Origin of the sequence: Marinobacter sp. OP 3.4 (assembly GCF_036224885.1) — a bacterium.
GTDB lineage: Bacteria > Pseudomonadota > Gammaproteobacteria > Pseudomonadales > Oleiphilaceae > Marinobacter.
In genome coordinates, this window is sequence record NZ_JAVVLT010000018.1 from 1 (window position 1) to 82,993 (window position 82,993).

76 protein-coding genes, 1 pseudogene and 1 riboswitch are annotated in these 82,993 nt (G+C 62.4%); of the genes and pseudogenes, 62 read left to right on the top strand and 15 right to left on the bottom strand.

What is annotated here, in order from left to right:
- Window positions 1–884, bottom strand: an 884-nt coding sequence (locus RO069_RS02870) for a cache domain-containing protein (RefSeq protein WP_328185231.1), incomplete at its 3' end; no start/stop codon positions are given.
- 246 nt (window positions 885–1,130) lie between these two features.
- Between RO069_RS02870 and RO069_RS02875 the strand changes: the two genes are divergently transcribed.
- From RO069_RS02875 to msrA, 11 genes are all read left to right on the top strand, one after another.
- Entirely contained in the window at window positions 1,131–2,510 is a 1,380-nt protein-coding gene (locus RO069_RS02875) for a DUF1329 domain-containing protein (protein ID WP_328185232.1), read from the top strand.
- A gap of 220 nt (window positions 2,511–2,730) precedes the next feature.
- Entirely contained in the window at window positions 2,731–4,113 is a 1,383-nt protein-coding gene (locus tag RO069_RS02880) for a DUF1329 domain-containing protein (RefSeq protein WP_328185233.1), read from the top strand.
- 306 nt (window positions 4,114–4,419) lie between these two features.
- A complete protein-coding gene (locus tag RO069_RS02885) occupies window positions 4,420–5,814 on the top strand; it encodes a DUF1329 domain-containing protein (protein WP_328185234.1) in 1,395 nt (464 codons plus the stop codon).
- Window positions 5,815–6,066: 252 nt separating this feature from the next.
- A complete protein-coding gene (locus RO069_RS02890; protein WP_328185235.1) occupies window positions 6,067–7,779 on the top strand; it encodes a carboxylesterase/lipase family protein in 1,713 nt (570 codons plus the stop codon).
- A 242-nt stretch (window positions 7,780–8,021) separates the two neighbouring features.
- Window positions 8,022–9,662: a carboxylesterase/lipase family protein gene (locus tag RO069_RS02895; protein ID WP_328185236.1), complete on the top strand. Its 1,641-nt coding sequence runs from the start codon at window positions 8,022–8,024 to the stop codon at window positions 9,660–9,662.
- Between the two features lie 131 nt (window positions 9,663–9,793).
- Window positions 9,794–10,768, top strand: a complete 975-nt coding sequence (locus tag RO069_RS02900) for an NAD(P)H-dependent flavin oxidoreductase (protein ID WP_328185237.1) — start codon at window positions 9,794–9,796, stop codon at window positions 10,766–10,768.
- 13 nt (window positions 10,769–10,781) lie between these two features.
- On the top strand, window positions 10,782–11,678 hold the full coding sequence (locus RO069_RS02905; RefSeq protein WP_328185238.1) for an SMP-30/gluconolactonase/LRE family protein: 897 nt from the start codon (window positions 10,782–10,784) through the stop codon (window positions 11,676–11,678).
- Between the two features lie 211 nt (window positions 11,679–11,889).
- Window positions 11,890–12,153 carry a hypothetical protein gene (locus RO069_RS02910; RefSeq protein ID WP_328185239.1) on the top strand — a complete coding sequence of 88 codons (264 nt, stop codon included), beginning with the start codon at window positions 11,890–11,892 and terminating at the stop codon, window positions 12,151–12,153.
- An 11-nt stretch (window positions 12,154–12,164) separates the two neighbouring features.
- The gene (locus RO069_RS02915; RefSeq protein ID WP_328185240.1) at window positions 12,165–12,866 is read left to right on the top strand and encodes a response regulator transcription factor; all 702 of its coding nucleotides are present in this window, start codon (window positions 12,165–12,167) and stop codon (window positions 12,864–12,866) included.
- Window positions 12,867–12,869: 3 nt separating this feature from the next.
- Window positions 12,870–14,363: an ATP-binding protein gene (locus tag RO069_RS02920; protein ID WP_328185241.1), complete on the top strand. Its 1,494-nt coding sequence runs from the start codon at window positions 12,870–12,872 to the stop codon at window positions 14,361–14,363.
- A gap of 76 nt (window positions 14,364–14,439) precedes the next feature.
- Window positions 14,440–15,633, top strand: coding sequence for a peptide-methionine (S)-S-oxide reductase MsrA (msrA, locus tag RO069_RS02925; RefSeq protein ID WP_328185242.1), 1,194 nt, complete (start codon window positions 14,440–14,442; stop codon window positions 15,631–15,633).
- A gap of 25 nt (window positions 15,634–15,658) precedes the next feature.
- On the opposite strand, the gene RO069_RS02930 is transcribed toward msrA, so the two are convergent.
- Complete coding sequence (locus tag RO069_RS02930) at window positions 15,659–16,393, bottom strand: 3'-5' exonuclease (protein ID WP_328185243.1); 735 nt, start codon at window positions 16,391–16,393, stop codon at window positions 15,659–15,661.
- 34 nt (window positions 16,394–16,427) lie between these two features.
- Window positions 16,428–18,299: a DUF294 nucleotidyltransferase-like domain-containing protein gene (locus RO069_RS02935; protein WP_328185244.1), complete on the bottom strand. Its 1,872-nt coding sequence runs from the start codon at window positions 18,297–18,299 to the stop codon at window positions 16,428–16,430.
- Between the two features lie 114 nt (window positions 18,300–18,413).
- Between RO069_RS02935 and cobU the strand changes: the two genes are divergently transcribed.
- A complete protein-coding gene (gene cobU, locus RO069_RS02940) occupies window positions 18,414–18,941 on the top strand; it encodes a bifunctional adenosylcobinamide kinase/adenosylcobinamide-phosphate guanylyltransferase (RefSeq protein WP_328185245.1) in 528 nt (175 codons plus the stop codon).
- 5 nt (window positions 18,942–18,946) lie between these two features.
- Here the strand turns inward: cobU and RO069_RS02945 are convergent, their stop codons facing one another.
- Both RO069_RS02945 and cobT read right to left on the bottom strand, forming a co-directional pair.
- Window positions 18,947–19,555 carry a histidine phosphatase family protein gene (locus tag RO069_RS02945; protein ID WP_328185246.1) on the bottom strand — a complete coding sequence of 203 codons (609 nt, stop codon included), beginning with the start codon at window positions 19,553–19,555 and terminating at the stop codon, window positions 18,947–18,949.
- Entirely contained in the window at window positions 19,552–20,607 is a 1,056-nt protein-coding gene (gene cobT / locus RO069_RS02950) for a nicotinate-nucleotide--dimethylbenzimidazole phosphoribosyltransferase (protein ID WP_328185247.1), read from the bottom strand. Before cobT ends, RO069_RS02945 begins: the two co-directional genes overlap by 4 nt.
- A gap of 142 nt (window positions 20,608–20,749) precedes the next feature.
- Between cobT and cbiB the strand changes: the two genes are divergently transcribed.
- The 11 genes from cbiB (at window position 20,750) to bluB (ending at window position 36,101) form a co-directional block, all read left to right on the top strand.
- On the top strand, window positions 20,750–21,676 hold the full coding sequence (gene cbiB, locus RO069_RS02955; protein WP_442915324.1) for an adenosylcobinamide-phosphate synthase CbiB: 927 nt from the start codon (window positions 20,750–20,752) through the stop codon (window positions 21,674–21,676).
- Window positions 21,673–22,710, top strand: a complete 1,038-nt coding sequence (cobD, locus tag RO069_RS02960) for a threonine-phosphate decarboxylase CobD (RefSeq protein ID WP_328185249.1) — start codon at window positions 21,673–21,675, stop codon at window positions 22,708–22,710. The genes cbiB and cobD overlap by 4 nt, the downstream gene beginning before the upstream one ends.
- Window positions 22,711–22,945, top strand: a riboswitch (cobalamin riboswitch).
- A gap of 151 nt (window positions 22,946–23,096) precedes the next feature.
- On the top strand, window positions 23,097–24,956 hold the full coding sequence (locus RO069_RS02965) for a TonB-dependent receptor domain-containing protein (protein ID WP_328185250.1): 1,860 nt from the start codon (window positions 23,097–23,099) through the stop codon (window positions 24,954–24,956).
- Window positions 24,957–24,983: 27 nt separating this feature from the next.
- Window positions 24,984–29,177: a cobaltochelatase subunit CobN gene (locus RO069_RS02970; protein WP_328185251.1), complete on the top strand. Its 4,194-nt coding sequence runs from the start codon at window positions 24,984–24,986 to the stop codon at window positions 29,175–29,177.
- Window positions 29,171–30,070, top strand: a complete 900-nt coding sequence (locus RO069_RS02975; RefSeq protein WP_442915322.1) for a cobalamin-binding protein — start codon at window positions 29,171–29,173, stop codon at window positions 30,068–30,070. Before RO069_RS02970 ends, RO069_RS02975 begins: the two co-directional genes overlap by 7 nt.
- A 39-nt stretch (window positions 30,071–30,109) precedes the next feature.
- Window positions 30,110–31,051, top strand: coding sequence for a FecCD family ABC transporter permease (locus RO069_RS02980; RefSeq protein ID WP_328185307.1), 942 nt, complete (start codon window positions 30,110–30,112; stop codon window positions 31,049–31,051).
- On the top strand, window positions 31,051–31,821 hold the full coding sequence (locus RO069_RS02985) for an ABC transporter ATP-binding protein (RefSeq protein WP_328185252.1): 771 nt from the start codon (window positions 31,051–31,053) through the stop codon (window positions 31,819–31,821). The genes RO069_RS02980 and RO069_RS02985 overlap by 1 nt, the downstream gene beginning before the upstream one ends.
- Window positions 31,822–32,004: 183 nt before the next feature.
- Window positions 32,005–33,300, top strand: a complete 1,296-nt coding sequence (locus RO069_RS02990) for a cobyrinate a,c-diamide synthase (protein WP_442915325.1) — start codon at window positions 32,005–32,007, stop codon at window positions 33,298–33,300.
- On the top strand, window positions 33,293–33,904 hold the full coding sequence (gene cobO / locus RO069_RS02995) for a cob(I)yrinic acid a,c-diamide adenosyltransferase (RefSeq protein WP_328185254.1): 612 nt from the start codon (window positions 33,293–33,295) through the stop codon (window positions 33,902–33,904). The genes RO069_RS02990 and cobO overlap by 8 nt, the downstream gene beginning before the upstream one ends.
- Complete coding sequence (locus RO069_RS03000; RefSeq protein WP_328185255.1) at window positions 33,901–35,379, top strand: cobyric acid synthase; 1,479 nt, start codon at window positions 33,901–33,903, stop codon at window positions 35,377–35,379. The genes cobO and RO069_RS03000 overlap by 4 nt, the downstream gene beginning before the upstream one ends.
- Window positions 35,376–36,101 (top strand): 5,6-dimethylbenzimidazole synthase, encoded by a 726-nt coding sequence (gene bluB / locus RO069_RS03005; protein WP_328185256.1) that lies wholly within the window; start codon window positions 35,376–35,378, stop codon window positions 36,099–36,101. Before RO069_RS03000 ends, bluB begins: the two co-directional genes overlap by 4 nt.
- A gap of 10 nt (window positions 36,102–36,111) precedes the next feature.
- Here bluB and RO069_RS03010 read toward each other — a convergent pair whose 3' ends face one another.
- Window positions 36,112–37,098 (bottom strand): integron integrase, encoded by a 987-nt coding sequence (locus tag RO069_RS03010; protein ID WP_328185257.1) that lies wholly within the window; start codon window positions 37,096–37,098, stop codon window positions 36,112–36,114.
- A gap of 391 nt (window positions 37,099–37,489) precedes the next feature.
- Here RO069_RS03010 and RO069_RS03015 point away from each other — a divergent pair, with 391 nt between their 5' ends.
- Window positions 37,490–37,891 (top strand): GFA family protein, encoded by a 402-nt coding sequence (locus RO069_RS03015; protein WP_328185258.1) that lies wholly within the window; start codon window positions 37,490–37,492, stop codon window positions 37,889–37,891.
- 106 nt (window positions 37,892–37,997) lie between these two features.
- Window positions 37,998–38,288, top strand: a complete 291-nt coding sequence (locus RO069_RS03020) for a hypothetical protein (RefSeq protein ID WP_328185260.1) — start codon at window positions 37,998–38,000, stop codon at window positions 38,286–38,288.
- Window positions 38,289–38,656: 368 nt separating this feature from the next.
- Here RO069_RS03020 and RO069_RS03025 read toward each other — a convergent pair whose 3' ends face one another.
- Entirely contained in the window at window positions 38,657–39,787 is a 1,131-nt protein-coding gene (locus RO069_RS03025; protein ID WP_328185261.1) for an IS110 family transposase, read from the bottom strand.
- Between the two features lie 137 nt (window positions 39,788–39,924).
- Between RO069_RS03025 and RO069_RS03030 the strand changes: the two genes are divergently transcribed.
- The 10 genes and pseudogenes from RO069_RS03030 to RO069_RS03075 all read left to right on the top strand — a co-directional run bounded on the left by RO069_RS03030 (window position 39,925) and on the right by RO069_RS03075 (window position 47,334).
- The gene (locus tag RO069_RS03030) at window positions 39,925–40,617 is read left to right on the top strand and encodes a DUF4145 domain-containing protein (protein ID WP_328185262.1); all 693 of its coding nucleotides are present in this window, start codon (window positions 39,925–39,927) and stop codon (window positions 40,615–40,617) included.
- A gap of 106 nt (window positions 40,618–40,723) precedes the next feature.
- Entirely contained in the window at window positions 40,724–41,287 is a 564-nt protein-coding gene (locus RO069_RS03035) for a hypothetical protein (protein ID WP_328185263.1), read from the top strand.
- Window positions 41,288–41,347: 60 nt separating this feature from the next.
- Window positions 41,348–41,752, top strand: coding sequence for a hypothetical protein (locus RO069_RS03040; protein WP_328185264.1), 405 nt, complete (start codon window positions 41,348–41,350; stop codon window positions 41,750–41,752).
- Between the two features lie 194 nt (window positions 41,753–41,946).
- Window positions 41,947–43,192, top strand: a pseudogene (locus RO069_RS03045) (transposase).
- 862 nt (window positions 43,193–44,054) lie between these two features.
- On the top strand, window positions 44,055–44,285 hold the full coding sequence (locus RO069_RS03050) for a DUF6429 family protein (protein WP_328185265.1): 231 nt from the start codon (window positions 44,055–44,057) through the stop codon (window positions 44,283–44,285).
- Between the two features lie 164 nt (window positions 44,286–44,449).
- On the top strand, window positions 44,450–44,767 hold the full coding sequence (locus RO069_RS03055; protein WP_328185266.1) for a hypothetical protein: 318 nt from the start codon (window positions 44,450–44,452) through the stop codon (window positions 44,765–44,767).
- A 262-nt stretch (window positions 44,768–45,029) separates the two neighbouring features.
- Window positions 45,030–45,890, top strand: coding sequence for a sensor domain-containing diguanylate cyclase (locus RO069_RS03060; RefSeq protein ID WP_328185267.1), 861 nt, complete (start codon window positions 45,030–45,032; stop codon window positions 45,888–45,890).
- A gap of 90 nt (window positions 45,891–45,980) precedes the next feature.
- A complete protein-coding gene (locus tag RO069_RS03065; RefSeq protein WP_328185268.1) occupies window positions 45,981–46,136 on the top strand; it encodes a hypothetical protein in 156 nt (51 codons plus the stop codon).
- Between the two features lie 339 nt (window positions 46,137–46,475).
- Window positions 46,476–46,634 carry a hypothetical protein gene (locus tag RO069_RS03070; RefSeq protein ID WP_328185269.1) on the top strand — a complete coding sequence of 53 codons (159 nt, stop codon included), beginning with the start codon at window positions 46,476–46,478 and terminating at the stop codon, window positions 46,632–46,634.
- Window positions 46,635–46,650: 16 nt separating this feature from the next.
- Window positions 46,651–47,334 carry a DUF899 domain-containing protein gene (locus tag RO069_RS03075; RefSeq protein ID WP_328185270.1) on the top strand — a complete coding sequence of 228 codons (684 nt, stop codon included), beginning with the start codon at window positions 46,651–46,653 and terminating at the stop codon, window positions 47,332–47,334.
- A gap of 4 nt (window positions 47,335–47,338) precedes the next feature.
- Here the strand turns inward: RO069_RS03075 and RO069_RS03080 are convergent, their stop codons facing one another.
- On the bottom strand, window positions 47,339–47,938 hold the full coding sequence (locus tag RO069_RS03080) for an FMN-dependent NADH-azoreductase (RefSeq protein WP_328185271.1): 600 nt from the start codon (window positions 47,936–47,938) through the stop codon (window positions 47,339–47,341).
- Window positions 47,939–48,045: 107 nt separating this feature from the next.
- On the opposite strand from RO069_RS03080, the gene RO069_RS03085 reads away from it, so the two are divergent.
- From RO069_RS03085 to RO069_RS03150, 14 genes are all read left to right on the top strand, one after another.
- Window positions 48,046–48,987, top strand: coding sequence for a LysR family transcriptional regulator (locus tag RO069_RS03085; protein ID WP_328185272.1), 942 nt, complete (start codon window positions 48,046–48,048; stop codon window positions 48,985–48,987).
- A gap of 35 nt (window positions 48,988–49,022) precedes the next feature.
- Window positions 49,023–49,184: a hypothetical protein gene (locus tag RO069_RS03090; protein WP_328185273.1), complete on the top strand. Its 162-nt coding sequence runs from the start codon at window positions 49,023–49,025 to the stop codon at window positions 49,182–49,184.
- A 33-nt stretch (window positions 49,185–49,217) separates the two neighbouring features.
- Complete coding sequence (locus RO069_RS03095; protein ID WP_328185274.1) at window positions 49,218–49,679, top strand: GNAT family N-acetyltransferase; 462 nt, start codon at window positions 49,218–49,220, stop codon at window positions 49,677–49,679.
- A gap of 151 nt (window positions 49,680–49,830) precedes the next feature.
- Window positions 49,831–50,229 (top strand): hypothetical protein, encoded by a 399-nt coding sequence (locus RO069_RS03100; RefSeq protein ID WP_328185275.1) that lies wholly within the window; start codon window positions 49,831–49,833, stop codon window positions 50,227–50,229.
- A gap of 174 nt (window positions 50,230–50,403) precedes the next feature.
- Window positions 50,404–51,414, top strand: coding sequence for a ubiquinol oxidase subunit II (gene cyoA / locus RO069_RS03105; RefSeq protein ID WP_442915323.1), 1,011 nt, complete (start codon window positions 50,404–50,406; stop codon window positions 51,412–51,414).
- Window positions 51,398–53,407 (top strand): cytochrome o ubiquinol oxidase subunit I, encoded by a 2,010-nt coding sequence (gene cyoB, locus RO069_RS03110; protein WP_328185277.1) that lies wholly within the window; start codon window positions 51,398–51,400, stop codon window positions 53,405–53,407. Before cyoA ends, cyoB begins: the two co-directional genes overlap by 17 nt.
- Window positions 53,404–54,012, top strand: coding sequence for a cytochrome o ubiquinol oxidase subunit III (cyoC, locus tag RO069_RS03115; protein WP_328185278.1), 609 nt, complete (start codon window positions 53,404–53,406; stop codon window positions 54,010–54,012). Before cyoB ends, cyoC begins: the two co-directional genes overlap by 4 nt.
- Entirely contained in the window at window positions 54,012–54,353 is a 342-nt protein-coding gene (gene cyoD / locus RO069_RS03120; RefSeq protein WP_328185279.1) for a cytochrome o ubiquinol oxidase subunit IV, read from the top strand. Before cyoC ends, cyoD begins: the two co-directional genes overlap by 1 nt.
- Entirely contained in the window at window positions 54,353–55,252 is a 900-nt protein-coding gene (cyoE, locus tag RO069_RS03125; protein ID WP_328185280.1) for a heme o synthase, read from the top strand. The genes cyoD and cyoE overlap by 1 nt, the downstream gene beginning before the upstream one ends.
- Window positions 55,253–55,316: 64 nt before the next feature.
- Window positions 55,317–55,736, top strand: coding sequence for a hypothetical protein (locus RO069_RS03130; protein ID WP_328185281.1), 420 nt, complete (start codon window positions 55,317–55,319; stop codon window positions 55,734–55,736).
- Between the two features lie 30 nt (window positions 55,737–55,766).
- A complete protein-coding gene (locus tag RO069_RS03135) occupies window positions 55,767–57,167 on the top strand; it encodes a glycoside hydrolase family 3 N-terminal domain-containing protein (RefSeq protein ID WP_328185282.1) in 1,401 nt (466 codons plus the stop codon).
- Window positions 57,168–57,318: 151 nt separating this feature from the next.
- Window positions 57,319–59,019: a molecular chaperone HscC gene (locus RO069_RS03140; RefSeq protein WP_328185283.1), complete on the top strand. Its 1,701-nt coding sequence runs from the start codon at window positions 57,319–57,321 to the stop codon at window positions 59,017–59,019.
- Window positions 59,016–60,308 carry a DnaJ domain-containing protein gene (locus tag RO069_RS03145; protein ID WP_328185284.1) on the top strand — a complete coding sequence of 431 codons (1,293 nt, stop codon included), beginning with the start codon at window positions 59,016–59,018 and terminating at the stop codon, window positions 60,306–60,308. Before RO069_RS03140 ends, RO069_RS03145 begins: the two co-directional genes overlap by 4 nt.
- Before the next feature lie 27 nt (window positions 60,309–60,335).
- A complete protein-coding gene (locus RO069_RS03150) occupies window positions 60,336–61,214 on the top strand; it encodes a DUF1853 family protein (RefSeq protein WP_328185285.1) in 879 nt (292 codons plus the stop codon).
- A 13-nt stretch (window positions 61,215–61,227) separates the two neighbouring features.
- Here the strand turns inward: RO069_RS03150 and RO069_RS03155 are convergent, their stop codons facing one another.
- A complete protein-coding gene (locus RO069_RS03155; RefSeq protein WP_328185286.1) occupies window positions 61,228–63,105 on the bottom strand; it encodes an MFS transporter in 1,878 nt (625 codons plus the stop codon).
- 257 nt (window positions 63,106–63,362) lie between these two features.
- On the opposite strand from RO069_RS03155, the gene ggpS reads away from it, so the two are divergent.
- From ggpS to RO069_RS03180, 5 genes are all read left to right on the top strand, one after another.
- Window positions 63,363–65,645: a glucosylglycerol-phosphate synthase gene (gene ggpS, locus RO069_RS03160; RefSeq protein WP_328185287.1), complete on the top strand. Its 2,283-nt coding sequence runs from the start codon at window positions 63,363–63,365 to the stop codon at window positions 65,643–65,645.
- A gap of 33 nt (window positions 65,646–65,678) precedes the next feature.
- A complete protein-coding gene (gtfA, locus tag RO069_RS03165) occupies window positions 65,679–67,124 on the top strand; it encodes a sucrose phosphorylase (protein WP_328185288.1) in 1,446 nt (481 codons plus the stop codon).
- Window positions 67,125–67,180: 56 nt separating this feature from the next.
- Window positions 67,181–67,432, top strand: coding sequence for a thiamine-binding protein (locus tag RO069_RS03170; RefSeq protein WP_328185289.1), 252 nt, complete (start codon window positions 67,181–67,183; stop codon window positions 67,430–67,432).
- Between the two features lie 125 nt (window positions 67,433–67,557).
- Window positions 67,558–68,877 carry a glycerophosphodiester phosphodiesterase family protein gene (locus tag RO069_RS03175; protein WP_328185290.1) on the top strand — a complete coding sequence of 440 codons (1,320 nt, stop codon included), beginning with the start codon at window positions 67,558–67,560 and terminating at the stop codon, window positions 68,875–68,877.
- Between the two features lie 96 nt (window positions 68,878–68,973).
- Window positions 68,974–69,576 carry a methyltransferase family protein gene (locus tag RO069_RS03180; protein WP_328185291.1) on the top strand — a complete coding sequence of 201 codons (603 nt, stop codon included), beginning with the start codon at window positions 68,974–68,976 and terminating at the stop codon, window positions 69,574–69,576.
- Here RO069_RS03180 and RO069_RS03185 read toward each other — a convergent pair.
- From RO069_RS03185 to RO069_RS03195, 3 genes are all read right to left on the bottom strand, one after another.
- Entirely contained in the window at window positions 69,552–70,235 is a 684-nt protein-coding gene (locus RO069_RS03185; protein ID WP_328185292.1) for a DUF6064 family protein, read from the bottom strand. The two genes, RO069_RS03180 and RO069_RS03185, sit on opposite strands and share 25 nt — an antisense overlap.
- Window positions 70,235–71,167: an aldo/keto reductase gene (locus RO069_RS03190; RefSeq protein ID WP_328185293.1), complete on the bottom strand. Its 933-nt coding sequence runs from the start codon at window positions 71,165–71,167 to the stop codon at window positions 70,235–70,237. Before RO069_RS03190 ends, RO069_RS03185 begins: the two co-directional genes overlap by 1 nt.
- A 92-nt stretch (window positions 71,168–71,259) precedes the next feature.
- Window positions 71,260–71,784, bottom strand: a complete 525-nt coding sequence (locus tag RO069_RS03195; RefSeq protein WP_328185294.1) for a hypothetical protein — start codon at window positions 71,782–71,784, stop codon at window positions 71,260–71,262.
- Window positions 71,785–72,056: 272 nt separating this feature from the next.
- On the opposite strand from RO069_RS03195, the gene RO069_RS03200 reads away from it, so the two are divergent.
- The 4 genes from RO069_RS03200 to RO069_RS03215 all read left to right on the top strand — a co-directional run bounded on the left by RO069_RS03200 (window position 72,057) and on the right by RO069_RS03215 (window position 76,082).
- Window positions 72,057–72,497 (top strand): VOC family protein, encoded by a 441-nt coding sequence (locus tag RO069_RS03200; RefSeq protein ID WP_328185295.1) that lies wholly within the window; start codon window positions 72,057–72,059, stop codon window positions 72,495–72,497.
- A 211-nt stretch (window positions 72,498–72,708) separates the two neighbouring features.
- Entirely contained in the window at window positions 72,709–74,445 is a 1,737-nt protein-coding gene (locus tag RO069_RS03205; RefSeq protein WP_328185296.1) for a methyl-accepting chemotaxis protein, read from the top strand.
- Window positions 74,446–74,577: 132 nt separating this feature from the next.
- Complete coding sequence (locus RO069_RS03210; protein WP_328185297.1) at window positions 74,578–75,312, top strand: spermidine synthase; 735 nt, start codon at window positions 74,578–74,580, stop codon at window positions 75,310–75,312.
- Window positions 75,309–76,082, top strand: a complete 774-nt coding sequence (locus RO069_RS03215) for an ATP-binding protein (protein ID WP_328185298.1) — start codon at window positions 75,309–75,311, stop codon at window positions 76,080–76,082. Before RO069_RS03210 ends, RO069_RS03215 begins: the two co-directional genes overlap by 4 nt.
- Here RO069_RS03215 and RO069_RS03220 read toward each other — a convergent pair.
- Window positions 76,079–78,091: an ATP-binding protein gene (locus tag RO069_RS03220; protein ID WP_328185299.1), complete on the bottom strand. Its 2,013-nt coding sequence runs from the start codon at window positions 78,089–78,091 to the stop codon at window positions 76,079–76,081. The genes RO069_RS03215 and RO069_RS03220 overlap by 4 nt on opposite strands.
- Window positions 78,092–78,793, bottom strand: coding sequence for a proteobacterial dedicated sortase system response regulator (gene pdsR / locus RO069_RS03225; RefSeq protein ID WP_328185300.1), 702 nt, complete (start codon window positions 78,791–78,793; stop codon window positions 78,092–78,094). It lies immediately after the preceding gene.
- A 209-nt stretch (window positions 78,794–79,002) separates the two neighbouring features.
- Here pdsR and RO069_RS03230 point away from each other — a divergent pair, with 209 nt between their 5' ends.
- From RO069_RS03230 to RO069_RS03245, 4 genes are all read left to right on the top strand, one after another.
- A complete protein-coding gene (locus RO069_RS03230) occupies window positions 79,003–81,129 on the top strand; it encodes a marine proteobacterial sortase target protein (RefSeq protein ID WP_328185301.1) in 2,127 nt (708 codons plus the stop codon).
- A 2-nt stretch (window positions 81,130–81,131) separates the two neighbouring features.
- Window positions 81,132–81,728, top strand: a complete 597-nt coding sequence (locus RO069_RS03235) for a class GN sortase (RefSeq protein ID WP_328185302.1) — start codon at window positions 81,132–81,134, stop codon at window positions 81,726–81,728.
- 148 nt (window positions 81,729–81,876) lie between these two features.
- On the top strand, window positions 81,877–82,119 hold the full coding sequence (locus RO069_RS03240; protein ID WP_328185303.1) for a GlsB/YeaQ/YmgE family stress response membrane protein: 243 nt from the start codon (window positions 81,877–81,879) through the stop codon (window positions 82,117–82,119).
- A gap of 3 nt (window positions 82,120–82,122) precedes the next feature.
- Window positions 82,123–82,524: an MAPEG family protein gene (locus RO069_RS03245; protein WP_328185304.1), complete on the top strand. Its 402-nt coding sequence runs from the start codon at window positions 82,123–82,125 to the stop codon at window positions 82,522–82,524.
- Between the two features lie 78 nt (window positions 82,525–82,602).
- On the opposite strand, the gene RO069_RS03250 is transcribed toward RO069_RS03245, so the two are convergent.
- The gene (locus RO069_RS03250) at window positions 82,603–82,809 is read right to left on the bottom strand and encodes a hypothetical protein (protein ID WP_328185305.1); all 207 of its coding nucleotides are present in this window, start codon (window positions 82,807–82,809) and stop codon (window positions 82,603–82,605) included.
- Window positions 82,810–82,993: the final 184 nt, after the last annotated feature.

The following is an 82,993-nucleotide window of genomic DNA, read 5'->3' on the forward strand; positions in this document are numbered from 1 at the left end:
GAGGCCACCTGGTTCGTGGTGTCATCCACTTCGCGGATGGTGTTGTGGATCTTGCCCACAAAGGCGTTGAACTGGTGCCCCAGTTCCGCCAGTTCATCGTTACCATCGTCCGGCAGGCGGCGGGTAAGGTCGCCTTCCCCCTCGGCAATGTCCTGCATGGTCCGGGTGACATTGCGAAGGGGCACGGTAACCGTGCGGCCCATGAAGACGCCGAAGCCCACGGCGATGATCACAATCACCACGGTGATGCCCAGGATGGTCAGCAGCGCGCTGCTGATCTGCGCGTCAATTTCCTCGCGGGCGGCGGCAATGGTCTCATCCACACTGGTCACGTAGATTCCGGTGCCCATCACCCAGTTCCATTTTTCCAGCTGCAGGGAGTAGGAAATCTTGGGCTCGACGTTGCCGGTAGCGGGGTTCTTCCGTTCGTAGGCGTAGAAACCACCGCCGGATTTTCCGGCCTCAAACAGGTTTCGAAGCAGGGCCTTGGTTTCCGGCGTACTGTTTTTCACATAGCCTTCGGCTGAAGGCTTGGGTCGAAAGGCCAGGTTAAAGGAGTCATGGGTGTAGGCAAAGATATAGTTGTTGTCTCCGAAACCCATGGAACGGATGGTGTCCCGGACACGCAGTTTGGCTTCTTCCTCGTCCAGCGAGGTATCAGTGTAGTCCTCCTCAATCGCCGTCCTGGCGGCCTGCACAATATGCTTCAGGCCCTGCTTGTGGGCTTCCAGCAGGTTCTCGCGAAGACGTTCCACCTCCTGTTCTCCACTTGCCTTTAACTGACTGGCGGTAATCCAGGCGATGACGCCACCTGTCACCAGAACAGGCACCAGAACCGCAATCAGCAGACGTGAACGGATGCGCAGTCGCTCCACGAATTTCATGTTAAAACTCCAAGGTTAAAAGGACATCTGGCCAATAGAATTGCTCGGTTATTATCCGGGTCTGTGGCGGGAGAACCGTTCCAAAATGTAACCCGAAATACATCATTCGTACTGGTATCGGCATCTCCTGTTATAGCTTGAGGGCCTGTTGCCGGGCCGGGCCACACCCCGGGGGTGTCCTTTAGTCAGCGGGAACGAGAGTCACGGTCCCGTTGTTACCCATGATTGGTCCAGGGACGTAAAACCATGTACAGGAAACTGATCCCCGCCCTCTGTCTTTCGTTGTTGATGGCAAGCCTGATAGCAACGGCCAATGCTGCCGTTTCCCAGGCCCAGGCCAACCGCCTGGGCAACAGTCTGACCCCTACGGGTGCCGTTCGTGCCGGTAATTCCGAGGGCACGATTCCCCGCTGGAATGGAGAAGCGATTGATATACCGGATGCCTACGAAGGGACTGGTGACCACCATATCGACCCGTATCCGGAAGATCAGCCCCGCTATGTGGTGACCGTCGACAATCTGGAGGACTATCGGAACGTGGTTCCAGACGGGGCCGCCGCCATGCTGGAAGCCTATCCGGACACCTTCAGGATGCGTGTGTTCCCGACCCGCCGGAATCACACGGTGCCGGAGCACGTGGCGGAGAACACGCGAGACAATGCCACCAGCGCCAGCCTGGTTGACGGGGGCAATGGCGTGCAGGACGCGTTCGGTGGACACCCGTTCCCGATCCTCCACGGCTCCAGTGAGGAAAAGGCCATGCAGGCGATGTGGAATCACATTACCCGCTGGCGTGGTCGGTATACCGAGCGGGAGTTCGCTGAAGTCGTGGTGGTCCAGGGCCAGTTCCGTCCCATCACCATGCGCCAGGAAGTCTTCTTCAACTGGAACAGGGAAGGCGGCAGCGCGGAAACCCTCGACAACATTATCAACTACTACCTGTCCACGGTGCTGGCCCCCGAGCAGTACGCCGGTGGCGGTATCCTGGTGCACGAGACCCTGGATCAGGTAAAGGAACCACGCAAGGCCTGGGGTTTCAGCGCCGGTGAGGTTCGCCGTGCTCCCAGTCTGGCCTACGATGCGCCGATTGCCTCATCCGGCAACCTGCGGACGGTGGACGACACCGATGTCTTCAACGGTGCGCTGGACCGTTACAACTGGGAGTACCAGGGCCTGCATGAAAAGCTGATTCCCTACAACAACTACGACCTGTCCAGTGACCGGTACAGTTACGATGAGGTCCTTGGCGACCATCACCTGAACCCGGACCTGACCCGATGGGAGCTGCACCGGGTGCATGTGGTGGAGGCCACCCTGCGGGAGGATGCCCGCCACCTCTACCACAAGCGGGTGTTCTATATCGACGAGGACAGCTGGAACATCGCCCTGGCGGATCAGTATGACGATGAGGGCAATCTGTGGCGGGTGACCATGGCCATGCTGAAGAACTTCTACGACATGCCGGGGGTGTGGATTGATATCGCCGCTTACCATGACCTCAAGGTCCGCCGTTACCATGTGCAGGGCCTGGTCAACGAGACCGATGGTTCGCGGGTGTTCAGGGACGAATTTCCCGGGAAGCGGTACTTTTCTCCCTTCACCCTGCGCCGGAGGCTGTCGGAGTAAGGTGGTTTGTTAACTGATGTTAAATAAGCGTGATAGGCCGCTCGCCACTGTGTAACAGCGTGTAACCGCCCTGCTTTGAGGTGGCATGTCCATGAAAAATAGTAAAGAATGAGACCAAATCCCATAACGTCTATGAGGCATGCGCGACAGGGGCCTGTGAGTGACAGATACCTGTTATGTCCTCAGAACAATAAGATGGTCTGCCCAGATGTACGAGACTATGCGAAAAAATCTGATCCCCGCACTGTGCATATCATTGCTGGCCATGGTCAGCGTGACTTCCACCCAGGCCGCTGTGTCCCAGAATCAGGCGTATCGCCTGGGTAACAGCCTGACGCCTTTCGGCGCCGTGCGCGCTGGCAATTCAGAGGGCACCATTCCCCGCTGGACCGGTGGTGATACCACGATTCCGGACGGTTACGAGGGAACTGGCGATCACCATATCAACCCGTATCCCGACGACGAGCCCCGCTATGTGGTCACCATCGACAACATCGAAGAGTACCGGGATGTGCTGCCGGACGGTGTGGCGGCGCTGATCAACCGTTACCCGGAAACCTTCAGGGTTCGGGTCTTCCCGACCCGACGGACCCATACCGCGCCCGAGCATATCATTGAGAATACCCGTAGCAACGCTACCTCCGCTTCCCTGGTGGATGGCGGCAACGGTATCCAGGATGCCTTTGGCGGCCATCCGTTCCCGATACTGCATGGCTCCAATGAAGAGCAGGCCATGCAGGCCATGTGGAACCACCTGACCCGGTGGCGTGGCCGGTACATGGAGCGGGAGTATTCCGAAGTGGTTGTGGTCGGGGGTAAGTTCCGCCCGGTCACCATGCGCCAGGAAGTCTTCTTCAACTGGAACAAGGAAGGCGGCAGCGCGGAAACCCTCGACAACATCATCAACTACTACCTGTCCACGGTGATCGCGCCCGAACAGTATGCCGGCGGCGGTATCCTGGTGCATGAAACCCTGGACCAGGTCAAGGAGCCCCGCAAGGCCTGGGGCTTTAGCGCCGGTGACGTGCGCCGTGCTCCCAGTCTCGCCTACGATGCGCCGATTGCGTCCTCCGGCGGCCTGCGTACGGTGGATGACACCGACGTGTTCAACGGTGCCCTTGACCGGTACAACTGGGAATACAAGGGGCTGAAGGAAATGGTTATCCCTTACAATAATTTCCAGATCACCAGTGACGAATACACCTACGACGAAGTGCTTGGTGACCAGCACCTGAACCCGGACCTGATGCGCTGGGAGTTGCACCGGGTGCACGTGGTGGAGGCCAACCTGCGGGAAGATGCCCGCCACCTGTACCACAAGCGGGTGTTCTACATTGACGAGGATAGCTGGAACGTGGCCGTGGTTGACCAGTATGACGACAGCGGCAACCTCTGGCGTGTGACCACCGCCATGCTGAAGAACTTCTACGATATGCCGGGTGTCTGGACGGACCTGGAGGCGTACCACGACCTCCACAAGGGGCTGTACCACGTCATTGGCCTGACCAACGAATCCGACAAGACCCGTACCTTCTCGGATGACTTTCCCGGCAAGCGTTACTTCTCCCCGTTTACCTTGCGGCGGCGTCTCTCCGACCAGTAAGACGACTCGCAGGGCGTGTCACATGGATGTGACTCGACTGGCCATCTCTCCCGACACTTCCCTCCCTGCTCGTTGTGCCGCCGGCGATCCGGGTAACGGTCTCTTTGTTAATTGATGTTAAATAAACGTGACCGGGTGCTCGATGGTGTGTAACAGCATGTGATCTCGCCGGTGCGCACTGGCATGATTCCAGTAAATCGAGAAGGATGAGACCAGATCCCATAATGTCCGCAGGATACACGCGACAGGAGTGGTGACTGTCATGCTCCTGTTTTTGTAGTCATAACAATAAGATGGTCGGTCACTATGTACGAGACTATACCGAAAAAACTGATCCCCGCACTGTGCCTTTCGCTGCTGGTCCTGGCCAGCGTCACAACCTCTCATGCAGCCGTTTCCCAGGCCCAGGCCAACCGCCTCGGTAACAGCCTGACGCCTTTCGGGGCGATTCGGGCCGGGAACCCGGAAGGCACCATCCCCCGCTGGACCGGTGGTGACACCACCATTCCGGATGGCTACCAGGGCAACGGTGACCATCATATCAACCCCTATCCGGATGATGAGCCACGTTATGTGATCACGGCCAATAACCTCAAGGAGTACCGTGATGTGTTGCCGGACGGGGTGGCCGCCCTGATCAACCGGTATCCGGACACCTTCAAGGTACGGGTGTTTCCGACACGCCGGAACCACACAGCACCGGAACACATCATTGACAACACCAGGAGTAATGCCACGTCGTCGTCTCTGGCGGATGGTGGTAACGGCATCAAGAATGCCTTCGGCGGGCACCCATTCCCGATTCTTCACGGTACCAGCGAGGAAAAGGCCAAACAGGCCATCTGGAACCATACCACCCGCTGGCGTGGCCGTTATGTCAAGCGTGAATTTTCCGAGGTTGTGGTCGTTGGCGGTAAGTTCCGCCCGGTGACCATGCGCCAGGAGATATTCTTCAACTGGAACCTGAAAGGCGGTAGTGAAGAAACTCTGGACAATATCGCCAACTACTACCTGTCCACCGTGACCGCGCCGGAGCAGTACGCCGGGGGCGGCATACTGACTCACGACACCCTGGACCAGGTCAAGGAGCCCCGCAAGGCATGGGGGTTCAGTGCCGGTGAAGTGCGGCGGGCTCCCAGCCTGGGCTACGATGCACCCATCGCCTCCTCGGGTGGTCTGCGTACCGTGGATGACACCGACATCTACAACGGCGCGCCGGACCGTTTCAACTGGGAGTACAGGGGGCTTCAGGAAAAGATCATCCCCTACAACAACTTCGAGCTTGGCAGCGACAGGTACACCTACGATGAAGTGCTTGGCGACCAGCACCTGAACCCGGACCTGATGCGCTGGGAACTGCACCGGGTGCATGTGGTGGAGGCCACCCTGAGGGAAGACGCGCGCCACCTGTACCACAAGCGGGTGTTTTATATTGACGAGGACAGCTGGAACATCGCCGTGGCTGATCAGTACGACGACAAGGGTAACCTGTGGCGTGTCTCCACCGGTATGCTCAAGAACTTTTACGATCTGCCCGGCGTGATCAATGCGGTTGATGTCTTCCACGACCTGCATAAGGGCCTGTACCACGTTTCCGGTCTGGTAAACGAATCCGGGCGTGCCCGCCTCTACGAGGACGAATTCCCGGGCAAGCGCTACTTCTCGCCCTTTACCCTGCGTCGCCGTCTCTCCGACCAGTGAGACGATTTTAGAAATGTGTCACAGGGATGTGACACGACTGACCATTTCTCCCTGCACTTCCTCCTCCAGGGTTCCAGACAGCCCCCATTGCTTCCCTTTAATCTGTGTACAGGTTTTCGGCCCTACGACTTCCGAAGGGAAGGGGCCTCCCGCGAAAACATCCTTGTCCGGTTGTACCCGGACAGGCCACAAAAACAACAGATTAAGGCTGACGGAACAATGAAACGGTACAACAAGAACAGATTCTGGCAGATGTCCCTGAGTACTGCGCTGGCGGCGACCCTGTTGGCAGGGTGCGGTGGTGGAGGGGGCTCCGGGTCTGATGACGATCCGATCGAATCGGTGGATACCGAGGTCACGGTCAGCCAGGGGGCCGTGAACGGCACCCTTGAATCGGACATGATCGCCTTCCGGGGTATACCCTATGCGAAACCACCGGTGGGTAATCTGCGTTTCGCGCCACCGGAGCCCGCCGATGCCTGGGACGGCGTGCTCGAGGCTGATGCATTTGGTAACAGTTGTCCCCAGTCCGGCAGTGCCTTCAACGGTTTTGAAGACAGCCTGGACGAGGATTGCCTCTTCCTGAACGTCTACACCCCTGAAAGAGGTAACGATCTGCCGGTCATGGTGTGGATCCATGGCGGTGCCTTTATCACCGGTTCCGGCGGCAGTTCCTATGAGCCCTCACGACTGGTGGCCGAGGATGTGGTGGTGGTCACCATGAACTATCGCCTGGGTATCCTCGGATTCCTGCCGGTGGATGGTCTGCCCGAGGGCAGTGGTCAGTATGGCCTGATGGACCAGCAACTGGCCCTGCAATGGGTACAGGACAATATCGAAGCCTTTGGTGGCAACCCGAACAACGTCACCATCTTCGGTGAATCCGCCGGTGGCCACAGCGTGCTGTCGCAACTGGTCTCCGCGGGGGCCAACACCGGTTCTGAAGGCCTGTTCCACAAGGCGATCGTGCAGAGCGGGGCCTACCAACCAACACAGATTCCCCAGGCCTATGGCGAAGCTGCCATCGGCGACCCAGTGGTGGCTGCCCTAGGCTGTGATGACTCGCCCGATGTGGCAGCCTGCCTGCGGGACGGAGCTATCACCACGGAAGCCATTCTGGCGGCACAGGGCGACCTCTGGTTCAACCCGACCTACGGGGAGGGCATCCTGCCCCATTCGATCCAGGATGCGCTGACCCAGCAGGGGGGAGCCTCTTTCCCCCAAGCCATCCCGGTCATGACCGGCAACAACCTGAACGAAGGCCGCCTGTTCCTGGCGCTGGATGAGGTGTCTGCATTGGTGGCGGGCTCCATGGACACGGTGACGGAAGCGGAATACGAGACCGAAGTAGCAACGCTGCTGGCTTCGGACCCCCGGGGGCTGGATGCTGCCCAAATCGCGGAGGACTATCTGGATACCACGCCGGCAAGCAGCGGTGGCGAACTGACCACCCCCGCCTTCGACGATTCGGCAGGTGATGAGAAGTACACCCTGGCCCTGGCCTCCATCCAGACCTCCTGGCGTTTCGCCTGCAACCAGTTCGACCAGATCGAAAGCCTGTCTGCCCAGGGCGTGAATGCCTTTGGTTACTGGTTCACCGATCAGGAGGCGCCGAGCCTGTTCGGTCCCGAACTCACCGCCGGTCTGAGCTTTGACCTGGGCGCCGCCCATGCCCTGGAAATCCAGTACGTGCTGAACTCCGAAGACACCATGCTGGGCCGGGGCGCCGCTGAGGACCAGATCGCCCTGTCCGAACAGATGATCCAGTACTGGGTCCAGTTCGCCCGCAATGGCGATCCCAGCACCAGCGATGGCACCGCCACCTGGCCCACGTTCGACAACGGAAGCGAACTGATGGAGCTGGAACCGACCACCCTGGGCAGCGATGCCCTGGTGAACGCCAGTGTCGCCCAGGACGCCCACAACTGCGACTACTGGGACAATCCCCCCACTGTAGCGCCCTGATCATGCGGTCCAGCCCGGGGGGGACGCAACGTTGTCTTTCCCGGGCTGGATCGCATGCCCACGTAAAACCCGCTGAACAAAACTTCAGTCTCGCCTGACGCCTGACATTGGAATCTCCTGCTCCAGACAGTCTCCGGCCACGGGATTACCCTCCCTGTGCATACCCATAAAGCGAATGCTCGCTTTATGGGGCAATGACGAAGGAATGGATCGTTCCGAAACAATAACAATGAGGCATTAACATGAAGACACGACAAAACAGGGCCTGGCAGCTGGCGCTCGGGGCTTTTCTTGGCTCGGTACTGCTCACCGGCTGTGGCGGCTCTTCCTCGGGTTCTGATAACGATACCGGCGATGAGCGCCCGGCCACCGTTCGTGAAACCGGGCAAGGCCTGGTAGAGGGTGTCGAGGAGACCTATGGTCTGGCCTTCCGTGGCATCCCTTACGCGCAACCACCCGTTGGCGATCTGCGCTACGCCGACCCGGTGCCCGCCGAGCCCTGGGATGACACCCTGGTGGCCGACGAATTTGGTGGTAGCTGTATCCAGCCCGCCAGCACCTTTGGCGCATCCGAGTCCACCGAGGACTGCCTCTACCTGAACGTGTACACCCCGGAAGACGCCGAGGGCCGACCGGTGATGGTCTGGATCCACGGCGGCGCCTTCGAGACCGGTTCCGGTGGCGCCAGCTACACGCCATCCGGGCTGCTGGAACACGATGTGGTGGTGGTTACCCTGAACTATCGCATGGGCGTGCTGGGCTTCCTGTCCCACCCGGACCTGGACAGCCCCTCCGGCAGCTACGGCATCATGGACCAGCAGTTGGCCCTGCAATGGGTGCAGGACAACATCGCCAGCTTTGGCGGCGACCCGGGTAACGTCACCATTTTCGGTGAGTCCGCCGGCGGGGCCAGCGTGCTGACCCATATTGCCTCGCCCGCCGCCGGAGACCTTTTTCACAAGGCCATTATCCAGAGTGGTGCCTATATCGGTCAGATTGACCAGCCCACCCAGGCAACCATGCAGGCGGCCGGAGACGCTTTCTACAATGGGCTGGGGTGCGATGACATCGCCTGTATCCGCGGCCTGGACGCCCAGACCATCCTGGAGGCCCAGCAGGCGGCCGGGCTGAGCTATGTGCCAAGCCTGCGTTCGGACATCCTGCCAAAGGACGTAAAGACCTCCCTGGCCGACGGGGACTACAACAAGGTTCCGGTGATCGCCGGTAGCAACCTGGACGAAGGCCGGCTGTTTGTGGGTATCGCCGAACTTACCCGGATCGGCGCGCTGATCGAGGGCGGAGCCTCCCCGGAGGACGCCGCAGCCCAGGCTATGCTCAAGGAGGCGGACTATCGTGACGAAGTGGTCACCCTGGTGGGTGAGGATGACGCCGATGCGGTGGTGGCCGAGTACGACACGGCGGACTACGACAATGTCAGCGTCGCGGTGGCTGCCGTCAACACCGACATCCGTTTCGCCTGCCCGTCCGTGCCCCAGCTGCAGCAACTGGCTGCCGGCGGTGAGATGGTGTATGCCTACGAGTTCACGGACCGGGATGCGCCTTCCATTATCCCCGCTGGGAACACCTTCGATCTGGGTGCTGCCCATGCCTTTGAGATCCAGTATGTGTTTGGCAACCGCACCAGCCGGGAGGCCAGGGGCATGACCAACGAAGCCTCGCTGGATCTGGCGGACGCCATGACGGCCTACTGGGCCTCCTTCGCCACCAACGGTGATCCCAACGCCAGCGATGGTACCGGCGTGATGTGGGAGAATGTCCAGGCCAACGACAACATGCTGGAACTGGACCCGGCGCAGATCGGCAACCTGGCGGTGAGTGACTTCTCAACCCGCCACAAGTGCGGATTCTGGGCTGGCCTGTAAGCCGAAGGCAGCAGACCAGGGGGCGCCTTCGGGCGCCCCTTTTTTGTAAAACCCCGCCTCCTCATGAATAATGGAATGCCGTTTCAACAAACAGAAAACCCATCCACGACCTTTCGTAACAGGGGCGTTCCATGAAGACAAGAATCACTGAACTCTTTGGTATCGAGCATCCCATCATCCAGGGCGGCATGCACTGGGTTGGCTATGCGGAGCTCGCCGCCGCCGTGTCCAATGCCGGCGGCCTGGGCATCATCACGGCGCTGACCCAGCCTACCCCGGAAGATCTGGCAAAGGAGATTGCCCGCTGCAGGGAAATGACCGACAAGCCCTTCGGCGTCAACCTGACGTTCCTGCCGTCCTTCAAGGAACCCCCCTATCCCGAGTACATCCAGGCCATTATCGATGGCGGCGTGAAGATCGTGGAAACCGCCGGCCGCAGCCCGGAGAAATACATGCCGGCGCTGCATGAGGCGGGCATCAAGGTGATCCACAAGTGCACCTCCGTACGCCATGCCCTCAAGGCCCAGAAGATCGGCTGCGACGCGGTGAGTGTCGACGGCTTCGAGTGCGGCGGTCATCCGGGCGAGGACGACATCCCCAACTTCATCCTGCTGCCCCGGGCCGCCGAGGAACTGGACATTCCGTTCGTGGCGTCTGGCGGTATGGCCGATGCCCGCAGCCTGGTGGCGGCCATGGCCCTGGGGGCCGATGGCATGAACATGGGCACCCGTTTCCTGGCCACCCGGGAGGCCCCGGTCCACGATCGCGTCAAGGAAACCATCGTCGAGTCCGACGAGCTGCAGACCCGCCTGGTGATGCGCCCGCTGCGTAACACCGAGCGTGTCATGAAGAACGCCGCCGTGGACGAGATCCTGCGCATCGAGAATGAGAAGGGTGCCGACACCCAGATCGACGATATCCGCCACCTGGTCACCGGCGCCAAGGGCAAGATGGTGCTGCACGAAGGCAAGATGGACGAGGCGGCCTGGAGCTGCGGCATGGTGGCCGGCCTGATCCATGATGTGCCATCCTGTGAGGAACTGATCAACCGCATCATGGGCGAAGCGGACGAGATTATCCGTGGTCGCCTGATGGGCAGCCTCTAAGGGAGATGGAACCATGGCAGACGTAAACCTGCTCACTGACGGTGGCCGTTTTTTCGAGGGCCCCCGCTGGCGGGACGACCGCTGGTGGGTATCGGATTTCTACCGCCATGCCATCTACACGGTGACCATGGACGGTCTGGTGGAGAAGGTGGCGGATGTGCCCCAGCAGCCCTCCGGCCTGGGCTGGCTACCGGACGACTCGCTGCTGTATGTCTCCATGGTGGACCAGAAGGTCATGCGCCGGACGCCGGATGGAAAGGTATCGGAATACGCCGACCTGTCCGGCCATGCCACCGGTCATGTCAATGACCTGGTGGTGGCCAATGATGGCAATGTCTGGGTGGGCAATTTCGGCTTCGACCTGATGGAAGGGGCCGACCTGGAGCCCGCGAAGCTGGTGCGTATCGCTCCCGACGGTCAGCTCAGTGTCGCGGCGGAGGATCTCTACTTCCCCAACGGCATGGTGATCACCCCGGATCAGAAGACCCTGGTGGTGGGTGAGACCTTCGGCAACCGCATGACCGCCTTCACCATTGCCGACGATGGCGAACTGTATGACCGCCGCGACTGGGCGGAATTCGGCCCGAGGCCTTCACCCGGCCCCCGTGCCGATATGCTCAAGCAGCTTAGTATCGGCCCGGACGGTTGCGGCATGGATGCCGAGGGCCAGATCTGGATTGCCGACGCCTTCAACCAGCGCTGCATCCGGGTGGCGGAAGGCGGGGAGATCACCGACGAGATCCCGGCGCCGGACGGCCTGGGCGTCTTTGCCTGCATGCTGGGCGACACCGATGGCCGTACACTGCTGATGTGCTGCGCCCCGGACTCCTCCGCCAAGCGCCGCAAGCAGGCCGAGGAAGCCGCCCTCTACACCGCCCGGGTGTCGGTGCCCCACGCCGGCAACCCCTGATCGGCAATGCCGGCACATCACGCCAGTTCCCGCCCCGGGGCTGGCGTGATGCTTTCCTCTGGAGTGATACGTCCCCTGGCGTGATACATTTGTGACAGAACACGGACACACTGTTTAATCGACTGTGAGGAAGCCGTGACGGGGTCTCTCCATACTCGGGTCTTGAACAGGTAAGCACCTGATTCACCAAACCGACCTCAAGGAGAGAACCATGAAAACCCTCGCACTGACCTTTACCCTGCTGCTGGCCGCCCTGTCCACCCACACCCTGGCGGGTGACATGGAAAAAGACGCCATGGACGACGACATGATGGAAGACAAGGCCATGCATGACGATGACATGATGGACGACCATGGCGACGACATGATGAAAAAGGACGACGCCATGTCCGATGACACCATGATGGACGACGACCACGGCAAGACTTCCATGGACGACGATGCCATGATGGAAGACTCCATGGACGACCAATAACGGAGCGACACTTGAGCCGCACGGTACTGATCATCGAGGATAGCCCCGGCATCGCCGAACTGGTGCGGATGCATATCCAGGACCTGGGTATGCACCCGGTGCTGGCGGACCGGGGAGACACCGGCCTGGACCGTTTCCGGGAGGGTGGGGTGGACCTGGTTATCCTCGACCTGATGCTGCCCGGCCTGGACGGGCTGACGGTGTGCCGTGAAATCAGGGCCGGTACCGACTACGTGCCGGTGCTGATGCTCACCGCCAAGAGCACCGAGCTGGACCGGGTGCTGGGCCTGGAAATGGGCGCGGACGACTATCTCACCAAGCCCTTCAGCGTGGCCGAGCTGGCCGCCCGGGTGAAGGCGCTGTTCCGCCGCGTGGACGCCATGGCGAAACAGGACACGTCCAGCGGAACGGACGAGGAAATCGTCCGCAGTGGTCTCAGGATCGACCCGGCCAGACGGCGGGTGGAGGTCCATGGTGAGGCCATCGACCTGACCGCCCGGGAGTTCGACCTGCTCTGGCACTTCGCCGCCAACCCCGGCCGGGTGTTCAGCCGCAGTCAGTTGCTGGATGCGGTCTGGGGTTACAACCACGACGGCTACGAACATACCGTCAATACCCACATCAACCGCCTGCGCGGCAAGATCGAGCGTGACCCCGCCCACCCCGAATTCGTGGAAACCGTCTGGGGTGTTGGTTACCGGCTGCGGGATTGAATGATGCGCAATAGTCTGTTTGCCCGGCTCTCGTTTGGCCTCTTCCTGCTGCTGCTGGCGGTGGGGGTGCTGTTCACCCTGTTTGGTCTGGCGTCCCTGAAACAGTACAACGCCTCCCTGGACCAGGAACTGAACCGGGACCTGGCCAAACGGCTGGTGGCGGACCGTAACCTGGTGGCCGATGGTGAACTGGACCAGCAGGCCCTGAAAGCCCTGTTCGAACTCTACATGACCATCAACCCCAGCATCGAAATCTATCTGCTGGATACCGAAGGCCGCATCCTGTCCTACTCCGCCGATCCCAGCAAGATCAAGCGTAACCGGGTGTCCCTGGAACCCATCCACCGGTTGCTCGGTGACATGGCGGAGTACCCGGTACTGGGTGACGACCCCCGCAGCCACGACCGCCGCAAGGTCTTCTCCGTCACCCCGGTGCCCTCCGAGGAACGGCGGGAAGGCTACCTGTACGTGGTGCTCCGGGGGGAGGAATACGACGCCGCCGAGGCCATGGCCCGCAGTGGCCACTACATGGAGATGGCCGCCTGGGCCATGGGCGTGAGCCTGGTGGTGGTGCTGCTGGCGGGCCTGGCCATCTTCCGCCTGCTGACCCGGCGCCTGACCCGTCTGACCGGGCTGGTGGCGGAGTTCGAGCACAGCGACATGAGCCGGGAGCCAAGGAAAACCTGGCGCCAGCAGCGACCGGTGATCCGGGACGAGATCGACTACCTGGGGGCCACCTTCGACGACATGGCCAGCCGCATCACCTCCCAGATCCGCCAGCTCCAGGACAAGGACGCCCAGCGCCGACGCCTGGTGGCCCAGGTGTCCCACGACCTGCGTACCCCGCTGGCCTCCATGCAGGGCTATATCGAGAGCCTGCGCCTGCGGTCCGAACGCCTGAGTCCGGAGGAGCGTGAAGCCTTCCTGGATATCGCCCTGCGGGAGAGCCGGCGTCTGGGCAGGCTGGTGGACGAACTGTTCGAACTGGCCTCCCTGGAGGCCTGTGAACGGCAACCGGAGACGGAACCCTTCGCCCTGGCGGAGCTGGTCCATGATGTGGTCCAGAAACACCAGCAGGAAGCCGCACGCCGTAATGTCACCCTGACCGTCACCGGTGATCCGGCGATGCCCCTGGCCATTGGCGACGTGGCCATGACCGAACGGGTGCTGGACAACCTGATCGGCAACGCCCTGGCCTACAGCCCCCAGGGGGGCACGGTGGAGCTGGCCCTGGCCGGCGGCACGGTGCCGGCGGTGGCGGTGCGGGACACCGGCCCGGGTATTCCGGAGCAGGAACTGCCCCATGTCTTCGACCCCTTCTTCCGGGGCAACCAGGAATCGGCCGGGGATGAGGGACTCCATGCCGGGCTGGGCCTGGCCATCGCCCGGCGCATCATGACCCTGCAACAGGGGGATATCCGCGCCGGCAACCGCGCGGGCGGCGGCGCTGAATTCCGGATCGTTCTGCCTGTCCAACACTCATCCACATCGTTATGAATTCGTAATAACTCCGGGAACAAGGCGTTAGGCCCGGCCCTCAAAATGACAGGGTCATTGTTAAGGAGGCATTGAGATGAAACGCATTGTACTAGCCACCCTGGTTGCCGTACCCCTGACGCTGGCGGCCGTGTCGTCCGCGGTCCTGGCCCAGCGGGGGGACGATTCCATCCACGCCCCGGATGACCCCGACCTGGCGGTGGCCACCTTCGCCGGTGGCTGCTTCTGGTGTGTCGAGGCGGGCTTCGAGAAGATTCCCGGGGTGGTGGAGGCGGTCTCCGGCTATGCCGGTGGTTCCGAACCCTCACCCACCTATGAGCAGGTGTCCTCCGGCCGCACCGGTCACACCGAGGCGGTGCAGGTCTACTACGACCCCGACGAAATGACCTACGAAGGGCTGCTGGAAGGCTTCTGGCGCTTCATGGACCCCACCGACGCCGACGGCCAGTTCGTGGACCGGGGCAAGCAGTACCGCCCGGCGATCTTCTACCATAACGAGGAACAGCAACAGTTGGCGGAGGCCTCCAAACAGGCGCTGGCGGAATCCGGTCGTTATGACGAGCCAGTGGTGATCGAAATCACCGAACTGGACCAGTTCTACGAGGCCGAGGATTACCACCAGGACTACTACAAGAAGAATCCGATTCGCTACAAGGTTTACACCTTTAACAGCGGCCGCTTCCAGTTCATTGACGAATACTGGACGGAGGAAGAGCAGGATGTGGATTTCTCCCGCTATCAGCCGGGCGCCGACAGCAGCGGTAACAGCGCCAGTGGTTCCGCAGCGGCCAGCCGGATTGTCACCAGCCCCGGCTTTGACCCGGACACCTTCACCATGCCGGATGACGACACCCTGCGGGAAAAACTGACCGACCTGCAGTACGAGGTCACCCGGGAAGACGGCACCGAGCGGGCCTTCGACAATGCCTACTGGGACAACAAGGAGCCGGGCCTGTACGTGGACATCATCTCCGGCGAGCCGCTGTTTTCCTCCCGGGACCAGTACAAGTCCGGTACCGGCTGGCCCAGCTTTACCCGGCCCATTACCCCGGATGCCGTGGTGGAAAAGGAGGACAACAAACTGTGGATGACCCGCACCGAAATCCGCAGTGTCCATGCCGACTCCCATGTGGGGCATGTGTTCAATGACGGTCCGCCGCCCACCGGTCTGCGCTACTGCATGAACTCCGCCGCCCTGGCCTTTATTCCCCTGGATGAGATGGAAGCGGCCGGCTACGGCGAGTATATCGACCGGGTGCGGGAAGAGTAGGCCAGCGAATTAACCGCACGGCACACTAGAGCCAGAGGTCTCTGACCGTTGTTTCCGGTGAGAAGTGATGGCGGATCTGCGCCTGCAGCAACTCGGCGGTGGCAATGGCGTCGATCAGGGCGTTATGGCCGGGGTAGTGGGGCAGGTGGTAACGCAGCCGGCTGTCCGGCAACCGAATGGACACCGGCTTCTTTCCCATTAACTGCTGCCAGCGGGTGGGGTTGCGGTTCGGGTTCAGGTGGGCCTCGATGGCCATGGTATCGATCACCGGGAACTGGATGCCCTCCTGCAGTCGCCACCGCATGGCCACGTCGAAGAAGGGGCGTTCGATCGCCCGGTAGTGCACCACCACGATCCGGCCCGCCAGGGCCGGCAACAGCTCGGACAGTATCTCCCCGAAGTCTGGCGCATGCTCGATGTCGGAATGGGTGATGCCGTGGATGGTCACGGATTCCTGGTGCAGCGGCAGGTGCGGCCTGACCACCCAGTGCCGGGCCCCCGACAGGCGGATCCGGTCCAGGGTGAAGGGTACCAGGCCGACGCTGACGATGGAGTGCTCATCCGGGTCCAGGCCGGTGGTTTCGAAATCCAGGGCCACCATCGGTACATCCGACATGGGCGTGGCCGGGGCCACGCAGCCCGCCTCGTAAAAGGTCTTCAGGCGCGGGTCACGGGTGTCGGCGGCCAGTGCCGCCATCCGGTCCGGCCAATCCTTATCGGCAAGGCCATCCGTACTGTGGTCGTCGTCCTGCCTGTTCATGGTCCTCCTGTTATCCGGTGCCCCGCCGGATACGTTAGCGGGGCATATTGGCGTTGTAGCGGTAGCGCAGGAATTTCTGTGCCTGGCTGACAATCTGGAAGGCGTCCTTCAGGTGGCTGCGCTCGAACGGCGACAGGTCTTCCGGGCGCACGTTGTTGTCCGGTTCGCGGCCGTCCTCCATGGCCAGGGCCTGGTGGCGGATACGCACGATGGCAATGAACTCCAGGGCATCCCGCAGGTTGCCGACACCGTCTTCCGGCAGCAGTCGTGTCCGGGCGATGTCCTGCAGCCGGGTAAAGGAGTTCTGCCGACGAGAGCCGCAGGCCAGGGCGTGAACCCGGATCAGGTCGGAAACCGGTGCCGTGCCCCGGCGCTTGAGGTTGAAGGTCTTGCGCTGCCGGCCTCCCTCCTCAAGCATGAACTGGCGGAAAAAGCCAAGGGGGGGCGTGCGGTTAATGGCGTTACGGGCCATCATGGACAGGAAGCGCTGACTGTTCTGGGCCTTGGTGGCAATCAGGTCCTGCAGGGCCTTGGCGTAGCTCATTTCACCGTGCACCCCATCCAGGTCGAAGAAGATGTTGCTGTTCAGCAGGGCCTCCGCCTTGGGGTTCTCGATCCAGTCGGTGAAATAGCCCTTCCAGACCGACAGCGGCTGGCGCCACTGTTTGTTGGTGGCCATGATATCGCCGGTGCAATAGGCGTAGCCGCATTGCGCCAGGCCATCGCTGACGAACTTGGCCAGGGCCAGGAAATACTCGTCGTGCTGTTCGGGGTCGAAACTGTCATCCAGCACCATGGCGTTGTCCTGGTCGGTGACGATCAGTTGCTCGTCCCGTGCCATGGAGCCCAGCGCCAGGAAGCAGTAGGGCACCGGCGGTGGTCCCAGTTTTTCCTCCCCCAGTTCCAGCAGGCGCTGGGTGAAGCTGCGACCGATGCCGGCCATGGCACTGCCGATCATGTGGGAGTTGGCGTCCTCGTGGACCATGCGGATGAAACTGGCCTTCACATCCTTGCTGACCGCCTTCAGCCCCTCCACATCCTGCTGGCGATAGATGTTGCTGACCACGTACAGGCTGTTCTGGGACTCGTACTTCATGATGTCCGACAGGGCGATGACACCCCGGGGTTTGCCGTGGTCCATCACCGGCAGGTGGTGCACATTGTTGTGCAGCATCATCAGCATGGCCTCGAAAATATAGGCGTCGGCACGAATGGTGATCAGCTCCCGGGACATGATGTCGGCGACGGGCGTTTCCGAGGGCAGGGCATCAGCCACGGCGCGGGAACGCAGGTCCCGGTCGGTGATGATGCCCACCAGGTCACCCTCATGCTCGCCGCTGCCCTCCACCAGTGGCAGTGCCGACACGCGCTCTTTGGTCATGATGTGGGCGGCTTCCTGCAGGCGGACGGTGGAGGCGGCCATCACCGGTTCCCGGTTGATCAGCCGGGATACCTTTGAGGTCATCAGTTCATTGCCCTTCTGCGACTGGTTGACGGCGGTGCGCAGGCGGCTCTGGTCCTCGAGTTCCACGAAATCCGCGAACGCATCCTGGGTGTCGAACAGGTGCTGGAACATGGACAGGGGGATCAGGTACACCAGGGTGTCTTCCAGGGCGGTGGCCGGGAAGCGGACCTGGCGCCCGGTGAGCAGGCCGAACTGGCCGAAGAGCTCGCCTTCCCCCAGACGGCTGTAGAGTTCGCCCGAGCGCCGGTAAAGTTCCACCGCGCCGCTGCGGATGTAGTGGAGGTCGGTATTCTTCTGGCCCAGCTCCAGGATCCGGGAGCCGGCCCGGAAGTAGGCAATTTCGATGCTGCCGGCGATGTCGTCCAGCACGGACTCGGGCAGCCCGTCGAAGGGGGCATGCTGTTGCATGTGATTCCGGATGTCGATCAGTTCCGCTTGCATTGTCGGGCCTGTATTCCTGTACTGACGTTTGGGTTCCCGGAGGTTGCCTGGTGGCCGCTCTGGCCCGCCAGGGTCAATTTATGCAATATAGCAGGCCAACAAGGGGGGCGGCGAATGAGCAATAAGGCCAATAAGGTACTGGTACTGGGCGGCGTCCGGTCAGGCAAGTCGGCACTGGCGGAGCGCCTGGCCGGCCAGACTGGCGGACCGGTGGTCTACCTGGCGACCGCCACGGCGGGCGATGAGGAGATGGCGGACCGCATTGCCCGGCACCAGCAGCAGCGGCCCGACGACTGGGGGCTGGTGGAGGAGCCGGTGGACCTGGCGGCGGTGCTGGAGACCCAGGGGCAACAGCAGCCCGCCCCCGGACTGCTCATTGACTGCATGAGCCTGTGGATGAACAACCTGCTGCAGGAACCGCAACACCGGTTTTCCGGCCATCGCCAGGCCTTCCTGGATACCCTGTCGGACTACCCGGGGCCGGTGGTGATTGTCAGCAACGAAGTGGGGCTGGGCATCATCGGCATGGATTCGCTCACCCGACGCTTTGCCGATGAGCTGGGGTGGCTCAACCAGGACCTGGCCAACCGTTGCGACCGGGTGATCATGAGTGTCGCCGGGCTGGAGTTGCCCCTCAAGTGATGGCCCTAACCCTCAAGCAAGCCGTGGCTGAGCAGGCAGGCCAGCCGGCCATGGGGTGACTCGTCCAGCCGGATGCGGCTGCGGCTGGCGTAGGGTACCGCTACCGTGCGGAAGGCCGCCTCCAGGGGTGTTTCCAGGATGTCCGCGAGAACCATGCGGACAACCCCGCCATGACAAACCACCAGTATTCTCTTTCCGGCCAGTTGCCGGTTCCAGTGGTGCCAGGCTTCCGTCACCCGCGCCTGGAACGCTGCCAGGGATTCACCGCCCGGGGGCGGGTGGTCCACCGGGTTGTCCCAGAACCGTTGCAGCGCTTCGCCCCAGGTGGTCATCACCTGTGCCGTGGTGTGGCCTTCCCAGTCGCCGAAGCCGATCTCCCGCAGGCGTGGCTCGGTGTAAAGGGGAACGCCGAGGCGCTCCGACTGTTCCCGGGCGAATTCCGCACACCGGAGGAGGGGGGAGGTGACAATCGCGTCCCAGTGCTCCCCGTCGCCTATCGCCCCGCGCATCTGCTGCCAGCCGGTGGCGCTCAGGGGATGGTCGGTCTGGCCCCGGAACATGGGGCCGCCTTCCGGCTCGCCATGGCGGATCAGGTCGATCAGGGTGGTGGTCATGACCGGTTACTCACGCCGGCATCGTCGAAGGTGGCCATGGCGTTGTGCAGGGCGCAGGCGGAGCGCAACAGGGGCACGGCGACGGCGGCGCCACTGCCTTCCCCCAGGCGCATGCCCAGGTCCAGCAGGGGCGTGGCCTCCAGGGCGTCGAGCACCCTCTGGTGGCCGGGTTCCGCGGAGCGGTGGCCGAACAGGAGCCAGTCCCGCACCCGGGGTTGCTGGCGCACGGCCACCAGGGCGGCGGTGGACACGATAAAGCCATCCACCAGTACCGGAATCCGCCGTTGCGCGGCACCCAGGATGGCCCCGGCGAGGGCGGCGATCTCCAGGCCGCCCAGGGACCGGAGTACTGCCAGCGGATCGCGGTCCCGGCCATGGCGGGCCAGGGCGCGGGTGACCACCTCCGCCTTGTGGGTCAGCCCCTGGGCATCCAGGCCGGTACCGGGCCCGACCAGGTTCCCCGGGGATTCGTCCAGCAGGGCACAGGCCAAAGCCGCGGCGGACGTGGTATTGCCGATGCCCATATCACCGCCGATAAACAGGTGGGCACCGTTGCTGGCGGCCCGTTCCACGGCCTCGTCCCCGGCGGCCAGGGCGGCCATTGTCTGGGCATCCGTCATGGCCGGCTCCCGGGCCAGGTTGGCGGTGCCCGGGGCAATGGGCTGGTGGCGGACGCCTTCCAGCTCCCGGTCCAGTGGGGTGACGGTTCCCAGGTTGACCACATCCAGGCTGGCGCCCAGTTCCCTGGCCAGCACGCTGATGGCGGCGCCGCCACCGGCGAAGTTGGCCACCATCTGGGCCGTTACCGCCTGGGGAAACGCGGAGATGCCCTCATCACAGACACCGTGGTCGGCGGCAAACACGGTGATGGCGATGCGATCCATAACCGGCCGGTCGCTGCCCTGCAGGGCGCAGAGTGCCACCGCCAGGGATTCAAGCTGGCCCAGTGAGCCGGGAGGCTTGGTCAGCACCGCCTGCCGCCGAAGGCCCCGGTCGCGGGCGTCGGCGTCCGGTTGCGGGGGTGGTGTGGTCCAGGCGGGGGGCAGGGTCATGGTGGTCATCCGTCATTGATCAGGGGCGAAAATGGTCGGATGTGCGCCGGTCAGTGTCAAGAACGCCTCTGCCTGACGTAGACTGTGACTCTTTTATGGATTCTTTATATCGATACGGGGAATCAGGCGATTGAACGGGATGATCGAACCGGTGCTGGTGTGTGCCGTGGCGCTGCTGTTGGATCAGGGGCTGGGGGAACCCCGTCGCCGGCACCCGGTGGTGGGCTTTGGCAACCTGGCGTCCCGGCTTGAATGGCGCCTTAACAGGCAGCCCGGCGCCGGGCTCTGGCGGGGGCTGCTGGCGGTAACGGTACTGGTCGTTCCCCTGACCCTGGTGGCCTGGCTGGCGGTCTGTCTCGCCCCGTCATGGCTGGTGCCAGTGCTGGAGGCGGTCGGCTTGTGGCTTGCCCTGTCCCTGCGGGGGCTGCGAGAGCACGGGCTGGCCGTGGCGGCACCACTGGAACGACACGACCTGGACGGCGCGCGCCAGGCGGTGGGCGGCATTGTCAGTCGCAATGCCCGGCGGCTGGATGAACAGGGTGTCGCCACCGCCGCCACCGAATCCATGCTGGAGAACGGCGCCGACGCCGTCTTCGCCAGCCTGTTCTGGTTCCTGCTGGCCGGGCTGCCCGGGGTGTTGCTGCACCGCATGGTGAATACCCTGGATGCCATGTGGGGTTACCGTAATGAGCGGTTCCTGACCTTCGGGCGGGTGGCGGCCCGCCTGGACGATGTCATGAACTGGGTGCCGGCCAGGCTGACCGCGCTGACCTATGCCCTGCTGGGGGATACCCGCCAGGCCCTGCGGTGCTGGCGGACCCAGGCCGCCGCCTGGGAGAGCCCCAACGCCGGGCCGGTAATGGCGGCGGGGGCCGGTGCCCTCAATATTACCCTGGGCGGCCCGGCACCCTACGGTGACCGGCTTCGCCCGCGCCCGGTACTGGGGGTCGGCGGGGCGGCCACTGCCGGGTCGATTCGTGAGGCACTGCGGTTGGTCACCCGGGGTGCCTGGCTCTGGGTGGCGCTGCTGGCGTTCGGTGCCATGATGTTCACGGGAGGTAACGGATGAGCGCGACACCCACCCATGGCGGGCGCCTGATCGAGGCGGCCCGTCGCTGGGGTATTCCACTGGATCACTGGCTGGACCTGTCCACCGGCATCAACCGGCAGGGCTGGAAGGTGCCGCCGTTGCCGGACTACCTGTGGCGCCAGCTCCCGGAGGAAGACGACGGCCTGGATACGGTAATCCGTGGCTGGGCCGGTGCCCCCGGCAACGCCGGCTGTCTGCCGGTACCGGGCAGCCAGGCCGCCATCCAGACGCTGCCATTGCTGCGCTCCCCCTGCCGGGTGGGTGTGCCCGCCCCGGGCTTTGAGGAACACGCCCGTTGCTGGGCCCTGGCCGGGCATGAGGTGGTGCCCGTCAGCCTGGCGCAGGTGGAATCCGGCGATGACTGGTTGGGCGACCTGGACGTGATGGTGTGGATCAACCCCAATAATCCCACCGGCATGACCGTCTCCCGGGAACGGCTGCTGGACTGGCACGCCGAGCTGGTGGGCCGCGACGGCTGGCTGGTGGTGGACGAGGCCTTTGCCACCAGCTACCGGGGCATCAGCCTGGTGCCCATGTCTTCCGCGCCGGGGCTGGTGGTGCTGCAATCCCTGGGCAAGTTCTTCGGCCTGGCCGGGGTGCGTGCGGGGGCGGTTTTTGCGGAACCGGCGATCACCGGTGCCCTGGCGGCCCGCCTGGGGCCCTGGTCCCTGAGCTCGCCGGCCCGTTACCTCATGGCCCGGGCCCTCAAGGATACCCTCTGGCAACAGCGGACGGCGGAGCGTCTGCAGGCGGACAGCGACCGCCTCGACCGGTTACTGCAGGACGCCGGCCTGCCCGCCACACGGGGCACCATCCTGTTCCGTTACCTGGAGCATCCGAAGGCGCAACTCATGGTGGATTTCCTGGCCGGTCGCGGCATCCTGGTGCGCTATTTCGACAATCCGTCGGCCCTGCGCATCGGCCTGCCCGGTGATGCCTTCGAGTGGGAGCGGCTGGAGCGGACCCTGCAACACCTGATGAATGTCGTTGACCAGCACAGGTCGGATTGCTAGCCTGTCGCCCTGTTTTCAGGTATCCCGAAGTCCACTTCGGGTGAAACGGGAAGTCGGTGCGCCCTGAACAGGCAAGTCCGACGCTGCCCCCGCAACGGTAATTGAGTCCGGGAGTTCCATAACCTCCCACGGATAGCCACGACGCCACTGTGCCACCGGCATGGGAAGGCGGTTATCCGGGATGCTCCGACATCCGCTCAAAAGCCCGGAGACCGGCCTGTAAACACACCTGGTGCTGCGGAGGGCGGCAATGGTGGGTGAACCGGCGAGTCTTTCCCTTTATCTGGCCCCTGCCCACCCTGCCTTTGGGCCATTTCCTCCCTGACTTTCGCAGCAATGTTGTTTCCACCGTGCGGGGACGCGCGGTTAGTCAGCGAGATCCGAACATGCCTTTTTCCGACCCGGCCAGCAAGCGTCGCCTGGCGTTTCCTGCCCTTGTACTGCTCCCACTGTCCGTTACCGCCGCCGAAACAGAGGCGGGTGACCCCATTTATGCCGCCATTGATCCCATTGTGGTCACCGCCACCGTGGGGCCGCGCACCGTGGGGGAGAGCCTGTCGTCCGTGACCGTGATCGACGAGGAGCAGATCCGCAGGCAGCAGCCGGCGGAGTTCAAGGACCTGCTGCGCAGCCAGCCGGGCATCAACGTGATCAGCAATGGCTCCTTCGGCAAGAACACCAGTGTCTACACCCGGGGCACCGGCAGCGAGTCCACCATCTTCCTGGTGGATGGCATCCGCCTGCGTTCCTCCACCAGCGGCAGCGCGCCCTGGCAGTACTTTCCCGTGGACCTGGTGGACCGGGTTGAAATCGTGCGCGGGCCGCGCAGCTCCCTGTACGGTGCCGACGCTGTCGGTGGCGTGATCCAGGCCTTTACCCACGAGCCCGTTCAGGATGGCCACCGGGGCTGGGTTGAAGCCGGTGCCGGCAACTTCGACACCCAGATGGGCTCCGGCGGTATTTCCGCCCGGTCAGGCAACACCCGGTTCAGCCTGAGTGGTGTGCACAAGGAAACCGACGGCACCGAGATTATCGAAGGCGGTGATGACAAGGGCTTCCGCAATACCGCCGGTATCGCCAAGGTGACCCACGAACTGGAGAACGGCGGCGAGGCCGGCCTGCTGCTGATGCAGTCCGAGGGCAACAACGAATTCGAGGGCGGTGACACCGACTATATGATCCGCCTGGCCGGTTTCCGCCTGACGACCCCGGTGAGCGACTACTGGGACACCGCGATCCAGGTTTCCGAGGCCCGTGACGAGCAGGACAACTTCCGTGACTCCGGCGACTCGGTGTTCAACACCACCGCACGCACCGCGCGCTGGGAAAACACCGTCTACTTCAGCAGCCACGAGCTGGCCTTGGGCGCGGAACTGCTCAGCGAGAAAGTGAACAGCACCACCGACTACGACGAGGACAGCCGCACCAACGCCGCCGCCTTCAGCCAGTTGCGTCTCGGTTTCGGGCCTACCGATGTGCAGGTCAGCCTGCGGCTGGATGACAACGAAGCCTACGGTCGTGAGGAAACCGGCGGTATTGCCCTCGGCCATGCCTTCGATGACTACCACCGGGTTCGCGCCAGCTACCAGACTTCCTTCCGGGCACCCACCTTCAACGATCTGTACTACCCGCTGGAAACCTACGATTTCGGCGGTTCCTACGCCGGTAATCCGGACCTGGAGCCGGAGAAGGGCGGCGCTTTCGAACTGGGCATGTCCGGCCGATATGATATCTGGTACTGGGATGCCGCCATCTACCAGCTGGATGTGGACAACCTGATCTCCCTGGAAACCGATGCCGGTGGCAACACCCGCCCGGCCAATGTCGACGACGCCCGCATTCGTGGCGTGGAACTGACCGGTGGCTTTGACTACGAAGGCTGGCGCGCCCAGGCGGCCGTGACCCTGATGGATCCCCGTGACCGGAATACCGACAACCGCCTGCGCCGCCGCAGTGCCCAACAGTTCCGCCTGGAACTGGATCGTGAGTTTGCCGACTGGAGTGTCGGCGGCACCCTCAACGCCGAAGGCTACCGCTACGACGATGCCGAGAACGAGGACCGGCTGCCCGGCTTCGGTACCCTCGACCTGCGTGCCGGCTGGCAGTTCGCCGACAACTGGTCCACCCGCCTGACCGTGGACAACGTGTTCGACAAGGAATACGCCACCGCCCTTCGCTTCGATGGCAAGGGTTACCTGGCAGCCGGCCGTACCGCCATGCTCACTGTCCGTTACGACATCCAGTAAAACGACAGCCAGGGAAGGGGGGTGGCCATGAAATCGCAGATAACCTACCTGAAGGCCATGGCACTGCTGCTGATGGCCCTGCTGGCCCCGCCGGTCAGCGCCGCCACGATAGTGGGTGTGGTGTCGGAACGCTCCGCCGCTGAGCTGGCCGCTGGCGCCGAACAGTTTGCCGAAACCTATCCGGACCATCGGGTGGTACTGCGAACCCCGGAGCAACTGGCGCGCCTGGAGGACCGGGAGCTGGCCGGGCTGGTGTCCGGGGCGGACGCCCTGCTGATGGCGGCGGTGTTCGGTGAACAGGTGGGCCGGCTGGCGCGGGTGGTGTCGGAACAGGCCGGGGCACGGTCATTCCCCATCCTGGCCGTCAATGGCGACCGGAGCCTGACACGCCTGTCGCGGCTGGACGGCGAATCCCCCCTGGCGGAGCTGGATGATCAGACCCTCAACGACCTTATGGCCGCCCCGGAGCCGGGCGCCGACGTGGCGAAGCACAACGCCGCCCTCAGGGAACAGTTCCCGCAGCAGGCGTCCTGGCTGGACAGTCGCATCCTCTACCAGGGCCGCACGCCGGACCATCTGGACGCCCTGCTGCGCTGGCTGCTGGTGCAGGCGGATTACGACCTGGACGTCCCCGAGCTACCGTCCCGTTCACTGATCCGCTACTACCGTGACGGGGAGGCCATGGACGACCCTGACGGCCTCGCCCTTCAAGCCGGGCCGGTGGTCACCCTGCTGGACCTGGACAGCGGTGATCGCCCCGGCGACCGGGCACTGCTGGATGATACCTGTGCGGCACTGGAAGCCCGTGATATCCAGTGTTTCGCCGTGCTCGCCCGCTGGGGTGGCGCCAGCCTGGAGGCGGTTCGTGCCCTGCCGGAGACCGTCGGTGACGCCACCCTGTCCGCCATTGTCAGCCTTCAGGATTTCACCGTGGGTGGCGGCGAGGGTCGTCGCCGGGTAACGGAAGAGCTGGAGGCGCTGGACGTGCCGGTGATCAAGGGCCTGCGCCTGGCGTCCCGCACCCGCAACCAGTGGCAACTGTCCATCGACGGAGTGCCGGCGGACAAGGTGCACTACAAGCTGGCCATGCCGGAGTTGCAGGGCGTCAGCCAGCCGCTGGTGCTGGCGGTGGCCGAGCCGGAGGAAATCCACGAACTCACCGGCGTCGCCCTGACCCTGACCCGCCCGGTCCCCGAGCGCATCGAGGCCCTGTCGGAGCGTCTGTCCCGCTGGCAGGTGCTGCAACGCCGAGCCAATGAAGACAAGCGGGTCGCCATCATCTACTACAACCACCCGCCGGGCCGGCAGAACATCGGCGCCGACAACCTGGATGTGCCCGCCTCCCTGTTCGAGATGCTCCACTGGCTAAAGGACGAGGGCTACGACACCGGGCCCCTGCCGGAGAGTCCCGAAGCCCTGCTTGACCGCATGCAGGCCAGGGGCGTCAACCTGACGGACGATCCCCGTTCCCTGCGGGCCATGGCGGACCAGGTGCCGCAGCTCTCTTCCGATGACTATCTCGCCTACTTCAACACCCTGCCCACCGTGGTCCAGGAGGAACTGGTACACGGGCCGTTGGGGTATCTCCATGCGCGGCTGGAACAGGCCCACGAGCTGGGTGAACAGGACATCGCCCTGGACCTGCTGGACCGGGGCACCGGCGACCTGCGCCACCTGATCGAACACCTCCAGCACCCCAACCGCGCCCGGGCCCTGGCTGAGCTGGACGATTACGAGGCCCTGTGGCGCCAGCGCCTGACCGAGGGCGGCCAGCGGGACGCCGTGACGGCCCAGCGTGAGGCGCTGGCGGACACCGGCATCCCCGGCCTGCGGGGCTGGGGCGAGGCGCCGGGCCGGTCCATGGTGGTGGACGGCAACATGGTGTTCCCGGGGCTGCAGTTCGGCAATATCTACATCGGCCCGCAACCGCCCCGGGGCTGGGAAGTGTCCGAGGAACTGCTGCACGCCAACACCACCTTCCCGCCGACCCATCAATACGTGGGGTTCTACCACTGGCTGAAGGACGGCTTTCGGGCCGACGCCCTGGTCTACCTGGGCCGCCATTCCACCCGGGAATTCCTGCCCCGGCGCCGGGCCGGCCTGACCACCGATGATTACCCTGACCTGCTGGGCGGCAATCTGCCCCTGATCTACCCCTACATTGTCGATGGCGTCGGCGAGGGCATCCAGGCCAAGCGCCGGGCCCTGGGCGTGATGATCAGCCACCTGACGCCACCGCTGGCCGCCACGAAGCTCTACGACGACCTGCTGGAACTGCGCCAGCTGGTGGAAACCTGGGAATCCGCCTCCGAGCCGGACAGCCCGACCCGGGAACGGGCGGTGAAGCTGCTGCGGGAGAAGGTCCGCGACCTGGAGATCGGCGACGACCTGGAGCGTGAGATTGCCGGCGAGATGGGCCTGTCCCGGGAGGAAGTGTCCGTGGATGAGCTGTCACCGGACCTGCTGGTCCACGAGGCGGGCCACTACGTCACCGACATGCAGGAACACTTCATGCCCCTGGGCCTGCATGTGTTCGGCAGGGACTGGACCCCGGACCAACTGGACACCATGCTCACCTCCATGGCCGGCGACGACGGTGAACCGGACCCGGACTGGCGCGACTGGCTGGCGGAGTCCCCGGCCAACGAGCGCGCCAGCTTCCTGGCGGCACTGGAGGGGCGTTTCGTGGCGCCGGGGCAGGGCAACGACCCGCTGCGGACCCCGGAAGTGCTGCCCACCGGGCGCAACTTCCACGCCCTGTCCGACGACCTGATTCCCACCCGTGTGGCCTGGTCCCTGGCGTCGGAACTGACCGACAAGGCGCTTGAGAACGACCGTGGGCAGAACGAAGACAGCGATGCCCTGGTCCTGTGGGCCTCGGACACCGTGCGGGACGAGGGCGTGATGATCGCCTTCGGCATGAAACTGCTGGGCATCCGCCCGGTGTGGAACAGCCGGGGCATCGTCAAGGGGCTGGAGCGCCTGCCTGTCGGCCCCGACGAGATCCTGGCGGCCCGCCACAATGTGGTGTTCACCACCTCCGGCCTGTTCCGGGACCTGTACGGCAGCCAGTTGGAATGGCTGGACCAGGCCGTCCTGATGGCGCTGGATGCCTCGGCCGAGACCATTCGCCATGACTATCCGAAGCTGACCACGGCCCTGGATCAGGCACTGTCGGCCCTGCCACCGGAGGTGCGCCGACCCGGCACCGAGCCGCTGGCGTTCAATGGCGTTGCCCGCCGCTGGGTGGAAGACACCCGGGCCATGATCGCGGAGGGCATGGGCGCGGAAGACGCCGGCACCCAGGCCTCCTACCGGGTATTCGGTGCCGCCCCCGGTGCCTACGGCGCAGGGGTGAACCGGCTGGCCTCCCGCTCCGGTGCCTGGAGCGACCGGCAACAGCTGGGCGACGCCTATCGCCGCCGCATGGGCCATGTCTACGGGATGGACCGCAATGGCGAGGCCAGCCACCAGGCCTTCGACCGCCAGTTGCAGTCCGTCGGCCATACCTACCTGGGCCGCGCCAGCTACCTGTATGGCCTGCTGGACAACGACGACGGCTTCGACTTCCAGGGCGGGCTGTCCAATGCCGTAGAGCACCTTCGCGGCGAGCCGCCGCAGAACCGGGTGCTGCAGTACGCCGATCCGGCCAACCCCCAGGTCAGTTCCCTGCAGCGGGCACTGGATGTGGAACTGCGGTCCCGCAACCTCAATCCACAATGGCTGGCGCCGCTGATGGAGCATGGCTATGCCGGTGCCCGCACCATGGGCAGCGACTTCCTGGACAACCTCTGGGGCTGGCAGGTCACCAGCCCGCAGGTGGTGCGCCCCGGGGTGTGGGACGACATCAACGAGGTCTACTTCCAGGACCGGCACCAACTGGGGCTGGATGAGTTCCTGTCACAGGGGCACAATGCCCACGTGAAAACCCATATGCAGGCCATTACCCTGCTGGCCGCCAAGCGGGGCTTCTGGGATGCGGATCCATTCGTGCTGGACCAGCTTGCCAGTGACTTTGCCAACGGTATTGTTGACCATGGCCTGCCCGGCGATGGCCACACCCGCCCGGACCACCCGCTGATGGACTGGGTGTCGGACCGGCTGGAGCCGGCACAACGGGAGGCCTTCAACGCCGCCCGCAAGGGCGGACCACCGCCTGAAGACAGCGGGGACAACCATTCATCATGCCAGTCAGCCGGGAGTCTGTTCGCCGCATGCTAATCCGACGATTCATGGCCGCTGCCCTGATGTGGACGTGCGTTAACGCCCAGGCGGACGAGGTGTGCGCCACCGATGCCACCGGCCAGCGGCTGTGCCTGGACCAGCCAGCCGAGCGCATTGCCGCCCTGTCCCCCGGCGCCACGGAACTGGTGTGGGCGGCGGGAGCCGGCGACAAGGTGGTGGCGGTGGTGGCCTTCAGCGATTATCCACCGGAGGCGAAGGACGTGACGTCGGTCGGCAGCCATACCCGCATGGACCTGGAGGTACTGGTCTCGCTAAAACCGGATCTGGTGATCGGCTGGGTCACCGGCAATCCGCCGGAGCAACTGGAGACCATCCGGGAACTGGGCATACCGGTGTTCTCCATCGAGCCCCGAAGTTTTGACGACGTCTCCCACACCATCCGGCAGTTGGCGACCCTCGCTGGCACCGAAGCCCACGGCAACAAGGTTGCCCACCATTTCCGCCGGGGCATGACCGAGCTGGAGGCCGCCTATGAGGGTGCTGATCCGGTGCCGGTGTTCTACCAGGTGTGGGATGAACCTCTGATGTCCGTGAACGATGACCACCTGATCGGCAAGGTCATCACCCTGTGCGGTGGCGTCAACGTCTTCGGCGAGCTGGACCGGCTGGTGCCGAGGATCAGTGACGAAGCGGTGCTGGCAGCTGACCCGGAGGCCATCCTCGCCGGCGGAATGGGGGAGGAGAACCGCCACTGGCTGACCCACTGGGAACAGTATGACGAACTCACCGCCGTGCGACGCGACAACCTGTTCTTCGTGCCGCCGTCGCTGATCCAGCGCCCGACGCCGCGCATGCTGGAAGGCAGCCGCCTGTTCTGCGAGAAACTCGACGAGGCCCGGGCCCGTCGCACCGAAGCGGTCGGGGAGTAAGCAGTGCCGCTTGCCCGTCCTCACCTGTTGCCGTTACTGATGCTGGCCTGCGCCGGATTGCTGGCCATGGTGCTGTCCGTCGGCACGGGCAGCGTCAGCCTGTCGCCGGGTGAGGTGATGGCGGCGGTGATGGGCGGCGGCGAGCCCCTGCACCATACCCTGGTACTGGAACTGCGCCTGCCCCGCACCCTGGCCGCCTTTGCCACCGGCGGGCTGCTGGCGGTGGCGGGGGCGCTGATGCAGGTGCTGCTGCGTAACCCGCTGGCCGACCCCTATGTGCTGGGCCTGTCCGGGGGGGCTTCGGTGGGGGCCTTGCTGGCCATGCTGGCAGGGCTGACGACACTCGTGGTCAGCGTCTCCGCCTTTGGGGGTGCCCTGCTGGCCACCCTGCTGGTGTTCGGTCTGGCCCACGGCACCGGAAGCTGGACACCATCACGACTGCTGCTCACCGGCGTGGTGGTGGCCGCCGGCTGGGGCGCGGTGATCACCCTGATGCTGGCCATCGCCCCCGCCCAGCGGCTGCCGGGCATGCTCTACTGGCTGATGGGGGACGTGTCCTACGCCCGCAGCCCCTGGCCGGCGATGGTCCTTCTGTTCCTGACCTGCCTGCTGGTGTTGCCGGTGGGGCGCAGCCTGAATGTCCTGGCCCGTGGCCCCATGCAGGCAGCGGCCCTGGGTGTGAACGTACGGCCACTGGAATGGATGATCTACCTCAGTGCCAGCCTGCTGACGGCCACGGCGGTGACCACGGCCGGCAGCATCGGCTTCGTCGGGCTGGTGGTACCCCATATGCTGCGGCTGCTGCTGGGCAACGACCAGAGGCTGATCCTGCCCGCCTGCGCCCTGGCCGGCGGTACCCTGCTGGTGCTGGCGGATACCCTGGCGCGGGTGGTGATTGCCCCGGAACAGTTGCCGGTAGGGGTGATCACCGCCTTGCTGGGCGTGCCCACGTTCCTTTACCTGCTGTACCGGAGCCGCTGATGAATCCGTTGCAGACGCGACAACTGGTGATCGATATCCCGGGCCGAGACTCCGGGCAGCCGCTGGATTTTGCCCTGGAAAGCGGGCAGGTGTGGGGCGTACTGGGCCCCAATGGTGCCGGCAAGACCACACTGCTACACACCCTGGCAGGCCTGCGCCCCGCCCGCAGCGGGGAGGTATGGCTGGGTGAGCGTTCACTGACCCGGATCCGCCGCCGGGAGGTATCTCAACAACTGGGGCTGGTGTTCCAGGAACGGCAGGACGGTTTCCCCGCCACCGTGCTGGAAACCGCACTGATCGGCCGCCACCCGTGGCTGTCCCCCTGGCAGATGGAAGGGGGCGAAGATCTGGCCCTGGCGCAGCAGGCCCTGGAAGCGCTCGATGTGGCCCACCTGTCAGACCGGCTGGTGAATACCCTGTCCGGCGGCGAACGCCAGCGGGTGTCCATCGCCACCATGCTGACCCAGAATCCGGATATCTGGCTGCTGGACGAGCCTACCAACCACCTGGACCTGCATCACCAGGTGGCGGTGCTGCGGTTGCTGGAAGATCAGGCAAAATCCGGCAAGGCGGTGTTCATGTGCCTGCATGACCTGAACCTGGCCGCCCGGTGGTGCGACCACCTGTTGTTGCTGTTCCCCAATGGCGATGCCTGCTGGGGACCTGCGGAGCAGATGCTGGTGCCGTCGGTGCTGGAGCGTCTGTATAACCAGAAACTGATGACGGTGGAGGCTGATGGGGCGCCGGTTTTTGTGCCAGTGCGTTCATAGCTCATCAGCCTGACCGCGGTGAGTGGGGGCCCTCTTTCCGGGACCCTAAAAAACAGGGACGTTTTTTAGGAGCCTACAGGGACGTATCTACGGCGTGTCCCGGAAAGAGGGCCCCCACTTACCGCAGACTCCCAAGTATAAAAAGGAAAGAACCAGTTGCTTGAAACAACCACCCCAGCCGCCATGATCACCGCCCCAGGCTCCGGCCAGGGCAAATCCATGGTCACCGCCGCCCTGGCGCGCCTGCACCGTAATGCCGGTCGCAAGGTGCGCGTGTTCAAGCACGGCCCGGACTACCTGGACCCCATGGTGCTGGAAGTGGCCTCCGGGCAACCGGTCTACCAGCTCCACCCCTGGATGACCGGGGAAGACGAGTGCCGCTGGCGACTGGCAGAAGCCGCGCAGCAGGCGGACCTGATCCTGGTGGAAGGCTCCATGGGGCTGTTCGATGGTGACCCGTCCAGCGCCGATCTGGCGAAGCTGATGGGCATTCCCGCACTGCCCGTGATTGACGCCCGGGGCATGGCCCAGACCTTCGGGGCCGTGGCCCTGGGGCTGGCAAGCTTCGACCCGGCGTTGCCCGTGCACCAGGTGATCGCCAACCGTATCGGCAGCCCCCGCCATGGGGACATGCTGCGGGAGAGCCTGCCGAAAGGCATCGAACTGCTGGGGGCCATTCCCCGCAACGACGCCATGAACATACCGGACCGCCACCTGGGGCTGGTGCAGGCGGCCGAGGTGGCGGATCTTGATGCCCGCCTGGATGCCGCCGCCGACGTCCTGCAGGAGGCAGGGCTGGACCAGTTGCCGCGACCGGTCCGGCTTAGTGCGGAACCACCGCGCCCCCCGGAACGCCACCTTGAGGGCACCCGCATCGCCATCGCCCGGGATGCCGCCTTCGCGTTTATCTATCGCGCCAACCTGGACATGTTGGAAGCCATGGGTGCTGACCTGGTGTTCTTCTCGCCACTGGCCGACAGCCGTCTGCCCGAGGCGGATGCGCTCTGGTTGCCCGGCGGCTACCCTGAACTGCATGGGGCTACCCTGGCCGCCAATACCAGCTTGCTGGCGGATATCCGGGCCCACCATGAAGCCGGTAAACCCATGCTGGCGGAGTGTGGCGGGCTGATGGCCTGCTGCGAGCAGCTGATCGACCGCAATGGCGATGGCCACCGGTTACTGGGACTGATGCCCGGGCGGGCGGAGATGGCGGACCGGCTGCAGGCCCTGGGGCTACAGGGCCTTGCCACCACCGACGGTGAGTTGCGGGGCCATACCTATCACCATTCCCGGCTGGTCACCGACTGGCAGCCCCTGGCCCGCACCCGCAAGGTAGCGGGCACCGAGGCTGAACCGGTGTTCAGCCATCGCGGCCTGGTGGCCAGTTACTTCCACGGGTATTTCCCGTCAGCCCCGGCCGTGGTGGCACGGATCTTCCGGGGCGAACCGATTGAACCAGAGGAGAAAAACAATGGCTGAACGCGCCAAAGACCCGGAACGTCATGCCCGCCGTATGGCGGCCAAGCAGAAGATCATGAACGAGCGCATTGCCAGGGCCCAGAAAGAGCAGGGCGTGCTGCTGGTGCTGACTGGCGCCGGCAAGGGCAAGAGCAGCTCCGGGTTCGGCATGGTGGCCCGGGCCCTGGGCCATGGCATGAAGGTGGGCATTGTCCAGTTCATCAAGGGCGCCTTCAGCACCGGCGAGGATGCCTTCTTCCGCAAACTGCCCAATGTGGATTACCACGTGATGGGTGAGGGCTATACCTGGGACACCCAGAGCCGGGAGCGGGACATCGCTGCCGCGTCCGCGGCCTGGGACATCGCCGCCCGCATGCTGAAGGACGACAGCTACGACCTGGTGCTGCTGGACGAGCTGAACATCGCCCTGAAGTACGACTACATCGACCTGGACCGGGTGCTGGACGACCTCCAGGCCCGTCCGGAGATGCAGCATGCCATCGTTACCGGTCGCCATGCGCCACAGGAGCTGATCGAGCTGGCGGACACGGTCACCGAGATGAAGGTGGTCAAGCATGCCTTCAAGGATCTTGGGGTGAAGGCGCAGAAGGGCGTGGAACTTTGACGACCCTGATGATCCAGGGCACCACATCGGATGCGGGCAAGACCACCGTGGTGGCTGCCCTGTGCCGGTGGCTGTCCCGGCAGGGCGTGTCGGTGGCACCGTTCAAGCCCCAGAACATGGCCCTGAACAGCGCGGTGACCGTGGATGGCGGCGAGATCGGGCGCTCCACGGCCTTGCAGGCCCTGGCCTGCGGGCTGGACCCCCACAGTGACATGAACCCGGTGTTGCTGAAGCCCCAGAGCGACCGGGGCGCGCAGGTCATTTTGCGGGGGCAGGTCCACGGCAATATGGACGCGCTGGACTATCACGCCTACAAGGTGGAGGCGAAGGAGTCGGTGATGGCTGCCTGGCAGGCGTTGTCCGGCCGTTACGATGTGATCATCGCCGAGGGCGCCGGCAGCCCCGCCGAGATCAACCTGCGGGCCAACGATATCGCCAATATGGGGTTTGCCGAAGCGGCGGACTGCCCGGTGCTGCTGGTGGGGGACATCGACCGGGGCGGCGTGTTCGCCCAGTTGGTGGGTACGCTGGAACTGATCTCCCCCAGTGAACGGGGGCGTACCCGGGGCTTTATCATCAACCGCTTCCGGGGCGACAAGACGCTGCTGGACCCGGGGCTGGACTGGCTGGGTGAACGTACCGGCAAGCCGGTGGTGGGGGTGTTGCCCTACCTGCATGGGTTGGTGGTGGACGCGGAAGACAGTGTCGGCACCAGCGGCGACAGCGAGGCGGGCGCCCTGAAAGTGGTGGTGCCGCTGCTGCCACGCATCAGCAACCACAACGACTTTGACCCGCTGCGACTGCACCCGAAGGTGGACCTGCAATTTATCGCGCCGGACCAGCCAATCCCCCCGGCGGACCTGATGGTTTTGCCCGGCAGCAAGAGCACCCGGTCGGACCTGCAATGGCTGTACGCACAAGGCTGGCCGGAGGCTATCCGGCGCCACCTGCGCTACGGTGGCAAGGTATTCGGCATTTGCGGCGGTTTCCAGATGCTTGGAGAAGCGGTTGAAGACCTGGATGGCCTGGAAGGCGATACCGGCACCACGACCGGTCTTGGATTACTGGATATGACCACCCGCATGGTGGCCGGCAAGCAGCTCCGGCGTGTCAGTGGCCAGTTTATCGAACAGGCCGCGGGCGTGGCCCGGCCGGTGGCGTTCACCGGCTACGAGATGCATAACGGCGTGACCCGTGGCGACGCACTGTCATCACCCATGGCCACCCTGGCTGGTCGCCCTGACGGTGCTATCAGTGAGGACGGCCAGGTGATGGGCACCTACGTGCACGGCATCTTCGACGAACCCGCCGCCTGCGATGCCATCCTCCACTGGGCCGGCCTGGCGACTGATGGCCAGTCGGTGGACTACCGGCAACACCGCCTGCAACAACTCGACCGCCTGGCCGACCAGGTGGAGCAACACCTGGACACCGTCTGGCTGAAAACCCTGCTGGGCCTGCAAGGATCACCATGACCGACCCCAACCGCCCCTTCTCCGACGAAGAACGCCAGGGCCTCTACCGGGCCATCCACGAGCGCCGGGACGTGCGTTCCCAGTTCCTGCCGGATCCGATCCCTGACGACGTCCTGGTGAGGCTGCTCAACGCCGCCCACCATGCCCCGTCGGTGGGCTTCATGCAGCCGTGGGATTTCATCCTCATCGACAGCGTGCCGGTGCGGGAGCAGATAGTTGCCATCTTCGAGCAGGAGAACGAAAAGGCCGCCAACAACTACAGCGGTGACCGACAACAGACCTACCGCAGCCTGAAACTGCAGGGCATCCTCGACAGCCCCATCAACCTGTGCATCACCTGCGACCGAAGCCGGGGCGGCGACCACGTGCTGGGCCGCAACTCCATCGTGGAAACCGACCTGTTCAGCACCTGCCTGGCGGTACAGAACCTGTGGCTGGCCGCCCGCGCCGAAGGCATCGGCGTCGGCTGGGTCAGCATCCTGGACCAGCAGCAACTGGCCAACACCCTCAACCTGCCGGACCACGTCTACCCCCTGGCCTACCTGTGCCTGGGCTATGTCAGCGAGTTTCTTGATCAGCCCGAACTGCAGAAAAAGGGGTGGCGGTCGCGGCTGCCGCTTGAGGAGTTGCTGCATGGGAATGGATGGGGGCAAGCAGTTGCCGACCTTGATCTGTACCGATCCGGTGGTGAGACCCTGCGAGGCATCAACCTCGAACAATAGCATCCCTTCATCAAAGCGTTGCGTCCACCGGACTCCTGACGCCAAAGCCGCCCTTCCGCACCACATGGGTGTAGATTTCCGTGGTTCGCAAGTCGGTATGGCCGAGAAGCTTCTGGATTGTGCGCAAATCATAACCCGCCTCCAGCAGTCGAGTGGCAAAGCTGTGACGAAAGGTATGACTGCTCGCCAGCTTGCGGATTCCGGCCGCGCGTATGGCCTCACGGAAGCGCTTCTGTACGGTCCTGTCCAACACGTGGTGGCGCCGGCGAATGCCGGAACGAGGATCGACGGAGAGGTCCTTGGCAGGAAACAGGTATTGCCAACCGGTTTCTTTCTCTGCGTGGGGGTATTTCCGGGCGAGCGCCGTAGGTAGATAAACGGCGCCATACCCGGCAGCCAGGTCCGCCTGATGTTGATGGGTGGCCACCGCTATTTGTTGGTGCAGTGGTTCGAGCAAGCGGTCCGGCAGTAATGTGATCCGGTCCTTGCCGCCCTTTCCGCCACGAACCACCAGTTGCTGCATGTCGAAATCCACATCCTTTATGCGGAGCCGAAGCGCTTCACTGATGCGGAGTCCGGAACCGTATAGCAGTATGGCAATCAGTTTTGGCACCCCCTCCAGTTTATCAATGACCCGCTTTGCCTCGTCGGGACTGAAAACCGTTGGTAACCTTGCAGGCTTGCGGGCGCCTTCAAAATGCAGCTCCTCCAGTGGCATTGCCATGAACTCACGGTAGAGAAACACCAGAGCATTGAGGGCTACGCGTTGCGTGGCCAGGGCGACGTTACGCTGAACGACTAGATGGTTCAGGAAGGCTTCCACCTCTGCCGATCCCATGGTTCTCGGGTGTCTGCGCTGGTGGAAGCGGATATAGCGCTTGGTCCAGAACAGGTAGGTCTGCTCTGTCCTGTAGGCCAGGCCCCGCGCCCGAATGAAGGCGCGGAGCTGATCCAGAAATCGGGTGGGTTTTGCCGGGATTGGGTTAGGAATGTCCATATCCGAATTGTCCTTTCAGGTGCTGTAATTATATACAGTATTCGGTGAGGCACGAATGTCAAGAACCCGCCTGCGGCACGGAGTTCAGCGAACGCGTTCGCAAAACTCCGTAAACCGGCGGAGAAAAGGCGATAAGCATCTGATATGGTTGAAGTGAAAAGATGGGGTACTGGAGTTATACGCCCCACCGAAGGTACCAGGAGTGGCCGGAATAGGGGCGTATAACTCCTGCGGTAGCCGTGGGGGTTGGGGCTAATGCCATGAATTTACGGTTTTTTGTTCGTGTTGACGCCAGCTCGATATTGGAATTATACGAACGGGTGTTATACGAACGCGTTCGTATAATTAGCTGTTATGTGCATTTCACCTCTAGGCCACGGAAGAGGTTCTCATGACTGATCATTTCGGTTCTTGTCTGTGCGGCACGGTTAGCTTTCAGGTCAAAGGTGAATTCGATAGCTTCTATCTGTGCCATTGTCGGCATTGCCAGAAAGATACGGGTTCGGCCCATGCGGCAAATTTATTCTCGCATTCTGCTAAATTGGACTGGCAATCGGGTGCAGATGCCGTGGCTTCCTTTACGCTTCCAGGTACTCGTCATAGCCGGAGCTTTTGTAAATTGTGTGGTTCAGCATTGCCGAATTCGCCGGTCGCGGGTTTAGTCGTTGTTCCCGCAGGGTGTTTGGATTCTCAATTAACGATGTTGCCAACGGCGCATATATTCTCATCAAGCAAAACCGTTTGGGATGAGCGGTTGGCGGAGGTGCCGAAGTTCGAGGGTCTGCCAACGTGAACCACCACATAACCAGTGCATTAAATTCGTTCCGGCCCGATGGGCCTCCACCGGACGCCCTAGTCGGGCGCCGTTTATGCAGGCGTTATGAGCTCAAGGCCGAAGCATGAGTGAGCATAGAGATGCCAGTGATCGACTGACTTTCGATTTCAATAGCATCCAATCTCGGTGCTACCAGGAGGTAACCAAAGCTATTGTGGTTGAGTTCGGCCTAGAGCCGGCCGGCGGCAAGGTCCGGGGTCTTGATGAGGTATTTCAAGATTTCAAGCGTGACAATGAAGTCGTTAGTTTGGAGTGGGACAGCTGGTCTGGCTATATCGTGAATGCAAAAACCAAATCCGCTGAGCCTTTGGTTCGCGAAATAGCAGGTTATGTCAGTACCAAATTCAACTCATAACAAGGCCAAGCACAGCGACAGCTTTTCCGTTGCGGCTTCGCCTCCACTACAAAGCTGCGCGTGTTGGCGGCGTTGATATGACTCCCCACGTCAAGAGACATGCACCAACCCAGGCCCGTTTTTCAGAGCTACGTCACCACCGATAAGGGTGGGTCAGGACAGACGCTGAGGCCAGTAATCGTCGACGGTTTTCATGCTGATATCCGTGGGTTCTCACCACCTTACTTTTCCGTCGTGAAGCCGGTCCTCCGTCTAGGAGCGAGCGTCTGGTCTGAGGGTTCAGCCAGGCTTCCTAACGCGCGTCGAGGGTTGCTTCACACTCCGCGGCCTGAGGCGTCTGCCCTGTCCCATAAGCGTAGTCATTCTCTTCACCTTGGATCGGGAGTGGCGATCACCACTTCCCGTGCAATGGCCCAGATGTGGCCCACCAGTTCCCGGGCAATGGCGGCGACCACCACGTTGCGGTGCTTACCGCGTTGCATCAGAGAACGGTACCGGCGGCAGAGCCGGGCCTGCGCATCCCAGGCCTTCTCCACAATGGCCTTGGGTAGGTCTTCCTGGCGTTGCTGAAGGATGCGCGAGGTTTTCGCCGGGTATCGATAAGCATGGGCGGCCTCGATCAGCATGCGCCTGGCCCGTTTATTTCCGGCGCAGGTGAGTGATCCGACTCGTCGCCGGTTGCCGCTGGAGCGCTCGCTGGGCGTCAGGCCCACGTAGGCCATCAGTTTTCTGGGGCTGTCGAATCGCTGAAGATCGCCCAGCTCGGCCACCACGCTGGTGGCCACTAACAACTGAACACCTCGTAGTGCCTGGATGGCCTTCACGACGGGATAGAAACGCCACCGGCGAACCCGGTAGGTCAGTTCGTTATCGAGCCGGTCCAGGCGCTTGTACCGTTCGACGATGGTGTAAAGCATTTCCCGGAAAACGGTGTTCAGGACCGGTGTCGGCATGACCAGTTCCGAGAGCCAACGGATGTGGGCTGCTGACCAGTTGGCCGAGCCGGTGTAGCGGATGTCGTGTCGCAACAGGAAAGCCTTGAGTTGGCTCTTGGCATTCTTGAGATCCCACATGGCGGTTTCCCGGGCCCGAGAGAGATCGCGGATGGCTTCGTCTTCCGGCTCTGGCACATAGATGGGATCGACATCCCCACTGCGCAGTAACTGGGCCAGTTGCATGCAATCACGCTTGTCGGTTTTTACCTGCTGGCCGGGCTTCTTCGGGATCAGTGACGGAGCCACCACAAAGCAGGGAAAGTCCCAGCTTGAGAGCAGTCGGTAGAGCCAGTAACCGCAGGGGCCGGCTTCATAGACGAACTGAAGCTGGGCCCCCGGATGACGGGATTCGAACTGTCGAACCATCTTGCGGATGGCGTAGTGTTGGGTGCCGATGGCGCCAACGTAAGTCACCGGCTCTGTTCGCAAATCTGTGGCGTAGGCGACGGCAATCGAGTCCTTGTGCGTATCCAGGCCAATATACAGTGTGCTATGTTTTTTCATGGTGCTGCCCCCCGTTTTTTACGCATGTGAACACGTAAATTATGGCTCTGGCTGAGGCTAACCCACGAGGTGGGGGCAGCCCCCTAGTGGGGAGTTATAATGTCTAGATAGGGCCCGACGGTAAAAAGGAGATAGTGTTGTCACTACTAGTAGCGGATTGTCCCCGATGCGGGACCAAAGATATTACGTTTGACGTTGGAAATCAGGTCCAAGTAGCCACCCGGTTCAGTTGGCAAATGATTCTTGAAATTTTTTGCGTCTGCCGTGCATGCCGTCACCCTACTATCTTTCTAGTCTCACAAAACCAGCAATACTATGCCGATATTCTCAAAGCTGGCCTGAGTGAGGTCGGATCAGCCATAAATGATCTCGTGAAGGTAGAGAGGTACATTGGTATCCAAGATAATTCTGCAGAAGTGCCACCTGAACACCTCCCGGAAAATATTGACAGAATTTTTAAAGAGGGCTCGGCCTGCATGTCTATCGGCTGCTATAACGCAGCCACTACAATGTTTAGGCTATGCCTCGATTTAGCGACGAAGTCTCTACTCCCAGATGATGCCGAAGGCCTCAACAATAGGATCAGAAGGAACTTGGGGTTCCGACTACCTTGGCTATTCGACAACCAGATTCTGCCTGAAGGTCTGCGGGAGCTGTCCTCTTGTATCAAAGATGACGGTAATGATGGCGCTCATGAAGGCATTCTCTCCAAGGAGGATGCCGCGGACGTTTTGGACTTCACTTTTATTCTACTCGAGAGACTTTATACAGAGCCTCAGAGGCTTGAAATTGCACGTCAAAGAAGAGCAGCAAGGCGAAACGGTGATTAATACCAATCTAACAAGGCCAGGCACGGCGACGTCTACTGCATTGCGGCTTCGCCTCCATTCCGTAGCCGCGCATGCTGGCTGGCGTTATATTTCACTAGGAGGTTGAGTGGACACCCAGCAGTTACTGGAGGCTGCGCAGACAATTGACATCCTTCAATCAATGTTTGCCGGTGATAAAAATGAATGGTTACCAGTCATTGCGGCAATTGGCGGTGCCTTCGTAGGCGGTGTTTCGACTTTTCTCCCTAGCTATCTCTTGGAACGGAGGAAGTTAAAGCAGGAAATTCGATCTGTAGAAACGGCGCTTGTCTCCGAGGTATCAGCTTTGTTGGAGGTAATCGAACATCGCAGGTACGTGTATGGATTGGAAGAGTCGGTTTACTATCTCGAGCATCACCCTGACAAGAAAAAGATATTTTCCGTAAAAATACCAGTTCACTACTCACGGATTTACCAAGAACACATCTCTAAGATTGGATTGCTTCACCCGAAACTGTCCGCCAAAATCATCCGGTTCCATCAGCTAATTGACTCGGGTGTCCAAGACATCTCTGCAGGAGGGTTTGTCGCCGAAACTGGCGGTGACGTTCATGATTTCGAAGAGTTACTCGAAATATTCCATACCGCGATCAAGATCGGCAGAGAGGTTGTGGGAAAAAAATATAACTAGGCACGTAAGGCGGACGCGTGAAACGCGCCGCTTCGCTCCGCGTTATACGGATAAAGCTCTATGAACTGGTCTTTGGTGTTAAATTTTATATCCGTACCCGCAGCAATAATTCTCGGCTTGCTATCTTACCGGCTCAGTTTGCATAACAGTCGGTCTCAAAAGGTCGAGGAGTTGGCTTCAGTGGAAGGCCAAGTGGGGAGAATCGCATCCATTGAGGTTGCGCGTGTCGCAGGCCGTTGTGATTACGGCACACTGATACGAGATCATGTATTGAATGTGGCGACAATCGACAACATTGCCTCAAAGTGTAAGAAGCACGGGTTAAACGGTGCCGAGCTTGACGAATTTCTCAGCGAGGCCAACTCCGCGCTGGCTAATCGCTATTGGGAACGCGAGCCAGCAAATAGACTTATTGGCCGTGCTCGGAACCTACAGAAAAAAATTGGCGATGAGATGCGGTCTTAGTTCATTCCTGGGACATGTATAACCAATAGTTCCAGTTCGTTCCGGGCCTGAAGGCCCTCCACCGGACGCCCTTTTCTCCGCTTCGCTGCAAAAAGGCCGCTGAACAAAAGCGTTGAGGCTGTAGAAAAAGTCCCGAAAACCCCTCCCAGGGTTTGGTAGCATTGAGTCATCGCAGACTGACAAGGACCCGTCCCATGCCCCGCTTCAGGCACTACAACTACGACCAGGATGCGATGGTCGTGATCAACTACCAGGAACAGCTCCAGCCCGGCACCTTCGAACACGCGGTGCACTACCTGATCGAGCACAAGCTGGACCTGTCCATCTTCCACCCTAAGTACCGCAATGACGACACCGGTCGGCTGGCCTACGATCCGGCCATCCTGCTGAAGATCATCCTGTTCGCCTACTCCAAGGGCATCACCTCCAGCCGCGAAATGCAGTGGTGCTGCGAGACCAACATCATCTTCAAGGCCCTGTCCTGCGATACCGTCCCGCACTTCACCACGCTGGCGAAGTTCGTCAGCAGCCATGCGGACGAGATCGAAGAGCTGTTCGAGCAGGTACTGCTGGTGTGCCACGAGCAGGGCCTGCTGGGTAACGAACTCTTCGCCATCGATGGCTGCAAAATGTCCTCCAACGCCGCCAAGGAGTGGTCTGGTAACTTCAGGGAACTGGGCGAGAAGCGGAACAAGTTGCGACGACTGATCCGCCACCACCTGCGCGAACACTATGAGAAGGACGAGGCGGAGACCGAAGCCGAACTGGATCGGGACATCCGCCGGGCGAAGACGATCCTCTCGCTGGATGAATCACTACAGAAGGTGGACCGCTTCCTAAAGACGAATCGCCCAAGGATGGGCCGGGGGAAGCGGAACAAGGAAGTGAAGAGCAACATCACCGATAACGAAAGCGCCAAGATCACAGGTTTTTTGCTCCTGCAAAACCTGTGTTTCCCACATCTATGTGGGTCAGACAGCAGCAAGGGAACGATCCAGGGCTATAACGGCGTGGCCACGGTGGACAAGAAACACCAGGTCATCATCGACGCCCAGGCCTTCGGCGAAGGCCAGGAACACCACACCCTGCAGCCGGTACTGGAAACCGTCGAAGTGCCCAAAGAAGCACCGATGCATGCAGAATCCGACCTCAGCAGACCACCGCAATGGCTCTGGTCGACAGGTATCGTTCCCCATCGAGGACAAACGCCGGCCAAACTACACCGATTGGATGAAGCACCGGGTGGACAGTTAGCAAGGCAAAGAAATCTACAGCCACCGCATGTCAGTGGTGGAACCGGTGTTCGGCAATATCGGCACCACCAAACGGTTGAATCGCTTCAGCTTGCGGGGCAGGAAGAAAGTACAGGGCCAGTGGCAGCTATACTGCCTGGTGCATAATATCGGGAAGTTGGCGAACTACGGGCAGTTGGCAGCATGATACCCGCAGCAAAAGGGCCGAGAATGGGCCTCTTGGGAGCCGGTGGTACCGGCCTAAGCAGCCTTCTGGAGCCGAAACGGCTTCCCATGCGCCGGAATCTGGAGAACCGTCCCGTTGATGGGCGGGTCAAAAAATTTAGCAGTCAGGCGATGGGAAGATCCCCAAACCGGGTTTTTCTACAGCCTCGTTCTCTGAAGCAGAAAGACTTCCGTGGTGTTTAGGAAATGGGTATAAAGAATGGGCCAAATTTCTCACGTCAACAGAAAGCAGTAATTTGCCTTATTGGTGGCTTAGGCTCAGGTATCACCATAGGTGCCGCTATTGGGTTCACTGTTTGGACTCCCCTTGAAGGTCTGGCACTTGGTCTCGCCCTCGGTTCCGGTATTGGTGGAGTGCCAGCGTCGCTTTATTACTTCGGGGATTTGGAATGATTTCAACTCTTGGAGACCGGCCTGGGAACAAGGCCAGGCACGGTGACGCCTTTTTCGTTGCGGCTTCGCCTCCACTACAAAGCCGCACGTGTTGGTGGCGTTAAAATGTCACTAATCGTCCTATGAAAGAGCATGTAATCGAATCTGTCGCAGAAATTCTCCAGCAGTGGAATCCACTAGGAGAAAGCGCGTCATCAATGAGCGAGCTTGAGGGTTACAGGTACGAGGCTATGGACATCATCTCCACGGCTTCAATAGCCAAGAAACCCGTACGGGAGGCAGTTGCCCTCGTTTTTGACCCAAGCGTTCAAAGTTGAGCTGGATTCAGAAGCACTCACCCGCTTCAGTGCGCGTATTGAAAGAGCCATAGCTGAGGGTTAGCTCTTTTCCTAAACTGGACGCTGGGATTTAGCATAAGTGGGGGTGACACCGTGGAGATCGATGAGAACAAGATCGACGAGACTGTTTTGGCTCTGCTCTACCTGACGTTGCATGATGGTGCTCGCGCATGGAAGGCTTTTGATTGGGACTCGATGAATAGGCTTCACGAAAAAGGATTTATTACTGATCCCGTCAACAAAGCGAAGTCAGTTGTTTTGACAGAGGATGGACTTCAGGCATCAGAGCGATTGTTCAAGCAACTTTTTTCCAAGAATCAGTAACATTGGCGGGAGTGCTGTTTTAACAAATTGTTCCAGTTTGTTCCGGGCCTACGGCCCTTCACCGGACGCCCTTTTCTCCGCTTCGCTGCAAAAAGGTCGCCTCTGAACAAAAGCGTTAAATTCCAAAAGGTAACCTTGTGAGCGGTGAGTTTGGAGATTACAGAATGGTGCACCTTGTAAGGACAACCGAAGTATGGAAGCGCCTACTAGAACTTGGTGTTACAGAGGAATCAAAGCTGGACTTCGACTTTCAATTTAGCGCCAAGAAGAAGGATGCAGTCGAGGCGCTTAAATCTGAACTGGCTGACTATCCGCTCAGGGTAGATCGAGAGGGGTTCATTAAAAAGTCCTACATAATTTCGGGCAATTCCGGCCCTATTACTTGGTCTGAAGAGCAGCTGCTGAAGTGGGTCGATTACCTTATTTCGGTGGGGCGTGACGCCGGCTGCGAGTTCGAGGGGTGCGGTGCCAGTGCCCCGTAGCAAAAATTTAACAAGGCGCTGCTGTCGGACAGAGCTTCAGCTGCGCTACAACTCTGCCGTAGAGCGCGGCGTTATGCAATTATATGAAGAAGCCTCCCCCCTCCAAGAAAGAAAAAGCCTCAAAGAAAGGAGCATTCTCCTGGAGAGTTGCGCGTACCGATGTTTTCCCGTGAAAGCCCGGCCACACAGGCGGTTTTTCGGCAACCTGTTGGACTCGCTGGACTATACTTGACCTGTATGAATCACCAAGTCTCCCTGAACTATGCCCGTTGATCTGAAAGCGCTTTACCCCAAGCTGACCAATTTGTTGCTGGATGCTGTCTTTGTAGTCGATCAGGACGACCAGATCGTCTATGTGAGCGATGCGTGTGAGGCGCTGCTCGGATATCGTGCCGATGAGCTGACGGGCACGCCGATCACCGACTATGTGCATCCAGATGACCTGGAGGCCACGCGAGCGTCAATTGTCCGGGTTATGAACGGTCAGCCCCACAACGACTTCTGTAACCGTTACATCCACAGGGACGGCACTATTGTATACGTCCTCTGGTCTGCCCGTTTATCCGCAGAGGACGGTGTGCGGATCGGTGTAGCGCGGGATGTGACGGCCCTGAGGGAGGCCGAGGAGAAACTGCGTTTCCTCGCCCATCACGACCCATTGACAGGGCTTGTCAACCGATCGTTGTTCCATGATCGACTCGAGTTGGCCATGCGCGCAGCCAATCGTCACCAGAGTTGCCTGGCCTTGCTGTTTGTGGATATCAATGACTTCAAGCACATCAATGATACCCATGGACATGCTATGGGTGATCGGGTGCTCTGCATGATTGCCAGGCGGTTGGAAGGCTGTGTTCGAGAGACGGACACGGTGGCCCGGATGGGTGGCGATGAATTCACTGTGCTGTTGACGGACATCCAGTCAGCGGATGACGTTTCCCAGAAGGTCGAGCAAATCATCGCAGCCGTGACCGCGCCCCTGGGTGCCGAATTCGGCAATATCAAAACGCCGTCCTGCAGTATCGGCGTGGCCTGTTATCCAGCGGACGGAGAGGACGCCGATACCCTGTTGAACCATGCTGATGACAACATGTACCGGCTGAAACGGCGACGTGCTGAATGTTAAGGGGAGCGTTCGATAACCGCAGACACGGACCTGCGATTTTGCCGCTTCGCGCCTCCAAACCGGCGCTTGAGCCGGACGTTATGAGTTTCAATGAACGACGACAGCGAAATCCTACGGATTCACCACGAGTGGATTGGGCTTGAGGAATCCGGAAAAGACGAAGGCATTCTCAAGTTGTGTAGCAAGGATGTGGTTTGGCTTGTGCCCGGCCTGGGGGCGCTACACGGCGTTGAAGAGGTTCGCTAATATCTCATGGCTCAGCCAGAGTCAGCCATTGTCTCCATTCACACATCCAATGTCGCGGTCGAGGTTTCGAATGAGCTGGCGGTCAAGAGAGCCAGGTTCTGTACCACCTTCATGGATGGTGATACGGAAGCGAAGGTTACGGGCACGCACATTTGGACGCTCCGTAAAGACAGGCAGGCGGGTCAGTGGCAGGTGACCAGCGTCACATGGGTGATCGACGCGGAGACCTCATAACCAGGCCAGTCGCGGCGAAGCCTGTTACATTGCGGCTTTGCCTTCATTGCAAAACCGCTCGTGCTAACGGCTTTATGCACAAGAGCGATAGGAGGACATGTTCTGATGATTGCTTATACGATGGTAGGCACAAGAAACCTGGAAAAAGCGCTGGCGTTTTATGAGCCACTTTTTGCAGAAATGAACCTGGAAGTATGCTGGAAAGATGAGTCGTGTTTTTCATACGGCAAAAAGCAGGATCTGACCGCTGCTAAAGTTCCCTGAAACAGGAGACACCACTATGCCGGCAAACAAGCAAGCCTTACCAGAGATCGTCTCTTCTGAAGCGTGGGAAGCGGCACTCAGCCAGTTGCTCGTCAAGGAGAAGGAACTGACCCGGGCGCGTGACGCTCTGAGTGCCGAGCGCAGGAAACTGCCCATGGTGAAAGTGGAAAAGGACTACCAGTTCCATGGCGAAAAAGGGCCCATGTCCCTCCTGGAACTGTTCGATGGTCGTCGCCAACTCATCGTTTACCACTTCATGTTCGCACCCGACTGGAAAGCGGGTTGTGACGGATGTTCCTGGGTTGCCGATGCCATGACGCATCCGGCCCATCTCCATGCCCGTGATACGTCGCTGGTCATGGTGTCCCGGGCTCCTTTGGAGAAACTCAGGCAGTACAAATCACGCATGGGTTGGTCGATTCCCTGGTACTCGTCTTACGAAAGTGACTTTAACCATGATTTCGGCGCAACAACCGCCGATGGCGAAAGGCACGGGGCAAGCGTGTTTCTCCGGGACGGGAGCGACATCTATCGCACCTACTTCACGGGTGCCCGTGGCATCGAATACCTGGGCAGCCTCTGGACGTACCTGGACCTGACCCCGTACGGACGCCAGGAAACCTGGGAGGACTCCCCGGCGGGCTGGCCCCAGACAGAACCCTATGTCTGGAACCGCCGCCACGACGAGTATGACCTCTAGGGGCCTATGCGCTCAGCAACTGATCGATGCGATCCCCCGCTGCCGCCAGGCTTTCCGCCTTGTGGCTGTCGTTCAGTGCCAGGCCTTCGGCGTGGATGAACTCCACATCCGTGATGCCAATGAATCCCAGTATCTGGCGCAGGTAGCTGGTCTGTGAATGATCCTCGCCGTAAACCCCGCCACGGCTGATGAAGACGTAGGCCTTCTTACCCTTCAGCAACCCCTCCGGTCCGTTTTCGGTGTAGCGGAAGGTGATGCCGGCCCGGGCAATGTGGTCGAAGTAGGCCTGCAGCATGGTGGGCACGTTGAAGTTGTACATGGGCACGCCCAGCACGATGACATCGGCGTTTTTCACTTCCTCAATCAGGGCATCCGAGTAGTCGGCCACCTGCTGTTGTGCCTCGTTCCGTTCGTCCGGTGCGGTGGTGAAGGCCTGGAAACGGTCCAGGCTCAGGTGCGGCACCGGTTCTTCGGCCAGGTCGCGGCTGACGATGTGCCCTTCCGGATTCTGCGCCAGCCATTGCTCGGCAAAGCGTGTGGCCAGGGTGGATGATTGTCCGTGGCTGTTGAACAGGCTGCTCTGGATTTTCAGTAAGGTGCTCATGTGGTTGTCCCCCGTTGGTAACGATGGTTGATGCTGGTAATTGAAGCATTGATGTTTTTGATAAAAAAGCGTAAATAATTGCTCTAAACCATCTAATAGTTCGATCTATGAGCGAAAGACTGACCTCAACCCCTCACATCACTCTGGAGCAATGGCGCAGCCTGGTGGCCGTGGTGGATGAGGGCGGCTATGCCCATGCCGCCGAGGCGCTGCACAAGAGCCAGTCGTCCATCACCTATGCGGTCCAGCGGCTGGAACACGTGCTGGACGTGAAGGTGTTTACCCTCCAGGGGCGCAGGGCGGTGCTGACCCCGGTGGGCCGGATGCTGTACCAGCGGGCCCGTCAGTTGCTGGACGACTCACTGGGGTTGGAGCGGGCCGCGGGACGGGCGTCCGCGGGCTGGGAGAGCGAGATATCGATCGCCGTGGAGGTGCTGTTCCCCACCTGGCTTCTGCTTGAATGCCTGGAGGCGTTCGGCGAGATCAGCCCCCAGACCCGGATCAACCTGCATGAAACCGTCATTGATGGGGGTACGGAACTGCTGCAACAGGGCAGGGTCGACCTGGCCATCCTGCCCAAAGTCCCGCCCGGTTATCACGGCGATATTCTGCAACCCGGTGCGAGGATTATCCCGGTGGCGCACCCGGATCACCCTCTGCACCAGATCGAGGGCGAACTGTCCCTCCGTGACCTGCGCAAGCACCGTCACATTGTCGTGCGCGATACATCGGCCAGGCGCGATGACAGAACCCGCACGGTGGATGTGGCCCAGCGGTGGACCGTGACCAACATGGCGACATTGATTGGTGCGTTATCCCGGGGGCATGGTTTCGCCTGGATGGCAGCGGACAAGATTCGTCACGAACTGGAGGCGGGCATTCTGAAACCCCTGCCGTTGCCGGGTGGTGAGCGTCTTGTCGACCTCTATCTGGTCTTTGCCGACGCAGAGGCTGTTGGCCCGGGTGTTGGGCGTCTGGCGGAGATCCTGCGGATGAAGGTGGAAGCGGCCAGCCTGTCCCGCGAGCCCCATGAGGGGGCCGGCCATTGACTTGAGCCGGTTTCGCCGATGGTCACAGCCAGCCCATGGACTATGTGGGCAAGGCGGAGAAGGGCGACTGGGTGGAGGTTCATACCGACGTCCACAAGGTGGGCCGGAGCATGGCCATTGCCAGTTGTCGGTTCCAGGTGGGCGAGCGGTGCATTGCGACGGCGAGTGGGGTGTTTAGCGTTATCACCTCATGGTAGTTTGTTCTACACACCCGTGACAGAGACCGAGTGATGCCCCACTACCACACCGCCTTCGTAACCGGCGCCGACAAACCCCAATGGCGCACCCTGTTCAATGGCTACGCAGACTTCTACGGCGTGCCGATGGACGACACCATCGCGGACACCGTCTGGAGCTGGCTGCTGGACCCTAACCACGTGCTGGAAGGCTTGGTGGTGCGGGACGAGGGCGGTGCTGTGGTGGGCCTGGCCCATGTGCGGGCGTGCCCGCGGCCCCTGGGTGGCTGCGAGATGGGCTTCCTGGACGATATGTTCGTGGCGCCGGAAGCCCGGGGTACGGGGGCGGCGGATGCATTGTTCGAGGCACTGCGCAATCTGGCCGCCGAGCGCGGATGGCCGTCGGTGCGCTGGATTACCCAGCACTTTAACGAGCGGGGCAGGGCCTTCTATGACCGGTACACGAACGGCCCCAGCGACTTCATCATGTACCAGTGGAAGCAGCCCAATCCGTAACGATCATTCGGCCATTACCTACCCGACAGGCTTTGTGCGCCCTGACGATGTTTGGTAGTATCGCGACCTACTAGATCGGAACGTAACGTTTTTTCGTGTTCCCCTCTCTTACCTGCAGCCCTTCTGCGTCAGTCATCTGCCGGATGAGTTTGTGAAAGTGATCAGTCTGTCAGCGTCCACCAATGCGACCGCCGCCGTGGCTTCCCTCCGGGAACCTCGTACCGGAGTGATGTTGCTGCTGGCGATGCTGATGACCGGCCTGGCCGGTGCGCTGGTCCACTTTGGCCTGGCCTACGACACCGCTGAGCTGATCCCCCTGCTGGAAAACGCCGTTACCCTGGAGCTGCTTGTCAGCATAGGCCTGGCCGGGCTGGTGGTTTCCCCGTTGCTGATCTACCGGCATCTCCTGATACTGCTTCACTTTGTGAACTCCCTGAGCAACGCCTTCCTGCGGCAGTTGCGCCAGTGGTTGCCGGCCACGCCGGCGCCGCGTGTTGTACCCCGTGCGGCCCACGGCTGCCGGGCGCCTCCCACCGTGGGCCGTGCGTAAGGTTCGCTAACGGTTCGCGGTGCCAGTACTCCCATGTCCTCTGTGAGCAGCGCCTGACATAGCGCCGCTATCCGGGTGCCTGTCTCCCGGCGTTGCTGTCACTGGCTATCCTCCCGCTACCGTCGCTTTCCCACGGCCTTCCCCCGGTGTTCGTCCTGCCTCGTTTGCGGGCAGATGTTGTCACTTTCCGTGTTTAGGGGATCAATCCTCGTGTCAGTTCGTAGCCTCAGAAAAGCTGCGCTGGCGGCTGCCGTGTTCTCACTGGCGGGCTGTCAGGGTGGTGTGCTCGACCCCAAGGGTCAGGTGGGTGTCGATGAGAAGACCCTGATCATCGTTTCGACCCTGCTGATGTTGCTGGTGGTCATTCCGGTGATCGTCATGACCCTGTTCTTCGCCTGGAAGTATCGCGAAGGCCGGGATCATGAAATCTACTCCCCCAAATGGGCCCACTCCGGGCGGATCGAAACCGTCGTCTGGCTGGTGCCGGTGGCGATTATCGTGATCCTGGGGGGCATTACCTGGTATTCCACCCACGCCCTGGATCCCTACAAACCCCTGGACCATGAACGCGAGCCGCTGACCGTGCAGGTGGTGTCCCTCAACTGGAAGTGGCTGTTCATCTATCCGGAACAGGGGGTGGCGTCGGTGAATGAACTGGTGTTCCCGGTGGATGTGCCGGTGCAGTTCAGAATCACCTCCGAATCCACCATGAACTCCTTCTTCATCCCGCAGCTTGGCAGCCAGATCTATTCCATGGCGGGCATGGAGACCCGGCTTCACCTGATCGCCAACGAGGCCGGCACCTACCACGGCATTTCGGCCAACTACAGCGGCGAGGGTTTCTCCGATATGAACTTCGATGCCATCGCCACCAGCGATACAGAGTTCGAACAGTGGGTAACGTCCGTCAGGCAGGACAATCCGACCCTGACCCCGGAGCGCTACGCCACCCTGGCCACGCCCAGTGAGGACCACCCGGTGGAGCACTTCGGCAGCGTCAGCGATGGCCTGTTCCACCAGATCATTCACCGGTACATGCAGAACTACAACGACTGGAATGAGGGGCCCCGGCACCACGACTCCGCTGAGCATTCTTCCACCGACCACCCACCCGCTGAACAGGCATCCGTCCTGCCCGGTTCGGCCACACCAGAGGAGGCCCAGGACCATGTCGCTACTCGGTAATCTGTCGCTGGATGCGATTCCCTTTCATGAGCCCATTATCATGGGCACCCTGGCGGTGGTCGGCGTGGCCGGCATCGCCCTGGTCATTGCCCTCACGGTGTATAAAAAGTGGGGCGTACTCTGGCACGACTGGCTGACGTCGGTGGATCACAAGCGCATTGGCGTGATGTACATCGTGCTGGCGCTGGTCATGCTGATCCGGGGGTTCTCCGACGCCATCATGATGCGTGCGCAACTGGCCATGGCCACCAGCGGCGCGGAAGGCTACCTGCCGCCGGAACACTACGACCAGATCTTCACCGCCCACGGCGTGATCATGATCATGTTCATGGCCATGCCGTTCATGATCGGCCTGATGAACATCGCCCTGCCACTGCAGATCGGCGCGCGGGACGTGGCCTTCCCGTTCCTGAATAACCTGAGTTTCTGGTTCGCCGTCGGCGGCGCCGTGCTGATCAACCTGTCCCTGGGCCTGGGCGAGTTCGCCAAGACCGGCTGGATGGCCTACCCGCCCTTGTCGGAGTTGTCGTTCAGTCCCGGGGTGGGGGTGGACTACTACATCTGGGCGTTACAGATATCGGGGATAGGCACCCTTTTGACCGGGGTGAACTTCCTGGTCACCGTGTTCAGGATGCGGGCCCCGGGCATGAAGCTGATGCAAATGCCCATCTTCACCTGGACCTGTACCTGGGCGAACATCCTGATCGTGGCGTCGTTCCCGATCCTGACCGCGGTACTGGGGCTGCTGACCCTGGACCGTTACCTGGATTTCCATTTCTTCACCAACGACGCCGGCGGCAACGCCATGATGTACATCAACCTGTTCTGGGCCTGGGGCCATCCCGAGGTATACATCCTGATCCTGCCGGCCTTCGGTATTTTCTCCGAGGTGATTTCCACCTTCACCGGCAAGCGCCTGTTCGGCTACAAGTCCATGGTCTGGGCCAGTGGCGCCATTTCCATCCTGGGCTTCATTGTCTGGCTGCACCACTTCTTCACCATGGGCTCCAGCGCCAATGTGAACGCCTTCTTCGGCATCATGACCATGATCATTGCCGTACCCACCGGGGTGAAGCTGTTCAACTGGCTGTTCACCATGTATTGCGGCCGTCTGCGACTGGCGGTGCCGGTGCTGTGGACACTGGGCTTTATGGTGACCTTCACCATCGGCGGCATGACCGGTGTGCTGCTGGCGGTACCGGGGGCGGACTACGTGCTGCATAACAGCCTGTTCCTGATCGCCCACTTCCACAACACCATCATCGGCGGTGCGGTGTTCGGCTACCTGGCCGGGTTTGCCTACTGGTTCCCGAAGGCCATGGGCTTCCACCTCAACGAGCGCCTGGGCAAGGCCTCCTTCTGGTGCTGGCAGGTGGGTTTCTACGTCGCCTTCATGCCGCTGTATGTGCTCGGCTTCCTGGGCATGACCCGTCGCCTGAACCACACCAATAACCCGGACTGGAATATCTGGCTCTACATCGCCTGCGTGGGCGCGGTGATCATCCTGGTAGGCATCGTGCTGCAGTTTGTCCAGCTTTACGTCTCGTTCCGTCAGCGTGAGCAGAACCCCGACACCACCGGTGATCCCTGGAACGGCCACACCCTGGAATGGGCCACCGCCTCGCCACCCCAGTTCTACAACTTTGCGGAACTGCCCAAGGTGCGGGATATCGATGCCTTCACCGATATGAAGGAGCAGGGCACCGCCTACCAGCAACCGGCCCGGTACGCGCCGATCCATATGCCGAAGAATACCCCCTACGGCATCCTCATCGCTGGTGCCACCACCGTCTTCGGCTTTGCGGCGGTGTGGCATATCGGCTGGATGGCGGCCCTGGGGCTGGTGGGCGCTGTCGCGTTCTACCTGATGCGGGCCTACGACAGCGATGTGGATTACTTCGTGCAACCCGAGGACATCGAACGTATTGAATCCGCCCATCTGCAACAGGTGGGCGTGGCGTCGACGGACCGGACCGGGGAGGTGACGGCATGAACATGATGACCAACGCGGCCCACCTGGCCGATGAACACGAGCACCACGACACCGGCGAGAATACGGTGTTCGGCTTCTGGCTCTACCTGATGACGGACTGCCTGCTGTTCGCGTCGGTGTTCGCCACCTACGCGGTGTTGTTCATGAACACCGCCGGCGGCGTGTCCGGCCGGGATATTTTCGAACTGGACTATGTGGCCATTGAAACCGCGGCGCTGCTGCTGAGCAGCATCACCTACGGTTTTGCCATGATTGGCGCCCACCGACAGAGCCGCCCGGCCACGCTGGGCTGGCTGATGGTGACCTTCGCCCTGGGGGCGGTGTTCATTGGTATGGAAATCAATGAATTCCACCACCTGATTGCCGAGGGCCATGGCCCTTCGCAAAGTGCCTTCCTGTCTTCCTTCTTCGCATTGGTGGGCCTGCATGGGCTGCACGTCACCGCCGGCCTGATCTGGATGGCGGTGATGATGCTGGAGGTGCGCAAACGGGGCCTCGGTAGCCAGACGGTGACCCGGCTGAGCTGCCTGAGCCTGTTCTGGCACTTCCTGGATGTGATCTGGGTCTGTGTGTTTACCGTGGTTTACCTGATGGGAGTCCTGTAATGAGTTCTCATGTTCCTGACCATACCCATGACGCCCACGAAGCCAGTCACGGCTCCGTGAAGTCCTACCTGGTGGGCTTCGTGCTGTCCGTGATCCTCACCGTGATTCCATTCTGGGCCGTGATGACCGGTGCGTTCGAGAAGTCGACGTTGATCCCGTTGGTGGTGATCCTGGCGATCGTCCAGGTCGTCGTGCACCTGAAATACTTCCTGCACCTGGATTTCAGCCCGGCCAGCCGTGCCAGCACCTTCGCCTTCCTGTTCTCGGCGCTGATTATCGTGATGGTGGTAGGGCTGTCGATCTGGATCCTCTACAGCGCCAACGCGATGATGATGGTCTGATGGTGGAGGCCTCGATGAAACACTACCTCAGGGTGACCAAGCCCGGCATCATCATGGGCAACCTGATCTCCGTGGCGGGCGGCTTTTTCCTGGCCGCCCGTGGCGAGGTCGACTGGCTGGTGTTCCTGGCGACGGTGATCGGGCTGTCGCTGGTGGTGGCCTCCGGTTGCGCGGTCAACAATGGCATCGACAGTGATATCGACGCCCGCATGCAGCGCACCCGTAACCGTGTGACGGTGACCGGGGAACTGTCCGCCCGTGCGGCGATGGTGTTCGGCGCGGTGCTGGGGCTGGTGGGCTTTGCCCTGCTGGCGGTGTTTACCAACGGTATTAGCGTGGCGTTTGCCGCGCTCGGATGGCTTGTCTATGTGGGACTGTACAGCCTGTGGCTGAAGCGCAGCTCGGTCTACGGCACGCTGGTGGGCGCATTATCCGGCGCCATGCCGCCGGTGGTGGGCTACTGCGCTGTTACCGGCCAGTGCGATGCCGGCGCGCTGATCCTGCTGGCGATGTTCTGCCTTTGGCAGATGCCCCATTCCTACGCCATTGGCATCTTCCGCTACCGGGACTACCAGGCCGCCGGCATCCCCGTGCTGCCCGTGGCCCAGGGCATTGCCCGCGCCCGGCGTCACATCGTGCTGTACATCGCGGTGTTCAGCCTGGTCACGGTACTGCTGCCCCTGGGTGGCTACACCGGCGTGGCCTTTATGGCCGTGGCCTGCACCACCAGCCTGTGGTGGCTGGCGATGGCCCTGCGGGGCTACCGGCCGGACATCGATGTGACGGGCTGGGCGCGGCAGGTGTTCGCCTTTTCCATCGTCACCATCACTGCACTGAGTGTCACCATGGCGCTGGATTTCAATGCGGTGGCGCCGAATCTGCTGGTGCTCAATCCCTGATCCTGGATGGCTTCCCCAGGCACTTGGGGTAAAATACCCGGCCCGTCAACAGGATGGAGTAGACATGTTCAAACCCAGAAAAACCGAAAGTGCCCCCGATTGGCTGGATGACGATGGCATCAAGCTGTACACCATCTCCGCCACCGGTCAGCCCGTTGATACCAGCGCCTATTACCCCAGGCTGGCCGAGGTCAAGGCGTTGAAGGCCGTGGACTGGCCAGAAACCCCGGCTTTTGCCATCTTCCACGACGGTGCGGGCATGAAGTACCTGGTGCTATGCTGGTGGGGCAACGACAACGAACTGTTCACCTCGGTCTCGGTGCACACTGGTGAGGAATGGGTAGAGGATCCTGCCCGCTTCTCCTTCTGCCTGTGGGACCTGGAAGTCATCTGGTTCGAGCGCAATGCCTTTGTGGAGACCCTCTACAGTGGCGCTCCCGATATCCGGTGGTACCGGGCATCCCGCCTGATCCAGGAGAGCTGAACCCGGAATAGCCCTACATGGAGGTGGCGATTGAAGACCCTAGGCATTTATGCAGTCACGACTGCCCTGGTGTTGCTGGCGCTGACCCTTGGCTACTTTGCCATGGACTGGCGCTCGCCGGACTTTGCAGGGTATCGCACGGTTGCACTGGTGGTCGCCGTTGCGGCGGCCCTGCTGATTGTCCTGGTCGCCGTGGTGGCTTTCCGCCGTGGCCGGGCTGGTCGATGGCATCACGGGGCGTCCGGCCTGGCGGTGCTGGCGGGGGTGATTGCAGTGGCGGCCCTGGGGCAGGTGATTGTCGCGGAAGGTCGCTTCCAGTGGATGCGCTACGCGGTTCTCAACAGCGATCCGGCGAAGCTGGAAGCGCTGGGCCGGCACTTCATCGTCGGCTACCGCAGCCGGGAGCAGGTCAGCGTCCTTGGACGACATGGGGCGGTCGCGGGGTTCTTTATCACCCGTCATAACGTTGAGGGCATGGACGAGTCGGCCATCCGTGAGGAGATCCGCTGGCTGCGCTCCACACTTCCCACCCAGGATGCCCGCCCGGTGTGGATTGCCACGGATCAGGAAGGTGGGGACGTATCCCGGCTCTCACCGCCGCTGCCCCAACAGCCCGCCCTGGGGCGTGTGCTGGAGGAGCAGGCATCCGGTTCCACGATTGAATCCACCAGCCTGGCCTATGGCCGACGCCAGGGCGAAGGGCTGGCCTCCCTGGGTGTGGATCTCAATCTGTCGCCCGTGGTGGATATCGACCATCAGGTGGACAACCCGGCAGACCGGTTCACCCGTATCTCCAGCCGGGCCCTGTCCACCGATCCGGCGGTGGTGACCGAGGTGGCAGGTGCCTATTGCCAGGGGCTGGCGGCATTCGGGGTGCAATGTACCCTGAAGCATTTCCCGGGCATCGGCCGGGTGTTCAACGACACCCATGTGGAGCGCGCGGCGCTGTCCGAGTCCCCGGGCCAGCTCCGGGAGAGCGACTGGCTGCCATTCCGCCGGCTCGCCGGTTCCGAGCCCCCGCCCTGGATCATGCTAAGCCACGTCATCCTGGCCCAGGTGGATCCGGACCGGCCCGTGTCCACGTCCGCCAGCGTGGTGAAGGACCTGCTGCGGGACCAGTGGGGTTTCCAGGGCGTATTGATCACCGATGATTTCTGCATGCGTGCCATCCATGACGCCCCCGGCGGAGTCGGCCAGGCCACCGTGGATGCCCTGAACGCCGGGGTGGACATCATCCTGGTCAGCTTCGACCCGGACCAGTACTACCCGGCCATGCATGCGCTGTTGCAGGCGGACCGGGAAGGGAAACTGGACTGGGAGGCGTTAAAGCGGTCGAAGCAACGTCTCCGGTCGTCCGGATCGCTGGAAGGGCAGGATGGCCAATCCGTGTTCCCGCCCGCCACACCGGAGGCCATTCCACCCAGTCGATAAGACCGTGATGCCCTGGTTCCGTGCCGGTCCGCCATCCTCTCCGCATTGTGATTTCGCCCCGTTTTTCCTTTTGCCCGGGTTGGGTATACTCAAATTCCACCGTAAAAGGGACTTCCCCAGCGGTTCCCACACTAAGGAAAGGCGCGGGCACATGGCAGTAGTAGGCATTGATCTCGGTACCACCAACAGTCTGGTGAGTGTCTGGCGGGACGGCGAGAGCCGCATCATTCCCAACTCCCTCGGCGAGTTACTCACCCCTTCCGTGGTCAGCGTGGATGACCGGGGCATGGTCCTGGTGGGGCGGGTCGCCAAGGACCGGCTGGTGTCCCACCCGGAGCAGACCGCCTCCCAGTTCAAGCGCCTGATGGGCAGCAACGAGAAGGTCACCCTGGGTAACCGTACCTTCTCCCCGGAGGAGTTGTCCGCTTTGGTGCTCAAACAACTGAAGGCGGATGCGGAGAGCGACCTGGGCGAGCCGGTGGAGGAAGCCATCATCAGCGTGCCCGCCTATTTCAACAACAACCAGCGCACCGCCACCCTCCATGCCGCCCAACTGGCGGGTCTTGACGTGGAGCGACTGATCAACGAGCCCACGGCAGCGGCGTTGGCCTATGGCATCCAGGAAGCGGAAGACGAGCGCAATTTCATCGTCGTCGACCTGGGCGGTGGCACTCTGGACGTATCCATCCTGGAAAAGTTCGATGACCTGCTGGAGGTGCACGCCACCAGCGGTGACAGTTTCCTCGGGGGTGAGGATTTCACCTTCGCCATGGTGGGCGCCGTCTGCGGCAAGCTGTCCATGGACCGCCAGGCCCTGAGCCGGGAGGAGCGGGCCCATCTCTACCGTCTGTGCGACCAGGCCAAGAAGGCGCTGGCGGACGAACCGATGGTGGAAATTGCTGCCAAGCTGGGTGGCGGGGAGCATCGCGTCAGCTTCAGTCGCGAGGATTTCAGCCAGTGCTGTGCTGACCTGCTGGAACGCATCCGTGGCCCGCTGGAGCGGTCAGTGAAAGATTCGGGCATGGGCCGTGGGGACTTCGACGATGTCATCCTGGTGGGCGGTGCCTCGCGGATGCCGCTGGTGAAGAACTTTGTCGGTCGGCTGTTCGGGCGCATTCCCTCAGCCACCATCGATCCGGACCTGGTGGTGGCCATGGGCGCAGCCGTGCAGGCGGCCCTCAAGAAACGCAACCAGGCCCTGCGGGACACGGTGCTCACCGATGTCTGCCCCTTCTCCCTGGGGATAGAGACTGCACACCGGATGGAGCAGGGCCACAGGACCGGCTTCTTCTCGGTGCTGATTCCCCGCAACACGGTCATCCCCGCCAGCCGTGTGGACCGTTTCTTCACCATTGACGATAACCAGACCGACCTGCAGGTGGTGGTGTACCAGGGCGAACAGAGGCTGGTGAAGAACAACATCCGCATCGGCGAGCTGAGCGTCAAGGTGCCCAGGGCGAAGGCCGGCGAGGAGTCGGTGGATATCCGCTTCACCTATGATATCAATGGCATCCTGGAGGTACAGGTGGATGTGGTGAGTACCGGCGTCCGGGAAACCCTGGTGATCCAGAACACCACCAACAATCTGGATGACGCCGAACTGGCCAGCCTGCTGAAGAACATGGAAAAGCTGAAGTTCCACCCCCGGGAGGACAGCGCCAACATCGCCGTGATGAACGAGGCGGAGCGCATGTGGTCCGAGGCCCTGGGCGAGGAGCGGGACTACATTGAACAGATTATCCGCTACCTGGAGGACGCCCTGGACTCCCAGGACCCGCAGCGGGCGGAGGAGGCCCGGGGTGTGGTGGCCGACAGGCTGGAGGAGCTGAAAACCCGGCGGGGCCGGTGGTGAATCCGTGGCAGGTGCTGGGGGTTGAACCCGGCAGCGACCGCAGGACCATCAAGCGGGCCTACACCCGCCTGCTTAAGGACGTTCACCCGGAAGACCATCCGGATGAGTTCATGCAACTGCGCCAGGCCTACGAGCGGGCGGTGAAAACGCTGGATGCGCCCGCAGGTCCCATGGCATTCACGGTGGAGCCGGAGAGCGCCGGGGCCGAATCGCCGGAGCCCTTTGACTGGAACCAACAGGGGGACGCTTCGTCGACCGATACCCGGCAGGCTTCCCCGGTTATCGAGGACGCCTGGTCCGTGCCCCTGCCGGAAGCGGACTCACCGGTTGTTCCCATCACCGATACCTGGTCAGATCCGGGGACGGATGGCGCCAACCGCCAAGGCGCCGATGCCTGGAACGAGCCACCCCCGCGTCTGGTGGAGGATGAGGTCCAGGACCGGCAGGAAACGCTGAACCGGCTGGTCTCCGCCATGGCACGATTGCTGGATGACCCGGACCGCCGCAATGACCTGGCCCGCTGGGAACCCCTGCTGATGGCGCCGGAGCTGAATGACTTCCAGGCCAGTACGGCGGTGGGCAGCTGGTTGTTGCCCCAGGTGATCCGGGTGCTGCAGTCCGGTCAGAAGGGCTGTCCGTTTGCCCCGCAGGTGCTGATCCGGTTCGATGACCGCTTCCAGTGGAGCTCCGATCACAGCGGTACCATGCCGGTGATTGACGATCAGATGTTGCGGCTGTGTCTGTTGATTGAGGCGGCGAAGGAGCAGCGGGATCGTTCCCGTGAGCGGATGGGGTGGGCATGGCTGGCCAACACGCTGTTTGCCCTGACCGGGCGCCTGTCCCGCATTGAGTGCCTGGTGGGCTGTGGCGTCACGCTGGGCGTGCTGGCGCTATTGACCGGGCTGACGGTGGCCACGTCCATGCCCGGGTGGACCGGTATGGCTGCCATCGTGGTCATGCTGTTGATGGCCTATAGCCTGATCAGCCTGGCGATCAAGCGTGTGCGGGACGCCGGCATCAATCCCGTACTGGCATTTGTGGTGGGTGCCATCTTCCCCGGGGCCTGGCTGTTCTTCCTGTTCGCCACGCCCAAGGAAAACCACCGGGTGGAGGATCCGCGCCTGAGGTACTCGCAGGTGTATGACCGCACCTACCGGGAGCACTATGTGGCCGATGGCAAACGCTCCCTGTTGGCCCGGCTGAGGGAGCGGTTGTCCGGCATTCACCCGGGTATCTACCTGACCCTCGCCGGGCTTTGGGCTGCCACGGCGGTGCTGTTATCGTTGTAAGCCGTGATCCACCTGTTGGGGAACCCCATGAGTGAGCCCTGGCGCCCCGCCAACCACCTAGCCTGGCTGTGCCAGGCCCCGCAGTTGCTCGACAGCCCGGAGACCTTTCCGCTTCGGGACCACCTGCCGGACGACTGGCCTTCCAGGCTGTCGGGCTGGGCCACCGATCCGGAGAGTCGCCCGGCTGCCCTCGCGGAACCCGCCAACCCGCGCCTGGGCTACTACTTCGAACGACTCTATGAATGCATGCTGACGGAACTGCTGGGCTGGCCCCTGCTGGCGAAGAACCTGCAGGTGCGGGACGCCGCCGGTCGCACCCTGGGCGAGCTGGACTTTGTGGTACAGAACCCCCACACCGGGGCAGTGGAGCACCATGAGATCGCGGTGAAGTTCTACCTGGGCTATCCGGAGCCGGGGAAGGGCACCCGCTGGTTCGGCCCCAATAGCCATGACCGGCTGGACCTGAAAGTGAACAGGCTGGTTGAGCACCAGAGCCGGCTGGGCACGCTGCCAGAGACGATGGCGCTGCTGGCGGACCTGGGTGTAGGGGAGCCGGTAATGCCCCGGATTTTCATTCCCGGTTACCTGTTCTACCCGACCGGGGGTGTAGTCAGCCTGCCGAACTTCGTGCCCGGGAATCACCTGCGGGGCCACTGGCTCTACCATGGGGAGACTCGCACGCTGGATACCCGCCACTGGGTACCCCTGCACAAGCCCCACTGGCTGGGGCCCTGGTGGCAGCAGGAACCCCCCGACGCGGGGCTGGCATCAACAGCGCTGGCCAGTATCGAGGAGTACCGTCGCCCCCGCCTGTTCGCGGCCCTGGAACAGGCCCCGGATACCGGCTTCTGGCATGAGACGGCGCGAACCTTCGTGGTGCCGCCCAACTGGCCGGGGCAGAGTTAGACCCGGGTGTCCGTCAGCGGGCATCGCCCCTTAAGTCCCGTACCTTTTCCTCCAGCACGGGCGCGGAGGCCTGTTCCGGGGCCACCGGCTCACCAGCCTTAAGATGGATCTTCGACCAGAAACGCTTCGGCAGGTGGCGGAACGCCGGCCCGCCACAATTGCTGAAGAAACTGCCCCACAATCCCTGCAACGCCATGGGCACCACCGGCACCGGTCGCCGTTCAAGGATGATATCGACGCCGGGTCGGAAGGTATCGATCTCACCATCCCGGGTCAGCCGGCCTTCCGGAAAGATACACACCACATTGCCGGCCGCGAGTTCCTCATCGATGCGGTCGAAGGCGGCGTCGTAGATATCCGGCACTTTGGCCTTCGGGCCGATGGGAATGGTCTTGGCCAGCTTGAAGAAGCTACCGATCACCGGGGTGGAGAAGATCTGGTAGTCCATCACGAAGCGCACCGGGCGGCGAACGGCCCCGGCAATCACCAGTGCGTCCATGTAGGACACGTGGTTGCACACCAGCAGCGCCGGTCCGTCTTCAGGGATGCGTTCCAGGTTGTGGTGATGCACCCGGTAGATGGTGTGGGACAGCACCCAGATCACGAAGCGCAGGGCGAATTCCGGCACCTGCTGGTACACGAATGCCGCCACCACCAGGTTCATGATGGCCAGCACCAGGAAGAACTCGGGAATGGAGATGCCGATCACCACCAGCATCAGGATGCCCATCAGGGCACTGACCACCATGAACAGGGCATTGAACACGTTCAGTGCCGCAATCACCCGGGCCCGCTTGTCCGGTACGGTCTGCTGCTGCACGAAGGCATAGAGCGGCACGATAAACAGGCCACCGAAAAAGCCGATGGCCAGCAGGTCGATGGCCACCTGGCGGTAGTAGCCATCGGTGAGGATCATCCACCAGTCCGACGGGATCGGCTGGTCCGGCATATTCATGTACAGGTCGATGCCGAACAGGCTGATGCCGAGGGAGCCGATGGGCACGATACCCAGTTCCACCCGGTGCCCGGACAGGCGCTCACAGGCCATGGAGCCGGCGGCGATGCCCACGGTGAAGATGGCCAGCAGCAGGGTGACCACGGTCTCATCGCCCATCAGGTGGGTCTGGGCAAACTTGGGGAACTGGGCCAGGTAGGCGGCCCCCAGGAACCAGAACCAGGAGATCGCCATCACGCTCAGCAGGACATTGTGGTTCTCTTTGGCGATGGCCATCAGGCGCCAGGTTTCCCGCAACGGATGCAGGCTGACCTTCAGATCCGGAGCGGCAGGGGAGGCTTTCGGAATCATCAGGGCGGATACCAGCCCGACGATGGCCAGCAGGCCCAGGCCAATGGCCACCAGTTGCTGCCCGGAATCGAGTTTGGTCAGCACGCCGGCCAGCAGGGTGCCCAGCAGGATGGCGATAAAGGTACCCATCTCCACCAGCGCGTTGCCACCCACCAGTTCCTTATCCTTCAAAACCTGGGGCAGGATGGCGTACTTCACCGGTCCAAAGAAGGCGGACTGCACCCCGGTGAGAAACAGCATCAACAGCAGCGCCCCGTACCAGCCATGCCACACGCCCACGGCAGCCAGTCCCATGATCAGCACCTCCGCCAGCTTGATCCAGCGGATCACCTTGCCTTTCTCATAGCGGTCCGCCACCTGGCCGGCAATGCCGGAGAACAGGAAGAAGGGCAGGATAAACAGCAGGCCGGCCAGGTTGGAGAGCATGTCCAGGGACATGCCCAGCACGCTGGTGGCGCTGAAAGTGACCAGCAGCAACAGCGCCTGCTTGAACAGGTTGTCGTTCAGGGCACCGGCGAACTGGGTGAGGAAAAAGGGCAGGAACCGTCGCTCGGACAGCAGGCGAAACTGGCTCTGGTCTTCCATGGATGACATCTCCTTATCCGGGAATCGTCACTATATAGCCTGCTTCAACCGGGTCAAGGAACGGCCACACGCCCGCGGACCGGGATCGCACCACATTGGTGCGAAATAGGCGGCCGCCCCTGTGCTGAATCATGGATAGGACAGGTCATCCCGGCCTAGTGTCTGAAAAGCCGGTGAAAAAATGGTCACCGGCACAGAACCTGCACCTTTCCGAATAAGGACACCATGCAACCGAGGCCCCTGGGCCGGGAGTGACCGTGATACTTGCTACTGATCTGGACGGAACCTTTCTCGCCGGCGATCCGGAGAATCGCCTGAAACTCTACCAGCTTATCTCCACCCATCCTGACCTGACCCTGATCTACGTTACCGGCCGTGGCCTGGAATCGGTGCTGCCGCTGCTGGCGGACCCGACCCTGCCGCAGCCGGATTACATTATCTGCGATGTGGGCTGCACCGTGGTGGAGGGGGACACCCAGCAGCCCATCATCGAGATCCAGGCGGAGATCGAGAAACGCTGGCCGGGTGAGCATGTGGTGGAGGACATCATGGCGACCTTTGAAGGGCTGAGTCGTCAGGAGGTCCCTCAGGAACGGCGCTGTTCCTTCCTGTGCGAGCCGGACGCGGTGACCGACGAGGTCCGCGCGGCGGTGGAGGAGCTGTCCTGCGATCTGCTGTATTCCGCCGGCCAGTACCTGGACGTGTTGCCGCCGGGGGTCAACAAGGGCCGTACCCTGCGGGATCTGGTGGCGCATCTGGGCGCCGACCCTGAGAACGTACTAGTGGCCGGCGATACCCTCAATGACCTGTCCATGTACGAACAGGGCTTTATCGGCGTGTGCGTGGGTGAATCGGAACCGGCGCTGCTGGACGCCACCGAGAGCCGCGCCCGGGTCTACCATGCGACCCTCAGTGGCTGCGGTGGCATCCTGGAGGCCATCGGCCATTTTGGTTTCCTGGGACCGAAGGGGCTAGCGGCCGAGGCCCGGGATATCCTCAAGCCCGGCAAGTCAGACCTGGTGATCGTCTACCACCGCCTGCCCTACGAGGAGGTGGTTGAGAATGGCACCCTGGTGCGCCGTCGCCCGACATCGCCCAATGGCATCATTCCCACGCTGCTGAGTTTCTTTGCCGACGGCAAGGCGGGCTCCTGGGTGGCCTGGTCGGTCCATGAACCGTCACTGGGCGCCTTCGAGACCCACACCGAGGTGGATACCAGTCGCTATGCCCGCTTGCGGGCGGCGCGGGTCCAGCTCAGCAAGGACGACGTGGATATCTTCTACAAGCAGTTCTCCAAGGAGGCCTTCTGGCCCACCCTGCACACCTTCTGGGAGCGGGCGTCGTTCCGGGAGGACCACTGGCAGGTGTTCCTCAAGGTCAACCGGCTGTTTGCCGAGCGCACGGCGGCGGAAGCGGCGGAGAACGCCGTGGTCTGGATCCATGACTATAACCTGTGGATGGTGCCCGCGTTCCTGCGGGAGCTGCGCCCGGACCTGACCATTGCCTTTTTCCACCACACCTACTTCCCCTCCGCTGATGTGTTCAACGTGCTGCCCTGGCGCCGGGAGATTGTCGGCAGCCTGCTGCAGTGCGATTACATCGGCTTCCATATTCCCCGCCAGGCGGAGAATTTCGTGGATGTGGCCCGGGGCGTAACGCCCCTGGAAGTGGTGGACCGCACCGGCTGCGCACCCCGCTTCCTCACCTATGGCTGCGCCGTGGGGCTGGACGAGATGACCACCACCATCCGGGTCAATGACCGGGAAATCGGCCTGGGCGCCCACCCGGTGGGACTGGACCTGAACCGGGTCGGCCAGGCCCTGGAACAGCCCAAGGTACAGCAGCGCATGGAAGACCTGCGCAACGAACTGGGTAACACCCGACTGGTGTTGTCGGTGGAGCGGCTGGACTACACCAAGGGCATCCTGGAAAAACTGGAAGCCTTTGGGCGGTTGCTGGAGGAGCACCCGGAGCTGGTGGGCAAGGTCACCCTGATGACGGTGTGCGTGCCGGCGGCCCGGGAGATGACCATCTACCGCCAGTTGCAGACGGACATCGAGCAGGCGGTGGGTCGCATCAACGGCCAGTACGCCCGGGTGGGCTGGACGCCGATCCAGTTCTTTTTCCGGGGCTTTCCGTTCGAGGAACTGGTGGCCTGGTACGCCATGGCGGACGTGATGTGGATTACCCCGCTGCGGGACGGTCTCAACCTGGTGGCCAAGGAATATGTGGCCACCCAGGGCATGACCGATGGACGTGGTGTGCTGGTGCTGTCGGAGTTCGCCGGCGCGGCGGCGGAACTGCGGGGCGCGCTGCTCACCAACCCCCACGATCCGGTGGAGATGGCCCGCACCTGCTACCTGGCCCTGGCCATGCAGAAGGACGAGGCGAAGGACCGCCTGCAGAAAGGATTCGAGGTGGTCAGCTACTATGACATAGAACTGTGGGGCCGTGAGTTCCTGGAAGCGGTGGGAAACGGACGAAAGCGGCGGCTGGCCAGTGAGGGCAAACGCGCCAAACCCCTGACATCCGTGGCCTGAAGGCGTCCAGACAATCAACAACCGGGAGTGTGAATGAGCCTGCGTAATGCCGTACAGCTGATGTGCTACCCCAACCGGATCGGTCGTAACCTGGCGGATCTGGGCACCTTTATTGACCGCCACCTGGAGGGCGCCATCGGCGGCGCCCATATCCTGCCGTTCTATCCCTCCAACGCCGACGGCGGTTTCTCGCCCCTGACCCATACCGAGGTGGATCCCGCCTACGGCGACTGGTCGGACATCGAGCGGCTGGCGAAGGATATCGATATCTGTGCCGACCTGACGGTGAACCACATTTCCGACGAGTCACCGGAGTTCCTGGATTTCGTGAAGCACGGGTACGATTCCGAGTATGCCGACCTGTTCGTGCATGTGCACACCTTTGGGGAGATCAGCCCTGACGACCTGGCGAAGATCCATATCCGCAAGGAGAAGGAGCCTTTCCGGGACGTGACCTTTGCCGATGGTAGCAAGGGCCAGGTGTGGTGCACCTTCACCGAACGCCAGATCGACCTCAACTACGAGTCCGACAAGACCTACGAGTTGATGGAGCACTACATCCACTTCCTTACCAGCAAGGGCATCAAGCTGTTGCGCCTGGATGCCTTTGGCTATACCACCAAGCGTATCGGTACCAGCTGTTTCCTGGTGGAGCCGGAGGTGTACCGCATCCTCGAATGGGTGAATGAGACGGCCCAGCACTATGGCGCCGAGTGCCTGCCGGAGGTCCACGACCACACCAGCTACCAGTACGCCATCGGGCGTCGCAACATGCACCCCTACGGTTTTGCACTGCCGCCGCTGATCCTGTACTCACTGCTGGCGGCCAACAGCGTGTACCTGAAGAACTGGCTGCGGATGTGCCCTCGCAACCAGATCACCGTGCTGGATACCCACGACGGTATCTGTATTCCCGATGTGGAAGGCGTGCTGCCACCCGGGGAGATCCAGGACCTGATCGACAATATCGACGCCCGCAGTGCCGACCCGATCCTGCGGCGATCCGCCGCCAATATCCACAGTGTTGGCTCCATCTACCAGCTTACCTGCACCTTCTACGATGCCCTGATGCAGAACGACGATGCCTATATCGCGGCGCGGGCGATCCAGTTCTTCACCCCGGGGATTCCCCAGGTCTACTACGTGGGCCTGGTGGCCGGCTGCAATGACCAGGAACTGATGGAGGAGACCGGCGAGTTGCGGGACATCAACCGGCACTTCTATTCCATGGAGGAGGCCGACGAGGCCATGGCCCAGCCGGTGGTGAAACGCCTGCTGACACTGATGCGCTTCCGCAGCCAGTACCCGGCGTTTGACGGGCGTTTCGAGCTAAACTATTCCAACCAGTCCAGCGTGGCCATGGCCTGGCGCCATGGCGACTATTACTGTCACCTGTTTGTGGACCTGAACTTCAACACCGCCCGCATCCGCTATCTGGACCCGGACAACGGCTTCCAGGAACAGGCCTTGGAATGCTGATGGGCTGTGCTAATCTCAGGTGATTCATTCAACGACAACCTCTCCGGGAGGCGGTCATGTACCTGTCTGTGCAGCTCAGTTTCTATCCCTTTACCGACAACCACAAACCACCCATCAAGGATGTGATTGACCGCCTCCAGCGCAGCGGCCTGGAGGTCCATGCCAATCGCATCAGTACCCAGGTGTTTGGTGAGTACGACCAGGTCATGCGGGTGCTGTCCGATACCATGAAATGGGCGTTTGAGCAGTATGGTCAGGCGGTGTTCGTGGCCAACTTTGTTAATGGTGACCGCCGACCGGACGGCTGACGGGGGACACACAAGCGGCTACTTATGGTCACAGGGACTTCATACCCCTGTCACGGAGTCCGTGAAAACTGAGTGTGCATGCAAAGACATGTCACAGGTTTCACGGAACAACTAGGGAGTGGTTTATGAAGCTCAAACAATTTGGTTCGTCTGTTCTCGCGGTGACCACCCTGGTGGCCGCCGTTTCAATGCCACTGTCCGCTTCCGCCAGGGGGTGGCAACACGAAGGTGATCTGCCCCCCGGCCTGGAACGACTCCAGGAAAAGTTTGAAAAACTGAAGCGGGATATGCGCCACCGCCACAGCAACGTCCAGGTGGGCCCCCGCCCCTACTGGCTGGTGGACGATATGGACGATGGCTGGTTGAAGGACAAGCTGGAACGCTGCGAGAACAGGCCCATGCGCCGCACCGACTTTTCCATTGGTCACCGGGGCGCACCGTTGCAGTTCCCGGAGCACACCATGGAATCCTACGTGGCCGCGGCCCGTATGGGCGCGGGCATCGTTGAGTGTGACGTGGCCTTCACCGCCGACCGTGAGCTGGTGTGTCGTCATGCCCAGAATGACCTGCACACCACCACCAACATCGTCACCATCCCGGAGCTGAACGCCAAGTGCACCCAGCCGTTCGTGCCGGCGGATCCGGCGTCCGGCACCCCGGCCCAGGCGGAATGCCGCACCAGCGATATCACCCTGGAGGAGTTCAAGTCCCTGGAAGGCAAGATGGACGCCTTCAACCCCATGGCCACCACGCCGGAGGAGTACGTGGGCGGTACCGCCGACTGGCGCACCGATCTCTACGCCAGCCGGGGCACCCTGCTCAGCCACCGGGAAAGCATCGAGCTGTTCAAGGCCCTGGGCGTGAAGATGACGCCGGAGTTGAAGACGCCGGTGGTGGATATGCCCTACGAGGGTGATTACACCCAGCAGGACTATGCCCGCCAGATGATCCAGGACTATATCGACGCCGGTGTGAAGCCGAGGGATGTGTGGCCGCAGTCGTTCCTGCTGGACGATGTGCTGTTCTGGGTGAATGAGACCCCGGCCTATGGTCAGCAGGCGGTGTTCCTGGATCAGGACGCCATTACCCCGGAAAATTCCTCACTGGCCTATATGGAAAACCTCAGGGCCCAGGGCGTGAACGTCATCGCTCCCGCTATCTGGAAGATGCTGGCGCTTAATGGTCATCAGGAAATTGTACCGTCCGAGTACGCTGAGAATGCTCGCACCGCGGGCCTGGACATGATTGCCTGGTCCCTGGAGCGCAGTGGTCCGCTGGCCAATGGCGGCGGCTGGTACTACCAGACCGTCACCGACGCCATCAACAACGACGGCGATATGCTGACCGTGGTGGATGTGCTGGCCCGGGACGTGGGCGTGATCGGTATCTTCTCCGACTGGCCGGCCACGACTACCTACTACGCTAACTGCATGGGAATGCGCTAGATTCTCACTGCCGGGAAAGGGCAATGAACTTTCCCGGTGACGTCCGGTCCGGTACTCTTGGATCTCTTTCAAGGTGTACCGGACCCGACCCCATCCATGTCAGCAGAACTCTTCACACGACACTTTCTCGGCAGTTTCTTCCTCCTGATTGGTATCCTGTTCGCCTGTCGTGCCCTGGGCCTGTACGCCCGGCTGGGTTTCAGTCACATCAATTACGGCGCCACTGGCAGTGCTGCCTGGTGGAACCGCCACCTGTTCAATGGGTTCCGGGCTGCCATCCTGGTGGTGTGCCTGGTGCGAATGGTCTGGCCCATTGATCCCTGGCTGGGCATTATCCCCTGGCTCTATCACCCGGCGATCCTGGTGTCTGGTGTGGCGATGCTGCTGAGTTCCTTTGGCCTTGCCAGTTACCTGCAGGCCTACATGCATGCCGACTGGCGTTCGGGCATCGACCTGGACCATGCCCCCAACCTGATCACCTCGGGCCCCTATGCCCGTAGCCGTAACCCGTTGTTCCTGGCCGTGATTCTGGGACAGCTCGGGTTCTTCCTGGCCCTGCCGAGCCTGTTTTCCCTGGTCTGCCTGGTGGTGGGTGTGTGGGTGATCCGCCGTCAGGCGCTGGCCGAGGAAGTAGCTCTGAGCGTCCACTACGGAGAGCCCTACCGCCAGTACCGTCAGCGGGTGCCGCGCTGGCTCTGATCCACCCGGGTCAGGGGCAGCCACCCCAGCAAGGCAAGGCCGCCCGCGGCCAATACGGCCCAGCCAACGGGTGAGCCCAATCCCAGCAGGGTAACGCCACCTGCCAAACTCCACAGCAGGGGCACCGGCATCATCAGCGCCAGTCGCCACCCATGCAGGGTTGCCAGGACCACGCCGAGGGTGGTGATCGCCAGCGGATCCGGGAACAACAGCCAGGTATCGGCGGCCTCAATCCCCCGCTGGTCCAGCAGGAAACCCAGCGGGTGAATCAGGGTGCCCCAGGTGGCCAATAGCAGCCCCAGCCAGTATCGATGGGGGCGCGGCGATATCGAGCCGCCTTTCAGGGCGAACACCAGGAACAGTCCGCCCATGGCGACGAAGGGCGCAATGGCCCAGTCCATGGCCCAGTTGATGGCCCGGTATTGTTGCCACAGGAAGGTCCAGGTGACGAACCACCAGAGCAGGCCCATGCCGGCGAATACCAGGCCGTGTTGCCTGCCGTCACGGCGTCCGAGCTGCCAGACCAGCAACAGGCCGGCTACCGGGGCCAGCAGGGCCAGCCACCACCAGCTATCGTTATTGCCCGCCACCAGGGCCCAGTAGACCCGGGGCGAGAACAGCAGCAGGTCCCGGGGGTGGTAGCTGAGCAGGGTGTCCATCACAGGGATCGGATGGTGTCGCTGATGCGGCGGCGCAGGTCCGGATTTGGCAGGGGCTCGCGGGCGGCGGCCAGGTTCTCCCGGACGTGATCCACCTGGGTGGTTGCCGGAATGGCGCAGGTGACCGCCGGATGGCTGAGGATGAACTTGAGGATCAGTTGTGCCCAGGAATCGGCGCCGACTTCCGCCGCCCAGTCTGGCAGTGGCTCGCTGGCCAGGCGCTCGGTGAGGGCGCCCCGCCGGAAGGGGCGGTTGACGATGACGCCGATACCTTTCTCCCGGGCCAGCGGCAGCAGGCGATCCTCGGCCTCACGGTCCACCGGGTTGTAGGTCAGCTGAATAAAGTCGATGGGCTCCGAGGTCATGATCCGTTCCATCTCCCGGTGGCGACGGCCATGGGAGGTGGTGATGCCGATGGTGCGCACGGCGCCTTCATCCCGCATGGCCCTGAGAGTATCCAGGTGAGCCTGCCAGTTAACGAGATTATGCACCTGCAACAGGTCAAACCGGTCCACCTGCCACTCGTTGGCGGATTCCCGGCTCTGGCGGCGGCCGTCGTCGCCGTCCCGGGTCCAGATCTTGTCGGCGGAGAACACCTGGTCCCGGGCATCCAGTTTGTTGAGCCCGTAGCCCACCGTGTTCTGGGAAGACCCGTACATGGGCGAGGAATCGATGATCGCGCCGCCACCCTGGAAGAAGGCGGCCATCACGTCGGCGGAGGCATCCAGCAGGCGCTGGTTGTTGCCGACGTTGAAGGTGATCCAGGTGCCCAGCCCGACGGACGGCAGGGTGATGTCGCGGCCAGGCAGCGAACGGATAAGCGGGCCGGCGTCCCGGGCCCGGGCCAGTGACAGGGGCAGGGCGGACAGACTGGCGGCTGCCGCCAGGCCCTGTAGCAGGCGACGCCGCTGGAGTGACCACTGGTCGGCCATGACGGTCTCCGGTCAGGGAATGTATCTGCACTGACACTGACAATAATCGACAGTTCCGCGATGTCCAGCCCGGACAACAGTCCGTTCGTGGATCAGGAGTCCCCGTCGGCGTTTTCTTCGGGCTCCGGCGCGGGCTGGTAGTACACCTGCAGCATGGTCCTGGAGCCCTCCATGTGGGTGGCCGTGCGGGCATCCGTGGGCTGGATGCGGATATTGGGGATCCGGTAGGTGTCCGGCCCGTCAATGCGGGTCTCATCGCTGATGCTCTGCAGTATCTGTACATGCTCGCCGCTGTCGCTTTGCAGGACGGTGTAGTCCGGCAGTTCCTTCCGGTACCAGTCGACCACTTCCTCCGGCGTCATCAGGGTCAGGAACACGGCCAGGGGCAGGCTTTGCACCGTGCCTTCGTCGGTGCTCTTGTCGATGCCCCGGGTGGCGTGAATGATCAGCTTGCTTTCCGGTACCACCGGCAGGGTGACGTTTTTCCCGCCGTCCTGGGTGATGTCGCTCAGCGTGGAGTGGGCGCCGGCCTGGCTGACAAGCAGGGCGACAGCGCACAGGGCCAGCAGAATGAAGCCCTGGATAGCGCGGGTTCGAAATGCTGTGCGGATGATCATGATGTTCTCCCTGTAAACCGGTTCCGTTTCCCGGGGGAGCACCGGGCAGCCGTGGAGGTTGCCTGCGGGCTCCTGTTTTTCTGAGGCGCGGGGACATCCTGCTCCCGCCGAGGGGCTATCCTGCACCAGAGCCGGAGAGGCTGAAATCGAAGGGTTGGCAATTTACCAGGCTGTAAGTTACGCCACTGGACACTCTCAGGGGTGATGTGGGTGTGGCGTCACTTTCAGGTCGTTATACTGGCTGGATACACCCATGATCTCTGGAGACCGACATGAAATACCTGCACACCATGGTGCGCGTCAGTAACCTGGACGACTCCCTGCATTTCTACTGTGATCTGCTGGGGCTGAAGGAAATCAACCGCAAGGACGTGGAAAAGGGGCGCTTCACCCTGGTGTTCCTGGCGGCGCCGGAGGACGAGCAACGGGCGCGGGAGGAACGGGCGCCGATGATCGAACTGACCTGGAACTGGGACCCGGAGGAGTATACCGGTGGCCGCAATTTCGGGCACCTGGCGTACCAGGTGGACGATATCTACGGGCTCTGCCAGCACCTGCGGGACAACGGCGTCACCATTAACCGCCCGCCCCGGGATGGGCGCATGGCGTTCGTGCGTTCACCGGACGGTATCTCCGTGGAACTGCTTCAGAAAGGCGATCCGCTGCCGATAGAGGAACCATGGGCCAGTATGGAAAACACCGGTAGCTGGTAGCGCCATGGCACATGGTGGGGCTGGCGGTATTGCAAAACCGGGTTTGCAATTGCATTACAAAATTTATCCAAACAGTCGTTTTAATAATGCTGATCTGATAAGGCTCATCACTATAATTAAGGCGGCTTTGTTGTCGCTATAGGGCGACGACTGACAATAACGATAAAACCATCAGCGCACACATTATCCTGCCGTGCAGGGAGGTATCCGCATGCAATCTTCGTCCGCCAGTGCCCAGGCGATGCCCCAGGAGGGAGTGACCAGCACCGATCCGTCGGCCAGTGCATCCCGCTGGCTGCCCACACCCACCGCCATCCTGCTGATCCTGCTGCAGGCGGTCCTTGTGATCACCGTCGCCTGGCAGGGAAGCGCTACCGTGGCAACCGTTGCCTTGGTATTGGGGGGCATCGTGCTCGTGCTGGCCTGGTATCTGGGCGTGCGTGCCCGCCGGGATCAGGGCATCAGCCGGGTGTTCGAGCTGGCACTGGGGCAGCAGATTGATATTTCCGAGAGCCTGACTGAAGGCGATGACTCGGAGGAAGCCCGGGCGCTCAGGGACTTCAACAAGCGACTGCGGGATATGATCCTGGACTTCCAGCACCAGAGCATCAGCATCTCGCTGTCGTCCGCCCGCAGCCGCCTGCTGGCCGAGCTGGCCAACCGTGAGGCATCCGGCCAGCAGAAACTGTCCGAGCAGATCTTCCAGGCCAGCGACGAAACCACCACCGCCCTGCAGGATATCTCCGGCCGTACTTCCACCATTACCGAGATGAACAGCCGCAACCTGGAGGTGGCCAAGGACTCCAGCCAGCAGTTGGAGGAGGCGCGGTTCCAGGTGGAAACCATCAATAACGCCATGGGCGAATTCCAGGAGAATATCGCCCGGCTGGATAAGTCTTCCAACCAGATCCAGAAGATCCTGGGCACAGTGCAGGATTTCTCCGAGCAGACCAATATGCTGGCCCTGAATGCCGCCATCGAGGCGGCCCGTGCCGGCGAGCAGGGCCGTGGTTTCGCGGTGGTGGCCGACGAGGTGCGCAACCTGTCGCTGCGGGTGGGTGAGTCCGCCAGTCAGATCGGCGGCCTGCTGGATGACATGATCGACGCCATGTCCGGCGCCGGCAACCAGGCCCAGTCCATCATGACCCAGAGCGCCACGGCCGGGGAGTCCGTCAAGAGCGCGGCATCCCAGTTCAGTACCATGGTGGACGATTTCACCCGGGCCCATGAGGACCTGCTGATGGTGAGCAGTTCCCTGGAGCAGCTCACCGCCACCAACACCGAGACCCACGGCCATGCCACGGCGATCCGCGACAGCAGCGAGCAGATCCGGGAGGGCATGTCGAACATCTTCACCCAGGCCGACGCCCTGCGGGACAACACCAACCTGGTGTTACAGGCCCTGTGTCGGTTCAACCTGGGCGAGGGGCCCCTTGAGGGCATGGTCAACAAGCTGTTTGCCCGGCGCGACCAGCTCCAGGCGATCATGGAGGACCTCCGCAAGGAGGGGTACAACCTGTTTGATTTCAACTACCGGGAAATTCCCAACACCGGTGGCCAGAAGTTCGACACCAGTTGGGCCGATGCCCTGGGCAAGCGTATCCAGCCCCTGCTGGATGAGTGGGACCTGGGCGGTAAGGACGGCATCATCTACACCCTGCCCACCGACCATAACGGTTACCTGGCCATTGCCCGCAGCGCCAGCGCCCAGCCCATGACCGGCGACCCGAAGGTGGATGCCGCCCGCAGCGTACACAAACGCATCACCGTGCGTGGCCAGGAACTGGAGAACCTGCGCAAGTGCACCTACCTGAGCATGGGCACCTTCGTATTGCCTGGTACCACCAACGTGGTGCTGGTGATCTACGTGCCGCTGTATGTGGACGGCAAGAAGTGGGGTGTGATGACCTCCGGTATCGTACCGAAGGCCGTTGGCGTTGATCTGTAGGGGAGAGGGGCCACACCGGGGTTGCGCCATATATTCCCTCTCCCCAGCGGGGGAGAGGGGCTAAGCTACCTTCCCACATGAGCTCTCTGGCCACAGGTGGTAAGATGCGCCTTTTGCATCGGGAGCCAGTCCATGGGCCTTCTGTTTGAACAGATTGACAGCCAGCCCTCCCCCCTGGGGGAGATCACCCTGCGTCGCCGCCGGATTCCCGCCCTGGGCGACCGGGATATCTACGAGGTCAAGCTGGGGGAGGAATTCCTTATGTCCAGCATGTTCGTGGATGCCGAGGTGGCACTGGCGGACCTGACGCTGGAAATTACCCAGGGGGATGACCTGGCCGTCGTGGTGGGTGGCCTGGGCCTTGGCTACACCGCTGATGCCGCCCTGCGCAATGACCGGGTCGGCGAACTGCTGGTGGTGGACGCCCTGGGCACGGTTATCCGCTGGCACGAGGAGGAAAAGGTGCCCCTGGGGCAGGTACTCAACGACGACCCCCGTTGCCGCTATGTCCACGGCAGCTTTTTCGAACTGGCCGACCCGGAGCGTGGATTCGACCCGGACCAGCGCGGCCGCCGGTTTGATGCCATCCTGCTGGACATCGACCATTCACCCCGGGCCCTGCTGAACGACTCCAACGCCTCTTTCTACAATGCCGACTCCCTGGGCCGGATGGCGAAACAGCTCCGGCCTGGCGGCATGTTCGGCATGTGGTCCAACGAGCCGCCGGACGAGGATTTCCTCCAGGTGCTGGATCGGGTTTTCGTGGCCCCGGAAGCCCGGGTGGTGTCCTTCTTCAATCCCTTCCAGAACCGGGAAGCCACCAATACTGTCTATCTGGCAAGGGCTGTTGGGGAGCCTGAACAATGACCGATACCGCGATCGACTGGTCCACCCATACCGCAGCACTCTGGCGCCGTCACCGCCAGGGTCTGCGGGCCATCCGCCGGCTGGACCCGGTCCGCTGGGACCAGTTGCACGGCATTGAACGGCAACAGGCCGAGCTGGCCCGCAACACCGAGCGTTTCCTGGCCGGGGAGCCCTCCAACAACGCCCTGCTGTGGGGTTCCCGGGGTACCGGCAAGTCGTCGTTGATCAAGGCACTGCTGAACCGCTATGGCCGGGACGGCCTGCGCATGATCGAGGTGGATAAGGACGACCTGGTGAACCTGCCGGAGATTGTCGATGACATCAGCGAGCAGCCCTGGCGATTCGTGATCTACTGCGATGACCTGTCCTTCGAGACCGGGGAGTCCGGCTACAAGGCCCTCAAGAGTGTGCTGGAAGGCTCCCTGGAACTGCCGCCGGAGAATGTGCGGGTCTATGCCACCTCCAACCGCCGGCACCTGATGCCGGAGTTCATGTCAGACAACCTCCAGAGTGAGGTGAAGGGTGGCGAGCTGCATCCGGCGGAGGCGATCGAGGAACAGGTGTCCCTGGCGGACCGGTTCGGATTGCAGCTCTCCTTCTATCCCTTCCCCAAGGACGTATACCTGCAGGCCATCGATGCCCTGTTCCCCCAGGTGACTGATCGGGACACCCTGCACCTGCACGCCATCCGCTTTGCCACCAGTCGTGGCGGTCGCAGCGGCCGCACGGCCCAGCAGTTCTTCCGCCAGTTCAGCGGCGAGTTCGATTAACCAGCAGGACTTGTTACGCCGGGCAGGTCCACCTCAAATCGTACGCCACTGATGCCGTCCTGGCGGTGGTTCTCCGCCCGCACATGGCCGCCGTGGTGCTCCGCGATCAGTCGCACGATCAGCAGGCCCTGGCCCAGGTGGCCCTCGCCGCTGCCCTCCCGAACCGAGACAAAGGGGTTGAAGATGTCCCGGGCCAGGGACTCCGGCAGGGGCGGGCCTTCGTTGAAGACGCCCAGTCGCAGGCGCTGCCCGCCCGGTTCCACGGTCACCAGGATGTGGCCGCCGGTGGGGGTGAAGTCCCGGGCGTTGTCCACCAGTTTGTCCAGCAACTGCACCATCAGCTCCGGTGAGCCGGTCATGGGGCAGCCTTCGTCGGGGCCCTGGTAACGGATCTGGTGGTCCGGGTCCAGGCTCTGGTAGGCGGCGGTGGCCTCGGCCATGACCTGTGCCAGGTCGAAGGTTTCCGGTTCCGCCTGGTCAAAGCTCTGCTCCAGCCGGGCCGCCTCGCTCATGCCCTGCAGGATCCGGCTCAGGCGGTCGGTGGCGCTGCGGGCCCGCTCCCGGTAGCTGGCCCGTTCATCGTCGGTGGTGGCGTGTTCCAGGTTGTCCAGGGAGGAGCGGATCACCGCCACCGGGGTCTTGAGTTCATGGGACAGACGCCGGGAGAAGCTCTCCAGATAGTCGGTGTAGCCCTGCAACCGTTCCACCATCTGGCCAAACTGCCGGTTCAGTTCCCCCAGCTCGTCCCGGGCCCGGCTCCGTGGAATGCTGGCCAGTATCCGGCCATCGGGGTCGACACTGGCAGTGACCGCCCGCTGCAGCCGGGCAATGCGCCAGGACAGCCAGCTGGCATAACCCAGCAGCACCAGCATCAGGCCGACGATCAGCAGCACGCTGCGGGCGATCACCGAGCCCAGGGTGTTGCCCGACAGGGCCAGGATCTGCTCCAGGGACTGCTCCAGCACCAGTATGCGGCCGTCGCCGACGGCTTCCGCTGCTATCAGGTAGCGTTCATCATCCGGGTGTCGCACCAGACCGCTGTGGCCCGGTACCTGCTGGTGGGTCTGCTCGGCCCGGAAGGGGGCCGGCTCCGGCTGGTAGAAGCGGACCAGGGCGCGCAGGGCATTGAGGGTTATCTGTTCCAGCACCTCCAGCGGCGACAGGTTGTCGAAGTTACGGTGATTGTCGGGCAGGGGCTGGTCGCTGCGGGCGATCAGCCAGCCCGCCGGTTCGCTCAGGAAAACCCGCTGCCCCGGGGCCAGCAGGGTATGCAGGCGGGCCTCCAGCAACGGGCTGCGACCGGTCACCACGGGCAGCGGATTCTGGCGGGTGCCGGCACTGTAGGAAAAGTCCGGCCTGACCGGGTCGGGCCAGACCACTTCCAGGGCCAGGTGGTCACCGGGATGCAGCCGTGGCAGGCGCAGCTCCACCTGATAGCCATCGCCGCGACTCCGCCACACGCCGCTGACCCTGTGATCCTGCCGGCTACGGCTGAAGGGAAAGCGACCCATCACCGGGCCGGGAGCGGAGGTGCGGATGATGCGTTCGGTCACCAGGCTGTCGGAGCGCCATCGAAGCCGCAGGAATTCGTAAGGCTGGTCTGGGTCGGCGGGGTTGAAGTACAGCGGATCGGAACGTTGCACCCGCAGCAACAAGTACAGGTAGCGGCCATGGACGGAAGCCTGCCAGGACAGGACGCCGTCGGCCCCCGTGGTGGTCTGCCAGGGCTGTTCGTCGTCCTCGTAGCCAGGCCAGTCGTCGCCGTGCCCGTCCAGATTGATGGGACGCTCCGCCTGGCGGATATAGATCGCGTCGTCACCGCTGGCGAGTACCGCCTGTCCCGCCAGTTCCGAGGCGGCCACCTCGGCCATGCGCCGGGCCTGACCCTGGAGCTGGCTGGCGGACTGGGCCCGCAGGGCCTGGTCCAGTTCCAGCACGAACTGCAGCCCCGCCCAGGGGATCAGCAGCATCAGCAGGCTGGCAAGGAATAGCTGGCGCTTGAGGGACAACTAGACCTCCCTGGCGTGCCAGCGGTAACCCATGCCGTAGGCGGTCTGGATGCCGTCAAAGTCCGGGTCCAGTTGCTGGAACTTGCGGCGGATGCGCTTGATGTGGGAGGTGACGGTATTGTCGTCCAGTACCGTGCTGGCCGCCTGCATCAACTGGTCCCGGTTGCGCACGTGGCCCGGGTGGCGGGCGAGGGCGTGGAGCATCCAGAACTCGGTCACCGTCAGGTCCACCGGGGTGTCGTCCCAGGCCACGGTCATGCGGTCCACGTTGATGGTCAGCCGGCCCCGCCGGAGCACCTCGTCCGGCTGCTGCAGGGCCTCGGCCCAGGCGTCGGCCCGGCGCAGCAGGGCGGTAACCCGGGCCAGCAGGTGGTCCAGGCTCATGTCCTTGGTGACGTAGTCATCGGCCCCCAGGCGCAGGCCGTGCACCGAGTCGATATCACTGTCCCGGGCGGTGAGGAAGATAATGGGCACGGTGGCGGACAGGCGGCGCAGGTCCTGGCACAGGTCGAAGCCACCCTCGGGCTCATCCCCCAGCCCCACGTCGATCACTGCCAGGTCGGGCAGGGCGGTTCTCAGGGTGGCCCAGGCCGTGTGGCGGTCGCCGTACACGGACACGCTGTAGCCGCGGCGTTCGAAGGCATCCCGGTAGTTCTCCCGGATGGCGGGTTCGTCTTCCACCAGCACGATCTGCTTCTTCATGACTGCTTCCATGTTCCCCTGTGACGTGGCCCAAATGTAACGGGCGGGACGGGGCCGGACAAGCACAAGGGGCTGCTTTTGGTGGCTATTGCCACAATTCATCATTTTCCGGACGTTTCCTCGCCAGATTGCACCACGGGTTCGACGTTTCCCGGCGCTTTAATGGGTTCCACAACATCCAACAGCAAATGGAAAAAGGAACCTGAACCATGCTACCCAGCAAACCATTACCGGGCTACCGGACGGACCAGCAACCCATACGACCGCAGCGCCTCAGCCGCCGGCAGGTGCGGCGGATGGAGGGGGCCAGCCTGTGGCTGGCCATGCTGATGCTGCTGTTTGTGCAGCCCCTGTTTGTCGAGGTGGAGGCGCAGGAACGCCAGGTGGCTGAGGGCGCCGGTGAGTTCCATTATGTGGCCGACCAGGGGCGGGTGCCGGCGCCGGTGCTGAGTACCGACTACCAGGTGACGGTGACCGGCCTGATCGCCGAAACCCGGTTGCGCCAGACCTTCGGCAACACCTCCGGGCAGTGGCAGGAAGGGGTGTATACCTTTCCCCTGCCGGAGAACGCCTCGGTCCACGCCATGACCATGACCACCGATGAGCGGGTGATCGTGGGGGAAATCCGCGAACGGGAACAGGCCCGCCGGGAGTACCAGAAGGCGAAGGAGGAAGGCCGCCAGGCCGCCCGGGTGGACCAGCAGCGTCCCAACCTGTTCACCACCCGCCTGGCCAATATTCCGCCGGGGGAAAGCGTGACGGTGGAGCTGAAGTACCAGCAACTGGTGCGTTACGACAGCGGCGAGTTCAGCCTGCGCCTGCCCACCACACTCACACCCCGCTACATCCCTGGCGTGCCGGAGGTGCCCGGTGACACGGAATGGACCGGGGGCTGGGCCATGCCCACTACCCAGGTGGCGGACGCCCACCGGATTACGCCGCCCCAACTGGCCCACGAAGATGTGGCCAGCGGCAGCCATGAGGCCACCATTGCCATCGAGCTGAACGCCGGCCTGCCGCTGGGTGAGGTGAGCAGCCCCAGCCACGACGTGGCGGACGTCCATGACGGTAACCGCATCCGGGTGACGCCAACGACCGGCAAGGTGGTCATGGACCGGGATTTCCGCCTGCGCTGGCGACCGGTTCGGGGCCAGGAGCCGGCGGCGGCCGTGTTCCATGAAACCTGGCAGGGAGAGGACTACCTGCTGGCGATGCTGGTGCCGGGGGAGCAGGGCAGCCGGGTGCTGACCCGGGAGCTTATCCTGGTGATAGACACCTCCGGCTCCATGGCCGGCGCCTCCATCCGCCAGGCCCGGGAAGCGCTGCTCACCTCCCTGGATACCCTGGGGCCGGGTGACACCTTCAATATCATCCAGTTCAACAGTCACACCAGCCGCCTGTTCCCGCAACCGGTCGCCGCCGGTGCCGATAACCTGGACCGGGCCCGCCGCTACATCCGGGGGCTGCAGGCCAATGGCGGTACCGAGATGGCGAGCGCCCTGGAGGCGGCCCTGCTGGATCGCAAGGAAAGCTCCGTCACCGACCTCCGCCAGGTGGTCTTCGTCACGGACGGTGCGGTGGGCAACGAGCAGGCCCTGTTCGGCCAGATCAGTGACCAGCTCGGTGGCAGCCGGTTGTTCACAGTGGGCATCGGCAGCGCGCCCAATATGCACTTCATGCGTCAGGCGGCCCGTTATGGCCGGGGTACCTACACCGCCATCGGCGACCTGTCGGAAGTGTCCAGCCAGCTCGATACCCTGTTTCGCAAGATGCAGTCGCCGGTGCTCACCGATATTGACGTGGCCTGGCCGGACGGGGTGGACCCCGGCGAGCAGTTCCCGGCCCGGATCGGGGATCTCTACCTGGGGGAGCCGATGATGCTGCTGGCCCGTGGTTCCTCCCCGGAAGGGTCGCTGGCGGTGTCCGGTTCCCTGCCCGGTGGCCAGTCCTGGCAGCGGGGGCTGGCCCTGGAACAGGCGGCACCGGGCACCGGCGTGCACCGGCTCTGGGCCCGGGCGCAGATTGACCAGTTGCTGGATCAGGGCCTGTCGGGACAGGTGGATGACGAGTCCCGCGAGCAGGTGCTGGCCCTGGGCCTCCGGCATCAACTGGTCACCCCCTACACCAGTTTTGTCGCCACCGACAAGACGCCGGTCCGGCCCGTGGAGGAAGACCTGAAGAAGGTCGCGGTACCGTCACTGATGCCTGCTGGCAGCGCCCACCGGCGCATTGCTTACCCGCAGACCGCCACCCCAGCGCCGTTGTTGATGGCCAGTGGCCTGCTGGGCCTGTTGCTGTCGGGTGTGATGGTTCTGATCCGTCGCTGGAGGAGATGATGATGGGACGTCTGTTGCTGTTGGTGGTCACCCTTTCCGCCGGTCTGCTGCTGGCGGGCCTGTGGATTCCCTTCAAGGCGGTGGTGGCCCAGGAGTTGTTGTCCCTGGCCTGGGCCCGAACACAGGCGAGCCAGGTGGAGAGTCGCCCCTGGCCCTGGGCGGACACCTGGCCGGTGGCGCGGTTGCAACTGCCCGGGGAGAAATCCGCCCTGGTGGTGCTTTCCGGGGGGCATGGCGAGAGCCTGGCCTTCGGGCCGGGGCAGGTGAAAGGCCCGGAGTTGGGCGGGCGCCCCCAGTCGCCGGTGGTGATTGCCGGCCACCGGGACACCCATTTCCGGCCCCTGAAGGACGTCCGTCAGGACCAGGAGATCCGGCTGCAATTCGCCGACGGTGTGTGGCGTCGGTACCGGGTGGACTCCCTGCGCATTGTCGACAGTCGCCAGGAACAGCTGGACCTGGACCGTTACACCCGCAACTCACTGGTGCTGGTGACCTGCTATCCTTTCGACTCCCTCAACGCCAACGGGCCGCTGCGGTTCGTGGTGGAGGCCAGCCGCGATATGGCCTGGCCGACCGACCAATCCGCCGCCGGGGCCTGAGCCCGGCGGTCTGGCCCCTGAGAGCCGTCAGTATCGCTGATGCGCTTGCATGCGCCTGAAAATAACGGCAATCTCGGTTCATCCAATGGCGGGCGTCGGGTGCTGACCCGTTCGCCCGCTCCTACGGTACTACCAGGGAGTAACACGGATGAACCTGATTCTGTTCCTGATTATTGGTGGTGTGGCCGGCTGGCTGGCAGGCCTGATCATGAAGGGCCGTGGCTTTGGCGTACTGGCCAATATCGGTATTGGTATCGTCGGTTCGTTTATCGGCGGTTTCGTGTTCAGCCTGCTGCAACTGCATGCGGGGGGAACGATTGGCGAGCTGGTCACCGCGACGGTGGGTGCCGTACTGCTGCTGGCCGCCATCAACGCCATCAAGAAGGGTTAATCCATGCTGATGCCGGTTACTGCTGTATTCGCAGCCGTTACAGCAGTCCTGCTGTTGTTCCTCTCCGCCCAGGTGTCCCGCTACCGCCTCAAGTACCGCCAGGGTCTGGGTGTCAATGACGACCGGGAGTTCGAGGTGGCGGTGCGTGCCCAGGCCAATCTGGTGGAGTACGCGCCCATGGCGCTGATCCTGATGGCGGTGGGGGAGCTGAACGGGGTCAATGCCCAGTGGATCTACTGGGTGGGCATGGCGTTCGTGGGTGGGCGTGTGGCCCATGCCTACGGCATGTTCAACGGCCATGGTGGGCCGCATATGGCCCGGCTGGCGGGTATCCTGCTGACCTGGCTCAGTCTGTTGGTGATGGCGATACTGGTGGTCTGGAACGTGATCCAGGTGCAACCCTGATCTGATCCAGGTGTCGCCCCGGCTGCGGGTGGGCGCCGACCCGTCCCGACCCTGGGGCCGGGGGAGCCGGGCGGGTGATCAGATAACAAGGGCGAGGGCTTCCTCCCGGGCTTTCTGAACGGTGCTTTCCTGGCGGGTGCAGGCCAGTTGGCCGGGGGGTGAAACCGGTGCGTCTGTGTGAACTTCCATGGTTTCTTCCGCCTGGACCTCTCTGCTGGCCTGGGCTGCCTCAAGTGCCGCTGCGCGGGCGATCAGCTCCGGGCTATCCAGTACAAGTACGGTCATGTCGCATTCCTTATTTCATTGGGTCAGGCTATTGTTCTTATTCCCGCATACTATCGTCGGTATCCGGGGGCTTGGCAAGAGCTAGCGTGTCGGCTGGGTGATTCGCTAACCTACTGCGTGACGCTGAGACCTCTGGCCAAGGCGCCAGTCCGAAGGTGTGGTGGTTCCACATCAAGGGCTGGCA

Coding starts and splice junctions, on each gene's coding strand:
- RO069_RS02875 (WP_328185232.1), top strand. CDS start 1,131: ATGTACAGGAAACTGATCCCCGCCCTCTGTCTTTCGTTGTTGATGGCA.
- RO069_RS02880 (WP_328185233.1), top strand. CDS start 2,731: ATGCGAAAAAATCTGATCCCCGCACTGTGCATATCATTGCTGGCCATG.
- RO069_RS02885 (WP_328185234.1), top strand. CDS start 4,420: ATGTACGAGACTATACCGAAAAAACTGATCCCCGCACTGTGCCTTTCG.
- RO069_RS02890 (WP_328185235.1), top strand. CDS start 6,067: ATGTCCCTGAGTACTGCGCTGGCGGCGACCCTGTTGGCAGGGTGCGGT.
- RO069_RS02895 (WP_328185236.1), top strand. CDS start 8,022: ATGAAGACACGACAAAACAGGGCCTGGCAGCTGGCGCTCGGGGCTTTT.
- RO069_RS02900 (WP_328185237.1), top strand. CDS start 9,794: ATGAAGACAAGAATCACTGAACTCTTTGGTATCGAGCATCCCATCATC.
- RO069_RS02905 (WP_328185238.1), top strand. CDS start 10,782: ATGGCAGACGTAAACCTGCTCACTGACGGTGGCCGTTTTTTCGAGGGC.
- RO069_RS02910 (WP_328185239.1), top strand. CDS start 11,890: ATGAAAACCCTCGCACTGACCTTTACCCTGCTGCTGGCCGCCCTGTCC.
- RO069_RS02920 (WP_328185241.1), top strand. CDS start 12,870: ATGCGCAATAGTCTGTTTGCCCGGCTCTCGTTTGGCCTCTTCCTGCTG.
- msrA (WP_328185242.1), top strand. CDS start 14,440: ATGAAACGCATTGTACTAGCCACCCTGGTTGCCGTACCCCTGACGCTG.
- RO069_RS02930 (WP_328185243.1), bottom strand. CDS start 16,393: ATGAACAGGCAGGACGACGACCACAGTACGGATGGCCTTGCCGATAAG.
- RO069_RS02935 (WP_328185244.1), bottom strand. CDS start 18,299: ATGCAAGCGGAACTGATCGACATCCGGAATCACATGCAACAGCATGCC.
- cobU (WP_328185245.1), top strand. CDS start 18,414: ATGAGCAATAAGGCCAATAAGGTACTGGTACTGGGCGGCGTCCGGTCA.
- RO069_RS02945 (WP_328185246.1), bottom strand. CDS start 19,555: ATGACCACCACCCTGATCGACCTGATCCGCCATGGCGAGCCGGAAGGC.
- cobT (WP_328185247.1), bottom strand. CDS start 20,607: ATGACCCTGCCCCCCGCCTGGACCACACCACCCCCGCAACCGGACGCC.
- cobD (WP_328185249.1), top strand. CDS start 21,673: ATGAGCGCGACACCCACCCATGGCGGGCGCCTGATCGAGGCGGCCCGT.
- RO069_RS02965 (WP_328185250.1), top strand. CDS start 23,097: ATGCCTTTTTCCGACCCGGCCAGCAAGCGTCGCCTGGCGTTTCCTGCC.
- RO069_RS02970 (WP_328185251.1), top strand. CDS start 24,984: ATGAAATCGCAGATAACCTACCTGAAGGCCATGGCACTGCTGCTGATG.
- RO069_RS02975 (WP_442915322.1), top strand. CDS start 29,171: ATGCTAATCCGACGATTCATGGCCGCTGCCCTGATGTGGACGTGCGTT.
- RO069_RS02980 (WP_328185307.1), top strand. CDS start 30,110: ATGCTGGCCTGCGCCGGATTGCTGGCCATGGTGCTGTCCGTCGGCACG.
- RO069_RS02985 (WP_328185252.1), top strand. CDS start 31,051: ATGAATCCGTTGCAGACGCGACAACTGGTGATCGATATCCCGGGCCGA.
- RO069_RS02990 (WP_442915325.1), top strand. CDS start 32,005: ATGATCACCGCCCCAGGCTCCGGCCAGGGCAAATCCATGGTCACCGCC.
- cobO (WP_328185254.1), top strand. CDS start 33,293: ATGGCTGAACGCGCCAAAGACCCGGAACGTCATGCCCGCCGTATGGCG.
- bluB (WP_328185256.1), top strand. CDS start 35,376: ATGACCGACCCCAACCGCCCCTTCTCCGACGAAGAACGCCAGGGCCTC.
- RO069_RS03010 (WP_328185257.1), bottom strand. CDS start 37,098: ATGGACATTCCTAACCCAATCCCGGCAAAACCCACCCGATTTCTGGAT.
- RO069_RS03015 (WP_328185258.1), top strand. CDS start 37,490: ATGACTGATCATTTCGGTTCTTGTCTGTGCGGCACGGTTAGCTTTCAG.
- RO069_RS03020 (WP_328185260.1), top strand. CDS start 37,998: ATGAGTGAGCATAGAGATGCCAGTGATCGACTGACTTTCGATTTCAAT.
- RO069_RS03025 (WP_328185261.1), bottom strand. CDS start 39,787: ATGAAAAAACATAGCACACTGTATATTGGCCTGGATACGCACAAGGAC.
- RO069_RS03040 (WP_328185264.1), top strand. CDS start 41,348: ATGAACTGGTCTTTGGTGTTAAATTTTATATCCGTACCCGCAGCAATA.
- RO069_RS03055 (WP_328185266.1), top strand. CDS start 44,450: ATGGTGCACCTTGTAAGGACAACCGAAGTATGGAAGCGCCTACTAGAA.
- RO069_RS03060 (WP_328185267.1), top strand. CDS start 45,030: ATGCCCGTTGATCTGAAAGCGCTTTACCCCAAGCTGACCAATTTGTTG.
- RO069_RS03065 (WP_328185268.1), top strand. CDS start 45,981: ATGAACGACGACAGCGAAATCCTACGGATTCACCACGAGTGGATTGGG.
- RO069_RS03070 (WP_328185269.1), top strand. CDS start 46,476: ATGATTGCTTATACGATGGTAGGCACAAGAAACCTGGAAAAAGCGCTG.
- RO069_RS03075 (WP_328185270.1), top strand. CDS start 46,651: ATGCCGGCAAACAAGCAAGCCTTACCAGAGATCGTCTCTTCTGAAGCG.
- RO069_RS03080 (WP_328185271.1), bottom strand. CDS start 47,938: ATGAGCACCTTACTGAAAATCCAGAGCAGCCTGTTCAACAGCCACGGA.
- RO069_RS03085 (WP_328185272.1), top strand. CDS start 48,046: ATGAGCGAAAGACTGACCTCAACCCCTCACATCACTCTGGAGCAATGG.
- RO069_RS03090 (WP_328185273.1), top strand. CDS start 49,023: ATGGACTATGTGGGCAAGGCGGAGAAGGGCGACTGGGTGGAGGTTCAT.
- RO069_RS03095 (WP_328185274.1), top strand. CDS start 49,218: ATGCCCCACTACCACACCGCCTTCGTAACCGGCGCCGACAAACCCCAA.
- cyoA (WP_442915323.1), top strand. CDS start 50,404: ATGTTGTCACTTTCCGTGTTTAGGGGATCAATCCTCGTGTCAGTTCGT.
- cyoB (WP_328185277.1), top strand. CDS start 51,398: ATGTCGCTACTCGGTAATCTGTCGCTGGATGCGATTCCCTTTCATGAG.
- cyoC (WP_328185278.1), top strand. CDS start 53,404: ATGAACATGATGACCAACGCGGCCCACCTGGCCGATGAACACGAGCAC.
- cyoD (WP_328185279.1), top strand. CDS start 54,012: ATGAGTTCTCATGTTCCTGACCATACCCATGACGCCCACGAAGCCAGT.
- cyoE (WP_328185280.1), top strand. CDS start 54,353: ATGGTGGAGGCCTCGATGAAACACTACCTCAGGGTGACCAAGCCCGGC.
- RO069_RS03130 (WP_328185281.1), top strand. CDS start 55,317: ATGTTCAAACCCAGAAAAACCGAAAGTGCCCCCGATTGGCTGGATGAC.
- RO069_RS03140 (WP_328185283.1), top strand. CDS start 57,319: ATGGCAGTAGTAGGCATTGATCTCGGTACCACCAACAGTCTGGTGAGT.
- RO069_RS03150 (WP_328185285.1), top strand. CDS start 60,336: ATGAGTGAGCCCTGGCGCCCCGCCAACCACCTAGCCTGGCTGTGCCAG.
- RO069_RS03155 (WP_328185286.1), bottom strand. CDS start 63,105: ATGGAAGACCAGAGCCAGTTTCGCCTGCTGTCCGAGCGACGGTTCCTG.
- gtfA (WP_328185288.1), top strand. CDS start 65,679: ATGAGCCTGCGTAATGCCGTACAGCTGATGTGCTACCCCAACCGGATC.
- RO069_RS03170 (WP_328185289.1), top strand. CDS start 67,181: ATGTACCTGTCTGTGCAGCTCAGTTTCTATCCCTTTACCGACAACCAC.
- RO069_RS03175 (WP_328185290.1), top strand. CDS start 67,558: ATGAAGCTCAAACAATTTGGTTCGTCTGTTCTCGCGGTGACCACCCTG.
- RO069_RS03180 (WP_328185291.1), top strand. CDS start 68,974: ATGTCAGCAGAACTCTTCACACGACACTTTCTCGGCAGTTTCTTCCTC.
- RO069_RS03185 (WP_328185292.1), bottom strand. CDS start 70,235: ATGGACACCCTGCTCAGCTACCACCCCCGGGACCTGCTGCTGTTCTCG.
- RO069_RS03190 (WP_328185293.1), bottom strand. CDS start 71,167: ATGGCCGACCAGTGGTCACTCCAGCGGCGTCGCCTGCTACAGGGCCTG.
- RO069_RS03195 (WP_328185294.1), bottom strand. CDS start 71,784: ATGATCATCCGCACAGCATTTCGAACCCGCGCTATCCAGGGCTTCATT.
- RO069_RS03200 (WP_328185295.1), top strand. CDS start 72,057: ATGAAATACCTGCACACCATGGTGCGCGTCAGTAACCTGGACGACTCC.
- RO069_RS03205 (WP_328185296.1), top strand. CDS start 72,709: ATGCAATCTTCGTCCGCCAGTGCCCAGGCGATGCCCCAGGAGGGAGTG.
- RO069_RS03210 (WP_328185297.1), top strand. CDS start 74,578: ATGGGCCTTCTGTTTGAACAGATTGACAGCCAGCCCTCCCCCCTGGGG.
- RO069_RS03215 (WP_328185298.1), top strand. CDS start 75,309: ATGACCGATACCGCGATCGACTGGTCCACCCATACCGCAGCACTCTGG.
- pdsR (WP_328185300.1), bottom strand. CDS start 78,793: ATGAAGAAGCAGATCGTGCTGGTGGAAGACGAACCCGCCATCCGGGAG.
- RO069_RS03230 (WP_328185301.1), top strand. CDS start 79,003: ATGCTACCCAGCAAACCATTACCGGGCTACCGGACGGACCAGCAACCC.
- RO069_RS03235 (WP_328185302.1), top strand. CDS start 81,132: ATGGGACGTCTGTTGCTGTTGGTGGTCACCCTTTCCGCCGGTCTGCTG.
- RO069_RS03240 (WP_328185303.1), top strand. CDS start 81,877: ATGAACCTGATTCTGTTCCTGATTATTGGTGGTGTGGCCGGCTGGCTG.
- RO069_RS03245 (WP_328185304.1), top strand. CDS start 82,123: ATGCTGATGCCGGTTACTGCTGTATTCGCAGCCGTTACAGCAGTCCTG.
- RO069_RS03250 (WP_328185305.1), bottom strand. CDS start 82,809: ATGACCGTACTTGTACTGGATAGCCCGGAGCTGATCGCCCGCGCAGCG.